Source organism: Fusibacter fontis (assembly GCF_055378735.1).
Genome location: NZ_AP042445.1, coordinates 749,730 through 865,072, shown reverse-complemented (window position 1 = coordinate 865,072; position 115,343 = coordinate 749,730). Strand labels below are relative to the sequence as shown.

The window sequence follows — 115,343 nt, the reverse complement described above, 5'->3', positions numbered from 1 at the left end:
CAACAAATGGCTACAAATTAGTGTTGAATAAAAAGTTTAAAGCTTACTCAAGAAGCAGTCAATTGCCTCTAATGGGGGCTGTGATTGTACTTGATCCAGGTCATGGTGGCAAGGATTCGGGTGCAATTGGACTATTAGGTGCATTGAAACCAGAGAAAGCTGTTGCGTTTGATATTTCATCTCAATTAAAATTGAAATTAGAGTCACTAGGCGCGAAAGTCATTCTTACGCGTTCAGGTGATCAATATGTGACGCTTCAAGAACGGTTGAAATTATCAAAAGAATCACGTCCGGATATGTTTATATCCATCCATGCAGATAGTCTTGAAGATACGAGAAATTTAGCGACGATTAAAGGATTTACCACCTATTACAAAGATCCAATTGCAAAGAGCTTTTCAGATACCGTTCAATCCAATGTCACGATGAATTTAGGAAGAACGGGTAGAGGGGTCAAAAACATGAACTTTTATGTGGTTCGCGGGACGTGGGCACCTTCAGTTTTACTTGAAACAGGATTTATGCCAAATCCTGATGAGTTTCAATTACTCGCGGATTCAAAGGAACAAGCAGCATTGGCAAACAATATTGCAGACTCGATCTTAAAATATTTTAGCAATTAAGGGCGATTTATTGCACACAACTTATTGCTCACACTTATTGTTCACAACTTATTGTTCACAATTTATTCATTTGTAAAAACTTCAAAAGAGCGATACAATATATTTCGAATACGAAACTTCGTATTCGAAATATTTTTTTGTCCTACTATATGTGGAGGTTGACTTATGGAAGATTTAAGTAAAGGCCATGATGTCCTTATTAAAATTAAATCAATCAATGAAATTATGCATAGTGCCATGGAAAGTATTTTTCGTGATATTCATTTAACTGCGCCACAGGCCATGGTTGTGGGTATATTAATGAGAAATGGCGATTTAAAAGTAAGCGATGTGAGTCAAAAAATGGGATTGTCCATGAGTACGGTATCGAGCATTTTAGATCGACTTGAAAAAGCAAGTGTCGTTGAGCGTATTAAAAGTGAAAAAGATGGACGAATTATCATGATTCATTTGACGGATACGTTTAAAAATCAGACTTCTGAGAAATTTAAACAGATCGAGTTCGAGATTGGTAAACGCATCATCGATGCCACTGAAAATAATATTGATTCTATTTTACAGTCATTGACTTTGCTTGAAGATATATTAAAAAATCAAGTCGCTGTTGATATGAACTTAAGAGTCAATAGGTGTAAAAATGAGTAGTTATCATTAAGAACGACAACTAAGGAGCGTGTGTATGAAGTTAATTAAATTTTTAAAGCCTTTTGCAATATGGGTGCTTGTAGCAATTGCACTTTTATATCTTCAAGCAAATGCAGATTTAGCACTACCGGATTATATGTCAGACATCGTGAATACTGGGATTCAAAATAACGGTGTTGAAAAGGCCATTCCAGAAGTCATGAAACAAACGGATTTTGAAATGATGACGCAAATGCTGAGTCAAGAAGATCGAGATCTTTTGACAGAGCATTATTCGCTGATATCTCAAGAGGGCAGCGATGCGGAGCTTTATGATGATCTATCTAAAACGTATACCAAACTAGAGGGGCAACCCGTTTATTATTTTGATTTTGATCAAGATTTATCTGATGATAAAACTGAACTAATTGAACTAACGATTTCGAGATTATTTTTAAGTGTCAATGCAATGCAGACGGGAACGTCGTTTGATGCCGAGTCTATGGAAGATTCTTTACTCATTCAAATGGGTGAAAAAGCAACGACGATGTATGTTGAAACTTTAGGTGCGGATCTTGAATCCATTCAAAGAAACTATATTATCAAGATGGGCGGCATGATGCTTTTAGTTTCACTTGTTGGGGCAGTTGCTTCAATTTTGGTGGGGCTGATTGCAGCGAGAGTAGCCTCTGGAGTTGGTAGAAATCTTAGAAAAGCTATTTTTACAAAAGTTGAGAATTTTTCAAATGCAGAGTTTGATCAATTTTCAACAGCTTCATTGATTACGAGAAGTACCAATGATATTACACAGATACAGACCTTGATGGTCATGATGATTCGAATGGTATTTTATGCGCCGTTAATGGGAATTGGTGGCGTTTTCAAAGCACTTGATAAAAGTGTTTCCATGTCATGGATTATCGCTTTGGCTGTAATCCTACTCATGGGAATTATCATGGTCGTATTTGCCATTGCGATGCCAAAATTTAAAGCTGTACAAAAACTCATTGATAAACTCAATTTGGTCGTTCGAGAAAACCTAACGGGTATGATGGTCGTACGTGCTTTCAATACGCAACAATTTGAGACAGAGCGATTTGAGAAAGCCAATTCAGATTTGACCAAAACCAACTTATTTGTGAACCGCGTGATGGTCTTTTTATTCCCGGTTATGTCACTCATCATGAATGGCGTTACGATTGTTATCATTTGGGTAGGTGCGCATCAAATCGCCGATTCAGCGATGCAAGTAGGTGATATGATGGCATTTATGCAATATGCTATACAGATTTTGATGTCGTTCTTATTCTTATCGATGATGTTTATTATGGTGCCTCGTGCTTCTGTAAGTGCTGCGCGTGTCAATGAAGTACTTGATACAAAATTGACCATACTTGATCCAGAAAAACCGAAATCAATGACGAACAATGGCAAGGGTAAGGTTGAATATCGAGAAGTGACATTTAGATATCCAGGTGCTGAGGAAGATATGCTGAAGAATATATCATTTACAGCAGAAGCTGGTAAAGTCACAGCGATTATTGGATCCACAGGGTGTGGTAAGACAACGCTCGTAAATTTACTCCCACGTTTTTATGATATTACTTCAGGAGAAATTCAAATTGATGGTGTTTCCATCTCTGAGGTTAAGCAGTCAGAACTTAGGAATATGATTGGCTATGTGCCTCAAAAAGCCTCCTTATTCAGTGGAAGTATTGAGAGTAATTTGAAGTTTGGCGACGATGATGCATCGATGGATGAGCTTATGACAGCGATTGACATCGCACAAGCAAATGAGATTATTGAGGAAAAAACAGAAGGTATGGCAGCTCCAATTGCACAAGGTGGCGCAAATGTATCAGGTGGTCAAAAACAACGTCTTTCCATTGCGAGAGCTCTTGTTAAGAAACCTAAAATATATATCTTTGACGATTCTTTTAGCGCACTTGACTACAAGACCGATGCAGCCTTGCGACGTGCCCTTAAAACTCAGACAAATGATGCAACGGTTATTTTGGTTGCACAGCGGATCGCGACGATTAAAAATGCAGATCAAATTCTCGTAATAGACGAAGGCAAGATTGTGGGTGTTGGAACACATAAAATGCTGATGGAATCTTGTGAAACGTATCGAGAAATTGCATTCTCGCAATTGAGCAAGGAGGAACTCGCATGAGTGATAATAAAGAGTTTAAACAGCCCAAAAGCAAAGGACCTGGAATGGGAGGTCCAATGCACATGATGGGTGGTGCAAAAGCGAAAGATTTTAAGGGAACATTTAAGCGTCTCATTGATTATTTAAATGAGTTCAAATTTAAAATTGTATTGGTGATATTTTTCGCAATAGCAAGTTCGATCTTTTCAATTGTAGGTCCGAAACTACTCGGTAAAGTAACAACAGAAGTATTTGAAGGATTTATCGAGCAAGTAACTGGAAAGTCATTAGGAATTGATTTCACCTATATCGCACAGATTATGTGGCTCCTCATTATTTTATACGGGACAAGTGCGATATTAGCCTATATTCAAGGGTTTATTATGTCTGGCGTCTCAATGAAAATCAGCTATAAGATGAGAACAGATATCAGTCATAAAATCAATCGTATTCCATTTAAGTATTTTGATGACACCAATTACGGGGAAGTTCTTTCAAGAGTGACAAACGATGTCGATACGGTTAGTCAAACGCTCAATCAAAGTGTTTCTCAGATGATTACTTCAGTTACAACGGTAGTAGGTGTTCTCGCAATGATGATTAGCATCAGCTGGATGATGACACTTGTCGCACTGATGATTATTCCATTGTCATTATTTTTGGTGACGATGATTATCAAACAATCTCAGAAATATTTCAAAGAGCAACAAAAATTACTTGGAAATGTCAATGGTCACATTGAAGAGATGTATTCTGGACATGTCATCATCAAAGCTTTTAATCGTGAAGAAAAAAGCATCCAGCAGTTTGATGCATATAATGACGCACTCTATAATACCTCATGGAAAGCACAGTTTTTATCGTCTATCATGATGCCGATGATTGGCATAGTCGGCAATATTGGCTATGTTGCAGTGTGCGTGCTCGGGGGTTACCTTGCAGTGAACAATGCACTAAAAGTAGGGGATATTCAGGCTTTTATTCAATATGTTCGAAACTTTACACAACCACTTTCCCAACTTGCAAACATCTCCAACGTCCTTCAACAAACCGTAGCTGCTGCTGAACGCGTTTTTGAATTTATGGATGAAGAAGAAGAAGTCGAAGATACAAGCGACGCTGTGAGTGCTTCACATGTAAAAGGAGAAGTAGAATTTTCGCATGTTCACTTTGGCTATAAAGCAGATCAAACCATCATCAATGATTTTTCAGTGAAGGTGAAACCAGGTCAAAAAGTGGCAATTGTCGGACCTACAGGCGCTGGGAAAACGACGATGGTTAAACTTCTCATGAGATTTTATGATGTCAATTCAGGTGAAATTCGTCTAGATGGTCATAATATCAAAAACTTTACACGACATGATTTAAGAGATCAATTTGGAATGGTGCTTCAAGACGCATGGCTTTATAATGCAAGCATTCGCGACAATATAAGATATGGAAATTTAAATGCTTCAGATGAAGATGTGATTCAAGCTGCAAAAGCAGCTCACGTAGACAGCTTTGTTCATATGCTTCCAGGAGGATACGATATGATCCTCAATGAAGACGCATCCAATGTCTCACAAGGTCAAAAACAATTAATAACTATTGCTAGGGCATTTTTATCAGATCCGAAGTTATTGATTCTTGATGAAGCAACGAGTTCAGTCGATACACGTACTGAAATTCAAATACAACAAGCAATGAAGCGACTGATGGAAAATAGAACGAGCTTCATCATCGCGCATCGTTTGTCGACGATTCGAGATGCAGATTTGATCTTAGTCATGAATCACGGAGACATTGTGGAACAGGGAACACACCTTGAACTTCTAGAACAAAAAGGTTTTTATGCAGATCTATATAATAGTCAGTTTGAGTTAGATCCAGCTGTTTAAATGTTAGAAATTTGTATGAAAAAAGAAGTTTTTTCTTAAAAACTAATCTTAATATATTATAAGAAAAGTCATTTTAGTTTGATACGATTTTGTTATCAAATTAAAGTGACTTTTTTTATGGGAGGAAAACATGCAATTAGAACTGGTTCATATTGAAAAATACTATGGCAATCATCAGGCAATTTACGATCTCAATATCAAATTTGATCCTGGAGTTTATGGGTTTTTAGGTGCTAATGGTGCGGGAAAATCCACACTATTAAAAATACTAAGTGGTAATTTAACTCCGAGTAGTGGTGAAATTCGAGTCAATCGTCAATCCTACAAAATCTTATCAGAAGATTATTTTAATCACCTGGGATATTTACCTCAAGGATTTGGTTACTATCCAAATCTTACAGCTATTGAATTTCTTGACTTTATGGCTGCAATTAAGGGGATTTGCAAAAAACTTAAACAGAAACAGATCCATGAAGTTCTCAGTCAAGTTGGGCTACAAGACGTAGCCCATAAAAAGATAAAGACATTTTCAGGGGGGATGAAACAACGGTTAGGGATTGCTCAAGCTTTATTAAATGATCCACAAGTTTTGATTTTAGATGAACCCACCGCTGGATTAGACCTTAAAGAACGCATACGGCTTAAAGGTGTATTGTCGAGTTTATCGAAAAATAAAATTATCATCATAGCAACTCATATCGTATCGGACATCGAGTCAATTGCAGATCACATCGTGCTTTTTAATAAAGGAAAAATACATAAAATGGGCACTATTAAACAAGTTGTTGAAAGCATCAATGGAAAAGTATGGCATGGAAGTGTGTCTTATCAAGAGTCGCTGCAAATGGTAGACACTTTTTGTATCAGCCATCAACGTCAGTATCATGATGAGGTTCAGTTGAGGATTATTTCTAAAACTCAACCATTTCAACAATTTATAAATGTTAAGCCCAACTTAGAAGACGTTTATCTCTATATGTCCCAATTTGAAACCAGCGTTGTTGAGAGGTAAGGCGATGAATAAAAACAGATCGAAGGAAGGTTTGAACAAAATTGAACAGAAAAAAATTGAACAGAAAAAAATTGAACTGACAAAACACGAATGGATCAAGTTGATTAAAAATCCGCTTAATTTAATGGCTGTCGTAATCCTTATAGCACTCATGTTGAGTATTATTGTCATCACCTTCGTGGAAACACCACCAAATGTAAGCTTAAAAAAACAAGCGGGTTACATGTCAGAGCAAAAAATAAGGGAAGTAATTCAGCATTATCAGTCGATTATGCATCAATCTAAGAACTATGAAAATGGTGAATTAAAAGCTTCCGTATATCAAAACGAATGGAAACCGTTTGTTAAATTTGAACGTTATATACATTCAACATACTCGACATCATTTGTGGAACGTGCAGATAGTACAAAAGATATGATGGATTATCTAGATGAAGAAAGCATTCAAAAATTTTATGAAGAACGGCTTGTGAGAATCAGTGAAATGATTCGTTCGAATAGTGCTTCAAAGCAAACCTGTCAAGCATTAATGCAAATGCAAAATCAAATTTCAATACCATTTTGGTTTAATTATCACGACGGATGGCAAGTTGCTATTGGGCTTTTACGGTTGATAGTTTTGACAATAGCAGCAACATTGACCGTTATTGTTGTGCCTATTTTTACATATGATTACCAATGTGGAATGGATCAACTTATATATAGTACGGCAATTGGTCGAAAAAAATACTTTAAAGTAAAATACGGTATTACTTTTTTAGTGACGACATTCGTATATGGATCTGTCATTATATTGTATTCACTAATCGTTTTCTCATTATATGGATTTACAGGATATGAAGTACCGTTTCAATTAATGCAATGGCAATCACCTTATGCGCTAAATGCACTACAAGCTTATGGTGTTTGTGTCATGATGGGTTATGTAAGTTGCTTAATTTATGTGAGTATCATCAATTTTATTTCTATTATGTTTAAAAAGATGTCAATGTCATTTATTTTTGGATGGTTATTTTTATTGTTGCCATTATTTATTGGATTATCAAATTATACAGAAATGAGCATTATACAGGCTTTTTATTCAATTTTACCAACTCATTTAATGAATTATTATGAGACACTTGGACTAAATAGTCTTTATATCATTTTGGGACGTAGCTTTTCAAGAATTTGGATGGATCTTTGCATCAGTGTAGCGTTTATAAGCGCAGTATACTTTATTGGATCAAAAGCATATCAAAATCATCAACCCAATAACAAAATTGGAGGTAGCCTGTGACAACCATTTTAAAATATGAATTGAAAAAAATTATATGCAGAAAAGAAACCTATCTAACAAGCATCATCATGAGTATAATCCTATTCAGTTTATGCTATGTAAGTGTTAAAGTGACAACTTATGACACATTAGAATTAGAGGCAAGTGGATCAGAAGCAATTCAACTTATACATCAAAACCAAAATTTCCTTAATGGCGTTTTAGATCAAGAGACGATACAAAATTTAGTTGCCGATGTTCGTTTGATTTATGACAATCCACATAATTTCTCTGCTGAAGGCACTTTGAAAGATGAAGTGTACATAGAACAAATTCAACCTAAATCAGAAATTATTTCATTTTTATGCAAGGCATTCTCAGAAAAAGGGCAGTATAATCCAAATGCATTACTGTCCATTTCTGACGAAGAAGTTCATAATTTTTATATGTATTATCAGGATCGTACTCAGTACAATGATGAAAGTAATGCGTTGACTGCAGAACATCCATTATATTATGGTGATCATTTAGGATGGCGCAAACTATTTGATAATCTTTGGATTTTCAATATTTCAATAACTATGATGGTTACGGTGATTTTAGCTGGAATATTTTCGTCAGAAAAAGAACTTGGTATGAGTGCCTTGCTACGTTGTACATTAAAAGGTAATCTTCAACTGGGTCGAGTAAAAATAATAAGTGCATTTATAATCAGCAGTTGCTTTTATCTTGTATCTCTGATGGTATATGTTTTTGTCTTCATGACTCAATTTAGCACCACAGGTTATAATGTAAGCGTTCAATTTTTTAGTTTTACATCTCCGTTATCACTCAATATGTTTGAAAGTTTTATTTTATGCTCAATTTTGTCATATTTAAGTTATTTGTTCATGGCAATGTTAGTTGTTTTCCTTTCAAATCGAACTCAAAGAACATTATTGACCTGTATTATATCCATTATTGTCATAATCATTCCGATGTTTATTCCAATTTCAGACGATCGAAATTTTATAAATTTTATACTTCGTTCTCTGCCTTGTCAGCTGATGAATCCGGCAGAAATGCTTAAAAATGACCTTTTTACATGTAGAATTATGCTTCTATGCATGGGTTTGTTTATTGTATTATGCGCATCTAGTTGCATAAAGATGGTAAAGAGTCGTGAGAAGAAAAATGAATAAATAAAAGATTATAAACGAGGGATTAGGGTATTTATTTCACTGTATTCAAATTGTGTGAAAATATATTGTGCTATCGGTTGCACAAAAAAACACAAAAAAAATGAATAAAATGTTAAAAAATATTGCATCACGTGAAACAGGAAGTTATAATGAGCGTGATTAGAGATATTTTTTTACAAATAATGTGCAAACGCATGCACAAATTGAAACGTTTATTTGCGCATTAATGTGTAAAAAAATATCAAAGTCACCAATTTTGCATCGAAAATGTATGCAAAAGATTTCTTAAAGGGAGATGTAGGAGGATTAAAATGAAAAAGTTATTAAGTTTATTGCTTGTCGCAGTAATGGTATTTTCATTGGCTGCATGTACTAAGAAAGATGAAGTAACAGAACCTAAAGATGATGCTACAACAACAGAAGCAGCTACAGAAGCAGCTGGTTTAACTGGTTCAATTACAGTACAAGCTGAAACAGGTTGGATGGCTTATTATCAAGCTGCAATTGACAGAGTGATTGCAAACAATCCTGATGCAAAAATTGAAATTATCGAAGTGGGTTCATTTGATCACTTAGATACAATTGATAAAACTGATGTTACAAATACTGACGTAGCAGACGTATTTGCACTTCCAGCTGATAGAATTTACGGCTTAGCTGAAAAACAAGCATTAGCAGCAATGGATGCTGAAGCTATGGCAGCTATCGTTGGCGGATTTGCTGATTACAATGCTGGTTTAGGTGGAAACTTTAAAATTGATGATTCATATTTAGCTTTCCCAATGAACATTGAAACACTTATTGCATTTGTAAACAACGCTAATGCTACTGCAGCAAACGTTGACACTACAAAAGCAATGGAATTTACAACATTAGATCCACAAGCTATTTTAATTCCTGCATTTAATGCATGGTTTGGTGTTGCATTAACAAACACAGCAAACATTGAATTATTAGGTCACGACAAAGATGGCAATTTATACTCAGATTTAACTGCTGATTGGAAAGACCTTCCAGCTGAAAAACAAGCTGTATTTACTGCATTATTCAACTACTGGAAAGCTCACTCAGAAGCTGGTACATCATTATGGGATAAAGATGCTGCTTGGGGTTACATGGATACTGAATTTACATCAGGCGGAAAAACTGCTGTTCGTATTGATGGACCATGGTCTACAGGAAACTTATCTGGATTCGCTAACAACGGTGCAGATTTAGGCATCTTACCAATTACTGACTTAACATTCAACGGCCAACCACTTCTTCACTGGAAAGGTGGCTGGGGATTAGGTATCAACGCTAGATGTGAGGGCGATGAAGAAAAAATGGCTCTTTCACAAGCTTTAATCCAAGAATTAGTAAATACTGAATATGCAGTTGATTTCTTCAAAGCAACTGGAAAAATCATGGAAAACGTAGATCCATCTGTTTATGCAGCTTCAGATTTATCAGATGCAGACAAAACAGTTATCGCAGCTGTTCTTGAGTCTTACAAAGATGCACCTGCTAGACCATTATTTAGCGAGTGGGGCGGCGTTTGGGATACATGGCAAAATGCATTGTTGTCATGGTCTGCAGTGAAACCAGCTACAGCTGAAGCAGCTTATGCTGAAGTTCAGGCTTCATTCAAAGCTATGATGCTAAACTTCTAGAAATAAAAAGAGAAGAGAGGTTTAGCCTTTCTTCTCTTTATTTTTGAAAGGAAACTGTATGAATCAGACAGCGATGAACACAAATGCAAAACTTCCTACAAAAACATTTTATTGGTTATTATTTGCTTGCGCTTTGATCGTCGTAATGGCTTCGTTAGATGTGATGTTTCGGGTCAAAGACAAAGCACTTTTTGATAAATGGGTGGAAATCTCAAAATTAACAGGTGATACACAAACGTTGCTAGGGACATATGTTACCGGCAATTTAAGTGTCTTTTTTATGAAAATAATCGTTCCTGCTTTTTTTGCATTATATACATATTATGCATATGTAAAAGTGAGAATTAATTATCTATATATTTTTATGTGGACGGTCTTAATACTTGGTTCAATGGCATATACGCTAGTTCAAATGCAATTGTTCTCTGTATTTTTTTATCTGCAATTAGGCGGATATTTTATTTTGATCGTCAATTTGTTGTCTCTAGTAGATGTCGTTAAACAAAATAAATCTAAGTAAAGGTGGGTCTGTCGTGGGTAAATACGCTGAATTCGTATATGACGATATTGGAAATCAATACGTCAGGAAAAACTTGTTTATAAAAGAAATCGCGATAGCACAAAATAATTCTGAAAAACGTAAACTCATTAAAAACAAAAAAAATCATCCATATCAATTGGAATTAATGGCATATAAGAAAGAAGAGAAAAATTTCTTAAATACTTTGAATGCAAAATCTAAAGTATTTGCAGATTCTCTTCCAAAAACAGATTCGTGGAAATTAAAGCAAATGAAAATGAATTTGTTTAAAAGTGAAGAAAAAACGAAGTTTTATCAAAATTATGTCGTTTTAAGCTATGATGCGCAGCTCGCATATGAATCTAACAAAATTATGATGAAACAATTACCAGAAGTGATTTCAAAATACATTTTGACTACTAAAGAATTAAAAGAAGCAAAATTTAAATTAAGTCAAGTAAGTGCTGATTCTGAACAAAAAGCCAAAGAAGTACTTAAAAATTTTAAAATTGAACAAAATAAACTATTCAAAAAATCAAAACTCAAATTGAAAGAAAAAAGAAAAAATGGATTGATTTCTGAGAAAGCTTTAGTCAACGGAATCAAGGAATTGAAACTTAAAAGAAGAGAAGCGGTAGTATTACAGTCTTATCATTCTGATAAGAAATCATTGCGTGAGCTTATTGGGAATAAACGGTATATCTTAAGTAAGGGAATCCGACGAGATCTCAATGTTCTTAAATCTAATATATCAGATGTGAGAAGAAAAACACCTATTGAATTGAATAAACGCTATCCGTTTGTGTCACTTTTAACAATTGCAGTTCCAGGATTAGGCCAATTATTGAATAAACAATACTTTAAAGCATTGTTATTTGCGATTGCTACTTTGTTTATCTATGTTATTGCGATTCCGTATGCACTTGGATATGGCAATTATCAGGGAGATGGAATTGCAGGTTTAATCTCACTTGCTGAAGATGGCTTAAAAATTGATAAGTCCCTTATTTTTATGATCGAAGGGATTATTGCAGTATTTTTCTTGATATTTGCTGTTGCCTTATATTTGTTATCATATTCAGATGTTAAAAAAGTTGAAAAGGACATGATTAAAGGCGTACGTCCTAAAAATATGTTTGAAACTTTAACAAAAATTGAACAAGATGGTTTTCCATATCTCGTTTCAGCACCTGCACTTATATTGACGGTATTTATCGTACTTGTGCCAATTGCAACTGCTGTTATATTGTCATTTACCGGTATGGATCCTAAACATCAATCGAAATTTGGTTGGGTGTTATTCGACAACTATAAATTAATAGCAACGGGTTCTGGTATTGCAGGTTCAGTGTTCTGGTCAATCTTGTGGTGGACTATTATATGGACGGTTGTAGCAACGACACTTGCCATTGCAGTTGGGTTTATGCTTGCAATTATTGCAAATAATGAAAGAATTAAGGGAAAAGCATTTTTTAGAATCGTTTATTTGTTGCCATGGGCTGTTCCTGCTTTTATTACCATTATGTTCTTTAGTATCATGTTTTCGCCTCAAGGTGTCATTACCACGACATTACGTGATGTTTTCCATTACAGCATAGAAGTAAAAAATGATCCGACTGCAGCGCGAGTGGTATTGATTTTGCTTCAAACCTGGTTAGGAAGCTCATATGTATTTCTTTTATCAACAGGAGTTCTTCAAGCAATTCCTGGAGATTTATATGAAGCAGCACAGATCGATGGTGCAACAGAATGGCAAAAATTGAAACGTATTACAATTCCACTCGTTTTATTCCAAACAGCGCCATTGTTAGTGGGTCAGTATACATTTAATTTTAACAATTTCTCAATTATCTATTTGTTCAATGGCGGAGGACCATTTAATCCTTCAAAATACGGAAATCTTGCGGGAAGTACAGATTTATTGATCTCTTATATCTATAAACTCACCATGGAAAATCAATATCAATCCATTGGTGCGACGATTTCCATCGTTATTTCGATAGGACTCATGATATTTGCATTTATTGGATTTAAAAATTCTAAGGCGTTTAAGGAGGAACGATTATAATGAAACTATTTAAGAAAAAAAATAGCCTCTATTTATCTGATCGACAACCACTTAGCGCAACTGGAGTTGTCATGCTTGTGCTTTCATATGCTGTTTTATTTGCATGGGCACTTGTGATTTTGCTCCCATTAACGGATATGATCATCTCTGCATTTAATGGTAAGCAAGGTCAGTATCTGATGGTAAATAGTAATTTTGCATTTTCACTAAAGCATTTTGAGTATTTGTTTACTAAAACACTCTATTTTACTTGGGTAAAAAATACGATTTTTATTGCAGCTTCGACAGCGATTTTGACACTAATCATCGTAAGCTTCACAGGATTTGCTTATTCAAGATATCGGTTTAAAGGACGTAAAGCATCTTTAATGGCGATTATGCTCATTCAAACCATTCCAGCTTTTGCAGGTATTACAGCATACTACACAATTCACTCGATTATTTTCGCCTCTGTACCAGCATTTTCAAGACAAATGATGCTCATCCTTATCTATGCAGGTGGTGGAATTGCAAGTAATACGTTTATTTTAAAAGGATACATCGACTCGATTTCAACTGAACTTGATGATGCAGCAAGAATTGATGGTTGCTCTAATATGCAAGTGTATCGACTCATTATCATGCCGATTGCACGACCAATGCTTGCCATTATCGCACTTTGGTCTTTTATCGGACCTTTCATGGATTATTTGTTACCGAGAGTGCTTTTAACAAGTCCAGATTCCTATACATTAGCTGCAGGGCTATTTACGCTGATTAACGATTTTAGAACTTTAAATCAGCCTGCGTTTGCTGCTGGTGGATTATTGACCGCTGTACCAATTGTCGCATTGTTCATTGTATTACAAAAACAATTGGTATCTGGTTTAGCGCAAGGTTCTGTTAAAGGTTAGTCAAATAGTGAGGGTGTGAGTATCCACTCCCATTAAATTCTAGGAGGAAAATATGAACGTAGTTCTCAAAAATATCGGTAAAAAGTATGAAGGTAGAGAAGAATTTACTTTAAAAGATATCAATCTTGAAATTGAAGATAAAGATTTTTGTGTTATTTTAGGACCATCTGGTTGTGGTAAAACCACTTTATTAAGAATGATCGCTGGACTGAATTCTATTACTGAAGGCGATTTGTTATTTGATAATAAACGAATGAACAAAGTTCCATCGAAAGATCGTGACATTGCGATGGTATTTCAGTCATATGCTTTATATCCACATATGACTGTGTACGACAATATGGCATTTTCATTATCTATGAGAAAAGAACGTAAAAAAGTCATTGACGAGCGCGTGATGGAAGCTGCTGAAGTGCTTCAGATTAAAGATTATTTATATTCTAAGCCATCTGATATCTCTGGTGGTCAAAGACAACGTGTTGCATTAGGCCGTGCAATGGTAAGAAAACCGAGTGTATTCTTAATGGACGAACCACTATCAAACTTAGATGCAAAACTTAGAGAGCACATGCGTGTTGAGCTTGTAAGACTTCATAAAGCGCTTGGTACGACTTCAATCTACGTAACACATGATCAAACTGAAGCGATGACAATGGCGACCAAAATCGTTTTAATGAATGCCGGAAAGATTCAACAAGCGGGTAAGCCAGATGAATTCTATAATAAGCCTGCGAATATCTTTGTTGCGAAGTTTATTGGTTCACCTACGATGAATATTATCGCTGGAAAAATGAAAGCTGGTAAATTTGTTGCAAATAATGGATTAATAACTATAACACCTTGTAAGGAAGATATGGTAAAATTAAAAAGTTATGAAGGAAAAGAGGTTTCAGTTGGCATTCGACCTGAGCGTTTTGAAAGTGGTGGTCATTTCGGAGATAATTTTACAGCTGTCATCGAAGTGGTTGAGATGCTCGGAAAAGAGAAAATACTCTATGCGCGATTAGAAGATCAATCTGAACTCGTTATTTCAACACCTGGACATTATGAATATGAAGAAAATGAAAGTCATAAGTTTGGTTTTGACGTCAATGCAATCCACTTCTTCAGCACAGAGACAGGTAATCGAATTAATTAATATTATTACCATTAGATTCAGTAAATCAAAGATTCAGCAAATCATTTAAATTTAGTCGAAGAAATTCCCAGTAAGGATGTGATATTAAATGGCGATTACAATCAAAGATGTTGCTAAGCTAGCAAACGTGTCTCCTTCAACTGTGTCACGTGTAATCTCTAAAAATCCTAGAATTAGTGAAGCAACAAAGCAAATTGTATATGCTGCAATGGACGAATTGCACTATAAACCCAATGCCATCGCTAGAAATTTAGCGAATGCATCCACTAAAACTTTAGGCTTAATTATTCCGAATCAAGATGAAAATTTGTTTAAAAATCCATTTTTTATACAGGCAATGCGTGGTATAAGCATTTATGCTCAAAAGAAAAATTACAAAATCATGTTTAATTATGGTGCAACACCAGAAGATGAATTGAACTATGTGCATGAGTTTGTGAATTCGAAGTGGGTAGATGGTATTATTCTACTCACGGCATATGAAAATGATAAATGTATTGAGTATCTCAGTGAAGAAGCTTTTCCGTTTGTGGTTGTAGGCCGTCCATATAATATTCACGATATCATGTGGGTGGATAATGACAATTTTCAAGCGACTTATAATCTTGTTAATAACTTGATTCAAAAGGGATGTCAAGATATAGGTTTTATAGGGGGACCGCAGAAGTATATTTTTTCTAAGGACCGTTTAGAAGGATACAAACGCTCCATGGAACTGAGAAATTTAACGGTAGATCAAGAGCTTATTTATGAGACCAGCGATTTTACCGAAGAAGAGGGTTATAAAGCCATTGAAGCAATTTGTCGGTACAAGATTCCACATGCAATCGTTACAACTGATGATCTTCTCGGTTTTGGAGTGATTCAGTATTTAAAAGAGAAGAACCTTCAAGTCAAAGTCACTGGATTTAATAATATTCCACTGAGTGCGTATCAAACGCCATCGCTTACAACGGTTGATATTAAAGCAGAAGATTTGGGCTACAATGCGGCTAAACTATTAATTAAATCAATTGAAGGCGTTGAAAATACAGTTAACCACTATATCGTTGGAACTGAACTGATTGAACGTGAATCCACAAAATAATTCATAAACACAAAAAAGCTACTTGTTTGATAAAGCATGCATTTCTCATGCTGCAAAATCAAATAAGTAGCTTTATTTATTAGGGAGTTCCTATTTCGTCAATTTTGAAATCGTCGTGATAAGTTCGTCAATCACTTCTGTTTCTCCATTTTGAATGCGTTCAATTAGACATGTTTTCATATGACGTTCGAGAATGACTTTGCTAAGTCCGTTAAGCGCAGATTGCGCCGCTGCGATTTGGTTGAGAATATCATCGCAATAAACGTCTTTCTCAATCATGCCCTTAATGCCGCGTATTTGCCCTTCAACACGACTGCATCTATTGGTTAATGATTTAATTTCTTCTTCTGATCGATGCGTATGGCGGCAACAGGAACACTCTTCTGTGAAAGTCGGCTGTTCAATCATCTCGATATTTTTGATCATAGGTGAACTCCTTATATGTTTTTATTAGTGAATCTAGTGAATCTATTGTATCTATTGAATCATCTACATAATTCAAGGAAAGACTTATTAGATTTAAATCTCATTTAGTAGGATTCTAACTAAGTATGATTCGATATTATGATAAATCTATTTTATCTTAAAGTGATCGAGACGTAAAGGTATTGAAAAAAGAGAGCTTTGCGATTAAAATATAGTTATGAAACATCATCAATATGAGAGGAGAGCAACTAAACACGGGAAGACAAAAGACCATTCACAATTTAGTTGCACATATAATATGAATCGATTAGCCATCAAAATTAAAGAAGCGCGTTTAAAAGCAAAAATGTCCGAGAAAGACTTAGCGCAAGCTATCGGTCAAAACATCAACTATATTTTACAAATTGAATCAGGCAAAAAAATCATCAATGAAAAGATTGCTGATGATATATTAAAGGCACTTGGAACTGAGATGGATTCATTTCAAGACACCGCAGGCTATACAAAAGAAAAAGAACAGACTGCTATAAAGCCTGTTGTTAAGCCTATTGAGAAGAAAAAGGAAGAGGTGATCTCACCAAATGATTCATGGTCAGGCGCACTTTCGGGAGTTATTAAAAAATATTCTATCGTTGACGAGATATCCGGAAAAGAAGTGGGGTCAAAAGAATTATCAATTTTAGGTAAAAAAGTGGAGGGCATCCATTTTGAAAAAGTGATGTTTGTGCAAGTGTCTGAGTCAGAGCTTCCTAAATATCGCTTGATGAAAAAAGATGTGGTCACAGTTCACTTGGTATCTGAAATGACAGGTTCTGGAATTTATTATTTTGAATATGGTGGAAAGAAGATGATTCGTCACTTACACAAAATTCAAAACCACTTAATTGCTTTTTCAAAAAATGGTTCAGACGCTGAATGTGATGTACCGACGAAAGACATTAAGATTATTGGTAGAGTTGTAAAAATTGAAATCTTATTATAGTTTTGGAATCTAAGTAAACAATAAATCAAAATTTAACAATAAATCAAAGAATTCTAAGCCTGTAATATAAATGTCATTTGAAATTGTTGGAGTTAAATGATAGGATGAATATGAATAAAAAACGAGGTGAAGTCATGAGCAAATTACGTTATTTTTTACAATTGAATCTATATAAATAACGGAATACTTGTATCGTGAATTTGGCTTGTTGAATTTAATAAGATGAATTTAGCTACAGGATTTTTCCTGTAGCTTTTTTTATGCCCAAGGGGAGGTCATTTAAAATGAATAATTGCCAAAAGTCTTTCACATACTAACCCTAAAAGCAGAGCCTTTTAGGTGATACACAATCGACGTTATAGAACACCGAAAGGAGCACATTATGACACAAAATAATACGAATCAAAATAATACGAATCAAAATAATATGAATCAAACTAATAAAATTCAAAATGAAAAAGCCATTATCGTAGGCGTGAATTTAAATAATCGAAAAGATTTTAACGAATCAATGGAAGAACTTAAAAACCTAGCGGACGCTTGTCAAATACAAGTTGTTGGAAGGGTTGAACAGAATTTACGAAATCCTCATACGAAGTATTATGTAGGAACCGGAAAATTAGAAGAAATTAAAATGGAATGTGACGATCAGGAAGCGACGATGGTTATTTTCAATCACGAACTATCGCCTTCGCAATTAAGAAATCTTGAAAAAACATTAAATACTAAAATTGTAGACCGCACGAATTTAATTCTTGAAATTTTTGAAAAACGCGCAAAGACACGTGAATCAAAATTACAGGTTGAAGTTGCACATCTCAAATATTTATTACCAAGACTTGTAGGATCATACGAAGCTTTGGGACGTCAAAGTGGTGGCGTTGGAACTAAAAATAAAGGTGTGGGCGAAAAGAAACTCGAACTGGATCGTAGACGAGTTGAAGAACAAATCCATGAACTTTCAGTTGAACTTGAACGTTTGACGATTGAAAGAGAAACGCAACGAAAAAGACGCAGTATTTCTGAGATACCTTCAATTGCAATGGTAGGATACACGAACTCAGGAAAGTCCACTTTGATGAATGCGATGCTCGATCATTATATGAAAAACGATCAAAAGAAAGTATTTGAAAAAGACATGCTTTTCGCAACACTTGAAACATCAGTTAGACAGATAAAACTCGACGACAATAAACGTTTTGTACTTTCGGATACCGTCGGATTTGTAAGTGAACTCCCTCATGACTTAGTCAAAGCCTTTAGAAGTACGTTAGATGAGGTGAGACATGCAGATTTACTGCTCCATGTTGTGGATTGTTCGAATGAGAATTTTGAAAATCAAATCAAAGTAACTCTAGAGACCATTGAATCTCTTGATGCACAGTCAATTCCAATGATTTATGTCTTTAATAAAATTGACAGAATAAAAGGAGACGACCGATTTGACACACTAAAAGAGCAACTGACAAAGCGTTTCGTTCGTGAAAATAGAAAAATGGTAATGATCAGTGCAAAGACACATGAAGGCTTGCAAGATTTAGTCATGAGTATTAAGGAAGAGGCATTTAGTTCTTATAAACAATGTTCTCTCGATATCCCTTATTCTGATGGAAAAACTTTTGCGTATATCAATGAAAATGCACACATTTTGCACTCCGAATACGATGAAACAACCATACATCTGGATGTTGAATGTAGTGAGAGGGATTATGAGCGCCTAAAACCATTTATCGTTTAAACTAGATATCCTTTAATCCAATGAGGGGTATAACATCATTTTACAAGATGGTTTTCTATATATCTCAAGGGATAATGGAACTTAGTAGTAAGTTTTTTTGAAAAAGTCTTGTCAACCACCACATATTGTGCTATTATTTAATAGTTGTGAGCCGAAGTGGTGGAATTGGCAGACGCGCCGGACTCAAAATCCGGAGAGGTAACACTCGTGCGGGTTCGACCCCCGCCTTCGGCACCATAAAAGACCTCAAACTTTGATTCGTCATAGTTTGAGGTTTTTACTTTTTTTGTTTCATATCAATTGAATAGTCTGTATAATAATAGTAATCTAAGAATAAAAGGAGCGTTTAAAATGAAACTGAATCATAGTCGACTGACACGTGTAAAAGAAAAAATGGACCAAATGACCTTAGATCATTTAATTGTAACTTCTCCAGATGCTATATTTTACTTGATTGACAAAGAAATTCATCCCGGTGAGAGATTACTCGCTCTTTTAATTTCACCAAAGTCGTGTACGCTGGTGATGAGTGCACTCTTTCCAATGGAAAGTACTGAAGACTTGAAAGTACTCCATTTTGATGATACAGAAGACTCAATTCAGCTACTTGCAAATGAAATGAATTCACCTAGCCGAATCGGCATTGATAAAGAATGGCCAAGTCGATTCTTGTTAAGTTTAATGGATATCATGCCAAAGCTTGAATATATCAACGGTTCTGCTGCAATTGACGATGTGAGATTGTGTAAAGATGATGCAGAACTTGAAAGAATGAGAAAAGCATCTATCATAAATGATCAAGTGATGCAAATGGTTATGGATTACATTCAAGTCAATGCTTCTAAAATGGAGATTACTGAACAACATATGCAGAAGAAAGTCATCGAATTCAACGAATCATTTGGCGTTACAGAAATGTCCTTCACACCGACAATTTGTTTTGGAAAAAATGGTGCTGAACCACATCATGACTGTGACCAAACGGTCTTAAAATGGGGAGATTCAATCGTTGTGGATATAGGAAATCGCAAAGATGGTTATTGTTCTGATATGACGAGAAGTTTTATTTATGGCGTAGGTGCCGTGGATGTCGAGTATCAAACGATTTATCAGCTCGTTAAAGATGCCAATCAAGCTGCAATTGAATGCGTCAGACCAGGGGTACCTTTAAAGGATGTGGATCAAGCGGCTAGAGCAGTTATTGAGAGTGCTGGATACGGAGAATATTTTACTCACAGAACTGGACATGGCATTGGCATCAATGTTCATGAATTTCCAGATGTAAGTAGTACAAGTGAAAATGTGTGTCTTCCGGGCATGGTGTTTTCCATTGAACCCGGAATCTATTTACTTGGCAAATTTGGTGTACGTATTGAGGATTTAGTCGTAGTAACTGAGACTGGATGTGAAGTCCTGAATCAAGTGAATAAAGCGCTTATACAATTAAACTGATTAAATGAAATATATAGAAACAATGCAAACCGAAATCATACAAACTGAAAATTAGTTAATATAATAATTTACAGTTAGATGATTGAATCAATAAAAATCCTGTGATAGAATGATGGCGTGGTTAACATAACACGCTATTTTCTTGTCAAGGAGAGTAAAATGGACCCATTGACCCATGGACTAGTTGGAGTTGCTTTGTCAGCATTTTCTGGAACGGCAGTTTCCATCGATAATCCATTAACCATTGGCGCGATGTTAGGCGCAATGGCACCGGATTTAGATGTTATCATAAGAATTTTTAAAAATGATGCGGTATATTTAGAACACCATAGAGGGATTTCTCATACGATTCCTTTTCTAATCGGCTATAGCGTCGCAATAACAGGGATACTCAGTTTACTTGGATTGCCAGCATTTAGCTTTTTTTGGACTTTTCTCTGGAGTTTTATTGGTGCCTTTTCACATACTGCACTGGATAGCTTGAATTCTTATGGCGCTAAGCTATTAAAAAAGAAATTTAAATTGAGTCTTTTGACGTTATACGATCCGGTGATTACTTTAGTAGGAATCTGGTTGATTCAAAATGGCAAAAACAGTATCTATGAGCTCATTTCAGGTGGTTTGATAGTGATTGTCTACTTATTGCTTCGAAATATGAACCGCTATCGCTCGAAACAACAAATCAGTCGTTATTTTGCGTCTGATTATCATATTAAATCCATCACGGTGATTCCTTCACTTAAAGCATTTTACAAATGGGATTTTATTGTTCATTCAATTTCGCAAGATATTGTTGGACAATATAACCCTTGGATGATCGGTCCATTGAAATTCAAGGCAGTTCGAGTGACGAAATCGCTTGATACAGTAGATCCATATTATTATCAGTTGTTTGAGAGTTACGACGTTGGAAGTAAATTTTCTGAGTTTACTTCCAACTATCATATAGAAGTGATTAAAGATCTCGAAACGGATCAAACCATGTTAAAGGCGACAGATTTGCGGTATTATTTTAAAGAAAATTTTATGCATCATGCCACAGTAGTCATAGATGAAAATGAAAAATATATATCCGGATGTATTCATCCATATAAATTTGAACGCGCAATCCCTATATACGAACCTATACATTAATAGAATCCATACTTTCAAACACGTGTCTTTTCAATAAAATGAAGACACGTGTTTATTTTTTGGTATAATTTATGTAGTAGCACTTCATATCTGTGGAAATTGCATAATTACCTTTTAAGTGCTAAAATCATGTATTATTAAATTTAAAATGGCTCAATTACGCAATTTCAAAAATTGAGATTCTAATAAATTAGAACTCGATTCTAATAAATTAGAACTCGATTCTAATAAATTAAAATTATGCAATTTTCTAATCTGATATACGTTGGAAAAATTACTAAAAATAATTTAAAAGTAGGGAACTAAATATTTTTTGTCGCGTCTAATCAGTATACCTTTCATGAAAGGAGTTATAAAATGGAATCCATCTTGATACAAAAAAGCATTGATGGTGACGTTAGCAGCTTTGAACAACTCATTGTTAAATACAATCGATATGTATATAACATCGCATTTCGAATGATGGGAAATGAAGAAGATGCCAAGGATATGTCACAAGAGACGCTTATTAAGGCATTTAAATCCATCAAAAATTTTAAAATGGAATCAAATTTTTCTACTTGGCTTTATCGCATTACCATTAATGTGTGTAAAGATGAGATGAGAAAAAGAAAAGAAACAGTCTTATCCTATGATGCTGAGATTTCAGAAGACGCCACTTTAAAAGATATGATGGGGGATGAAAGTCAAAATCCACTTTTGATTTATGAAAAAGAAGAGCTGAAATCGTCTATTGACAGTGCACTCAATAAATTATCCGAAGAAAACAAATCCGTCGTTGTATTAAAAGATTTATTGGGTTATTCCTATGAAGAAATTGGACAAATTTTAGAGATTCCAATTGGAACTGTAAGATCAAGACTGAATAGGAGTCGAAGTGCACTCAAAAAAGTACTACAAATTCAACTAGCAGAACATTAGAAAGGAGGGTGTTATATGAATTGTGAACAAGCAAGAAATATGATGCATGCATCGATTGACGGACAATTAAATCCACATGAAATTGAAAAACTCAATGAACACATTGACACCTGTGAAGAATGTACTGTTGAGTATGAAGAAATCAAGTATATGGTTCAGCTAATGGGAGAGGTTGATTTGAAAGAGTTACCATTAGGATTTGAAGAAGAACTTCACAGTAAATTAGTAATTGCTTCAAATGAAATGATCATAGAAAAAAATAATCAAAGTTACGAAGCAAGTCGTTCTATACAAGATGATTCAAAAAAAGAAGTTTCCATGAATTCGGGATCATTGAAGATGAAACTGGTTGGTTGGATGCACAAACTTAGATTATCTCCTAAAACGTTATCGCTGGCTTCCATTCCGCTCGTACTTTTACTGGTTGTCTTTGTAACAAAAGACTTCTGGCTGAAAACAGATAAAGCTGTAAGTGAAGATTCCATGGCATATAGAGAAGAAAGCGTAGGCGCATTTGCTGGAGAAGAATCTATGGTTTCTCTTGATGAAGCAAAAGCTGCGCCACTAGAAAAAATGCCAACGGTGACATTTAATGAGGCGAATGCATACGGAGCAGAAGCGACGGAATCGCTTACTGTCCAAGCCACTGAATCTGTAGAGACGGAGTCGAATTATCGCGAAGGTCGCTTAATCATTAAAACGGCAAATCTCTATATGGACGTTGAAAAATATGATGAAGTATTAGCTGAAATTAAAAACTTTGTTAATGAAGCAGATGGATATATTGAAAGTGAATCGACAGGCTTTAGTTACTATTATTCCGAATCGGATCATCTGAAATCAGGATCGCTTACAATTCGCATTCCAGAAGTTGGATATCAACCTATACTTGATCAGATAAAAGCACTAGGACTGGTTACATCGGATTCGAGTTCAGCTGAAGACATTACTAAGATGTATCGAGATACTGCATCTGAAATTGAAAATTTGAAAGTGACAGAAACGCGCCTAAGAGAGATTATGGCACAAGCGACCACTGTCACAGATATATTGACCATTGAAAATGAATTGACGCGTATTCGAGGCAATATCAACGGATATGAACAACAACTTAAAAACTGGGAATCGCTTGTGGATATGACCACGATATATCTTCAATTGAATGAAGTGAAACACTTACAGCCAATTGTTGAGCCAATTGATGATGATTTGTTTAGTAAAGCAAAAGAAGGTTTTATTCATACGATCAATCAGATCAAATTATTCTTAGAATCAATGATCATTTGGATTGTATCCAATTCACCGGTCTTACTCATAATAGGCATTTTAGGAATTGTAACACGTATCTTATACAAGAAAAAATTTAAAAGAGGAGGCAACAAAGATGAAAAGTAAACTTATGAAGAGTATGGTACTCGTATTGATGGTGATGATGATATCAGGAATGGTATATTTAAAAGCACCAACAGACTTTGCAATGGCAGATACTGCACAAACAGTGAAACTCGTAACAGTTAGTGGTGTGGGCGAAATTACGATTGCACCTGATTTAGCACTCATTAACGTAGGTGTTCAAACGAAAAATAATGATGCAGCAAAGGCACAACAAGAAAATGCAAAATTAATGAAAGCGGTAATCGATGCAATAAAAGCAAAAGGAATTAAGGCAGAAGATATTAAAACAACAGGGTATTCCATCTATCAAACATATGATTATGTAGATAACAAACCTTCGACACCTTATTATGTTGCTAGCAATACTGTTAACATCAAGGTAAATGACATTACAAAAGTGGGTGAATTAATTGATGTTGCAACAGCATCAGGTGCGAACTCAATTGATAGTATTCGTTTTACAGTTAAAGACGACAGTAAATACTATGAAGAGGCACTAAAACTTGCTATGGCAAATGCCAAAAACAAAGCAACTGCAATCATGGGATCATTTGGCAAAAAACCTGGAGTGCCATATTCAGTCAATGAATCTAGTAATGGTGGTCGCATTTTCTACGATTATTATCCAGCAAAAGCAAGTATGGATACCCTTGAAAATGCAGTTACAACACCAATTGAATCTGGAGAAATAACAGTTACTGCAAATGTTTCAGTTTCATATGATTATTAATCAATCAGTTTGACTGACCTCCAAATAGAGAATCTCTAATGATTATCATTAGATCTCTGTTTGGAGGTTTTTCTATTTTCGCAATAGGGATCATTCGTTCTTTCACGATGAATAAAAAGGTCAAATATGATATAATAAACCAAACACAAAACAAGGAGTTGTTATGAAAGAACGTATTGTAATCGTAGACGGTAATAGTCTCATAAATAGAGCGTATTTTGCCATGAGTGAACTAAAAAATTCAAAAGGTATTTATACAGGTGGTATATATGGATTAACTTCCATGATCTTCAATTTAATAGATCAGTTTCAGCCGACGCATTTTTGCGTAGCTTTTGATATGAAAGGCCCGACTTTTAGACATTTGAGTTATGGTGATTATAAGGGAACGCGAAAAGGCATGCCAGATGAACTCGCGATGCAAATGCCGATTGTAAAAGAAATCTTGGATGCGCTACAAATTCCTAGAGTTGAATTACAAGGGTATGAAGCGGATGATTTAATCGGTACAATTGCGAAATACTCTGTAGATCATGACGTAGAAGCACATATCATCACGGGTGATAAGGATGCGCTTCAACTGGTTTCAATAGGTGCACAAGTTCATATTACAAAAAAAGGCATCACATTACTTAAAAATTATACCGAAGCAGATATCATGGAAGAACTTGGCATCACGTCGAATCAAGTGATCGATTTTAAAGGGTTAAGCGGAGATACATCAGACAATATTCCCGGTATACCAGGAGTTGGCCCTAAAACTGCTGCAAAATTGTTGTCAGAGTTTCAAACTGTCGAAAATCTGATTCAAAATAGTGAACATATCGAAAATAAACGCATTCGGGAACTCGTTCAAACACACGCTGAACAAGCACTTTTATCTAAGCGACTTGCGACAATCTTTACTGAAGTGCCTATTGAACTTGAAATGAATGACGTTAAGTTAAATGAGCCAAATACAGAGCGAGCAGTTCAGTTATTTAAACAATACGAATTAAATAGCTTGATTCAAAAGTTAAAAATCAAGACAGAAACAACTAAAAGAGATGTGTCTTGGAATTGGATGCGTTCAGAAAAACTCACCTCTCTATTACATCAATGTGAACACTTTACATTTAAGCTTTTTTATGACGCGACGCATCTTGTAAATCAAAACTTAGTAGGTGCTGTTTTTAAAATAGGTGATAATCAGTATCTTTTAGAAGATTGTGAAAACATTGAAAAATTCAAGGAAATATTTGAAAATCCAGCGATAAAAAAATCCAGTTATGATGTAAAATCAGACTATTTATATTTGATGCAACGATCGATTGATCTCAATGGGGTTATTTTTGATGGATATATTGCAGCCTATTTAATCAATCCTGCACGGAAAAGTTATGATTTAGCTGAACTTAGTTTTGAACACTTTTCCACAAAAGTCATGTCTCTTGAAGACTTGCTCGGTAAGGGCAGTAAGATTAAATCATTTCGTGATGTTGAGAAAGAAAATCTGGCACAATTTTTGTGTGAACAAGTCATAGCGATGGATGCATTAAAATCGCTTTATGAGTCCCAACTTGAAGAAGAAGGTTTGATCAAGTTATTTGATGAAGTAGAAATGCCTCTAGTAAAAGTGCTCGCTGATATTGAAAATATTGGATTTAGAGTGGATATCGATCAAGTGGATAGTCTAGATGAGCAATTAAGCGAAAAAATTAAAACACTTGAAACGAGCATTTATGAACTTGCAGGAGAAGTGTTTAATATCAACTCACCTAAACAACTTGGAGTTATTTTATTTGAAAAACTAGGTTTACCAAGCGGTAAAAAGACCAAAACTGGCTATTCTACAGGTCATGATGTACTTGAAAAATTGATGCATCAACATGCCATCATTCCCGAAATTATCGAGTATCGCATGTATGCAAAACTTAAATCAACCTATATTGATGGTTTGAGGCTTGTGCTCAATCCTAATGAAAACCGAGTGCATACCTCACTCAATCAGACGATTGCAGTAACAGGAAGATTAAGTTCAACTGAACCAAATTTGCAAAATATACCGATTCGACTTCCGTATGGGAGAAAAATTCGAAAGTTTTTTATACCAGATGAAGGATGTTTACTCTTAGATGCCGATTATTCTCAGATTGAATTAAGAGTTTTGGCTCATTTAGCGGAAGATCCAAAGTTAATTGAAGCGTTCTCAAACGATATGGATATTCACACTTTAACTGCTTCACAGGTTTTTCATATCTCTGAGAATGAAGTGTCTTCGCTTCAAAGAAGTCGTGCGAAAGAAGTGAATTTTGGCATTGTCTACGGTATGGGAGATTTTGGATTAGCTGAAAGTCTTAATATTTCTAGAAAAGAGGCGAAACAGTATATCGAAAACTACTTCATAAGTTATCCTCGCGTTAAAGGTTTCATGGATGAAATTATTGACGCATGTAAAGTGAATGGCCATGTAGAGACAATACTAGGTCGTAAAAGAGCTGTACCAGAAATTAATAGCAGTAATTTTATGATCCGTTCTGCTGCTGAAAGAATTGCACGAAATACGCCAATACAAGGAAGTGCTGCGGACATCATCAAAATTGCCATGATTCAAGTATATGACACTTTAAAAGAAAAAGGCTATCGCTCAAAATTGATTCTACAAGTACACGATGAATTGATCTTAAATGTTTATCCTAATGAAATGGAAGCAGTGAAAGAAATTTTAAAAACATGCATGGAAAATGCATATCATTTATCGGTACCACTAAAAGTAGATATGAATACAGGAGACAGCTGGTATGATGCAAAATAAAAAACCATTTTTAGTGGGTATCACAGGAAGTATTGGATCTGGTAAAAGTGAGGTCAGTCGGTATATTACCTCATTAGGATATCCTCTTATTGATGCGGACATCATCGCGAGAGAAGTGGTGAGTCCAGGAGAAATTGGATTAATCAAGTTGGTAGAAAATTTTGGAGAAACGATTCTGAATGACGAGGGTTCACTCAACAGAAGACGACTTGGTGAAATTGTTTTCAATAACACGATTTTATTAAATACGCTTAATGAAATTCTTCATCCGCTTATTCATAAACAAATACAATCAGAGATACAACGACTTTCTTCGAATCCCATCATATTTGTCGATGTCCCGTTATTATTTGAAACAGATACGCGTCAGAATTACGATGAAGTTATTTTAGTATTTGCACCGCTTGAGACGTGTTTAGAACGCATCGTAAGAAGAGATGGGATCACTAAGGAACTGGCAATGGCAAAGTTAAAGTCGCAAATGGAGCCTGAACTGAAAAGAACGCTATCGGATTATGAGATTTGTAATAATAAAGATCTAGCGACGCTTCACCATCAAGTCGATGTCTATCTTGAGCACTTAATCAAAAGAGTTCATAAAACATTTTAATTTTGACGCTTGACTTGAGAATCATTATCATTTAAAATAAAAGAGGTTAGTAGATACTAACCTCTTTGCTATTTGCTTGGTTCTTGCCAGGTTATATTTTTAAGGTTGAGTTAGGGTTAACTAACTATCATAAATCATGATGAGACGAGGTGATTTATTATGAGTCGTGTTAAAGACACATTGAAGGATTCAATTGAGCATGCGATTATAGAAAGTTGTTCGCCAACATTGGCAAGTTTAAAACCTGGAAACTTATTTTTATATCGTTATTCAGATTTAACCTATGTTAAAACAGAGTTGAAAAAATGGAAATTGGCCCTTAACACAAAAGGTCTTGATATTGTCATCATGAAAGAATGTAAAAAAACTCAAACATTATTGATTTATCTATACAGGATGAAGCAAATCGAAGCCATTCTAAAAAATGAAAATGTACAAGATTTTTTGAAACAATTAGGTTATGGAGAGGATCGAGATGAAAAAGGACAGAATGGTGGTTTTCAAGTAAAATCATTTCTGGCAATATTGTCAAAGAAAATATGCTTAGAGCGAGATTTTCCTCATGAAGTTGGCATTATACTGGGGTATCCACTTGAAGATGTGATTGGATTTATTCAAAATAGCGGGCAATCTTATACTTTAAATGGTTATTGGAAAACCTATGGGGATCCTGAAGTTTCAAAACGTAAGTTTAATCAATTTACTAAATGTACATGTGAGTATCGCAAGATGTTTTTAAAAGGAAAGAGTATTATTCAGCTCACTGTAGCTGCTTAATATAAATATGACAGAAGAAAGGAATCTAATGATGAGTAAAGTAGCAATTGTTTATTGGTCAGGTACGGGAAATACAGAAACGATGGCAAATCTAATTGCAGAGGGAGTTCGTTCAAACGGGAGCGATGCGGTTGTTTATCAATCTGCAGATTTTACGACAAAAAATGTAAATGAATATAACCATATCGCATTTGGTTGTCCATCAATGGGCGCAGAAGTTCTTGAAGAAGTTGAATTTCAACCGATGTTTGATGAAGTAAAAGGCATGTTGGCGGGTAAGAAAATCGCTTTATTCGGCTCATACGGATGGGGTGATGGTGAATGGATGCGCAACTGGGCAAGTGAAATAGATTCTTTAGGCGCGCAATTAATCGGGGAACAAGTGATTATAAGTGGTGCCCCAGATCAAGAGTGTGAATTGAAATGTAAAGAGCTTGGAGTGCAATTAACTCAAGCATAATTAGAATTAATCCATCTTAGATGGATCGATAAATAGTTTTAGTTTTTCAAAGGTTTCATCGCTTAAGTCGTGTTCAATTTTACATGCATCTTGCACAGCCGTTTTTTCATCAACTCCAATTCTGATGAAAAAATTGGTTAATATTTGATGTTTGTTATAGATTTGATCGGCTACGATGAGACCTTTTTGAGTGAGTTCAATATAGCCGTTTGCATCAATTGTAATAAACGCATTTTCGCGAAGTTTTTTCATTGCAACGCTTACGCTTGGCTTAGAAAAATCTAAATAATTAGCGATATCAATAGAGCGAACTCGCCCCATTGATTTTTTTAAAATAAGGATCGTTTCAAGATAATCTTCTGAAGATTTTAATAGTCTCATAAAATGACTCCTATATATCCTAAATAAAAAATAAAATACCCATAATAAAAAATAAAATACCCATAATAAAAAATAAAATACCCATAATAAAAAATATAATACTCAATATCAAAAATAAAATTTCCTATATAAAAATAAAATACTCTATATAAAAAATAAAACTCCTAGATTCCTCTAAGAGTTTTTTTGATGGTGCGGATGGCGGGACTCGAACCCGCATGAGCTATGCTCGCTACCCCCTCAAGATAGTGTGTATGCCAGTTTCACCACATCCGCATGTGTCATTGCGACTTTTTTATTATAAGTATTATGCTGATAAAAGTCAAGGGGTTTTCTGGATAATTTTAGGGATATTTTTTCACGATCGATATGATATAATTAATTCGTAGCTCTAAATAATGCTCAGGGGGAATTATGGTTGTTTTTATTGCATCAATCGTTATTTTTGGAGCTTCGCTGGTTCAAGGCGCAACGAGTTTTGGATTTTCACTAATAGCATTGCCATTACTAGGAATTTTTTATCCATTAAAGGTGATTGTGCCTGCACTGGTAACACTTAGTTTACTGCTTAATTTAGTGGTTTTATTGAGACTTAAGAAAATGCCTCATATTCGTCAGTTGATGTTGCTGACCTGTGTGGCAATTATTACAATACCATTAGGAGTTGAATTGCTATTATTTGTAGATGAAGTGATTCTTAAAAAGGCCGTGGGTGTATTACTTATTCTCATCGCAGTCATGATGTTAAGGGGCTATACAGTTCCATTAAAAAATAAGCACGTTACATACATTGTAACGGGGGTATTAAGCGGCATTCTCAACGGATCTGTTTCTCTAAGTGGTCCGCCTGTTATTGTACTAATGGCCAATGAACAGCAAGATAAAAATCAATTTAGAGCAAATTTGTCTTTTATTTTCTTTATTTTAAACATATTTACGATTATGATGTATATGAAAGATGGTTTATATCAGTCGCCAGATTTGCAGGATTTATTAAAATTATTTCCCGTGATGATTATTGGTACATTTGTGGGTATATATCTAGGGAATGTAATTGGGGATTCAAAATTCAAGAAAATTGTGTTATATTTATTAATTATTATGGGAATTATGAATTTAGTTTGATCAGTCTAGGAGGGGTACAATGGGTAAAAGAGTTATAGTTGTTGATGATGCTATGTTTATGAGAAAGATGTTGTCAGATATTTTGACGAAATCTGGTTATGAGGTCGTTGCTGAAGCGAGTAATGGTGAGGAAGCTTACATTAAATATAAAGAATTTGAACCAGATTTAGTGACAATGGATATTACGATGCCTGAGGTTACTGGAATTGAGGGTGTTCAGATGATTACAAAAGATTTTCCGAATGCAAAAGTTTTGATGTGCAGCGCAATGGGACAAGAGAGCATGGTTATTGAGTCTGTTAAAGCAGGTGCAAAGGGATTTATTGTAAAACCGTTTGTACCAGATAAGGTGATTGCAGAAGTTCAAAAATTAATTGGATAAGTTATCAAGATTATGAAAATATTAGAGCATGATGAAGCGTTATTAATCGTTATGAAGCATTATGAAGCATTATAAACTAAATAGGATACAATAAGGCATAAGGTTCATATATGGACACTTATGTTTTTTTTGTTCAAATAACGTTTTTTCGTTTCATGTGTTATAAGCAAAGTGAATGCTTAATTCAAACTTTCGATAAGGTTTGTTTTATGTTTAACAAATATAATATATAAATAACCCTATCAAAATAGGATGAATACAGATTTTATCAATTTAATTGTTTTTTAAAGGTGTTGTCATCAAAAAAAGTTTGGTAAAAAATTAACTTTCAATCTCCGGAATATATTGAAAATACGCTATTTGAGAGATTGACCAATCGTTTTATTTGGTGTATTATAACTTTGGATGCTGTTGTGTATACAGTATAATTAAAAAAATGTAGCATTTATATGATTTTTTGAAGTATAAAGGCTCAAAATATTATTTAAGGGGTGAGTTTATGGATCTACTAACTTTTAAAGGTGGTATTCATCCGCCGCATTCAAAAGAATCAACTGAGCATTTGCCTATTGTTGATTTTTTAGGACCTAAGGTTATTGAGATTCCACTAAGGCAACATATCGGCGCGCCATGTGAACCAACGGTAAGTAAAGGGGATCGTGTCACTGTCGGGCAGTTAATTGGTGCTGCAGGTGGATTTGTATCTGCGAATGTTCACAGTTCAGTTTCTGGGATTGTACTGGATGTGAAAAAACAGAATACAGCTTATGGTTTTGATACGTGCGTGATTATCGAAAATGATGAACAATACGAATTGTGCGAAACAGTAAAACCCAAGCCAGACTATAAGCAATTAACAGGAAAGGAAATCATTGACATCATAAAAGATGCAGGAATCGTCGGTATGGGCGGTGCAGGATTTCCAACTCATGTTAAATTATCACCACCACCAGAAAAACCAATTGATACAATTGTATTAAATGGTGCAGAATGTGAACCTTATTTAACGTGTGATCATCGATTAATGCTCGAAGAGCCACATATGATCATAAAAGGACTTCAAATTCTCATGCATGCTTTATCCGTTAAAAATGGTGTTATAGGAATTGAAAGCAATAAGCCAGATGCCATCAATACCATGACTGAAGCTGCAAAAAATACATCTATTCGAGTAGTTGCACTTAAAACAAAGTACCCACAAGGTGCTGAAAAACAACTGATATATGCTTGTACAAAACGTTCAATTCCTTCTGGTGGATTACCGATGGATATTGGTGTCGTTGTTAATAATGTTGCAACCGCTCAGACGATTGCAAAACTATTTGAAACAGGTTTGCCTTTGGTAGAGAGGGTCTGCACTGTGACGGGGAAAGGTGTCAAAAACCCGAAAAACGTTCGATTTAAAGTGGGAACGCCTCTTAAAGCATTAATTGATTTTTGTGGTGGCTATTCTGGAACGCCGAGCAAAATTTTGTTGGGAGGTCCGATGATGGGCGTTGCACAATTTTCAGACGCATTACCATCTATGAAAAACACCTCGGGAATTTTAGTTCTGGACGCTGATGAAGCACGTTTACCTGAACCTACTGCATGTATCAAATGCGGGAAGTGTGTTACGGTATGTCCGATTAATCTAGAACCTATTTCTATTAGCGCCTATACGTTACTTCATGAATATGATAAAGCAGCTAAATTTAATGCTCTTGACTGTATTGAATGTGGATCATGTTCATATATATGTCCAGCAAAGAGACCTTTGCTACAGTCTATTCGAGTAGCGAAACGCGAAATATTAGCAAGAAGAAAAAAATAGGGGAGGATGAATATGGAAAATCGATTAATCGTGTCGTCATCACCTCATATTAGATCCAATATAACAACACAGAGGATTATGAGGGATGTTTTGATTGGCTTGACACCAGCTACATTGTACGGCATTTATGTATTTGGATTGAGAGCGTTAATTATTACAGTATTATCAATTGTAACTGCGGTTGTCACTGAGGCAATTTGCCAAAAAATTAGAAAACAACCATTGACCATTAGTGACTTAAGTGCAGTCGTAACAGGTTTGTTATTGGCGATGAATTTACCATCAGCAGTTCCATATTGGATTCCAGTTGTCGGTAGTGCATTTGCCATTGCTATAGTAAAACAAGCTTTTGGTGGCTTGGGACATAATTTTATCAACCCTGCACTTGCAGCTAGAGCTTTATTATTAGCGTCTTGGCCGGTACACATGACAACATGGCTAGCACCACATTCGGATACTATTACATCACCAACGGTTTTAGGCATTTTAAAAGAAAAAACAGGTGAGCAATTGCCTTCGATTATGGATATGTTTATTGGAAATATCGGTGGATGTATCGGCGAGACATCTGCAATGCTTTTAATCCTTGGAGGCATTTATTTGATTGCTAGGGGTGTCATTTCCTTTAAAATACCTGGAATTTATATCGGCACAGTGGCTATATTGACATTGTTTGCTACAGGATTTGATTTTGAATTAACTTTAATTCATTTAGTATCAGGTGGATTAATGTTAGGTGCATTTTTCATGGCAACAGATTATGCATCTTCTCCAATTACACCACTTGGACAGACTATTTACGCAGTTGGCTTAGGCATCATTACTGTTGTGATTCGTCAATATGGTGGTTATCCTGAAGGCGTTTCCTATTCAATTCTTTTAATGAACGTCGCAGCTCCGCTGATTGATAAATATACAAAACAACGTGTATTTGGAGGTGCTAAAAAATGAAAGAGATGATTAAAATTGGCATTTCACTACTAATAATTTGTTCAGTTGCTGCCATGGCGTTAAGTTTTACCAATGAAGTAACAAAAGATAAAATTGATGAACAGCGACAATTGGCAAGTGAAGAAGCAAGAAAACAAGTATTACCAGATGCTGCAGAATTTAAAATTGTTTCAGAAGATCAATTAAAAGAATTAAAAGCGATCAATGAAATCATCATCGAAGCATATGCCGCTTTGGACACGTCGGGTACAACTATTGGATATGTTTTTAAAACGACTCCAAATGGATTTAGTGGAGCAGTGGAAGTTACCACTGGAATTTCTGTAGATGGTACGGTATCTGGTTTAAGAGTTGGCACTCATAATGAAACTCCAGGTTTGGGAGCAAAAGCAACGGATGAAGCATTTTATTCTCAGTATGCCGGTAAAGTAACAGATTCGCTTATTGGTGTTTCTAAAACAGGTGCCTCTGGAAATGATATTCAAGCAATTACAGGAGCAACCATTACAAGTAAAGCAGTTTCTGATGGAGCTAATGCTTCAATCGATGGATACAAGTGGCTTGTAGAAAATGGAGGTAACAACTAATGAAAATTGCGAATTTAACCAAGGGTTTGATAAAAGAAAACCCAACTTTTGTACAATTACTTGGAATGTGTCCAACACTAGCTGTAACAACTTCAGCAATCAATGGCGTGGGTATGGGACTTGCAACAACTGCAGTTCTTATTTCTTCGAACGTTGCGATTTCTCTTCTTAGAAAAGTGATTCCTTCACAAGTTCGTATACCAGCATTCGTTGTTATTATTTCAACATTTGTTACGATTGTCGGTATGTTAATGGAAGCCTATGTGCCAGCACTATTTAAGTCATTAGGACTTTTCATTCCGTTAATCGTTGTAAACTGTATCATTTTAGCTCGTGCAGAGGCTTTTGCATCAAAGAACGGAATCGTCGATTCTGCTTTTGATGGAATTGGCATGGGCCTTGGATTTACACTTGCACTTATTATTCTCGGTAGTGTACGTGAGTTACTAGGAAATGGTAGTATATTCGGAATGTCATTATTAGGTTCAGCATATCAACCAGCAATTATTATGATTTTACCTCCAGGTGGATTTTTAACACTTGGATTACTCCTTGCACTTTACAATCAAGTGCAACTTAAAAGATCAAGATAGGAGGGGGATTTATGGAAAATGCAAGTATATTTGTCATCATGGTCAGTGCAATTCTCGTAAATAACTTTGTCCTTTCGAGATTTCTTGGAATCTGTCCATTTCTAGGTGTTTCAAAACAAGTTGAAACTGCATTCGGTATGGGAATGGCAGTAACGTTTGTTATCACTTTAGCTGGAACACTTACGTATTTTGTTCATTACTATATTCTTGTTAAATACAACATGGAATTCTTGCAAACTGCTGCATTTATCTTGGTAATTGCATCCTTGGTTCAGTTTGTAGAAATTGTATTACAAAAAATGAGTCCAACACTTTATCAAGCTTTAGGTGTATTTTTACCACTTATAACAACTAACTGTGCGGTATTGGGTCTAGCGCTTTTAAATATCCAGTATAAGTTTGGATTGGTACAAACAATTTTCCATTCGTTCTTTGCTGCAATAGGCTTTTCATTATCAATTGTACTATTCGCTGGAATTCGTGAAAAATTAGAAACATCAGATGTACCAGCTGCTTTTAAAGGTTTTCCAATTGCACTTATCACTGCAAGTCTAATGTCAATTGCCTTTCTAGGCTTTACTGGCTTAGTATAAGGAGGGCGTGATGAATTATACAATCATTATTCAATCAAGTTTAACGTTAGGTGCAATGGGGCTGATTTTTGGCGCATTGCTTGCATTTGCTGCTAAGAAGTTTGCAGTTGAAGTAGATCCTCGCGTTGTTGAGGTAAGAGAGGCAGTACCAGGAGCAAATTGTGGCGCATGCGGTTTTCCAGGTTGCGATGGTTTTTCTTCTGCAGTTGTAAGAGGTGAAGCGCCAGTCAACGGATGTCCTGTTGGAGGCGCTGTAACAGCAACTAAAATAGCTCAAATCATGGGTTTAGACGCTGGAAATTCAATTAAAAAAGTAGCGAAAGTTAAATGTGAAGGCCATGAAGAAAATTGTCAAAATCGATTTGATTATAGTGGTTTTGACAGTTGTGTTGCTGCTCATATGCTCAATGGTGGTCCAAAAAGCTGTTTGTTTGGCTGTATCGGTTTAGGATCATGCGTACAAGTTTGTCCTTTTGATGCGATTCATATTAATTCTAAAGGGATTGCAGAAGTTGACAAAGAGAAATGTACAGCGTGTAATAAATGTATCGCAATATGTCCTAAAGATGTCATCTCACTGGTGCCTTACGGACAGTTAACGATCGTTGAATGTAATAACAAAGAAAAAGGTCCTCAAGTCAAGAAAAATTGTCAAGTAGCATGTATTGCGTGTGGAATTTGTGAAAAGAATTGTCCTCATGATGCAATTCATGTGAAAAATAATTTGGCAGAGATCGATTATGACAAATGTACAAACTGTATGATATGTGTTGAAAAATGTCCAACAAAGGCAATCTCAGGTATTAAAGCATAAGATACGGCATAAGATATAGCATAATATTTAATGCCATATAATGCTTAAAAATAATCATTCTATTATAAACTTAAAATTTTGCTAAAAGATAAAAGATGAAATCTAGAGTCAATCTATTGATTTCATCTTTTTTATTGGAAATATGATGCTTAATTCCAAAGATTGAACATAAAAAATATCTGTAATTTGGATTCCTAATATATGACAAATAGGTTGTATTTTTAAGGTTTTTATTATGAAATTGTAAACGCATACGACTTGTAATTAACAGGACATAATGTTAAACTATAGTTTAGGTTAATGTCAATTTATTTGATGTTATTTCCATAATATGGTATTTCATGTAAAAATATGGTAAAATTGAGGTTGATATGAGAGTAAAAGGTAATGATAGCATCATCCTATTGATACTGTTGTTAATCGGCGCAATTTTTGGAAGCCTAATTGGTGAGTTACTCAGCGATGTTGCTCCAGTCCTAAATTTTGGAAAGAGTATCGGCGTTGATCCATTTGTTGTGGATTTGAATGTTATAGTGATTACTTTTGGATTCAAGTTAAGTTTAAATTTAGCAGGAATCCTTGGTTTGATTATTGCATTTATCGTGTATAAAAAACTATGAAGATGATATTAGCCTCGGGATCGCCGAGAAGGGTTGAATTGCTAAATCTATTTAATATTGATTTCGATGTAATTCCAAGTCATATTGATGAGAATGTAAGAATAATCGAAACACCTGAACAAATTGTGATGGGTCTCGCTTATGAAAAAGCTTTAGATATTGCGAAACAATATCCAGATGCTTTGATCATTGCAAGTGACACCATCGTTTACTGTGATCGTGTTTTAGGAAAACCCGCTTCTTTGAGTCATGCACGCGATATGCTGTTTAAGTTAAATAATCAATCCCACCATGTATTCACTGGAATTGCAATGATTCAGCTCAATTCTAATCGTAAAATTGTCGATTTTGTTAAAACCACGGTTGTTTTTAATGATTTGACAATTGATGAGATTGAACGTTACATTTCTACTGGCGAGCCAATGGATAAGGCTGGTGCATATGGCATTCAAGGTAAAGGCGCAGTTTTAGTGAACCGTATTGAAGGTGATTACTTCAATGTAATGGGATTACCGCTCTCAAAATTAAATCAATTATTAAAGCAACACTTTAATCTGAGTTTGCTTTAGCGAGGAGCGTATACCATGTTGAAAAATATTCCAATTTCTGAACAGCCAAGGGAAAAATTGATGACTCAAGGTGCAACATTTTTGTCAAATTCCGAATTGATCGCTATTTTATTGAGAACGGGAACACGAAATAAGAGCGCACTTGAGATTGCCAATATGATTATGAAAGATTATGAACATCAAATGTCAGAACTCTGTCATGTCACAATTGAAGAATTGTGTTTAATTGATGGAATTGGTGAATCTAAAGCCTGTCAATTAATCGCTGCATTAGAACTTGGAAAACGTGCCAAACAGCACACGATTGAAAGAAAAACAAAAATTGCATCACCAAACGATGTTATACAATTTTTCAACTCAGAGTTAGGTGATTTAAGAGTTGAAAAGTTTATTGCCGTTTTTTTAAATACAAAAAACGAAGTCATTAATTGGGAAGTTATCTCAGTTGGAAGTTTAAATGCTTCCATCGTACATCCAAGAGAAGTATTTAACAGAGCCATTAAAAAGAGTGCTTCGTCCATCATCGTCATTCATAATCATCCATCTGGGCATATTGACCCTAGTAGAGAAGATCATGCAATAACAGATCGATTGGTAGAAGCAGGAAAAATGATTGGAATTCCAATTGTCGATCATATCATAATTGGAAAAGGACACTATTACAGTTTTAAAGAGCAAAATGCTATTTAAAAGCAAATGGCATTTATGTAATGAAAGGGAGAAAAAATGAGATTTGGATTTTTTGATAAGCAATTAGGAATTGATTTAGGAACTTCGAATACACTTGTATGTGTTAAAGGAAAAGGCATTGTCGTTAGGGAGTCATCGGTTGTTGCAATTAACGACAAAAATCAAGTGTTGGCAGTTGGTAGAGAAGCAAAAGAGATGATTGGTAAAACACCAGGACAAATACGTGCGATTCGACCTTTGAAAGACGGTGTAATTGCTGACTTTGACATTACTCAAAAGATGATCAAATACTTTATTAATAAAGCAGTTCCAAATCTAAGTATTTTTTCAGGCGCTAAAGTTGTTGTAGGGATTCCGTCTCAAATTACTGAAGTAGAAAAAAGAGCGGTTTATGATGCGGCTATTTCTGCAGGTGCTAAAGATGCATTTTTAATAGAAGAACCATTGGCAGCAGCTATTGGTGCGGACTTGCCAATTACAGAACCGATTGGAAGCATGATCGTAGATATCGGTGGCGGTACAACTGAAATTGCTGTTATTTCTCTTGGTGGCATCGTTACAAGCCGTTCGATTCGAATTGCGGGCGATGAGCTTGATGATTCAATTGTCAATTATATCCGTAAAAAATATAGCATTATGATTGGTGAAAGAACTGCTGAAAACTTGAAAATGAATATTGCGTGCGCTATGTCACCTTCTGATGATAAATATATGGAAATTACTGGTAGAAACTTAGTGACAGGTTTACCGAATACATTAAATATTTATTCAAGTGAAATTCATGAAGCGATTAAAGAGCCTATTCAAGCGATTATTGAAGGTATTAAGTCAACACTTGAAAAAACGCCACCTGAACTTGCATCGGATATTTTCCAATCGGGTATTGTTCTAGCGGGTGGTGGCGCATTATTACCAAACTTAGATAAATTAATCAATCTTGAAACAGGTATGCCTGTTTTAATTGCTGACAATCCTTTAGATTGCGTTGCACTTGGAACCAGCAAAGCTGTAGAAAGCTTTAACGAACTCAGAGAGGTATTTATTAGTTCTAGAAAATTATAGTTCATTGGTGGGATAGATGAATAGTCGATATACAAAATGGATTCTATTTTTTGTAGGTGTGATCCTTCTATTGCTAATGATTCTCTCATTTGGTGGTCGTGAACGAATTACATTTATAGAAAGTAAACTCGGTTCAGTCATAATGCCCGTTCAAAAATTCTTTAGCGGGATCGGTAATTTTATAGACGAAAAAACTGAACCGATTATCAACGTCTTGAATTACAAAGATTTGAATGACAGTTTATCTAAAGAAAATGAAATGCTCAAAGAGCAAATCGTTTCTTTAACGATGTCACAAAAGGAACTTTCTGAACTTAAAGATTTGAAAGGTGCTTTGAAATACGTCGAAAGAGACAGTAGCTCAGGGTATATTTCTTGCAACGTCATTTCCAAAGATTTAGGAAATTGGTTTAATATGGTGACGATTGATGCAGGTGCGAATCAAGGCGTTACCAAGAACAGTACCGTAATCAATGGAAATGGTTTAGTTGGGCTTGTCTATGAAGTCGGTGATGATTGGAGTAAAGTTATCTCCATCATTGACCAAAAGTCTTCAGTCGGTTTTGAAATGTTGAGAGTCGGCGATGATTACGATGGTATTTTAAGTGGTACCACAAACTACGAACTCATTGGTGAGCTTTTTGACCCTATGGCAACTGTGAAAGTGAACGACTACATTGTTACTTCCGGATTGGGGATGTATCCCAAAGGAATTCTCATTGGAAAAGTATACGAAGTTATCGAGGACAAAGATTTAATTCTGAAACGCGTAAAAGTGATGCCAGTTGTTAACTTTAAAAAACTCGATAAAGTGATGATCGTTCCATTTAATGAAAATCCTGACAAAATTGAAAATACGAGTGAAGAAATCATCGAAGAAACAGAGCCAACAGAAGAGGCCGATCCGGCGAATGCTGATGGTAATGGTGAGGGGACAGGAAATTAATGAAGTATCGAACAATTGTGATTCTAGCAATCGTGAATTTTATATTATCGAGTACTTTGTTGCAATTAGTGCGAATCAATGATGCAATTCCAAATTTTTGCATCATTATTTCTATTGTACTCGTTTCGCTATTTTCGTGGAAACACGCTTTGGTGTTTGCGTCTATTAGTGGCGCTCTTCAGGACATCTTTCTTGGAAGAATGTTAGGCGTCAATTTGATGATTTATTTACTATTAGTCATCATGGCGATGTACGTCATTGAAATCCTTTTTAAGGGCAACTTCTTAACGCCAATATTTTTAGTCGCAATTGCCACACTTAGCTATCATTTTATGTTTTATATCGTCATGTTCTTTGTACAATCGACCATTCCGATTTCGACGATGCTGACAAAGATTATGACTGAAGTCATCTATAATAGTCTAATTGGATTTGTCATGTACGCGTTTGTTTTTAAGAAAGTCAATGGATATAAGTTAGGAGATTATAATGCTTAATTTCTTAAGTAATCGAAAAAATCATATAACGGTAATCTTTATACTCATCTTTGCACTCTTAGGAGTCGGTCTGTATCATATAACGATTACAAAAGGTGAAGAGTTTTATCAAAAATCGATTAACAATCGCATAAAAAAAATTGAAACACCTTCCAAAAGAGGCGATATTTATGATCGTAACGGGAAGTTATTGGCGACAAGTAAAATCGGTTTTTCAGTGGAACTAAATAGTGGAATCGTTCCAATTGATGAATTTGATGAAATCATGATCGAATTTTATGATTTTTTAACAGTTCAAGGGGAAGATCATATTGAATTCCCTATTTATATTGAAGACGGCGTCTATAAATACAGATACGATGAAAATATAAAAAAATGGCTTACTGATAATGGATACGATAGTACATGGACGGCAAAAGCGGTGTTTAACGATATTCGTTCTGCCAATTATATCGATGAAGGCTTAAGTGACTATGAAGCTTATCGAATTTTATATAATCAAGGAAAGTATTTGCCTATATCGACTTCAAAATTGTTGTTTTTAGATGAAATTTACAAGACGACGTTTTTAAAAAGCTATGGATTAGATGCAGATATCTCAGCAAAAGAGGCGTTTAAAGAAATTCGCAATAGACCTGAGTTTAGAATTGATGCATCTTATTCAGATGAAGATGCTTATAAAATTTTGATTTTTAGACACAAAATTAAGGAACAAGGCTATTTGAAGTACGAGCCTATTAATGTGGCCCCTTCTGTTTCAAAAGAAACCGCCGTATTATTACAAGAAAAAGGTTATGAGTTTCCGGGATTTTCTATTAAGTATGAGACCATAAGAATTTATCCAAATAATTCAACTGCTGCTCATATCTTAGGTTATATGGGGAAAATTGCGACAGATGCAGAGATTGAATCCTACGTTAAAGAAAAGGGCTATAATCAGAATCAAATAATCGGAAAAACAGGGATTGAAGGTGTCTATGAAGATCAGTTACACGGTGAAAATGGATACAAATATATTGAAGTAGACGTCTATGGAAAATACGTAGGCGAAGTTGATGAAAATTTATATGGCTTAGATACTAAAAGTGGTAAGTCTGGTGATGATATTTATTTATCAATTGATTTGGATTTACAGAAAGTATTAGAAGATAGTTTAGCAAAAGCACTTAATTGCTTGAAAACCGGAACACCTTATGACAGTCCGTGGGGCGATTATGCATTTACTGAATACCCGAATGCCGAAACGGCTGCAGGTGTTGTCGTTAACGTAAAAACGGGAGAAGTTCTCGCATCTGCAAGTTATCCTTCATATGATGTGAATTTATTCTCGACAGGCATTAGTCAGGAAGACTGGAATGCACTCAATCCAGTTAATAAGCGAAATCCTCTTGCCGCTCGTCCGCTTTACAACTCAGCGACGATGATGGCTGTTCAACCAGGTTCAATCTATAAGATGATAACGGGCTATGCAGCCATGGAACAGGGGATGAACCCTTATCAGGAGCTTTATTCAGATGGATATGTTGAAATAGGTAATCAAAAGTTTGGATGTTGGTACTGGAACGATAACGGTGGCAAACATGGTATGACGAATTTTTTTAAGGCGATTGAAGTTTCTTGTAACTATTATTTCTTCAATATATCTAATGGCAAGGACTACTACAGAAACATTCCTTTAAATTTTGTCATGAATCCAACTTTATTGACGGAGTATTCAAAATTATTTGGATTAGATAGCAAGACAGGGGTTGAAATCAGCGAAGTTTCCATGGGATTGCCTGATCCAGACAAGAAAAAGAAGACCATAAAGGCATTATTGTCCAACCAACTTTATCTCATAGCGAAAGATTATTTTCCTTCTGAAATCGTGAAAGATGAAGATTCACTTGATTCACTGGTTTCAGAAATCGTCAATTGGGCGGATGAAAATCCTGGTCGTGGAGAAATCATTAAACGCCTTTTGAAACTTGGCTGTAATGAAGAAGTGGGGATTGCGGATAAGCTTGCAGATATCATTAAATATGATTATTTTAATTTAATGAAGTGGTATGAAAGTGATACTTTAAACTTATCCATTGGACAAGGTGACCACACATATACACCTATTCAAATTGCAAGATATATCGCTTCCATTGCGAATGGTGGTTATCTAAAAGATTTAACGCTCATCAAGCAAATCGGTGATGAAACCATCTCTAAGAACACTGAAGCAAAAGAAAGCTTTGATCAGTCTGGAAATTTAAAATACGTACAGCAAGCAATGTTACAGGTTACAAAAGGCACTCAAAGTTCTGTAACGAGAATCTTTAAAAATTTCCCAATAAATGTTGCAGGTAAGACTGGTACTGCTCAAAAAGAAGGGTCCATCCCACCACTCGATGAAGTTGCTTATTTGACTCAGTATTTAGATGATTTAGCGCCTCAAATTTCAATTGAAGAACTTGAAACAAAAACGCTAGAAATTATTAAGATGCGAAGTGAAGAGATTGCGACTTTAGAAAAAGAACGTGATGCGGCAACTTCTGAAGAAGAAAAAGCTGAAAAAACTGCTGAATTAGATGCAATCATTCAAAAGGATTATTTAAACAAAGGAAATGCCATGCGGTTTGCATTAAAAGAACTCACCGATTATAAACTTACGGATGAAGTCATCAATCAATTTAGATTGCCTTATGACAACTATTCATGGTTTGTTTCATATGCTCCGTATGAAGATCCGGAGATTGCAGTGGTAATCTTTATTCCTCAAGGCGGACATGGCTATTACTCAGCTCCAGTTGCACGGGATGTTTTAGCCGAGTATTTCAAGTTAACACCACCAGCGGTTGAAGCACCATTAATTGATAAACCCAAAACTGAGGAATAGTCCTTTTCAATCTATGCGCTGTTTAGGTTTAAGGGATTTATATGATTTCCAAAGATAATAAGTTGTTAAATAAATGATAATAAGTTAAAATAGTATTTATAATAGTGTACAAATAATTTAATGGTGGTGATAAAATGGCTCAAAAAGGTCCTGTTGAGTTTAAAGGAAAATTAAACGGACTTTATTTGAATTTAGATGCAGATGAATCTTTTGATACAATTATAAAATTCTTAAGAGAATTACTTGTGAATAGAGCTTCATTTTATCAAGGATCTCGTATAATTGGCGTAAAAGGGAGATCAATTTCTTATAAGGAAAAGGCGATTCTCGAAACCATAATTTACGATGAGTTTGGCATCACAGTGGAGAGTTTAGAAGATCCAGATTCTACTTCGAATTCAAGGAATGTAGAAGTGGATCATCAGACTGTAGCAACTGAACCTGAAAAAACGATGACACCAACTGTTGAGAAGGAAATCGTAGAAAAGATTGTCTATCAAACAATCACTGAGACTAAACCTAGATCACTCGATGATACAAAGTTTGTATTTGGAACATTAAGATCGGGGAAATCAGTTCATTATCCAGGTCATGTAGTGGTAATTGGAGATGTCAATCCTGGTGCAGAAATTGTTGCTGAAGGAAATATTATAGTGATAGGACGTGTTCTTGGATTTATCCATGCAGGTTCTGCAGGTGATGAAAAAGCGATTATTATTGCGAATGTATTAAAACCGACACAGATTAGAATTTCAACTTTTATATCGGTACCACCGAGTGATGATGATTTGCATCATGCCAACGTGCCGGAGAAAGCATCTGTTTGTGAGGGTGTTATAAAAATCGAAAAATGTCATTAAGATATTTATTTGGAGGGGAATAAGATGGGTGAAGCTATCGTAGTAACATCTGGAAAAGGTGGCGTTGGTAAAACGACCACAACTGCTAATATTGGTGCGGCTCTTGCGTTACTTGGAAAAAAAGTGTGTGTAATTGATGCAGATATCGGACTTAGAAATCTTGATATTGTTATGGGACTTGAAAATAGAATTGTATACGATGTCGTTGATGTTGTAACTGGCGTTTGTCGTGTAAAACAAGCACTTATTCGTGATAAACGATTTGAAAATTTATCTTTACTTCCTGCAGCACAGACAAAAGATAAAAATGCAATCAATCCAGAGCAAATGAAAGAACTTGTAAATGATCTAAAGAAAACGCACGACTATGTTATTGTCGATTGTCCTGCAGGAATTGAACAAGGCTTTAAAAATGCAATTGCAGGAGCAGATCGTGCCGTTGTTGTTACAACACCGGAAGTTTCAGCAGTTCGTGATGCAGATAGAATTATTGGCTTGTTGGAAGCTGCAGAAATTAGTAATCCAAGACTTATCGTTAACCGTTTAAGAGTGGATATGGTAAAACGAGGCGAGATGATGAATGTGGAAGATATCGAAGACATTCTTGCAATTGATCTCATCGGCGTTGTACCAGATGATGAAGAAGTTGTTATGAGTACAAATAGAGGTGAACCAGCTGTTTTTAAAGATCATTCTCTTTCAGGTTTGGCTTTTAGAAACATCGCGAAACGCATTACTGGTGAAGAGGTGCCATTTTTAGAATTTGATGTACAAGAGAGTATTTTTGACAAAATTAAAAGAGTTCTAAATATAGGCAAATAGGAGGCGTGTATGTTTGATTTATTCGGATTTTTAAACAACAAGCAGACGAGTAAAAACATAGCCAAAGACCGTTTAAAACTAGTATTGGTTCATGATAGAACAAATTGCTCGCCTGAATTACTTGAATTATTAAAAAAAGATATTCTATCTTCTATATCTGAACATGTTGATTACGACCCTTCTGATTTTGATATTAAAATCACGAGAACTCAAGATCAATCCTCTGGAAAACCGGTGTTAGTTGCTAGTATACCCATTAAGAATTTGAAAAGGTAACCAAAGGTCCGTATGGACCTTTTTTAAATTGAGGTGCTATTTTGAATATTAAAAGAATTCTTGAAAATTTTGATTATGCGCTAATTGTCATCATTTTAATCATTTTCTCATTAGGCTTAATCACCATTGCATCTGCTACAGATGTTATGACATATGGACTCACTCGTGAGGTTAAGATGCAGTTGGCTTCATTTATCATGGGCCTAGTCGCTATTTTAGTCATTCAGTTTATCAATTATGAGTTGATTGGTGAATTTTATTGGTGGTTTTATGGATTTGGGATTGCACTATTACTTTTAGTGTATATTCCGGGATTAGGAGAAACACGAAATAATGCAAGAAGCTGGATTAATCTTGGACCCATTTTATTTCAAACCAGTGAAATAACTAAGATTTGTTTTGTCGTTTTTATGTCAAAATTTATAGAGAAAATGAATGGTATCAATGGATTTAAAGATGTTCTAAAAGTGGTTATTTTAACATTGCCATTTTTAGGATTTTTGTTAAAACAACCAGACTTAGGTAGTGCGCTTGTATTTGTATCTGCAACTTTTGGAATGCTCCTTGCAAGTGGCATGAAATATTGGCAAATTGGTTTGAGTATCGCAGGTATAGGTGCTGTTATGCCAATTATTTATCCGCATTTAAAAACACATCAAAGACAGCGGATTGATGCGTTTTTAAATCCCAATGACCCAACACTCCCTGGTTACTATCAAGTTATGCAATCAAAAATAACCATCGGATCAGGGCAAATGTATGGAAAAGGATTTTTCCAAGGTGTTTATCACCGATTAAATTATTTGCCTGTACAAGAATCTGACTTTATTTTCGCAGTTTTTGTAGAAGAGGCTGGGTTTGTAGGGGGGTTAAGTGTTATTGCACTTTATATGTTCTTTTTACTTAGGTTGGTTTATCTCAGTACAAAAGTTAAAGATGATTTTGGATCTAACATTATTATTGGATTCGTCTTTATGTTTGCGTTTCAAATCATTGAAAATATCGCAATGACATTGGGATTCATGCCTGTTACCGGAATTACATTGCCATTTTTTAGTTATGGATCTACATCCATCATGTCCAGCATGATTGCAGTTGGAATTGCTGAGTCCATTTATATTCGACGTAAAAAAAGTACGTTTTTTAGCTATTAGTAAGTTTAGTAAATATTAGGAGGCATCATGAATTTAGAAGCTTTGCTTCATGAAGTAGAAAAACCATCTCGCTATATTGGTGGCGAAATGAATACATTTGATAAGGAAATATTCGATCATACAATCCGTTTTTGTTTTGCGTTTCCTGACGTTTATGAAGTTGGTATGAGTCATTTAGGATTACAAATTATCTATAATCTGTTGAATCAAAAGGAAAATGTTTATTGTGAACGTGCATTTGCACCATGGCCAGATATGGAACGCAAAATGCGCGAAGAAAATATCAAATTATTTACACTAGAGAAAAAATCACCGTTATCCGATATGGATATGATTGGATTTACGTTACAATACGAATTAAGTTATACCAATATACTCAACATGCTTAACCTTTCTGGGATTGAACTCTATTCAAAAGATCGTCATGATAAGGATCCAATCATCATTGCAGGTGGACCGTGTGCTTATAATCCTGAACCAATTGCCGAGTTTATTGATTTGTTTGTAATAGGTGAAGGCGAAGAGGTTTTACTTGAGTTAATGGATGCATTTGAACCCTATAAAGCTGGGCTGATAAGTAAAAATGAATTTTTATTAAACGCAGCCAATATTCCTGGAATTTATGTTCCGAAGTTTTACGAGCCAATTTATGCGCCAGATCTCACACTTGTTGGTTATAATCGACTTGAAGAGGTACCAGAAAAAATTCAAAAAAGAATCGTTCAGGATTTTAATTCGGGATTTATGCTAGAAACGATGATTGTTCCACTTGCAGATGTTGTACATGACCGTGCAATGATCGAATTGTTCAGAGGCTGTACGAAAGGATGTCGTTTTTGTCAAGCTGGCATGCTGTATCGACCGATTCGTGAACGAAGTGCAGAAACAATCGAACGCCTTGCTGACAGTATTTTGTCAAGTACAGGTTTCGAAGAAATTTCACTCACTTCATTAAGTACGCTAGATCATTCGCAAATTAAAGATATCGTGTTTAATCTCGTTTCAAAATATGAAAAGGATAACATTGGCGTTTCATTGCCATCATTGCGACTAGACAGTTTTTCTGTGGATGTCGTGAAAGAAATTCAAAAAATCAAGAAAACGGGTTTAACTTTTGCACCAGAAGCAGGAACACAACGTTTAAGAGACGTTATCAATAAAGGTGTCTCCCATGAAAATATTTTAGAAACTTATAAGAGTATTTTTGAACTTGGCTGGCATCGTGTTAAGCTTTACTTTATGATCGGTTTACCGACAGAAACAACAGAAGATCTCGATGGAATCAATGAAATTGCAAATCTTGGAACATATACGTTTAAACAAGTGAAGCCTGAATATATGAAAAAATCCGTACAAGTGACGGTAAGTACTTCGTGCTTTGTTCCAAAACCATTTACGCCATTTCAGTGGATGAAACAGAACACTGTGAGTGAGTTTTACTCAAAAATAGATCATCTCAAATCAAAATTAATTAATAAAAAGGTTGTTTACAATTATCACGACCCATCTACAAGTGTTTTAGAAGGTGTTTTTGCGAGAGGTGACCGTCGATTAAATAAGGTATTGTACAAAGCGTACGCCTTAGGATGCAAGTTTGATGGTTGGGCGGAGTATTTTTCAAATAAAACTTGGATGCAAGCATTTGAGGAAACAGGAGTAGATCCAGATTTTTATACAACGCGCGAAAGAAGTTTTGATGAATTCTTACCTTGGGATATGATTGATTGCGGTGTAGACAAACAATATTTGTTAAGTGAATACAAAAAAGCTTTAAATGCAGAGAATACACCGGATTGTCGTTTGGGATGTACAGGTTGTGGTGTAAATGTCAATTTAATTGGTGGTGAATGTTAATGGTTACTTTAAGAATTCTATATACAAAAGAAAAATATATGGCATTTTTGGGTCATTTAGAGCTCATGAAGTTATTTGAACGCGTTTTTAGATTTAATCAACTTCCGCTTAAATATTCTGAAGGCTTTAATCCTATTCCAAAAATGACATTTGCATCACCGTTATCCGTTGGTTACTCAAGCAAGGGTGAAATCATGGAAGTTCAACTCGAAAAAGAAGTTCCTCTGGATTCAATTAAAGCATTGAAATTTCCGGACGGAATTGAAGTTCTTGATGCAAAATATATAGAATCCAAAAAATCTCTCATGGCAACCGTGACACACTCTGAATTTCTAATAAAAGTTGATTTTTCCGGTCCAATTGCACAATTACCTTTTCAGGAATGGCTAGAGCGATTTGCGACACAAAGTGAGATTCTCTTTGAAAAAAAAGCAAAAAATGGAAAAATGAGAACACTCAACATTATTGAATATATTCATTCAATTCATTTTGTGTATTCGCAAGATAATGAATTGATCATTCGAGCAATGCTGCAATCAAGCAGTCAAGGGAGTCTTAACCCTGAAACATTGATTGAAGTCATGTGTCATAACCTACAAATACCTCAAAGTATTCAGACGATTCGAGTTGAAAAAATGGGTCTATATTATGAAGAAGAATCACAATTAAAATCTTTGTTCTTAGCTGAATAATAGATTAGAAAATTGCATAATTCTTATTTGTGAGAATCTCAATTTTTGAAATGGCGTGATTGAGCCATTTTAATTTTATCAACACCTGATTTTCACACTGAAAAGGTAATTATGCAATTTTCACAGATACGAAACATTAATTTGCGTAAAATAATAGTGGAGATTACATGAAAACACTCATAATTGAAAGAACCCCCATAGTTGACATCGCTTGTTTATTTGAAACAAATTCCAAAGAAGTTTTAGCGCTAGAAGTTGATAATCACTTTAAACCCAACTTATTAAATGACGTTTATTTAGGGAAAGTCGTGACAATAGCTGAACACTTAGGTGGTGCATTTGTGGATATTCGATTACCTGAAAATGCATTTATCCAGCGAAAAGATTTGTTGAAGTCACTTGGAATTCCACTTAAAAAAAATGAACATATTCCGCTCGATCAACTCGTGAAAAAAGGACAACTCATTCTTACGCAGGTGAGCAAATTGCCATATCAATCTAAAGGTGCTCAACTTTCATATGACATTTCCATACCGGGCAAGTATGTTGTATTTATGCCGTTTAGCCCGGGTATTAAAGTTTCTAAAAAAAGTCAAAATGGTAGACCTTTAGATGATTTAATGAAGGAAATCACAGTAAAACTAGATGCTGGGCAAGGTGTAATTGTCAGAAGCGCGGCGATGAATCTGTTGGTGAGTGATGACGATATATTAAGTGAACTTGAGATTTTATTAGAACTATGGCATTCAATCACCAAAGATGTACCTCTTCACAATACATCTCGCTGTTTATGGAAAGCAAATACTTTCAATTCTAATGTTTCTGATATCATTCAACAATTTGAAATAGATCAGGTGATTCTTCATACGACGGAAGATCAAAAATGGATGTTAGAGACAGGTGTTGCAAAAAATAAAATACTTCTTAAGACAAATTCAAGTCTATTATTACATGAACATAATTTGGATTTTTCAAAAGTCGTTAAACAAAGTAAGGTTATGACATCTGAAGGCATTTCACTGACGATCAATGAACTTGAAGCGTTTACAATCGTCGATGTCAACTCCGCAAAATATGCAATGAATACAAACAAGGCAGATTACGTGTTCAAGGTGAACTCTCTTTCAGCAAAAGCATTTTTAGGTTGGCTTCAGATTCATAAAGTATCAGGTGTTATTTTAATGGATTTTGTCGATATGACACTTGAACAAAAACAATCTTTCATACAGTATTTACTTGAGTATGGATACAATAAAAAGAATCAAATTACATTAGAAGGCTTTACAAAGTTAGGGATTCTTGAAATGACGCGAAAAAGAGAACAAGAGTCGTTAAAAGCGTTGTTAAGTCAGAATTACGAAGAGTTTGATTACATGTATTTAGAACTTTATGAGCTGTTGTGTTCATTGAAATTACTGAAGAAACATACAAATACTTCTACTGTTGAAATAGAACTGCAGGAAGATTTATATGTTTTTATGCGTCAAAATGACTTTTTGCAATCCATTGATTTAAAGATTAAATTGAAAAAATCGTCAGAATCAGTTAAAAAATATAAAATTCGAACGTACAAAGATTGACATTGCATATGAGGTGTGATAATATTATTCGGGTAGCCGCACGATAGTTGGTCTTTAAACATCGATTATAGGTGTACCAACATTGGCGAGTAAGGATAGAGGAGGTGCGATATGTACGCAATTATTCAAACTGGTGGAAAACAATACACTGTTCAACAAGGAGACGAAATCTTCGTTGAAAAATTAAATGTAAATGAAGGCGATAAAGTTGATTTTACATCTGTATTGGCTGTTTCTACTGAAGATGGATTACAACTTGGCGAAGCAGTAGCAAATGCTAAAGTTACAGCTTCTGTAGTTAAAAATGGCAAAGCTCCAAAAGTAATCATTTTCAAATACAAATCTAAAAAAGATTACAGAAAAAAGCAAGGCCACAGACAACCATATACAAAAGTTAAAATCGAATCAATCAGCTTATAATTAACATGATTAAAGTTGAGTTAACTCTTAAGAATGATCATTATGCTTCTGTAAAAATCACAGGACATGCTTACTCTGCAGAACCCGGAAGAGATTTGGTATGTGCAGCAGTATCGACACTAGCGCTTACGTTAGCTGATGCTGTTGAAATTGTCGGAGGCATTTCTGAAAAGAAACTATTTCTTAAAATTGAAAGTGGTCATTTTGAATTAAAAGTTAGAGATTGTGATTTGAATGATGTTCTAGATATTATATTTAGGACGTTTAGAGTCGGTATAGAAGGTATTGAACGTACTTATGCTAAGTACGTTAAACTTAAGATCAAGGAGGTGCAGGGAGATGTTAAGAACTTTTAACTTACAATTATTTGCAAGTAAAAAAGGTGTTGGTTCTTCTAAAAATGGTCGTGAATCAGCGGCTAAAAGACTTGGCGTTAAAAGAGCTGATGGTCAACTTGTTAGCGCAGGCAGTATCTTAGTAAGACAAAGAGGCACTAAGGTTCACCCTGGTAACAACGTTGGTATTGGCGGAGACGATACTTTATTCGCTAAAGTAGACGGCGTCGTTAAATTCGAACGCAAAGGTAGAGATAAAAAACAAGTAAGCGTTTATGAAGCTTAATCCAACCAATGTCCATCATCTTTGATGGACATTTTTATTTAAAAGATTTATAGTGTATATAGAGCGTAAAAGAGGTGAAATATGTTTGTAGATGTAGCGAAAATATCGATTAAAGCTGGCAATGGCGGTAATGGTCGTGTCAGTTTTAGAAGAGAAAAATATGCACCAGATGGTGGTCCTAATGGTGGTGATGGTGGTCGAGGCGGAAGCGTGATTGCTGTTGTAAACGAAAGTATGCGTACGTTAATGGACTTCAGATATAAAACAAAATATGTTGCAGAACCCGGTGAAGATGGCGGTAAGAAAAATATGAGCGGTAAATCTGCTGAAGATCTCATCATCGAGGTACCACAGGGTACGATTATTCGCGATCTTCAAACTGGAAAAGTTATAGCGGATTTAAAAGACTTAGGTCAAAAAGTCATTCTCGCACAAGGTGGACGTGGTGGTAGAGGCAATCAACACTTTGCAACTGCAACGAGACAAGCACCTACATTTGCAGAAAAAGGGACTACTGGCGGAGAAAGACAAGTTTCATTAGAACTTAAAATGTTAGCGGATGTTGGTCTTTTAGGATATCCAAATGTTGGAAAATCAACATTCTTAGCTGCTACAACGAAAGCTAAGCCTAAAATTGCAAATTATCACTTTACGACTTTACAACCAAATCTTGGTGTCGTAGAAGCCATTAAAGGCAAGAGTTTCGTAATTGCGGATATTCCTGGTTTAATTGAAGGTGCAAAGGACGGTATCGGTCTAGGTCTTGATTTCTTACGTCATGTGGAAAGAACGAGAGTTCTTATTCATATCGTTGATATTTCTGGACTTGAAGGGCGAGATCCATACGAAGATTTCCATAAAATTAATGCCGAAGTATTTGGTTTTAACTCAAAACTATCACATCGAAAACAAGTTGTCGCTGCCAATAAAATGGATTTATTATATGATGATGAAGTTTATACGCAGTTTAAAAACAAACTTGAAAGTGATGGATATGAAGTGTTTCCAATGTCAGCAGCAACTGGTGAAGGGGTAGATGCCATATTAAATCGCGTTACAACTTTACTTGAAACCATAGCAGATGAACCGCTCATTGATGAAGATGATTACTATGTAGAACAAATAGACCTATCAAATGAAAAAGATATTCGATATTTCATGGATGAAGAGGTTTACTGTGTTGAAGGCGATTACATTGATCGATTATTATACTCCACAAATCTTGAAGATATTGAGTCTTTAAGAAGATTCCAAAATGCGCTAAAAATGAGTGGCGTATTTGATCATTTAAGAGAAATGGGCATTGTTGACGGCGATACAGTAAGAATATTTGATTTAGAATTTGAATTCTACGATTGATGCGCTAGATAGGAGATATTATGTTAACAGGAAAACAAAGAAGTTATTTAAAAGGATTAGCACATAATTTAAAACCATTAACGCAACTTGGAAAAGATGGTATTTCAGATGCATTTTTAGATCAAGTGAGTGTATTGTTAGATCAACATGAGTTAATTAAAATTAATGTGTTAGATAATAGTATGGAATCTGCAGAACATGCTGCAATTGAAGTTGCAAATGCATTAAATGCAGAGTTTGTTCAAGCGATTGGAAATAAATTTGTCATCTATCGCCAATCGAGAATTGATCCAATGTTAGAAATTCCAGGAGCTGATAATTCACGAGTAAAAATGAACTTACAACGTAAAGCAGCTGCAGGAAAAGGCGAAGTTCGAGTGACTAAAAAAGGTGGTAAGGTATCAAGACCTCTCCATGGAAAACGTTCTGCAATTAAAGCGAGAAAAGCTGAAAAAGAAGCAGAAGAAAAAGCAAAGATTAAAGCATTTTTTAAACCAAGCTTTAAAAAAGTCACAACTGAAAAAACTGGTAAAAGAGGACAATAATCATGCTAGTAAAAACGAATGTATATGGAAAAAGAATTGGTTTAATGGGTGGCACTTTTGATCCAATACATTACGGGCACTTAATGTTAGCAGAACAAATTAGAACGAGTTTCCAACTTGATTATATTTTGTTTATTCCCGTTGGGCAGGCACCACACAAAAAAACTGCTGGCTCAGCGGACAAATTTCATCGACTTGAAATGGTTCGATTGGCGACACATTCTCATCCAAATTTTATGGTTTCTGACATTGAAGTCTGTCAAGAATGTACCACTTATACAATTGATACGGTTCGCAAGATTAGAGAAACCTTAAGCGAGCATGATGAACTCTTTTTTATTACTGGAGCAGATGCGATTATCTTACTTGAAACGTGGAAAGATTTTGAGTCACTCATGCAAATGGTGACTTTTATTGGTGCAACCAGACCTGGAATCAATGAAACAGATTTAGAGCTAAAAATTGAAGAGCTTAAGGCCAAGTATCAAGCGAGTATCAAAATTTGTAAGATTCCTGCATTGGCAATTAGTTCTACGGATATAAGAAATAGAATTGCAAATGGGCTGAGTATTGATTATTTATTGCCCTCAAAAGTCGAAAAATACATTCATCAAACGTTTATTTATCGGGAACATCATCCGGATTTTGCACGCTTAAATGCGTATTTACATGATCATTTATCATCCCATCGATATAAACATTCTGTTGAAACTGCACACTTTGCATATAAACTTGCATTGATATATGGTTGCGACAGCATGAAAGCAGAAATGGCTGGCCTATGTCATGACATTGCAAAGGAATATTCGAACGATCGAATGCTACGATATATTTCAAATAATCAAATTTTTCTGGATCCCTGTATCCAAAATAATCCAAATCTCGCTCATGGAGAAGTGGGCGCAATTGTCCTTAAAGATGACTTTGGAATGACCGATGATGACATTTTAGATGCAATCAAATGGCATACATACGGATATAAGGATATGAGTTTATTGAGCAAAATCATTTATATTTCAGATACAATTGAACCTACACGAACTTTTGAAGGTGTCAATTATCTCCGATATTTGGCATTTCAAGATATTGATCATGCCATTTTGGCATATAATCAACTAAGCCGTGATCAAAAATATGAACAATTACGTCATAGCAATACGGAACAAATGATTCAAACCATCATGAAGAGCAGAATGGAGACATAAATGGATCAAATTTTAGAGCTATCACAAAAGATTCACACTATACTAGATGATAAAAAAGCGCGAGATTTATCTGTATTATGTGTCAAGGGAATTAGCCCTTTAGCAGACTATTTTATCATCGCAACTGGAACTTCTTCAACACATATTGGTGCGTTGTCAGATTATGTTGAAAAGACGATGCAAGTTGAAAATGTACCCATGAAACACAGAGAAGGTACATCACAAGGTGGATGGATATTACTTGATTATAGAGATATCGTCGTTCATATTTTTAACGAAGAAATGCGTGATTATTATTCCATTGAAAGAATTTGGAATGATGCAGTTAGAGTTTGATTTTATTTCTGATTTGTTATAAAATAGTCCAATAAAATGAAAAATCAGACTATTACAAGGAGTTTTTATGGAAAAAACAATTCATCCCATGTTAGAAGCAATTATCCCAATTGCTAAAGGAGTCGCTGAAACATTTGGTTCAAATTGCGAAGTTGTTATACACGATTTCAACAATATTGACCATTCAATTGTTGCAATATTTAATGGACATGTTACTGGTAGAACAATTGAAACTCAGATGACAGATTCAATTCTTAAAAAAATTAATAAACATCAAGAAGGCCATGACGTTTACAATTATACAGGAAAAAGCACATTAGGTCGTGAGTTGAAATCCACAACGACATTTATTAAAGATGAAAATCAAGCGATCATAGGATGTATGTGCATCAATTTTGATATTACAGATATGCTGAGTGCGCGTAACATCATGAATGAACTTTGCAAAGTAGATGAAAAAGAAGTCGAAGTGATTGGTGAAATTAACAAAGTCAATGATGTCCTTTATGATATTGTTGAAGGAACCATTCATAAATTTGGGCGTCCTGTTATTTATTTAACAAAAGATGAAAAAGTTAACATTGTTAAGGACCTTGAAGATAAGGGCGTTTTCCTGATTAAAGGTGCGATTGATTATGTCGCAAATGCACTTCAAGTTTCGAGATATACTATTTACAATTATTTAGATGGCATCAGAGAACAAAAGTAAATCTTGGGAGGTATTCAACATGTTAAAAGTGATTTCAACGGATAAGGCACCAGCTGCTGTAGGACCTTATTCACAGGCAATTGAAGCAGGTTCATTTGTTTATGTATCTGGTCAATTACCAATTAACCCAGAATCAAAAGAGCTCGTAAAAGGTGATATTAAGGCTGCGACGCGTCAATCGCTTGAAAATGCAAAAGCAATTTTAGAAGCAGCTGGTAGTTCGCTGAATCAAGTGGTTAAAGTAACTGTTTTAATGAATGATATTAAAGAATTTGCAGACATGAATTCTGTTTATGCTGAATATTTTGCTGATCATAAACCTGCCAGAGCCGCTTACGAAGTTGCAAATCTTCCTTTGCTTGCAGATGTTGAAATTGAAATGATCGCATATAAAGGATAACAAAATAGAATGCTGTCGATAAACTTTTAAAGCACTCGATGTTAGAACACTTAATGTTAGTGATAAAATAAAAATAAATCCAGTAATATGATTTGATCTATACAGTTAAGCAACTGCTGTAATCACTTTCATATTGACTGGATTTTTTTTGAGCTTTTTTTTATTTAAATGAAGCATTAATAAAGAATTTAAGCAATATTTATTTCGATGTATTTTGTAGTTTAGGCTGAGTCGTCTTTTTTTGTTTTTTCTTTCTTTTCAATTTTCTTAAACGAATAAACGTCATGATGGTTCTCCAAAGAATTAAAGCAATGAAAACTCTCGTAAAAATAAAAAGAAACCACTTAAGTGAAAATAACGGACGATCTTGCGTGCTGAAAAAAGTTGTTTTATTATTTAAAAGATCACCAGCTGAGAAATCATTTTGAGAAACGAGTGGGGTGGATAATAAAAGGGTATCTCCATTATAAACTGAGATTGTACCAAGCTTTTCACCAGCTTTCACTGGTAAGTCGATATCGGATTGTATATTAATCTTTTTAATTAATGTACTTGGATCAATACTTTCAGATAAGTCGACTACGATGGGGATTTCAGAAATTAATGGAATTTGTGTTTTTTTACTGTCATTTAAAGAGACGGTATCAATAACTGTGTTTGAATCAAATAACTGCGTTGATTTGACTCCAAATAACCCTAAATCCAGCAATAATCGCGTATCTTGATACATTAGATTGCCATTTGATTTTAGAACGACTGAAATATACGAGCGATTGTCGATCGTTGCAGAACTTACAAGACAACTTTGCGCTTCATCCGTGTAACCACGCTTAATTCCAGTGACGTATTCATAGGCAATTGGAACTTTCTTACCACGTACAGTGATTTTTTCATTACTGCCTTCTAAACCTTGATAAAAACTGTTAGTTCCATTGAGATAACGTGTTTCTGACTTTAAGTTTGTAGGCGGTATTTCAAAACGAGTTGTTTTAACAATTTGTCTAAATGTTTCATTTTTCATGGCATACTTTGCAATCATTGACAGGTCATAAGCAGTAGTGACGTGATTCGGGTCAGGCATCCCGTGTGGATTGACAAAATTTGAATTGATTGCGCCCATTTCAGCAGCTCTTGTATTCATAACATTTGCGAATGCTTCAATTGATCCCGAATGATAAATCGCTAAAGCTTCTGCCGCATCATTTGCACTCGTGATAAGCAAAGCATTGAGAAGTTGAAATACAGTCAGTTGTTCACCTGGTACCAATGCAATGGCACTCCCACCTGCATATGGAGAATGATCATCTATCGTAACGATTTCATCAATGGATTTGTCTTCAAGCAAGATGATAGCTGTCAGTATTTTTGTAGTACTAGCAGGAAACATCGGCTGATTTGCATTTTTATCAAAGAGAACCTGACCAGTGTCTTGATTGATTAAAACGGCAGACTCACCGACCAAATCACTACCTTGAATGTCATATTCTGATGCAAATACCACTTGTGTCGATGAAATAAGTGTAAATATAAAAAATACTACGATGAATTGTTTGAGTTTTAAAGTTATATGACGGTGGTTCTTTGTTAAAAACATTAAAAATGCCTCCTAAAAATGTATATTCCTATTATAAGGGATAATGACACTTTTTAAAATCATAATATTATGATAAAATGGAATATATTTCCATTTTGGAGGGAAGAATGAAAAAAATCGATATAAAACAACTAGCTAAGTCTGTTTTTGGAGCATTAAAACGTCAAGATCCTATGAACATCGTCCTTTTTGTAATTGTCATCATATTTATTGTCTCAAGAATCACTTCAATGAGTCAGCAAAACGACATGATGATAGCAACCTCACCACAAGCTATACAGAGTTCAAGTACAAATGAAGAAGCATCTGGAGCTATTGAAACGAAATCAATTGAAAAAACCACAATGATTTCTACGGAACCTACTACAGAAATTCCTACAGAAATTCCTACTGAATCTACTGCAGATTCTACTGCAGAACCTAAACCTGAAACACGGATGGCCTTTAGTAAAGAAACGGGTAAATATTATACAATTGAAGCATTTTCTAAGTTGAGTGTAGAGGAATTTATGACATTTTCTGGAGTGGGTGAAGTCACAGCTCAAGCAATTTACACATTTATTCAACAAAAAGGAACTCTATCAAGTTTTGATGAGTTATTGGAAGTAAAAGGTATCGGTGAAAAAAAACTTTTTAAACTGATGAATCCATAAAGAAAATTTGTGTTTTTATCATCACTTGGTATAATACTTATATAACATTATGAAGGAGGTAAATCATGGTCAAATTAACATCCTATTCAAAAACAGCTGGTTGAGCGGCTAAAATTGGTCCTGAGACACTCGCACAAGTTTTGTGTGATTTACCTCAATTTAACAGCGAACACCTTCTCGTAGGGTTTGAAACATCCGATGACGCAGCTGTTTATCAATTAAATGAAGAACAAGCCATTATACAGACACTTGATTTTTTCACACCCATTGTAAATGATCCTTATGATTTTGGCATGATTGCAGCTGCAAATGCTTTAAGTGATGTTTATGCGATGGGAGGACAGCCAACTGTAGCGATGAATATTGTTGGGTTTCCCAATTGTTTAGATGTCAGTATTTTAAAGGAAATTATGCGCGGTGGTGCGGATAAAGTAAAAGAAGCAAATGCATTACTGGTTGGTGGACATTCCATACAAGACGATGAACCTAAGTATGGATTATCTGTTATGGGCATTGTTCATCCTGAAAAAATATGGAGAAATGTTGGATTACAAGTAGGGGATGTCCTTATATTGACAAAACCACTCGGAATGGGCATTTTAACCACTGCATTAAAAGAAGATTTACTAAACACTTCTGATATTCAAGAAGTAACCCAATATATGTCTACACTCAATAAAATTCCAGTTGAAATTGCACGCGAAAAATACAGCGTGCATGCATGTACCGATGTTACAGGGTTTGGATTTTTGGGACATTTGCTCGAAATGGCAAAAGGAAGTGGCGTAAAACTAGAAGTTGAAAGTACATCTATTCCTGTGATAGAACGAGCTTTTGAGTTTGCTGAGATGGGAATCATTCCGGCTGGTGCCTATACCAATCGATATCATGCGGAAAAATATATTCATTTTGACGCATCAATTCGTGAAGCCTTAATAGATATTTGTTATGATCCCCAAACTTCAGGGGGGTTATTATTTTCAATTCCTATGGGAGAAGCAGCATCATTTTTAAATGAATTATCTTTAAAATATCAACTGCCATGTGCTGTTATTGGTCAAGTTGTACAACAGTTTGAAACAAAATCGAATTTAGAGTCACATTTGCAAGAGGATACAAGGATTTATATTGAGATAAAATAGGAGGTAGACAGTGCAAACACTTAATGAACGACTTAGACAAATCCCTAAAGTAGATGTACTTTTAGAAACAATACAAAAAGAATTTCAGTATGATCTTGATGGTGATTTTGTAAAAGATATGATTCAACATGCACTGTCTCAACTACGAAAGGATTTGATCTCAGGAGAAGCTCAAACTGTGGACACAGAACAGCTAATTGCCATTATAGTGACTCAAATTAAGCAGACCCAACAACATAGAATGAAACGCGTCATTAACGGAACCGGTATTGTGATTCATACGAACTTAGGACGGTCTGTACTTTCTAAAACATCTATTCGTCATTTGGTGGATACCATGATGCACTATAATAATCTAGAATTCGATCTAGACAAAGGACGTAGAGGATCTCGATATGCTCATATCGAATCCCTTTTATGTCAATTAACGCATGCTGAATCTGCACTTGTTGTCAATAATAATGCAGCTGCCGTGATGCTCATATTGAGCACATTTGCAAAAGAAAAAGAGGTTATTATTTCCAGAGGTGAACTCGTTGAGATCGGGGGGTCTTTTAGAATACCCGAAGTGATGAAAGCGAGTGGCGCTAAACTCATCGAAGTAGGCTCTACCAATAAAACTCATTTAAAAGACTTTCAAGATGCCATCTCCAATGATACGGGGATGATTTTAAAGGTACACACGAGTAATTATGAAATTATAGGATTTACTCATACGGTTGAAAGAACTGAACTTTCAGAGTTATGCCAAGAGCATGACATCATATTTTATGAGGATTTAGGGAGTGGTGAATTATTAGATTTGAGTCCATTCGGCATAAAACGTGAACCGTCTATTATCGAATGCTTAAATTCAGGCGTAGATTTACTTTCATTTTCTGGTGATAAACTTTTAGGAGCAAGTCAAGCTGGCATTATCGTTGGAAAGAAAAAGTATATAGATGCACTTAAAAAAAATCAACTACTTCGTGCTTTAAGAGTAGATAAACTATCTTTAGCAGTACTAGAAGATACGCTCATGTTATATTTGTCTGAAGAACGCGCCATTGAACATATTCCAACGCTCAATATGTTGTCATTACAGGCAGATGATATATTAGAAAAAGTCAATCATTTCATAAAATGCAATCAGAATCGCCTTGACCTTCTTGGAATGCGTTATACCATTGAATCGGTTCAATCAACCGTCGGTGGAGGGGCTTTACCTGGTGAAATATTACCTTCATATGGTCTTTGTTTAAGAGGGGATTTAAATCTGAATACCGTTCAGTATTTGCTAAGAATGCATGAAATTCCAGTTGTAGGCAAGATTCAAGAAGACGCTCTTGTATTTGACTTTAGAACGATTTTTGATGATGATTTTGAAGCCCTTATGGATGCGCTAGAGTTTGCTATTATTGGTGAACGCTATGAATAGTCATTTTGTTTTTGGTACTGCAGGGCATGTCGATCACGGTAAGACCTCATTTGTCAGAGCACTCACAGGCATTGAGACGGATCGACTTAAAGATGAGAAAATTCGCGGTATAACAATCGAAAACGGTTATGCTCATCTCGACTTACCGAATGGGCAGACTGTTGGCTTTATAGATGTACCTGGACATGAAAAATTTGTGAAAGCTATGATTGCAGGCGCTATGGGAATGGATGCCATTATTCTTGTTATAGCCGCTGATGAAGGCATCAAACCCCAAACTATTGAACATTTTAATATCGCAAAACATTTAAATTTGAATCGAGGATTTGTGCTTTTGACAAAGTGCGATTTAGTGGATGATCAGCAACTTCAGCGAGTAACAGCTTCAGTAAATACGCTCATAATGGATTCGCCCCTTGAACAGTTTTCTATTGAACATTTCTCCGTTTATCAACCTGAAACGCACAAAAATATCATCAAGCGGATCACGGAAATACTATTAGAACCCATTGAAAATAAGTCATCAAGTGCCACGCGACTTTTTGTGGATCGCAAATTTACTTCAAAAGGATTTGGAACCATTATCACGGGTACCCTCATCGAAGGTCAGATTAAAAAAGGCGATTCGTTACAGGTGTATCCTTCTGAGAAAAAATTAAGGGTTAAAGACGTTCAAGTTTATGGGAAATCTGTGGAAATTGCTGAATTTGGTCAAAGAACAGCTCTGAATATTTCATTAGAGTACGATGAAATTCATCGAGGGGATTTAGTTACATCCATTACTTCGTACGATCCAAGTTATATCATTGACGTTACTTTTGAAGTGGATGATATAGAGTCTCCAGTGCATCATTGGCAACGTTTAAAACTATATCATGGGACTAAAGAAATTCTTTGTAGGCTTGTGACTGAAAAAAGTGAACCCTTACAGCCCAATCACACTTATATTGTTCAATTAAGGCTTGAAACACCCATTTACTGCAAAGCAAATGATGCGATTATATTGCGCTCATATTCACCTGTAACGACTTTAGGTGGCGGTAAAATTCTGACGACACATGCTAAGAAACGAGGCAAACAACTTGATTTGATTGAATCCGAATTATTGTCTTTTATTAGAAGAGAACCGTTGGTATTTCAATATTCACATAATTTCGCTGCTAAGTTGTCTTTGTCTCAAGAAGAACTGCAGGAGCAATTTTGTACATTAAAAGACGAAAGGGAGTTAATTCAATTAAATTCTAACGATTGGATGACCTCAAATAATTGGAATGAAATATCTCAAGCCATTGTATTTGAAATTGAAAAAGAATTCAAACAGCATCCACTTAGCACGGGACTATTAAAAGAAACATTACGCTCGAAATTATCGCAACATTTTTCGCCATATGTATTTGATAAAGCCGTATTTTCTTCTATTTTAGACCGTATGATTCAGTCAAATGAAATTCTTGAAATGAATCATCGCTTCACATTAAAAGATACAAAAATTATCTATACAAAAGAACAGTTACAAGCAATTCAAGCGATCAGTGACTTAATGAGTGCCCATTCACAAAAAATAGTGCCTATAAAAGACGTATTTTCACTTGAATTTAATAAAAATCTTCTTAAAGAGATATTATATCATTTGATTAATATTCAAAATCTTGTTAAAATTAATGATGAGAGTATTATACGTTATGAATTATATTTAGAATATAAAAACTTGCTTTTGGATTATCTTAATAAGAATGGTCACATTACAGTTAGTGAGTATCGAGATCTTTTAAATATCTCTAGAAAATCGACAGTGATGTTGCTGGAACATTTCGACACAATTCAACTTACATTACGTGATGATAATACCAGAACCCTGATTAAAAAATGATTGGAGTGTACACATGGCTGAAAAAATTTTAGTGGTTGATGATGAACCTATCTTATTAAAAGGTTTAAGATTTAGCCTTGAACAAGAAGGATATGAAGTAGAGACAGCAGTGGATGGCAAAGAAGCATATGATAAAATTCTTCAAAATTCTTATGATGCTGTTATTTTAGATTTAATGTTGCCTGGTATGGACGGACTTGAGGTCTGTAAAAAAGTTCGCGAAAAATTAATGGTTCCTATTTTAATGCTAACTGCTAAAGATGACGATTCAAGTAAAGTGCTTGGACTTGAGTATGGTGCAGATGATTACATTACAAAACCGTTTAATATGCTTGAGCTTAAAGCCAGAATTAAAGCGATTTTAAGACGTGTACAAGTGAACGATCAAACGATGTCATCAAACGTATTGAATATTGGAGATTTCAATATCAATACTTTAGGCCGCAAGGTAACCATTAATGGACAGCAAGTAAATTTAACTGCAAAAGAGTTTGATTTACTTTTATTGCTCATATTAAACGAAGAAAAAGTTTATTCAAGAGAAGAGTTGCTTGAAACAATTTGGGGCTATGAGTATTTTGGTGATGTTCGTACAGTTGACGTGCACATTAGAAGACTTAGAGAAAAAATTGAATCTAACTCTTCACAACCGGATTACATTTTAACGAAATGGGGCGTTGGGTATTATTTCAAAAATAAAAAGAAAAGAGTTCTTTAAAAGTATTAGGTGGAAACTTGTTTCCACCTATTTAATATTGATAACCTTTGTCATGCTTCTCACCACGTTTTTTGTAAGAGACTCTATGATAAAGACAAATGTAGAAGAAGCAAAAGACAGTACGCTAAATCATACGGCTTTTCTTGCAACTCAGATTTCACCATTTATCAATAATGTTGATAATGAGTATACCTTAAAATATATAGAGGATATTGTTAAGCAAAGTAGCGTTGAGTATAAATCCAGAGCAATCGTTGTGGATCAGGCGGGTGTTGTCATCGTTGATTCTTTTGATGAATTAAAACAGGATACGATTAAAAATAATGAAATAGCAAATGCTTTAAAAGGCAATGCATCCTCTGATATATATTCATATAAAGGGGATTATTTGCTTTATTCTGCTGTGCCAATTATTGATCGAGATATCGTAGTTGGAACTGTATTCGTTTCTGTAGAAGCAAACTATATTTTCGATGAAATCAGTAAATTTATGGATAAGCTATACATCATATTCTCGATGGCAATCTTAATCTCAATTTTTATTAGTATTTTATTTGCAGATATTATTTCAAAACCAATTGAACGATTAACAGATTCCGTTAAAACGATTACGTTAGGGAAATACGATACAAAAGTGGAAATTGAAGGCATCGATGAAATTGGAGAGCTTGGAAAAGCATTCAATATGATGACCACTAAACTCTATCAAGTTGAAGAGAGGCGTAAAAAATTTGTTTCAAACGTATCTCATGAACTTAGAACGCCCATGACATCTATGAAAATTGTCTCGGATACATTGTTATCTTCTCCAAGTTGGGAAGAGCCTGTTTATCGAGAATTTATGCAAGACATTAACACAGAAATTGACCGTCTCAATAAAATTATTGATAGTTTACTTTACCTCGTACGCGTAGAAAAAGATGAGCTTGAATTGGATTACAGTACGACTTACGTAAATTATTTAATTGAATGGGTTATAAAAACACTCAATCCAATTGCTCTTAAAAAAGACATCCATTTATCTCTCAATGCGACAAATAAAATTCAGATTCAACTGGATCAAGAAAAAATGCAACAATGTCTTTTAAATATTATTGGTAATGCGGTTAAATATACACCTGAAAACGGTTCAGTTTCGGTAGATTTAGAAGAAAACCGTGAAGATATTATTATTCGTGTCAATGATACTGGCATTGGAATACCTGAAAAAGATCTCCCATTTATTTTCGATCGTTTTTACCGCGTTGATGAAGCGAGAGCGCGAAAAACAGGCGGAACTGGACTTGGGTTAGCCATCGCTCAGCAAATTATTCAATTGCATCAGGGATCGATTTCAGTTACAAGTCAGTTAGGTGAAGGGACTCAAGTGACAATAACACTCCCTAAAAAGTAGAGGATTGGAGTAAAGCATGAAATTTCCATATATGATTATTGCGATCTTAATAATAGTCGGACTTGTAGGTTTTTTGTATTCAAATGTCAATATTCATTATGAAGTTCTTGAAACCACACATTATATATCACCTGAACATGGTAGCATTAAGATGAATACAAATTTATATTTTGTATTTGAAAATGAACTTAGAGTTGAAAACAAAATGATCCAAGTAGATAACGATAATTATGGAGCTGCAATTTTAGACGCAATCCAGTTAGGTGCTGAAAATAAGCTATATTCATCTATTTTTATTTATCCGATTGAATTTGAGTCAGTGGATTTAATTGGTGAAACTTGCTATATAAACTTTGTAAAAAATGATGCACTTGGGCGGTTGTTAGATGACAATCAGTTGTCGCTTTATATTTGGTCTATTGTAAACAGTGTTACGGACACAAATCAAATAAAATCCGTCCAGTTCCTTGTGGATGGCAAGTATATTGATAAAGCGTTAAATGGATTTAACTTAAACAAACCACTTGTCAAAAGAGAAAGTCTAGTCTATCAAAAACAAGTCACACCAACGGATATCGTCATTGATTTTATTACTTATATGAACACAATGCGATATGATTTAGCTTATAGTTTGCTGACAAAAGAAACCATGCAGACATTAGATTATAGTACCTTTGTGCGATACGCAAATGCTTATAAGAAAAAGTTTAATGAGTATGAACTCGGTACTTCATATTCTTTTGGCTATGTCAATTATACAGAGGTTGTTGTGAATTATATCAAAGATTATGAAGCAGATGGTTTAAGTCTAAAAAAACACAGTAAATTTAAGGTTTATACTGAGGAGAATGTTTATCGAATCGGAATAGATGGACAGTTAGATTGACGCATGTATTTAATGTAACTGTAATAACTCGAACACTCAATTCAACGTTATAATAAAGATAGACAAGTATTGGATGAGATTATAAGTTAGATGATAAGTTAGATCATCATTTGATAGAAATGGAGTGAGAGAGATGAAAAAAACAGTATTTATACTCATTTTGGTAACCATACTACTTATTGGATATAGCACTCTACCTATTAAAATGGGATATTCCGCACCATCTGTTGAAGGATTTACAGATGTTCCTACAACGCATTGGATTTACCCTCTCATTGTAGAACTAAAAAATGCAAATAAAATTGAGACTGAAAAAACATTTAAATTAGGGTCTGGTTTAACCGAAAATGACATAGTCAATTATTTGAAGGTCATGTATCCAAATAAATCCTTTGATAAAACGTATGACAAAACTAAAAACTTAACACGTCACAGCGCACTAAAATCACTTTTCAGTTTATTAGAATATGAATCGCTTTATCTACAAAATAAAACTTTAACATCTCCGTTTACCGACACGTCAGACGAATCTGCAATGTATCGAGTTGCCGTGGATTTGAAGTGGATTACAGTTAATAACACTCAATTATTTAGACCAAATGACTTGATTAAAAAAGAAGAGTTCATTGCTATATTGTATAACGTTCATAAAGGTGATTCTTATAAGTTAAAAGAACTACAAAGTTATTATGCAATCAACTCTTACAATCAAATTAAATATATTCAAGCTCTAGATACTCTTTACTTAGGGTGGAGTCGATTGGAACTCAATAGAGATAAATCATCTGTTGTATTAAATTCTACAAGTTCAAATTCAAATGAATATAAAGTTCCTACTGGATATACAGAGGTCACTCGATCTGCTAATGATGTCCAAGCTAAGATCCCTCTTATGATCTTTGTGAAAGATGAACTTTACCAAACAGCATTGAATCAGTCTTTAACCAGTGCAATTCTTGCAAATGAAAAATTGAAAAATGCAGCTCTAGAATCGATAAAAGCAGCGGTTACCACAAACAGTTACGCCATTCAGTACTCAGGTGTTTTAATTGACTTTGAAGGGCTCAAAGGAAAAGAACAAGCGGAACAGCTCAATATATTTATCAGAGAATTGGCGACTTATTTAGACGAAGTAGAGATGACATTATCGGTCGTTGTTCATCCACAAAGAAGAAGTGTGACAACCTATTTTGATGGTTATGACTATCGAACCCTATCTAAATATGCCGATTATTTAATCTTAATGGCACATGATTATTATCCTAAATCATTAACTGACTCAGAGATGAAACTAAAACAAACACTTACACCATTAACACCCATCAATGAAGTTTATTATGCACTTTCCAAAATAACAGATTCAAAAACAGGGGTTGAAGACCCTTCAAAAGTTATCCTTCAGCTTTCGATGGATTCTGTTCAGTGGAAAATTCAAAATGATACAGTTGTGAATAAACAACCTTATCATCCGACCTATGCAGCAATCAAAAAGCGAATTGAGTCAGGTGTTCAACCGCAGTATAGCAAAAGTCTTGAAAGTCCATATTTGACATATTATGATCCTGAGGATGAAACAGATAATGTCGTATGGTATGAAGATGTCAAAAGCATTCAAGCTAAAATTGATTTAGGAAAATATTTTAGAATTGGTGGGATATCTGTTTGGCGATTAGGCATCATTCCAGATTTAGATCTTAATGACTTAAATTTATGGAAACAAATACAAACAAATTTTTAGGAGGCATATGAATATTACTCAAGTAACGGATTTTAATGAAATATATTTAAACAAAGATATTGCTGATTTATTAGGAACCGCCATGTTCAATCCAACTTTTGGAAAAATCCAAAACGTTGCACAAAGCATTTATGCTAAAACTCAAGGTCGTTTCTATGCCTGCTATATAGAAAGTGTATTAGTAGGTGTCATTGGACTTTCTAAAATTGATAATGATAAGCTCATTATCAAACACATTGCCGTTTCAAGTACATTTAAGCGTCAAAAAATTGCATCGACCATGCTTGATTTTATCATCGAACGTGAAAGAGTAGATGTTGTTGAAGCAGAAACAGATGATGACGCTGTCTCTTTTTATAAAGGCTATGGTTTTTCCATAAAAAAACTGCCCTATAACGATGCTACAGGACAGAGATATCAATGTATTTATGAAGTAAAGTAATTTAAATGGCGAGGGCATGTGGGAATCGAACCCACCCAGGTGACTCTTAATCCCCTGCGCTGATTTTGAAGATCAGTAGGCACACCAGCACCCCGCTACCCCCATAAAGCACTCACATATTTTAAAGTGCTGTATAAATTTATATCATGAGTTAACCTTTTTGTCAAAAGAAATGAGCGATCATTTCTTTTTTTGTGCAATTTTCAGTTTGTTTTCAGTCCCTTTTATTAAACGTTTTACATTTTCTCTATGTCGATAGATAACAAATAATCCCATAAATAATGCAAAGATTTGAACAGTGATACTCTTAGAATATACAAAACAAAATAAAGGGAAGAGTGCTGCACTTAAAATTGAAGCCAACGACATATATTTCGTTAAGAAGATCACTAAAAACTGAATGACAAATAATGTTATAAATACATCAGGAGTCAAGATCAGCATAGCTCCTGCGGATGTTGCAACACCTTTTCCACCTTTAAATTTTAACCAAACGGAGTAACAATGCCCAATGACAGAGGATGCAGCTGCAATGACGCCACCCAATTCTCCAAAGTAGAGTAGACCTATAGCGGTTGGAACAATGCCTTTTAAAAAGTCACCTACAAATGCAAAAACGCCTACTTTTAACCCTAAAATACGCAGTACATTAGTCGTTCCAGTATTGCCACTTCCTTCTTTGCGGATATCTATGTTACTGATAAGTTTGGGAATCAGGTATGAAAATGGAATGCTACCTACAAAATAGGACAAAATAGCTAATAGATAAATCATGAATGCCTCCTGAAAATAATAATTTTATAACGAATGATTTATTTAATGATAATCTTACTTTATTTAGTGATATAATATACTCAATAATCTATCATAAGGAGTGTACGATATGAGAACTGATTTTAAAATCAATTCATTTCAAGAACTTGATCTATACGGTCATACTTGGAAAAACGTGTCAGATTCAGAACTTAAAGGAACGATTGTCCTCGTTCACGGTATGGCAGAGCACATTGAAAGATATGATGCATTTGCCAACTACTTAGCAGATCATGGATACTGTATTTATGCAATCAACCAACGCGGTCATGGTCCACATGCAGAAATGCAAGGATATTTAGGCGAAAATGGATGGACTAAAATGAAAGAAGATTTAAAACAAGTTGTTGAACTTGCAAAATCTGAAAATCCAAATAGGCCACTATTTATCTTCGGTCATAGTATGGGAAGCTTTGTGACTAGAAATTTCTTAATTGATTATTCATCATTAATTGATGCAGTTATTTTATCGGGAACCGGATTTGCGCCTAAACTGCTCATTCAAGCTGGCAAATGGATTTCATCACGTGATGTTAAAAAATTCGGCAATAAGCATTTATCGAAAAAGATTGATAACATCGCATTTGGTACGTATACGAAAAAAATTGATCATCCAAAAACAACTTTCGATTGGTTGAGTAGAGATGATGAGCAAGTGAATAAATATATACAAGATCCATTAAGTGGTAACATGCACCCAAGTTCATTTTTCAGAGATTTCTTTGAAGGACTTTTAGTACAGTTATACCATCCAAACTATAAAAATCTTAAAAAGAATTTACCAATGTTCTTGCTTTCAGGTGATCAAGATCCTGTTGGCAGTTATGGAGCAGGTGTTATAAAATCTGCACAGGCATATGAAAAAATCGGTTTCAAAGTATCCCATAAGTTATATGCAGGTGGCCGACATGAAATGTTAAATGAAATCAATAAAGAAGAAGTGTATAAAGATGTCCTCGACTTTTTTGATCGTCAACTCTCGTAAATTAACCTTTATAAGCACTTAACATTTCAGAATAGATTTCTATCTAAATGAACAATGATATCATCTTAATAATAGAAGCTTTATGCTTCTATTATTTTTTGCAATTCATTTTGAATGGTCTCAAATATTCCCACAATATCGATAGCTTTAGTAGTTCCACCTTGCGCAACAAAAGCATTGCCGCCCCCGTTTATTTCAAGAGGGGACAAGTAGGTTTTAAAAAGAACACTCATGTCAAAATCAGAAGTGAGATCTTTAGATTTAGCCAATACAAAATGCGTTTTGTCATTATCTTGTGATGATCCAATGACAATGACTTGAGGATATTCACAAATCATGCTGACTTTCAACCTTAAATCCACCATACTGAGATCCATTTCATTTAATGTAATCACTTTAATATCCTCAGCAATATCATCTGAATCAAATGTCATGAGTTTTTCAACTTCACTTCGGTAGAGAAGTTCTTTCATTTTTTGAATTTGGTTCTTTTCTTCTTTTAGCGTATCAATTAATTGAGTAGCAAAATCAAGAATTTCATGATCTTTAACAGAAAACAACTTCATTAATTGATTGATGGTATCATTGCGTTTATTGATGAAATCGAGCGCGAAACTTCCACAACCAAACTCAATTCGAACACCATTTTTATAAGGCTCTGTACGTTTGATTTTTATAAGGCCAATTTCCCCTGTGCGTCTAACATGTGTTCCTCCGCATGGAGAAAAATCATATCCAAGCACTTCAATTACGCGTATATTCTCTGTGTACTTGGGTGCTTTTCTCAACTTCATCTGACAAAGTTCTTCATTTGTAGGGTAGAGTGCTCGAATTTCCACATCTTCAAATACCACTTGGTTTGCTAATTGTTCTACTCTTAATAATTCATCATTTGATATCTTTCGATCTAAATCTATGGTGATGTAATTGTCGCCAATGTGAAACCCAATTGTATTGATGTCGAGTAAATTTTGAAAACAGGCTGATAAAATATGTTGTCCTGAATGCTGCTGCATAAGTGCAAACCGTCTATTGAAATCCATTACACATTCAACGGATTGGTTCATTTGTAATCCTTCAATCGAATCATCAGTAAGATGATAGATCACATTTTCATGAATCTGAACATCACAAATAAAACAATTTTCAATTGTTCCCATATCGGTAGGTTGACCGCCTCCTTCGGGATAAAAATAAGTAGCGTCTAATACAATTGCATTCTTACCTTGATATGTTGTCAATTCCATAATTTTCGCTTGAAATATATGTGTATAGGCATCCTGTAAAAAGGCTTTAATCGTCATCGTTTCCTCCTGATAAAACAGCTGAATAATTTACTTATTTAGTATATAATAGATTTGACATCAATTAAAGAGGAGAATTCTTATGGATATTGAACAATTAGAATCACTGTATAATCATTTGTATGAATATGCAGCGTCTCATAAATTTGAAAAACAAATTATAAAAGCAGAAATGCAATTTGTACTAGCAGATGATAAAAGTGATATTGATGGATTCACTGAATGGTTCATTTTTAATTTTAGAGAAGAAGAAAATAGCTTGCGTCTTATTGATCAGTATACGGATTCTGAACAGGATGACCTATTAAGAGCAGTTAAAGCTTCATTTAGAAGTTATTTTACAGTGGCCATTGAGCATAACCAAATGATTTTGAAAGATCTATTTACACAACAGGATTATCGCATTGAAAATTGTATTTTGAAAGAAGACCAGGTGGTTTCGGTACGAATCGTGACATTTCATCATCAACATTTTATTGTTGGCGATATGTTTGAACTTGAACTCACGTATAAAGATGCCATTAAAAAGTATGTATTAGAGCAATATAATCATTACACAGTTCAGAACGGGCTGATTTCAATGGAATTATTTTTAGAATCTCAAGCACACTTGCTTTATAAAGTGTTGACGATTGTAACTCGCGTTGATGAAGAAAATGCCTTCGAAGAAGAATTGACGCTTCATCAAGCTACGTACGGATTTATATGTTCACATGACATGCTATATGACCGGTTGTTAGATTTACCGGTTGTGATTCTAGCGGATGAAGATGAAGAACCCATACTACGCGTCATTGAAGAAGATGTGATCATCGCTGAAATTGAAATTGAAGAAAAAGTATTTCATATTCTTTGCAATAACGAATCCCATTTACGAAAAATGATGTCTGTAATGGAACCGATCCCGGGCGAGGACATTGCATTTTTGAAAACAGAAATTTTCACTTTAGAAGATTTATTATAAGAGTTCATTACAAGTGGAGGCAATACGTCGATGACATATGAACAACTTAAATCGCTATATGCGCATGAAAAAGCAATAGGAAAAGACGTTGCCAAAGGGACTGTCTATACACCTAGAAATATTTCAAATCAGATGGTATTTTATCTTTTAGAGTCTCGTTTAAAATCCAATAATCAAGCGAACGCTTTCCCTATGGAAGGCGTTCATTTTCGTTCGGTATTTAACGATGCCTATATCAATCAGATCCCAATTGATGCGTTGCTTGCAGCTGAGTTGTTGAAATATATCCTGCCACTTAAAGTTTTGGATTTAGCCTGTGGGAGTGGGAATCTTTTATTGGCATATATTGAATTTGTTGAATACTTGTTTACTTGCACGGGCGAAATGGATTCAAAGATGAGATCAGATATCAAGCAATTTATTCAAGAATGTATATGCGGAATTGATATCGACCCTGAAGCAATTCGTGCGCTTACAGAACTGTTAGACGCAAACTTAGCGGAGTTTCAAATCTATGATTGTTCCTATCGTTTTTATGTTGGAAATAGTTTGATTGAATCTTCTCCAATCGATGAGATGAAATTCGACCTTATCATAGGAAATCCACCATATATTGGTGAAAAAAACAATTTAGAATGCTTCAAACCTATTAAAACTTCTGAGCTGGGAAAGCTCGCATATGAAGGTAAAATGGATTACTTTTATTTTTTTATTTATAAAGCGCATTTGTGCTTAAAGGAAGGTGGTTTGCTGTGCTATCTGTCGAGTCATTATTTTTTAACTGCGGATGGCGCGGTGAAATTAAGACACTTTCTAAAAAATAACTTTAGGTTCATGAGCTTTGTCGACTATCAAAATGAAGCGATATTTCCAGAGAAAAAGTTACATGCCTGTGCATATGTTCTTCAAAAAAACGAACCGCATAATAGCACGCCACATCCTATGGTAGCCTACTATGGACCAGAATTTCAATGCCTTCAAACATTTGAACAACACGATATTTATACCGAAGCGGGGACGATTGCATTTATTGAGCACGAAAATGATCAACATGTTATTGCTCGTATGAATCAAAATAAGGGATTGACACTTGGAGAGGTATATTCTGTCAATCAGGGAATTGTCAGCGGTTATGATCGTGCTTTTGTATACAGTTACTTAGATGCTCAAACCATACCTGAAAATTTACAGTCTTATTTAGTTCCATTTTATAAAAATAGTGATATCGATGATTACTCTATCAAAAAAGGCAACAATCGATTATTGTTATATATTCATTCTAATATTTTGACAAATCCACATGCTCTCGAGTCGCTGGAAGATTTTTTACAATCCCATCGGTCTCATTTAGAAACAAGACGTGAGGTTCAAAAAAATCGCAGAAAATGGTATATGCTTACTTGGCCACGAGACGAAAATATTTTTATGGGAGAAAAAATCGTTTCCCCACAAAGAGCAACTCACAATAAATTTGCATATAGCAATGAATCTTTTTATGCTTCAGCGGACGTCTACTATATCACGAAGAAAGACGACTCGCCTTATTCGTTAAAACTCCTAACGTTTATTCTGAATGCACCCTTGTATTTTACTTGGCTTAAGCATATAGGTAAGAGAAAAGGTCCTCTGTTTGAATTATATGCAACGCCTTTAAAATCCATTCCACTCCCAAATTTTACAAAATATCAGATTGAAAAACTGGAGCATTTAGTAGATTCACTTTTTACCGGAACATATGATGATCAGTTAATTTCCGAGATACAAAACGCAGTCAACGATGAATTAAACATCGCATTTGATGTTCATTCAATTTAAAATCCGTAAAGAATAGTAAAGACACACTTCCCAATACAATTTGCCATATATTACCAATTTATGTATAATGGAATAAATTGGGAGGTTTTATGCGCAGAAAATGCTTTTTTGTTTGTCTTATTACGGCCATCGCTTTATATGTCGTGATGAATGCTCACTATATATCACTTGTTTCAAAGACTAAAGCTCATTTAAAATCAAATGTGACCTATCCAAAAGAATATTGCACTGTGATTGGAACGATTACAGATTACAATTTATCCAATCAAACAGCGACCGTAAAAATACACGCCATACAGGGAGAAGCGAAAAAAGCAACTTGGCAAATCAAATTTAACCAGGAAGATTTATTAGATCAAATCATTCGTTCAGAAACATATGAGATTGAGTTTACCGTCTATCGAAACCAATATCAATATATTTCAAATAAAAACAAAATGAGTTTTGATTATGATGAGTATCTCTATTCAAAAGGTATAACGGGTCAATATTCTGTTATTGAAGTGTTTAACCAGAGTCAATCAAAAGATATTTTAAACACATTAAAATTACAAACAAGGCAGTGGATTGCACAAACACTTACGTATCATTTTGATGAAAATTCAGCCTATTTTTTAAAGGCGTTGATTTTAGGCGATAAGTCAGAGTACGATCGTTATAACGATCTAAAAAACCTTGGGCTTGCGCATATTTTTGCAATCTCAGGCTTACATTTTGGTATTTTGTACCAAATAACAAGAAAAATCATCCCAATTCATAATGAAAAAATCCGCGCAGCAATCATAGTCTGTCTAATGGGATTTTTACTGCTCATTGTAGGAGGCGCATATTCAGCACAACGCGCTTTTTACATGATTGTCTATTCCGAAGTTTGCCTTCTATTAAGGCGAAAAGGGGATAGTTATACAAACATTTCAGTCTCGTTGCTCCTTATTTTGTTAACACAGCCATACGCGGTTCTATCAACAAGCATGCAATTATCGTATTATGCTTATATTTGCGTCAGTATTCTATATAAAAAACTATTTAAAACGCCACTCAAAGTATCTATTTTAGAGTCTCTTCGATTTTCATTTGTCATTCAGGTGCTTTTATTGCCTTCAGCGCTTTATTATTTTAGTAAAACCAATGCGTATGGGTTTATTGCAAACTTATTGATAGTGCCCTTAATTGGAATGTTGTTGCCATTGTCGTTTTTACTTTTACTTGTACAGTTGAGTTCGATTCCGTTTATTCCAACTTTAATAAAGGGCGTCATCACTGGATTTATTGATACCTTTAATTGGTTGAGTGGGATTTTACCGCTGGATATTGCCTATTTTGAATGGTTTAAATCAAAACATTTTATTGTTCTAATCATCGCTTTGGTTCTAATGGGATGTCAGATGATTTTTTGGAGGTTATATCAAAATAGACGAGCATTTTTTAAATTGATTCTATCTTCAGTGCTGATCGTTTGTATGATTGGCACGAAACAACAACTTGAAATATCATTTATTGATGTTAAACATGGTGATTTAAACTTGATTCAATTTGAAAACATGGTGATCTTAATTGACACAGGAGACGGCAAGCTATCTGTTAACGACTTGCTGCGGAGCAGGGGAATCCATTCAATTGACTTGCTTGTATTGACACATGCTCATGCAGATCATATTGGGGGATATTATGATTTAATAGCTCAAATGCCTATAAAAAAAACGCTTGTTAATCCGTCTACAGCTTCGGCTTTAATTACAGAGCATCCTGAAGTAAAACCGTTACTAACGGTTATTGATACTGCTTATGTTTATAAAAATACTGAATTTTCCTTTTACGTATCGCCCATGCAAGGTGAAAATTATTTAGATGATCCAAATGAAGATGCCATCGCCTGTTATTTAAACTATCAATCTTTATCCGGTATCTTTTTAGCGGATATGAGTCATGAAATGGTGGATGCGTGCTTTGTTTACTATCAAACTCATATTTCTAATAATCCGGAGAATTCTTTTGATTTTATTAAAGCGTCTCATCATGGTTCAAAAACTGGGTTTTCAAAACAGTTTTATTTGCAAAATAAGTCAGCAAAGGTTATGATTCCATGTGGAACTAAATTTCATATGCCCAATATACAATTTGAAAACTTATTAATTGAAGAGAACATCCAGTACTATACCACCTATGAAGATGGTGAAATTAAGTTAACATACGGAAACAATCGCATTATAACCAACACATATTTGGAGGAAATCAATGGATTTTAAATCATTTTACAAACAACTGACAGATGGAAAATTAAGTGCATTGACACTTATTAGTGGAGATGAAATTTATCTCATAGATAATCTCATTAAATACATTACTGAAAACTTTTTGATGCCTGCCTATTCAGATTTTAATTTAACCTTTGTTGAATCAAACACGGATATGGATCAAGTGCTTCAAACAGGAATCACATTGCCGTTTTTTGATTCTAGACGGCTCATCATCTTTAACAAAACTGGATTTTTAAAATCTGCTAAAGAGGAACAAGAAGAGAAACTTTTACAGTTTCTCAAAAATATTCCAGAATATACGACCCTTATTTTTTATGAAAATGATGTGGATAAACGCAAAAAACTCTATAAATACTTGAGCAAAGAAGCGGAACAAGTGGTGGTAGAACGATTAACGAGACCAGAACTCAACAAGTGGATTCTCAAGAAATTTGCATCGTATCAAAAAGAAATTTCCCAACATGCGCTTAATTATCTCATTGAGATGCTCAACTATTTAGAACCTGAAGCCAATAAAAATCTATATGATGTTGACAATGCGATTAGAATGCTTGCGGGGAATTCGATTGCAATAGATGAAAAATTAATCAATCAATATATTGAAGTTCCCATTGAGCACAATATTTTTAAAATGATGGATGCCATTAGTTCTAGACAGATGCTTGAAGCCATCAAAATACTGAACTATTTTGTTTCAAATGGCGAGCCTGAGATTAAAATATTCTTTTTAATTAGCCAACAGTTTAGAAATATGTATAAGTGTAAAATCTTATTAAATGAAGGGCATACGAGTCAAACTATCGCAGCCAAACTAGATATACATCCATTTGTAGCAAAGAAAGCGGGGAGTTTTTCTACACAATTCAGTGAAAAACAGCTCTTAGCGATTTTGGATATATTAGAACAAACAGATTTATTAATGAAATCGAGTGGGGTTGATGCACTTGTTTTAATAGAAAAGGCACTATACCAAATTAGTATAGTGCCCAAATAGAACAGGTTCCAAAAAAGGACGAAAGCGTACTTAACTTGTACGCTTTTTTAATATTTGATCAAATATTAAATTAACACGGTCATTTATCGGGGATTTCTCAATCAGAAATAGTTAAACGATTATTCAGCCGCAGCGTTTAATCTTTTTCTTAATCTTGAAATTTTTCTTGATGCAGCGTTTTTGTGATATAAACCACTTGCAGCGCTTTGAGCCATTCTTTTTTCATAGTAATTGAATTTTTCTGTAGCTGCATTTAAATCACCAGTTTCTAAAGCTTCTAAAAATCTTTTTTCAGCAGTTTTGATTGCTGATTTTCTAGATTTGTTAAGAGCAGTTTTCTTGTTGATGACACTGATTCTCTTTTTTGCTGATTTGATATTTGCCATGTGTTTTCACCTCCCCGAAGTTTTTCAACAGGATTATTTTATCACGTGAGACTTGATAGTGCAAGTTTTTTTATCACGAAACCAATATTAATTATTTGAGATACGTACTCTCATATGTTATAATTGATAGGTTAGTAAAATAGCTTATAGTTGATACGTTCAAAAATATCATATATTTGTATATTAATCAATAGATAACCCGAAAATAGAGGAGGCATTCAAATGTCTAGTGAACGTCAAAAGTACATTAGAAATTTTTCAATCATTGCACACATCGATCACGGAAAGTCCACGTTAGCGGATAGACTCATAGAAAAAACAGGCTTGTTAACTCAGAGAGAAATGAAAGATCAGATCTTAGATAGTATGGATCTTGAAAGAGAACGTGGCATTACCATTAAACTGAATTCAACGCGACTTGTTTACAAAGCTAAAGACGGACATGAGTATTTGCTGAATCTGATTGACACCCCTGGTCACGTCGACTTCACTTACGAAGTTTCGAGATCACTTGCTGCCTGCGAAGGCGCATTACTCGTTGTAGATGCAACTCAAGGCGTTGAAGCACAAACATTAGCGAATGTGCATTTAGCGGATGAGCAAGGACTTGCCATAGTCCCTGTGCTCAATAAAATAGACTTACCAAGTTCTAGACCGGAAGAAGTCATCGCTGAAATTGAAGATGTAATCGGTATACTCGCTGAAGATGCGCCTCGTATATCTGCAAAAGAAGGTTTAAACATAGAAGATGTTCTTGAAAAAATTGTAGCAGATGTTCCGCCTCCAACGGGAGACGAAGATGCGCCTTTAAAAGCTCTTATTTTCGATTCATACTATGATAGTTACAAAGGTGCAGTTGCCTATGTAAGAATCGTAGAAGGTTCTGTTAAAAAGGGTGATAAGATTCTGATGATGGCAACAGGGAAGAAATTTGACGTTGTTGAAGTGGGAATCAGTGTTCCAGGACCTTTTCCAGTTGATGAATTACGCGCAGGTGATGTTGGATACATTACTGCTAGCATAAAAAATGTGAAGGATTGTCGAGTGGGCGATACGGTAACTTCAAGTATTGTACCGACTTCTGAAGCATTACCAGGTTATAAAAAAGCGACACCTATGGTTTATTGCGGAATCTATCCTGCAGAAGGTCAAAGCTATGATGAAATTCGAGATGCACTTGAAAAATTACAACTCAACGACGCTGCTTTATCGTTTGAACCTGAAACATCTGTTGCTTTAGGGTTCGGATTTAGATGTGGTTTCTTAGGACTCCTTCATCTTGAAATCATTGAGCAGAGAATTGATCGAGAATTTGATTTGGATATTATTGCAACTGCACCAAGCGTTATTTATCGCGTGACGAAAAATGATGGTGAAGTCTTGATGATTCAGAATCCAACGAACTTGCCTCCGGTTACTGAGATTCAAATGATGGAAGAACCTATCGTAAAAGCCAATATCATCGTACCAAATGAGTATGTGGGGAACATCATGGAACTTTGCCAATCGAGAAGAGGCGATATGATTCACATGGATTATTTAGATCCAAAACGTGTAGTTTTACATTATGAACTCCCACTAAATGAGGTGATTTATGACTTCTTTGATGCACTTAAATCAAAAACACGAGGTTATGGATCGCTTGATTATGAATTCTTAGAATATCGCCAATCAGATTTAGTAAAAATGGATATATTATTAAATAAAGAATTGATCGATGCATTTTCTATGATTGTTCATAAATCCAAAGCGGAATCAAGAGGTCGTGTGATTTGCGAACGTCTAAAAGATGTTATTCCACGTCAAATGTTTGTCATTCCAATTCAAGCTGCAATTGGGTCAAAAGTAGTCGCTCGTGAAACTATTAGCGCCCTTAGAAAAGATGTACTTGCAAAATGTTATGGCGGCGATATTTCACGTAAGAAAAAATTATTAGAAAAACAAAAAGAAGGTAAGAAGAAAATGCGCCAGTTAGGTAATGTTGAAGTTCCTCAACAAGCATTTTTAACAGTCCTTAAATTCGAAGAAAATTAACAATAATGGCTGTATCAATGCGACATACCATTGTGATTCTATAGGATTCACATTGAATGCCCTTGAAACAGCCTTTTCTTTCATTTAGAATGAGGAATTGGGTTTGAGAGATTGACTCCAGAATTTTTTAGTCCAGTTGGAATTCAATTTACTTTTTCTAAATTTAAATATCATTTCAGGAGGAGCTATGATTCAACTACTTAATAGTTCAGCACACGACGAATCGAACGAAATCGGATTATATATTCACGTGCCATTTTGTGTGAGTAAATGTGATTATTGCGATTTTATATCGGTTCAAATAGGTAAGCAACAATCAAACGATTTGATCAAACGATATTTTGATGCATTAAATAATGAAGTTAAACTGTATCATCCAATATTAAAATCAAGAGAAATTAAGACGATATATTTTGGCGGCGGAACACCGAGTTCTGTTGATAGTCGATTTATTTGCGATTTCTTACTGTCGCTACGCAAACATTGTGACATTCAATCAGATGCAGAAATTACGATAGAGGTAAATCCTGGCACACTAACTGAAGAAAAACTTGACGACTACATTGCTGCAGGAATCAATCGATTCAGTATGGGATTGCAGTCAACTAATAATACAATACTAAAAGATATTGGAAGAATTCATACTGTTGAGGATTTTCTGAATACGTATCAAATGATTCGTGATAAAGGCATAGAGAATATCAGTATTGACCTCATGTTTGGACTACCTGGACAAACTGTTAAGGACATTAAAGAAACCATTCAATTGGTAAAACGCATAAACCCGCCACATGTTTCGGCGTATAGCTTGAAAATTGAAGAGGGGACACCTTTATATAAAAAATCAATCGCCAAAGACTTTGAGGCACTAGATGAAACGCTTGAAAGAAAGCTGTATCATGAAATGATCAAGGGATTACAACGAATTGGAATCTTTCAGTATGAACTTTCAAATTTTTCAAAACCTCAATTTGAATCTAGACATAATTTAATCTATTGGCAAAACAAACCCTACCTTGGTATTGGTGTATCTGCACACTCAAAATTGAACTGTGTACGGTTTGGAAATACACGTAATTTGACTGAATATCTCACTCAAATTGAATCCAAACAATTTCCAGTTGATGAAAAAGAGGTCATCGATTCACATGAAGATTTGTTTGAAACCATTATGTTGGGTCTTCGTTTAAATAAAGGCATCTCCATAGAAGCAATCGAAAAACAATACGGAATTCAATTTCGTACTTTCTTTGATGAAGCGCTAAAAAAATGCTTAACGCAGTCCTTGATACGAATCGATAACGGCACCATTCACCTGACGCCATATGGACGTGATGTTGCAAATCAGGTCTTTCTAGAATTCATGATTTAAATTGAAATCATAAATAGGCTGTTTCATTCCAGAATTTTAAAAAAATGTAAATAGAGTATTAACATTCAAATTCAAACTTGACAAACGAATGGCCTAGAAGTATATTATTAATAGAATTAGCACTCGATATTAATGAGTGCTAACAAAGAAGGTGAATCATATGATATCTGATAGACAGCTTAAGATATTGGAAGCAATTATTAGCGACTTTATTGATACAGCCCAACCAGTAGGTTCAAGAACAATCTCCAAGAAATATCCATTAGGTATCAGCTCTGCGACAATTCGCAATGAAATGGCGGATTTAGAAGAATTAGGATATCTTATGCAACCACATACATCAGCTGGTAGGGTACCTTCGGATTTAGGGTATAGACTATACGTCGATTCACTTATTCGAGACAATAGCATCCCTTCTAGGGATAAAGAAATCATTCAATCTTTATTATTGAACAAAATTATTGAAGCGAGTGATCTTGCAAAACAAGCCGTAAAATTGCTATCAGATTTTACAAAATTAGTAGCGGTGGTTTCTATTCCACGTTTTAACAAGTGTAAGCTTGCAAACTTAAAATTAATTAAAGTTTCAGATTCTCGAGTTTTATTAATTTTAGTCACAGATACTGGCATTGTTAAAAATATTCAGTTAGGTCTATCAAACACCGAACAATTTATATTAGATAAAATTTCGGATACGATGTTAGATCATTTGATGGGTGAAACTATTGAAAATATTGACGTAAGATCAATATTAAAGATTAAAGAAAAATTAAGTGCATTTGGAAACATCGTAGATTACTTAATTCCTATACTTCGAGATGCATTAAAGAGCTTAAATGGAAGTGAATATTACATGGATGGAATTTCACATTTACTATCCACATATGAGTTTTCGGAAACAGAAAAAGCAAGAGGTATATTTGATTATCTCAATAATCAGCAAGCCATTGAAACGCTTGTTGAATCCATTCCAGAAAACAAATTAACCATTAAAATTGGAAATGAAATTGGTGTCGAAATGCTAGAAGATTGTAGCATCGTCGCCTCTTCATATAAAGTAGACGGCAACAGCGCTGGACGAATTCTGATAATCGGCCCTAAACGGATGGATTATGGAACTGTTGTATCTACAGTGAATTACATTAGCAATACATTATCCGATGTATTTTCTGGCATTTACTTATAATAGTGATGCTTGTAATTGAAAGGAGCGATATTGTTGAGTGTTAAAAAAACAAATTCAGCGAAAAAAAATGAGGATAAGATGACTAAGAAAAAACACATCACAGAAGAAATCCCTTCTGAAAACGAAACAAAAGAAACTGCAGTAGGTGATGAAACTACTGAATCTTCTGCAAATCCAGAAGTGGACGCAGATCCAGTGTTATCTCTCAAACAAGAAATCGAAGCTTTAAATGATAAGTATTTGAGAATTAACGCAGAATACCAAAACTATAGAAAACGCGTTGAAAAAGAAAAAAGTGATATTTTCAAATTTGGTAACGAAAAAATTCTATCGGAGTTATTACCTGTCATGGATAACTTTGAAAGAGCTTTGGCTGTTAGTGATATTGAAAATTCAGATAGCAAAGTTTTAGATGGTATTAAGATGATTAAGAAAAATCTTGATGAATTTTTCGAAAGAAATGGCATTAAAAAAATCGAAGCAGTCAATCAACCATTTGATCCAGTTAAGCACCACGCAGTTATGACAGTGGAAGCTGAAGAGGGACAAAGTGAAGTTGTCATTGAAGTGTTTCAAGACGGTTATGTGTTAAATGACAAAGTAATCAGACCAAGTATGGTCAAAGTTGCAAATTAATTATAGGTTGAGATAAGGAGGCTATTAAAATGGCAAAAATAATTGGTATTGACTTAGGAACAACAAACTCATGTGTTTCTGTATTAGAAGGTGGAGAAGCTGTAGTAATTCCAAATGCAGAAGGTAACAGAACCACACCATCAATCGTTGCATTTACAAAAAATGGCGAAAGACTTGTTGGTGAAACGGCAAAAAGACAAGCAATTACAAATCCAGATAGAACAATTAGTTCTATTAAAAGAGAAATGGGTACAGATCACAAGGTGAAAATTGATGAGAAATCATATTCTCCTCAAGAAATTTCAGCGATGATTTTACAAAAATTAAAAGCAGATGCTGAAAGTTATTTAGGTGAAACTGTAACAGAAGCAGTTATTACAGTTCCTGCATACTTTACAGATGCTCAAAGACAAGCGACAAAAGACGCTGGTAAAATTGCTGGTTTAGAAGTAAAACGTATCATCAATGAACCAACTGCTGCATCGTTATCTTATGGATTAGACAAAACTGACAAACAACATAAAATCATGGTATTTGACCTTGGTGGTGGTACATTTGACGTATCAATTCTTGAAATTGGCGATGGTGTTTTCGAAGTATTAGCAACAAACGGAAACAACCATTTAGGTGGAGATGACTTTGATAAAATCGTTATGGATCACTTAGCAGATACATTTAAAAGCGAGCACGGCGTTGATTTAAGACAAGATAGAATGGCGCTTCAAAGATTAAAAGAAGCAGCTGAAAAAGCGAAAAAAGAACTGTCTTCAACGCAATCAACAAATGTAAATTTACCATTCATCACAGCAACAGCTGAAGGTCCACTTCATTTAAATATCGATGTAACACGTGCAAAATTTGATCAATTGACTAAATCATTAGTAGATGCAACGATGGAACCTACTAAAAAAGCATTAAAAGATGCTGGTTTAGATCCATCTGAAATCGAACAAGTCATTTTAGTTGGTGGTTCTACGCGTATCCCTGCAGTTCAAGATGCTGTTAAGAAATTTGTAGGAAAAGAACCACATAAAGGCGTTAACCCTGATGAATGTGTTGCCTTAGGTGCAGCTATTCAAGGTGGTGTGTTATCTGGAGATGTAAAAGATGTTCTTTTACTTGACGTTACACCACTTTCACTTGGTATCGAAACACTTGGTGGCGTATTTACAAAATTAATTGAAAGAAATACAACAATTCCAACTAAGAAAAGTCAAGTATTCTCGACTGCTGCTGATAATCAAACAGCTGTTGATATTCACGTATTGCAAGGTGAGCGTCAAATGGCAAACGACAATACAAGCATGGGAAGATTCCAACTTGACGGTATTCCACCAGCAAGAAGAGGCGTACCACAAGTTGAAGTGACATTTGATATCGATGCAAATGGTATTGTAAATGTAAGTGCAAAAGATTTAGGAACTGGAAAATCACAACACATTACTATCACATCTTCTACAAACCTCTCAGAAGCTGAAATTGAAAGAAAAGTAAAAGAAGCTGAATTACATGCTGAAGAAGATAAAAAACGTAAAGAATTGATCGAAGAACGCAATAAAGCAGACAACATGATCTATGAAGTTGAAAAATCAATGTCTGATTTAGGCGAACAAATTTCTGATTCTGAAAAAGAAGAAGTAAATGCAAAAATCGCAGCATTGAGAACATCTATGGCGACTGAAGATATTGAAACTATGAAAAAAGACTTTGAAGCACTTACAAATGCGTTCCAACCAATTGCTCAAAAAATCTACGCAAAAGAGCAAGCATCTGCTGGACAAACTCCAGGCAATGATCAAGAACCAGTTGACGAAGCAGATTATGAAGTGGTAGACTAAATTTTAGACTATGAGTTTTAAATGAGGGCATCTTAGGATGCCCTTCATAAATAGGAAAGGCGGTATACTACGTGAGTAACAAAGCTGATTATTATGAGTTGCTCGGCGTTGAAAGAAACGCAGATGAAAACGAACTCAAAAAAGCTTACAGAAAACTGGCAATGAAATACCATCCTGACCGAAATCCTGATAACAAAGAAGCTGAGGCTAAGTTTAAAGAAATAAATGAAGCTTACGAAGTGTTAAGTGATACTGAAAAAAGACGACTCTACGATCAATTTGGTCATGCAGGCGTCAATCAAAATTCAGGCGCTGGTGGATTTTCAGGTTTTGAAGGTTTTGGTGGTTTTGAAGATATAATCAACGAAATGTTTGGCGGTGGATTTGGCGGATTTGGTGGATCAAGAGGTCGAACTTCTGCTAGAAAAGGGAAAGATATTCGAGTGGATATCACCCTTGAGTTTGAAGAAGCAGCTTTTGGAAAAAAACAAACCATTGAATTTTTGCGGACTGAAGATTGTGACGTGTGTCATGGTGCGGGCAACGAACCCGGCACAGCTACACACAAATGTACCGCTTGTAACGGTACTGGTGAAGTGCGATATTCTCAAAGGTCTTTATTTGGCGAATCCATTAGCGTCAAACAATGTCCAACATGTAAAGGTAAAGGCGAAACCTATGATCAAGCTTGTCATCAATGTAAAGGACATGGCATCATCAAGAAACGTATCTCAAAAGAAATCGACATTCCAGCAGGCGTTTTTCATGGTGCAAACATGCAATTACGTGCAGAAGGCGATTTAGGACAAAATGGTGGACCTCGTGGCGATGTGATAGTTGTCATTCGAGTTAAACCACATAAATTCTTTAGTCGTGATGGCAATGACATTTACTACGATTTATGGATTTCCTATGCGCAAGCTGTTCTAGGTGCTGAAGTCATGGTGCCAACGTTGGATGGCAAAGCGAAGTTCACAATACCTGAAGGTACTCCAAGTGGAAAATCCTTTAAATTAAAAGGTAAAGGCGTTCCAGTACTCAATGGATATGGTCGAGGCGATCAATATGTGAAAGTAAATATTGAGATCCCTGTTAATTTGAATAAAAAGCAAAAAGAAGCCTTACAACAGTTCGATGATGAAATGAACGGTAAAAAACCATCTTCTTCGTCTCAAACACAAGAAGGATCGAAAGCTTCAAAAAAAGGCAATGATAAAAAGTTTTTTGATAAACTCAAGGATTCACTCACATAACACTCACATAAAAACAAGATATGATCATTAAAAAAGAGGTTGGGCGATGCTCAACCTTTTATTGCGTTTCAACGATAGACGACAGCATAGAACTATGATATATTATAGATTGAAACAAATTCATACTAATCTAATAGGAATAAGAAAAATAGAATCAAGTGATTCGACATTTTACAAGAAATGAATGAAAGCGAGGATATGTTATGAAATATTATGAAATTCACATAAAAACTGCTATTGAAGCAATTGACGCAGTGACGAATATTCTTTATGTAGTAGGTGCAACGGGTGTACTTGTCAACAATCCAGAAGACGAGGATTTACTCAATCAAGACGTCGGACAATGGGATTATTTTGATCCTCAAAACTGCAAATTAGATTTTGATGGTGCTCTATTAACGGGATACTTTGAAGAAATTGATCCAGACTCCGTATCATTAGAAGTAAAAGAAATGCTTGAAAATTTGAAAGATTTTAATATCCCAATTGGACTTGCTGAAATTACTTTTAACGAAGTGTTCCCAAAGGATTGGGAAAATGAATGGAAAAAATATTTTAAACCAACGCGAATTGGTCAAAATATTGTTATTAAGCCATCTTGGGAAATGTATGAAGCACTAGATACGGATATCATCATAGAAATAGATCCAGGAAATGCATTTGGATCGGGGACTCATGAGACGACTTCTATGTGTATTGAGATGATTGAAAAATACATGAATCCATCAGATACAGTTGTTGATGTAGGATGCGGAAGTGGCATACTTGCCATATCTGCCGGAAAATTAGGTTCAAACCATATCATTGCTGCTGATATTGATCCATCTGCTGTTGAAACTGCAAAAGAAAATATTCGGTTAAATGGATTATCCCATGTTACAGATGTGCGTTGTGGAAATTTACTTGAAGTCATCCCAGAAAAAGCAGATTTAGTCGTAGCAAATATTATTGCAGACATCATCGTCAAATTGTCAGATGATATCGACCAAATCCTCAAACAAGATGCTATTTTCATAAGCTCAGGAATTATACTTAACAAAGCAGATTGGGTCGTAGAAGAATTAGAAAAAAGAAATTTTGAAATTATTGAAGTGATGAAAAAGGGCGAATGGGCTGTAGTTGTTTCAAAAAAACGAATCTAATTCAAACGCAACTACATGAACACAACTTGTAAAATAATAAATTATTTGAGGTCGACATGCATCGTTTTTTTCTAGAAAGTGAAGATTCAGTGAATACAAATCAGGTCTTCATTAAAAACAAAGATTCCATCAACCATATCATGCGTGTATTAAGAGTGAAACTAGGTGAGCAAATTGAAATCGTAACAGAAGATTCACTTTACATCACAGAAACAAAAGAATTAAATTCAGATCAAATCATCTTAGAGATTTGTCTGAAAACAGCTCATACGCATGAATCCTCGGTTCAAATTGATTTATTTCAATGTATGCCTAAAGGTCAAAAACTTGAACTCATTTTACAAAAAAATGTCGAGTTAGGCGTGCATTCATTCTATCTGATTGATTCAAATCGTTGTATCGTCGAATGGAAAGATAAAGAAATTCCAAAAAAACTAGAGCGATACGAAAAAATTATAAAAGAAGCTGCCAAACAATCCAAAAGAGACCGAATTCCAGAATTGTTTGGACTGATTCCAATAAAAAAAATGGGATCTTATATCAGCGAATATGATGCATTTATCGTCTTGTATGAAAATGAGCATTCTAGGGGGCTGAAATCTATTTTAAAGGACTTTACTGGAAAGAAAATCGCAATTTTCATCGGTCCAGAAGGCGGCCTCGAACCTCAAGAAATTGATCTACTAGAATCAAGTGGCGCTTTAGTGACGACGCTTGGAAAACGCATACTCAGAACAGAAACTGCGGGTTTTGTAGCTGTGACTTGTGCGCAATATGAATTAGGAGAACTTGAATGAATAAAGTAGCGATCATGACTCTAGGGTGTAAGACAAACCAATATGAGTCAGAAGCTTTAATGGATATTTTTTATAAAAACAGATATGAAATCGTTGATTTTGACGATTTTTCAGATATTTATATCATTAATACGTGTACGGTAACACATGTTAGTGATAAAAAGTCGCGACAAATGATTCGTCGTGCGAAAAAAAACAATCCCGAAAGTATTGTCATCGTCATGGGATGTTATGCACAAATTTCACCAGATGAGGTATCACAAATCGAAGGTGTGGACATTATCATTGGCACCAATGCACGTCATCAAATCTTGTCTTATATTGACGCATACAGCCAGAATTTAACATCAAAACCGTATGTAATCATCGAAGACATCATGAAAGTACAACAGTTTGAAGAAATGAAGCTCGAGCATATAACCACACATACACGTGCGTTCATCAAGATTCAAGAAGGGTGTAATCAATTTTGTTCTTATTGTATTATTCCTTATGCAAGAGGACTTGTAAGAAGTCGACCAATGGATTCGATTCTTGATGAAATTACAAAATTATCTCAATCAGGATATACGGAGTTTGTCTTAACAGGCATTCATATTGGTTCCTATGGAGTGGATCTTCAAAATGTATCCTTAATAGATTTATTAGAAAAGATTGACCAAATTTCCACAGTTAAACGCATTCGCATTGGAAGTATTGAGCCTCGAATTATTACGGATGATTTTATCAGAAGAATGAATGTTCTCACTAAAATTTGTGATCATTTTCACCTTTCACTTCAAAGTGGTTCCGACTCGGTTCTCAAACGCATGAATCGAAAATATACATCTACAGAATATCAACATGCAGTTGAAAAATTGAGATCTATTTACACAAATCCTGCAATTACAACAGATATCATCGTTGGATTCCCAGGAGAGACAGAAGCAGAATATCTTGAGACGCTTCATTTTGTCAAAAAAATTCAGTTCAGCGAGGTCCATGTTTTTCCATTTTCTATCAGAGAAGGTACGCCAGCTGCGACGATGGAAAATCAAGTATCACCTCAGATAAAAAAACAACGCAGCGAGCAACTGATAGAACTTGTAACGAAACAAAATCAAATTTACAATGAGTCTTTTTTAAATCAATGCGTCGATGTTCTATTTGAAGAGACACAAGATACCTATCAAATCGGCCATACGCCCAATTATTTAAAAATATATGTAGAATCTTCAAACGAACAAGAAAACCCTGCAAAAGTCATTAGGCAAAATGATATTTATCGCGTTAAAATTGTCAAAATAGAAAATAATAAAATTTTCGGACAATTTATGTAATTTCTATTCCGTTGTCAACAGGTTATTGATATAATGTATTTGGACTTTTAACACATGGAAGGAGGTGTAATAAAATGGATTGTATATTTTGTAAGATTATAAACGGTGATATTCCGTCACAAAAAGTATTTGAAGACGACTTAGTCTATGCTTTTAAAGACATCAATCCTGAAGCGCCCATTCATGTTTTAATAGTACCCAAAGTACACATTGAATCGATTGCTAAGATTGATCCATCTCATCATGTTTTAATAGGACATATTCATTCAGTTGCACAAAGAATTGCGGAGGATTTCGGAATTCAAGACTCCGGTTACCGTTTGCTTACAAATATAGGTAAACACGGAGGACAAACAGTTGAGCATCTGCATTATCATCTACTCGGTGGGCGACAGTTACAATGGCCACCTGGTTAAAAAATGTAAAAAACATTTGAGAATTTATTGATTTTTACGTATGAGTAGTGTATAATAACAAAGTATGTTCTAGGTACATTCCTCTGTACTATTAAAGAATCTATTCACGGAGGGAGGGAATGTGAATGTCTGGCATCAAAGTTGGAGAAAATGAAAGTATTGATAGTGCTTTAAAAAGATTTAAAAGAGAAACATCTAAAGCTGGCGTAATGGCTGAGATTAAGAAAAGAAGACATTACGAGAAGCCTAGTGTGAAGCGTAAAAAGAAATCTGAAGCAGCTAGAAAGAAAAAGAAAAAGCAGTTTTAGTGAGAGGTGAATAAATATGTCACTAAAAGATTTGCTCATGGATGATTTAAAAGTAGCTATGAGAGATAAAGATGCTGTTCGAAAGTCAGTTATTACGATGTTACGCGCTGCTGTAAAGCAAGTGGAAGTCGATCAAAGAATTGAACTTGATGATGAAGCAATTATTGATATTATAGCAAAACAAATCAAACAGAAAAACAATGCCATTGTTGATTTCAAGAATGGTGAACGTCAAGATTTAGTAGACTTGACAGAAAAAGAAATAGAGATTCTTATGGCTTACATGCCTGAGCAACTTTCTGAAGATGAGATTCGAGCAATCGTTTCAAATGCGATTCAGGAAACTGGAGCAGCTTCAATGAAAGATATGGGCAAAGTGATGGGAATCGTCACGAATGCTACAAAAGGTAAAGCAGATAGCAAGCTCGTTGCAGATCTTGTTAAAAAAGGTTTATCTTCATAATGCATGAAAGTGAATAATAAGTTAAATGGCACGTCTTAGGATGTGCCATTAATTTTTTTTGCATCAAATTTTACAGTAGCATGAATATTGCCATTTGATAGATTTATTTGTTAAATTATGTTAAAATAAACCGTGTATCTAGGAGGTTTTATGACATCAACTATAGTGAAAAAGATGGTACTAGACGATTTTAGTGCTTTCCATTTATTATTTGGAAATTTAGATGAAAATATCATTTTATTAGAAAAAGCTTTTAAGGTCACGATTACTTCACGTGATGGTGAAATTATCATCAAAGGAGACTCGATAGACGTTGATAAGGTCGAAGAAGTCATACACGTTCTGATTCGAAATATCCAATCAGGTGAAGTCATTGATAAACAAAAAATTCATTATATCATTCAATCCGTTGATATCGGTGAAAAGAATGAGCTTGAAGACCTCAGTAAATCATTTATTTGCGTCACGTCCAGAGGCAAATATATTAAGCCCAAAACAATTGGTCAAAATAAATATATCAAAGCCATTCAGAAAAAAGATGTTGTTTTTGGCGTTGGCCCTGCTGGAACTGGTAAAACATATTTAGCAGTGGCAATGGCCATTCGTGCATTTAAAAACAACGAAATTGGCAGGATCATCATTACACGTCCAGCTGTTGAAGCCGGCGAAAGCTTAGGTTTTTTACCTGGAGATTTACAGATGAAAGTTGATCCATATTTACGTCCAATTTATGATGCGATGTATGACATTCTAGGGCCAGAAACCTTTAACTCCTATAGAGAACGAGGACTTATAGAAATTGCGCCACTTGCATATATGAGAGGACGTACACTCGACAATGCGTTCATCATTTTGGACGAGGCACAAAATACGACAAAAGAGCAAATGAAAATGTTTTTAACACGCTTTGGATTTAATTCTAAGGTCGTTGTAAACGGAGATATTTCACAGATTGATTTACCTCAAGGGAAACGCTCAGGTTTAGTGAATGCAATAGAAGTATTAAAAAACGTGGAAGAAATTGATTTTATTAATTTTTCTGAAAGAGATGTCGTTCGTCATGAACTCGTTAAAAAAATTATTTCTAGCTATGATCGCTATGAAAAAGAACATAAGGATGTGAAAAATGGCTCGATTCATACTGCGAAAAAAAATGAACACTTCAAAAAATAAAAAAAAGAATAAGGGAAATACGAGATTAAAAATTCGAAGCAAATTATTTCATAAAAGAAAACCTCTTTATTTGAATTATTTCATTATGCTCGTTTGTTTAATAGTTGTTTTCTTTACACTCAACAATGCCAATTTTTTTGGGATATATAATTACAAAGCCAATAGCGTCATAAAAGAGGATTTATATCTACAAACAGATATCGTCGACATAGCTGAAACGCAGAAGTTAAAGCAATTAAAAGCAGCTGAAATAGAACCTGTTATGTATATCGATTTCTCAAAACAAGTGGAATCTAAGAAAAATCTAACAGATTTCTTTACACGACTTCTTGAAATTAAAACTGAATATGCCAATGACACTGAAGTGATGAAAAAGATTTTTTCTGGAATTGAACGCAAAAATATCTATGCACTTACAGAAGAAGAATTATCTAACTTAATTGTCCTTTCAACAAGTAAAATTAATCTACTTAATAATTATGCAGTTGATATTGCCATAGAAAATATGACCGTTGGATTAACTGATGAAGATAAAAGTGTTGCGATTGGAAATATTAATACCTATATTGCGTCGTTAACGGATCTAACAAAATTTGATAAGACTGTTTTGACAAAATTCATAACAGGTGCGATGGTAACGAACAAGTTTGTCGATACTCAAAAAACAAATGAAAAAATAGACAATGCCATCAGTAAAATAGATGATATCACTTATAAAAAGGGCACTTTATTTTTAAAAGAAGGAGAAGTGCTAACAAAAGAAAATTATGATTTATTAAAAAGTGGTGGGGTTATTGTTGAAACTCCTATGGATAATATCGTCATGATGATTGGATTATTTGGATTTTTACTGGTTATTTGGGCAATTATGTATTTATACCTTGTAATCTTTGAAAAAGATGTTTTGATGTCAAACAAATCATATGCAATTTTAATGACTTTATTCATGACATTCTTTTTAACTTCAAGTTTCTTCAATGAATTATCTCCTTACTTTTTGCCGGTACCAACGTTTTCAATTTTGGCGGGCATCATGTTGTCTCCATCACTGGCTTTATTTTTTAGCATTGTATTGTTAATCCTTACAGCGATGTGGACAAATTTGGGAACTTATATGATGATCGCATATCTACTGACGATTTTAGTAACACGAGCCACTGTTCGTAATATTAAACAGCGTTCGCAAGTTGTAACGATCGGTGCTTATGTATCCATTATTTTATCAGTCTTTACAATTATGCAGGCGATGATCAATAAACAAGAACTAGAATCGCTCCCTTACGCTTTGTCATTTTCTATTGCAAATGGAGTGTTATGTGCAGTTTTGAGTATTGGTATCATGCCACTTTTCGAAGGTTTATTTGGCATTCTCACGCCATTTAAAATCTTGGAACTTACAAATCCAAATCGACCATTATTAAAACGTTTGCTGATTGAAGCACCTGGTACCTATCATCATAGTATTATGGTAGGTAATTTGGCTGAAACAGCAGCTCATGATATTGGAGCAAATAGTCTTTTAACACGTGTTGCAGCATTTTACCACGATGTTGGAAAATTAGAACGCCCTTATTACTATAAAGAAAATCAAGTCGGTCATGATAATCCACATGATAAACTTCCGCCACAAGTCAGTGCAAATTTCATTCGCAGTCATATGACATATGGTGTTGATTTACTTGAAAAAAACAAGCTACCACAAGAAATTATCGAAATTATAAAAGCACATCATGGCACATCCCTCATCAAGTATTTTTATCATCGAGAGCAAATAAATAACCCAGATGTTGATATCAGTAAATTCTTATATCCTGGACCAAAACCGACTTCGAAAGAAGCTGTAATCCTCATGCTTGCAGATAGTATTGAAGCTGCTGTTAGAAGCGAAGAAGATCCAACTCAAAATTCAATTACACTCTTAATTGACAAAATCATTCAACAAAAAATGGCCGAGAATCAATTTACAAATGCAGAAATAACCTTTAAAGAATTAGAAGCCATTAAACGATCATTTTTAAATGTATTGAGTGGTATTTTCCACGAAAGAATTGCTTATCCTGAGATTAATCTCGATCAAATTTCTAAAGAAGCATTTGACGGAATTTCAGGAAAAAAGGAGAACTAATATGCTAGTAGAAATCACGAATGAAACTGAAATAACGTTACCCGAAAATATTGAAGAACTTATTATAAAAGCGACAGATAAAGTACTTGAATATGAAGGCATTGATGTGGATGGCGAAGTAAGTGTTCTATTTGTTACGGATGAACGTATTCAATCTTTGAATCAAGATTTTAGACAAAAAAATGCTGTGACAGATGTTCTTTCATTTCCTCAATACGATTCTATAAAAGAGGATGGCATCAATGAACCGTTTATTTATTTAGGTGATGTTGTGATCTGTATGGACCAAGCCATTCGTCAGGCTGACGATTTTGGTCATTCGCTTGAACGTGAAATCATTTATCTGACAGTTCATAGTATCTTGCATTTGCTTGGTTATGATCATATGAACGAAGCGGATAAACTTGAAATGCGTAATAAAGAAAAAGTCGTACTAAAATCACTTAGAATTTTTAAAGGCGAAATCATTCAGGAGGGATAATGAATAAAAAACTTGTCTTGGGCGCAGTGATTGCAGGCATCATTCTATCAGTGTTTCTTTTTATCTCAATAAATGGGATGAATTCTTCTCAAAAATCAAGTCAAAATAGAGATAATATAATTGATGCAATAAAAGACGAAACAAGCACCACTTCCGAATCTTCTCAAGACAATGTAAACGAAAATTTTATTAATCCTTTGACAGGACTTAGCACAGAAGAAAACATGACAGAAAGACGTCCCATCGCGATTATGCTCGACAATCAATATAACGCAAGACCTCAAGCAGCGCTTTCTGAGGCAGATGTAGTTTATGAAATCTTGGCGGAAGGTCTCATCACACGCTATATGGCGATTTTTTACGGTAATATGCCGGAACACGTCGGTCCGGTAAGAAGCAGTCGACCTTACTTTGTTGAGAAGGCCATGGAATTTGACCCATACTATGTACACGTTGGTGGATCAATGCAGGCGCTAAGTGATATCAAGGCGTATGAAATTGCAGATATTGATGGCTTAAGTAGCAGTGCATTTTGGCGTGAAACGCATAAAAAAGCACCTCATAATATGTATACGTCTTCCGAAGTCCTGATAGCGGATGCAATACGTTTGAAGTATGACGTATCAAAACCGGTCACTTTTTTACCTTTTAATCCAGTCTTTACGCCACTCACAGGTCAAGATGCAGTTGAAATTACATTTGTTTACAAAGAACCTGTGAAAAATGACCCTGTTGGTTATTATACTTCGTATAAATATAACGATGAAAAGAAACTCTATTTTAGATATACTAATGGAACCCCCCATTTGGATGAAAATACTCAGACGCAGTTAACCTGTACCAATATTTTGGTCCAATATGCTGATATTCGCGTTTTAGATAATGAAGGTCGGTTAGATGTTGATTTAGTCACATCGGGAAAGGGTACATACTATACCGGTGGCAAAATGATTGATGTCACTTGGAGTAAAAAATCCGCTCAAGCCATCACTGAATTTTTTGATGCAAGTGGCTCTCCAATTAAGCTCAATCCTGGCGTAACATGGTTTCAAATTATGAAAACCGGTAATAAGGAATCTATTAAATAGAGAGGTGTCATTATGACTTATGATGAATTGGTAAAAAAGGCATATGAAGCAATGGAATTTTCATACTCACCGTATTCACACTTTAAAGTTGGCGCAGCATTATTAACCGAAAGTGGTAAAGTTTACACTGGATGTAACGTTGAGGTAGTGTCTTTTGGTGCAACAAACTGTGCTGAAAGAACGGCTATTTTTAAAGCGATTTCTGAAGGCGAGATGAACTACAAGGCAATCGCAGTGGTATCATCAAGTAATGATTTGACATTTCCATGTGGCATTTGTAGACAAGTAATTGTTGAATTTGCTAAGGACATTGACATCATTGTTGCAAAAGGATATGATTATGAAGTCTATACAATAGACGAATTACTTCCAAAATCATTTACTGATAAAGATTTAAAATAGGAGGCATGCATGCAATTCAAATCGGGCTTTGTTACCATCATTGGTCGACCTAACGTTGGTAAATCAACTTTATTAAACGCAATAATCGGTGAAAAAATCGCGATTATGTCCAGTAAACCTCAGACGACGCGTCATCGAATTACAGGTGTTTATAATGATGAGGAAAGTCAGATTATATTCGTCGATACGCCAGGAATCCATAAACCTAAGAACAAATTAGGAGACTATATGGTAAATAGCGCGAAAACTGCTATTAGCGATGTTGATGTCGTGATTTTTATGGTTGATCAATCATTAAAAATTGGACCTGGAGATGAGTATCTTATTGAATTCATTGAAGCTGCAAACGTAGATGTCATTCTCGTGATTAATAAAGTTGATTTATTATCACCGGAAGCTTTCAAATCCATTTATGATAATTATTCTAAATATCCATTCATTAAACAAATACATGGTATATCCGCTTCTCAAGATTTAGGTGTAGGTGATTTGATTAAAACAATCAAAGGTCAATTGCCTGAAGGACCTGCATTTTATCCTGTTGACCACATGACCGATCAGACTGAGAGAACCATTGTGGGGGAGATTGTACGAGAAAAAGTTCTTATGTACATTGATGACGAAATTCCACATGGAGTAGCAGTTGAAGTTCAAAGTATGAAACATCGCTTGAACAAAGCTTCTGAAGAGTTATATGATATTGAAGTAGATGTTATTTGTGAAAAGCAATCCCATAAAGGCATTATTATCGGAAAAGAAGGTCGAAAACTTAAAGGAATTGGAAAAGCAGCTCGACAAGATATTGAAAAACTCTTACAAACAAAAGTAAATCTACAATTATTTGTAAAAGTTCGAGAAGGTTGGAGAGATAATTCTAATTTTTTAAAGAATTTAGGTTACAAAGAGTAGATTTTTGTCTACAACTCATATAAAATTACTAACTAGGGTAAGTGAAAACTTACCCTATATTTATTTGATGAGGAGGGTCTATGAGTTTACTAAAATTTTATGAATATCTATCACAAGTCGAAACATTTATTGAAAATAACGAAATGGACGCCTTAAAGAATATTCTCTATGATATGCATGCAGCAGATATTGCTGAAGTAATAGATAATCTAGAAGAGGCTGAACAATTGCTTGTTTTTAAATTACTATGTGATGAGAAAGCTTCTGAAGTACTAGAAGAGCTAAATTCTGAACAATTCACATCTATTTTACGAGATCTCACAATTGAAAGGCGTGTTTCATTGCTCGAAAATATGTCTCAAGATGAAATCGTCGATAAGTTAAGCGAATTGAACGAAAATGAGCAACAAGAAATATTTTCGATTCTTGACTCTGAAGATGTTAATGATGTTAAACAGCAGCTAATCTACGAAGATGGAACAGCTGGTCGTTTGATGACGTCTGAATTTGTCGCAATAAAAAAGAAACATACTGTTTACTATGCAATTGAAACACTTCGTTCAACCGCACCTGATGCAGAAACTATTTATTATATCTACGTAGTTGACGACAATGAACGACTCGTTGGTGTTGTTTCCTTGAGAGAATTAATTATTGCCCCGACCCACAAATTAATTGAACAAATTATGAAAGAAACCATTATTTCAGTGAATGTTCATGATGACCAAGAACACGTTGCAAAAGTAGTTTCAAAATATAGTTTATTAGCAGTTCCAGTGGTGGATGATTTAAATAGACTTCATGGAATTATTACCGTAGATGATGTGTTAGATGTTGTTGAAGAAGAGGCAACTGAAGATATCTTTAAGTTTGCAGGTACTTCTGAAACAGAGGTTTATGAAACGGATACGAGTTTGATCAAGAGAGTCCGAAATTCTGTTAAATCACGTCTACCATGGCTCATTATTACGATATTTGGTGGGCTCCTGTCTGCAAATGTGTTAAGTCATTATCAAGGACAAATCAGTGCAAATGCAACGCTTGCCATGTTTATGCCTCTATTAACCGGAATGGGCGGAAATGTCGGTACTCAATCTTCCACGATAACCGTTCGGAACATAGCAACACACGATATTAAGGGGTCTCAAATTTTTAAAACGCTTATTCACGAGATTTCTGTAGGACTCTTAGTTGGATTAGTCTGTTCTGCATTGGTTGGACTATTTGCAGTAATTATGAATGCTGAATACCACATTGCATTTATAGTTGGGATTGCAATGTGGGCAAATATGACAACAGCAGCAACGATTGGAACAATTGTCCCTTTGTTCTTTAAAAAAATTGGAATTGATCCTGCAGTCGCATCAGCACCCTTTATTACAACTACTATCGATTTGACAGGTTTAAGTATTTACTTTTCTTTAGCAACGATTCTTTTGACGCATTTATAAATATCATTCTCAACTTGAGGGGGCAGTCACATGTTTTTTGAAACGGATGCAATTGTACTCAAAAGTACCAAGTCATTAAACAACGACATTTTTCTAACTTTATTGACAAAAAAAGCTGGTAAGATAGATGTTGTTTCAAATGGTGCAAAGAGTTCGAAATCTCATTTAGCAGCAGCTTCAAAACCATTTGTATTTGGCACTTTTACATTGAATACCCATTCAAAAATCATTAAGGTTGTTTCTTGTGAAATCATTGATTCACATTTTAGAATCGCAGACAAATTGGAAAACCTTGCATACGGGAATTATTTTTTGGAACTTTGCCAATTAACAAGCACACCAAATGTACCTGATCAAGAGCATTATCAGCTCATCGTTGAAATGATTTCTTGTTTATCAAAAGCTAATTCTAATGACGAAAACATCGATTATGAACTATTAAGGTTGGCATATTTAATTAAACTTTCAAAACTCACAGGGCATGCGCCTAATTTAGTCAATCCCTGTATAAAATGCGGGGCATCTATTCCGCACCCATTTTTTTCAATTGGAGACGGCGGTCTTATATGTGAAAAATGTTCAATTTCATCACCAAATACGATAAAACTCAATCAAAACTCAATCAATTTAATTGAATATTTAATGAAAAAAGACATTCGGATCATCATGAAAACAAAAATACATGAAAACTATACCAAGTTGTTATTGTCCATTTTTGACCCATATATTCAACATCACAATTCCATTTATGAAATTAAATCAAAAAAATTTTTAGATGAATTATAAGTTTATTTATAACAAAAAAGTGCATTGTTAACAAATAAAAATCCTTTGACGAACAAGTTTAATAACTTTATAAATAAATTTTCATACAATGTTGTTTTTTTTTCATTGTGGGTATTTATCCTCTATAAACATGGTTTAGGAGGTAGAGTATGAAGAAGGGTTTTAGTTTAAAAGCAAAATTAATCATCGCATTTGTGCTCGTAATCACAATACCAATGATCGCACTCAGTATTTTTATTTATGCTACCACAACAAACTCATATTACGAGAACATGAAGGCATCGACTGAAGAAGTATCTAATCAAATCATTAGCAATCTAACCAATTATATGACGATTTATGAAAGATCAGCATCTTTATTGTCTAATGATCCTAACGTAAAAGGCGCTAGAACGACTCCTGAGAATATTCCTTGGATGATGGAAACATTTAAATCCTATATCAATGAATATTCAGAAGTAAAGAATGTCTATGTTGGATATAAAGATAAAGCGTTTCATATTTGGCCAGAAGTCTCTCTTCCAGATGGCTATGATCCTACAGGCCGAATCTGGTATACAGAAGCAGAAAAAACGGATGGATTTATTTGGACCATTCCATATGTAGACGCATCTGATCCAAATACTGTCGTTATCTCTGGTGCAAAAGCAGTCAACAACAGTTCAGGCCAGTTTGAAGGCGTTTTAGCAATTGACCTGAATATTTCAAAAATTGCTGAAACAGCTAATACCATAAAAATTGGTAAAAGTGGGTATATTATTTTGTTAGATTCAAAAAATATGCCGTTTACTCATCCAAATCCAAAGTTAATAGGTAAAGAAATACCAATACCTGAACTCAAGTCGTATGTTGAGAAAAATGCTTCAGGTGAAATAGAATATACATTTGATGGAAGTAATAAGATTGCGTTTGTTTCAAGTATTGATCATTTAGGTTGGAAAGTACTTGCAATTGTCGATGAAAGTGAAATTGCTGAACAATCTCGTACGCTTTTGATCACGCTTATAGCATTTGGTTCATTTTTATTATTACTTGCAATTATCGTTGCAATTATAATCTCTAATGTCATCTTAAAAAATATTAAACGCATTAGTGATTACATGACCATTGTAAGTAGTGGTGATTTATCAACACGAATTGAAATTCATACTCGAGATGAAATCGGAAAACTTGCTCATGATTTAAATAACATGATGGACAGTATCTCAGGACTTATGACGAATATTCACAAGGCGACAAACGATGTCCTAGATTCTTCTAAGGATTTAGTTGGTCTATCAGAGCGCTCCTCTGTGGCTGCAAAAGAAGTTGCCAATGCGGTTGAAGAAGTTGCACTCGGCGCATCAAAACAAGCTGCAGACAGCGAAACTAGCAGCAAAGTAGCTACACAAATGGGAAATAATATCAAAACACTCACTGAAAATATTTTATTGATGATTGATCATACCAATAAAACAGGTGTTATTAACGAAAGCAGTGAAGAAGCTGTTAATGTTCTTAGACTGAAAAATATCGAAAATAATGACGCAACACACAAAACAGAATCAGCAATCTTAGAACTAGCAAAACAATCACAAGCAATTGGAAGCATTGTACAAGCAATCAGTACCATTGCAGAGCAAACGAACTTACTTGCATTGAACGCATCCATTGAAGCTGCTCGTGCAGGCGAACACGGTAGAGGATTTGCTGTCGTAGCAGATGAAATCCGAAAACTCGCTGAAGAATCCAGTAAAGCGGCCGATGAAATTAAAAATATTGTAAATTCAATTCAAGCAGGAAGTAAAAACACCGTAAATATTATGCAAGAAGTTAAATCGCGCTCAGATGACCAAAATATGGCTGTTGTTAAAGTTGAAGAATCATTCAAGTCCATTTTTGACGCAATTAGAAGCATTCAAGTTGTCATTGAAAACGTTTCAAAAGACATCGAAATCTTAGACGAAAGCAAAGTTGAAATTCTTGACAGCATCTCAAGTATTGCAAGTATATCTGAAGAAGCTGCTGCTGCATCTGAAGAGGTGAGCGCTTCTATGCAAGAACAAACGGCTATCGTCGAAGAAGTTTCATATGCTGCTGATCGTCTCCGATCACTTGCATTAAAACTTGAAGAAAATATTAGTATTTTTAAAATCTAATTCCCAACCACATATTGATTCGATTCAATAACTTATGGCTTGAACACACTCTGCAAGAATTGCCTTGTAGTTTGGTTCAAGCCATGTTCGTTTACAAATGAGTCTTTGCGAATTCGAATAATTTACACATATCATTTTAAAGTGATATAATATAATATGATAATAAGAAATTAAAAAAAAGGAGCCGCTTATGAAAATAACTCTTGAAATGGTTGATGAAGTAATTGTAAGAACCAATATAAGCTACAAAGAAGCCAAAGAGGCACTTGAGCTAAATGATGGTGATGTTCTTAAAACACTCGTGTATTTAGAAGAAAAAGAGAAAAATAAAGGTTCTAAAAAAGTGAATGCCAATGAAATAATTGACAAGTTAAAAGCACTCGTCAACAGCGGAATGGTGAGTCAAATTTTAATAGAAAGAAATGGCAAGACGATAATCGATATACCAATTATGGCAGGTGCTATTAGCGCGATTATCTTTACAGTACCTACTGTAGCAGGGATCATAGCAGCAATCGCTACTGGATGTGAAATTAAGATTGTTAAGCAAGATGGTGTACAGTTCAATATCAATGAAATCACTCAAGATAAATTTGATGAGTTTATGGGAAAAATGAACAAAAATCAAAAAAACTCTGCAGAACATGCATCGAGTGCAGACTATGCATCGAGTGCAGACTATGCATCGAGTGCAGAACATGCATCGAGTGCAGATGTAGCAGAACAAAATTCTACTGTTCAAGAAGAAGAGAATTTTGACGATTTATTCGAAGATGACTCTGAAAAATAGTCAATAAACACAATCGAATTGTCTGATTAGTTTTAAAATTTGAAATATTTTGATAACATTTCAACAAATTTAAGGAATTCACTAGACACAAGATTTTATTTGTGTTAAAATCAATAAAAATAGAGCAGCGATGACGAAGAATAGTAGTATGTAAGATTCTCTAGAGAGTTAACGGTTGGTGGAAGTTAACGGATCAAAATACGAAGGCACTTTTGAGCTATGCTAATTCGAGTGGGCTGAGGCCAACTAGGGTGGAACCGCGGAATAATCTTTCGTCCCTTTTGCTAGGGATGGAAGATTTTTTTATATTTATTATTAAAGATTATAGGAACATTATTTAGGAGGCATTATGGAACAAGTAACAATGGATAAAGTCGTATCACTTTCAAAATCAAGGGGCTTTATTTTTCCAGGATCGGATATTTACGGTGGTTTAGCAAATACATGGGATTATGGTCCTTTAGGCGTTGAGCTAAAAAACAATGTGAAACAAGCATGGTGGAAAAAATTCGTACAAAGCTCGCCATACAACGTTGGTATTGACAGTGCAATTTTGATGAACCCAGAAGTGTGGGTTGCGTCAGGCCATGTGGGCGGCTTCAACGATCCATTGATGGATTGTAAATCCTGTAAGACGCGATATAGAGCAGACCAATTAATTGAAGCACATATGCAGTCAAAAGGCGAAACACCTGATGCAATTGACGCTTGGGGCAATGAAAAAATGGAAGCTTACATCGCTTCTGAAGGCATAAAATGTAGCAATTGTGGTGCACATAATTTTACAAATATTCGTCAGTTCAATCTCATGTTTAAGACGTTTCAAGGTGTTGTAGAGGATTCAAGTACTGAGATTTTCTTAAGACCTGAAACTGCACAAGGTATTTTTGTTAATTTCAAATCTATTCAACGTGCAGCAAGAAAGAAAGTTCCATTCGGAATTGGTCAAATTGGTAAATCTTTTAGAAATGAAATAACACCAGGTAACTTCACATTTAGAACACGTGAATTTGAACAAATGGAGTTAGAGTTTTTCTGTGAACCAGGTGAAGATTTAAAATGGTTTGCTTACTGGAAAGAATTCTGTATGAGTTGGCTTCACAAACTCGGAATGAATCCTGAGCATGTTAAATTTAGAGATCACGATGCAGAAGAGTTATCACATTACTCAAACGTAACAACAGATATTGAATACAAATTCCCATTTGGTTGGGGAGAGCTTTGGGGAATCGCAGACCGAACTGATTTCGACTTGAAAGCTCACATGAACCATGCAAAAGTGGATTTATCATATCAAGATCCTGTTACCAATGAAAAATACGTTCCATATTGTATCGAACCTTCTTTGGGAGCCGATCGAGTTACATTAGCTTTCTTAGTGGATGCATATGATGAAGAAGCACTTGAAGACGGAACAAGTCGAATTGTACTTAGATTCCATCCAGCACTTGCGCCATTTAAAGCTGCAATTTTCCCGTTATCTAAAAAATTAAACGAATCTGCTGAAAAAGTTTTCGAAACACTTTCTGAGCATTTCAATGTTGATTTTGATGATTCTGGTAGTATCGGAAAACGTTATAGACGTCACGACGAAATTGGTACACCATTCTGTATCACTTATGATTTTGAGTCTGATGAAGATCAAAGCGTTACCATTCGTCATAGAGATTCAATGGAACAAGAACGTGTAAAAATTGAGGATTTAGTAAGTTATATACAGGAGAAACTCAGATTCTAGTTCTGTTATCGTAACTGAGGTCTCAAATTTTTGAAGGAGGTTTCAATGGATAATCGATATTACATCTTTATTCTTTCAGATTCATTAGGTGAGACTGCATCCCATGTTGCTAGAGCAGCAATGAATCAATTTCTCAATAAAGATTATGTGGTCAAAAAATATAACTACGTAAGGGATGCTGAAGCGGTGGAAGAAATTGTCATCGAAGCCTCAAAGCATAAATCTATGATTTTGTTTACTACTGTGCTTGATGAACTCACCAATACAATTGTCAAGTTATGCGCAGACCACAATGTTATTTGTCACGACATATTGTCTCCTGTCCTCAGCCAGTTTACCAACTTTTTCGGGGATAAACCAGTTCGTAAGCCAGGGACTATGTATAAATTAGACGACGATTACTTTGAACGTGTTGCTGCTATTGAATTCGCAGTTAAATACGACGATGGGAAAGATTTGAGGGGACTCAAGTATGCCGATGTTGTTCTACTCGGTATCTCAAGGACTTCGAAAACACCTTTAAGTATGTATTTATCACATAAAAATGTAAAAGTTGCCAATGTTCCACTCGTTCCAGAAATTCAAGTTGCAAAAGAAATTTTTCAAGTTCCAAAAAACAAATTAATCGGACTCACCAATTCACCTGAAAAGCTCAATGAAATTCGCGTTGAAAGATTGAGAGCTCTTGGCTTATCTTCTGATGTAGAATATGCAAATTTTGATCGAATTTTGCACGAGCTTGACTACGCCGAAAAAGTGTATAAACAACTCGGTTGTCCTGTTATCAACGTGGCGAACAAAGCAATTGAAGAAACTGCGAGCATTATTTTGGAAATCACAGGACTTAACATCAAATTAAAGTAGGCTTAAAATGTACCGCGTAATCTTTCGGTAATTGACCCATAGTTATTTAGCGATCGCTATGGGTTTTTTATAAAAATTCTTTGTGAGGGAAGGTTTTTATGATGAAAAAGTATGTTTATGACTTTGAAGAAGGTTGCAAGGAAATGAAAGCGTTATTAGGAGGTAAAGGCGCTAATCTAGCCGAGATGAAAAAAATCGGTTTGCCTGTACCAGATGGATTTACCATTACAACAGAAGCATGTAACCAATACTATGTGGATGGTAAAAAAATCACAGATGAAATCCGAAACGAAATCCTCGAACATTTGAAAGATCTTGAAAACAGAACTGGTAAAAAACTTGGCGATATAGCAGATCCACTATTGGTATCTGTACGTTCAGGTGCATTCGTATCAATGCCTGGTATGATGGATACCGTCCTCAACTTAGGTTTGAACGATCAGTCAGTAGAAGGATTGGCAAATTTAACAGAAAACAGACGATTTGCTCTTGACTGTTACCGTCGCTTTATTCAAATGTTTAGTGATGTTGTTTTGGAAATACCTAAATACAAATTTGATCGCGTTTTAGATGGACAGAAAGAAGCAAATGGATTCACATTGGATACACAATTAACTGCTGAAGACTTACAGACAATTATTCAATCGTACAAAGAAATAGTGAAACGAGATAAAGGGTTTGAATTCCCAATGAACCCAGTTGAACAAATGATGATGTCAATAGAAGCGGTATTTAACTCATGGAATAACGATCGTGCAAGAGTCTACAGAAACTTAAACGATATTCCGCATGATTTAGGTACAGCTGTAAATATTCAGTCGATGGTATTTGGAAATATGGGAAATACATCTGGAACTGGCGTAGCCTTTACTAGAAACCCATCTACCGGCGAGAACGCTCTATTTGGCGAATTTTTAATGAATGCACAAGGCGAAGACGTAGTTGCAGGAATTCGAACTCCTCAAAAAATCGATGAACTTAAAGAAGTCATGCCTGATGCATATCAACAATTTGTAGATATTTCACTTAAATTAGAAGAACACTATAAAGACATGCAAGATATCGAGTTTACAATTGAAAGAAATAAACTTTATATCTTACAAACTAGAAACGGTAAACGTACAGCATTTGCAGCTGTTAAAGTAGCTGTTGATATGGAAAAAGATGGCGTATTATCAAAAGAAGAAGCGCTTTTAAGAGTACAGCCATCACAGTTGGATCAATTATTGCATCCAATGTTCAGTACAGATGCACTTAAATCAGCTACACCTCTAACAAGAGGTCTTCCAGCATCACCTGGAGCTGCTTCAGGAAAAGTTTATTTCCATTCTGAAGATGTTGCACATCAATTTGAAAATGGCGTTGAGTGTATATTAGTAAGAACTGAAACTTCTCCAGAAGATATCGAAGGAATGGTTGCTGCAAACGGTATTCTTACGGCTAGAGGCGGTATGACGTCGCATGCGGCTGTAGTAGCTAGAGGCATGGGTAAATGCTGTGTTGCAGGCTGTAGTGAGATCTTCGTAGATGAAGAAAACAAGTACTTTACTATCGGCGATAAAACATTTAAAGAGGGCGATTGGATTTCTTTAGATGGAAACAAAGGCGATGTTTACGAAGGTAAGCTCGAAACAATGGAAGTTGCATTAACAGGTGATTTTGCTTTACTCCTTTCATGGGCAGATGAAATTCGTTCGCTTAACATTCGTACGAATGCAGATACACCAAGAGATGCTGAAACAGCTGTAAAATTTGGCGCTGAAGGCATCGGCTTATGTCGTACTGAGCATATGTTCTTTAGTGAAGAAAGAATTCTCAATGTAAGAAGAATGATTTTAGCAGGAACTTTACAAGAACGATTAGAAGCCCTTAAATTATTACTTCCATATCAAAGAGAAGACTTTGTTGGCATTTTTACTGCAATGGGTGAACGACCTGTTACAGTCAGATTACTCGATCCGCCATTACACGAGTTTGTTCCTCATAAAGAAGAAGATATTCGCATTCTTGCTAAAGATTTAGAACAAACTTATGAATTTGTTAAATATAAAATCGATGGTTTGATGGAAATCAATCCAATGCTCGGTCATAGAGGATGCCGACTTGCTATGACGTATCCAGAAATCTATGAAATGCAAACAATTGCAATTATCGAAGCTGCAATTCACTGTAAAAAAGAGCTTAAAATCGATGTCAAACCAGAAATTATGATTCCATTAGTTGGTCATATGAAAGAATTTACGGATCTTAAAAAACTCGTTAAAAACGTAGCGGATAAGATCATAGCTGAAAGTGATATTGAGCTTGAATACAAGGTTGGTACTATGATCGAAGTACCTAGAGCAGCACTTATTGCTGACGAGATCGCAACAGAAGCAGAATTCTTCTCATTTGGTACAAATGACTTAACTCAAATGACTCTTGGTTTTTCAAGAGATGATGCAGGTAAATTCTTACCTGAATACCTCAAGAAAAATGTATTTGAGAAAGATCCATTTGAAACACTTGATCAAAATGGCGTTGGAAAACTCGTTCATATGTCATGTACACTTGGCCGTCAAACAAATCCAACAATCAAACTTGGTATTTGCGGCGAACATGGCGGTGACCCAAAATCCATAGAATTCTGTCACTCTGAAGGATTGAACTATGTATCTTGTTCACCATATCGTGTACCAATTGCAAGATTAGCAGCTGCACACGCTGTTATAAAAGCTAAAAAATAATCACGTTAAAGACAATTAATAAAAACCCTGTAGCTGTGAAGTCACCCTTTTATTTTGCAAAATAAGTAGGTGCTCCTCACTGAATACTACAGGGTTTTTTATGAATTTACCTTAAATGGTTGATTTTTCTATTATTTATAATTAGAATGAAAGTGCTCATATTTTACATAATTTGGAATGAAAGAAGGTGCCTTAATGATCATTTATCGTGAAATACAAGAAAAAATCGAACAAGATACTTTAAGTCAATTTGCTAGAAAAGTTTCAGAAACAGGTGGAAGACGTCTTTATGAAGAACCCTGTCCACTCAGAACGGAATATCAAAGGGATCGCGATCGAATTTTACATTCGAAATCGTTTAGACGCCTAAAACATAAAACTCAAGTTTTTTTATCACCAGAAGGCGATCATTATAGAACACGTCTAACACATACACTTGAAGTATCACAGATTTCTCGAACAATCGCAAGAGCTTTAAGACTCAATGAAGATCTTACCGAAGCCATCGCTCTAGGCCATGATTTGGGGCATACGCCTTTTGGTCATTGCGGAGAGGAGCGGCTCAATCTAATTCATCCTTCAGGATTTAAACACAATGAACAAAGTCTTCGTGTAGTGGATTACCTTGAAAGACGCAAAAACAGTAAACTTGGTCTCAATTTAACAGAAGAAGTTCGAGACGGCATATTAAATCATGGTTCAAAAGGTCATGCGAGTACCCTTGAAGGTCAAGTCGTGAGTTTAAGTGATCGAATCGCTTATCTCAATCACGATATTGACGATGCAATTCGTGCGAATGTGCTGATACAAAGCAACATACCAACAGCGATTGCATCTATCTTAGGCCAAACGCACGGTGAACGAATCAATACAATGATTATGGACATTATCACGAACAGCTGCAACGGCACGAAGATTTCTATGAGCGCGCCTGTTGAAAGTGCATTTAACGCACTTCGCCACTTTATGTTTGATAGTGTCTATTACAATAAAGAAGCGAAAAAGGAAGAAGAAAGAGCTGAATCCATCGTTGAAACCTTGTACGAATACTTCAATAAATATCCTCAACAAATGCCATCTGAACGATTTGAAGATTACGAAGAAGGGGATGGCATTGAAGCTGTAAAAGATTATGTTGCAAGTATGTCAGACCGATATGCTGTCAATTTATACAAAGAACTCTTTATTCCTAAATTCTGGCTTTACTAGACATTTGACGGCACATTTATAAACTTTTGTTAACAAAGAAGGAATTTATATTCAAATGTCGAATTAGTTAGTGTTGCGTAATACGCGACAAAAAAAGAAAGGTGAGGAAATGAGCAAACAATTTGAGGGGAATATTTTTGAGTATATTCTAGAAAGAGTCAATATAATCGATGTTATTTCTGGGTATATACCGGTTGAACGCTCTGGTAAAAACTGTAAAGCACTTTGCCCATTTCATAATGAAAAGACAGCTTCGTTTATCATTTCTGAAGAAAAGCAACTTTTTCATTGCTTTGGGTGTGGCGCGGCTGGAAATGCGATTAACTTTATTACTCAATATGAAAATTTAGACAGTATAGATGCCGTAGAAATGCTGGCTGACAGATATAATATTGACATTTCAGAATTTAGCAAGGGATCCAATATAAAAAATACACACCAATATGCTCGTTTTTATGATATATTAAAAGATGCTGCTATCTTTTTTTATAAAAACTTAAGAGCGCATCCAGAAGCGATGGCTTATTTAGAAAAACGAGGCATTCATTTGGATGTTATGAAACAATTTGGTATTGGTTTTGCGAGTGATGCATGGTCCGATTTGCTACTTTCGTTGTCAAAAAAGTATACAGTTCAGGAACTTGAAAGTGTTGGATTAGCAATACCAAATAAGGATAACACACGACATTATGATCGCTTTCGAAACAGGATTATTTTTCCCATCATCAATCCAAAGGGTAAAGTTATCGGCTTCGGTGGGCGTGTCATGGATGATTCCTTACCCAAATATCTCAATTCACCTGAAACTGAAGTTTTTAACAAAAGTCAAACATTGTACGGTTTAAATTTAGCCAAAAATAGTCATAATGAGAAAAAACAGCTCATTATAGCTGAAGGATACATGGATGTCATTGCCCTTCATACTTTTGGATTTGATAATGCCGTCGCAACACTTGGTACAGCTTTAACAGCTGAACATGGAAGATTAATGCGCCGATATGCAGATGAAATTATTATTTGTTATGATTCTGATTTTGCTGGCCAAAAAGCAACACTTAGAAGTTTAGATGTATTACAGGGGATTATCGAAAAGATAAAAGTCATCGTTTTAGGTGAAAATTTAGACCCTGATGAATACCTAAAAAAATATGGGCCAGAAAAATTTAAAGAGAAAATTGAAACAGCAATCACAGCTACTGAATATCGATTGAACCATCTCATGCAAGCGTATAATCTCAACAACGATCAAGACAAAATTGAGTTTTTGTCAAAGGCGAGCCTAATTATTTCAGAATTAACAAACTCGTTTGAAAAAAATCTTTACATTGATCATTTGTCAAATCTCCTAGATGTCAGTCGTGAGTTGATTGCAAAGGAAGTTTTTAAAGACAATTATGATGAGAAGGTGCGGTATGGCTTTAAGGCTAAAAACAAACCGACAGAAATAATCCCGCGTGTAACCAGTGACAAGAAAAAATATTTAGAAAAACAATTGCTCACATATTACATTCATCATTTTGAAACACTGCCTTCTGAAATTCTATCTATGATTCACACATTTCATTTTTCAGAAGATATAGCAGACATGAGTCATTATATTCTTCATTATTTAAGTCAGCATAACGAGTTTCGATTACAAGAAATTATTGAAAGCGCAGATTTAGAAGTCTCCACACGTCTGGTTGAAATGATTCAAAGCTTTTCTGAAGCGGTTCAATCCATTGATATTGAACATGTTATGAATAACTTAAAGTTACTCAGCTTAGATGAGGAAATTGAAAATTTAAAATCCTTGTTAAAAACATCTGATCAACCTGTTTTAATTCAGCAAAATATCCTAGATAAAATCAAGGAAAAACAAGCACTTACGATTAAAGTAAGAACGCGAAATTAATAATTGAAAGGAGGCAGTTCAATTGAGTGAAAAATTGAATGCCAAACACAAAGCAGTTGTAAAATCATTAATTACAAAAGGTAAAAAAAGCGGAACACTGACTTATACAGAAATTCAAGATAAGTTGTCCGTAATGGATTTAAACAAAGATCAGATGGAAGAGATTTTTGAATCCTTTTCTGCGATGAATATCGAAGTCATCTCTGAAGAACATGCAGAAAATGAATCCGAAGATATTTTAGATCCAGAGGATATTGAAATGGAAGACCTAGAAGACATTGATCTTGAAGATTTAGAAGATCTTGAAGATCTCAACGATTTAGACGACCTCGATGATATTGACGATATTGATGACATTGATGATATCACTGACATAGATAACTTAGATAGAATGCACGAATTAGAGCCATCATTAGAAGATGAAGAGGATGAAGAAAAGTCGATTGATATTTCTATTCCTAAAGGCATCAACATTGATGACCCCGTGAGAATGTACTTAAAAGAAATCGGCGAAGTTGCACTCCTTTCAGGTGACGAAGAAGTTGAACTGGCTAAGCGTATGGCGACTGGCGATGAAGATGCGAAGAAGAAACTTTGTGAAGCCAACTTGCGTTTAGTTGTCAGCATTGCAAAAAAATATGTTGGCAGAGGAATGCTTTTCTTGGATTTAATCCAAGAAGGTAATCTCGGTTTAATCAAAGCTGTTGAAAAATTTGACTGGACAAAAGGCTTTAAATTTTCAACCTATGCAACTTGGTGGATTCGACAAGCAATCACTCGAGCAATTGCCGATCAAGCAAGAACCATTCGTATTCCAGTTCATATGGTTGAGACGATTAATAAGCTCATTCGCGTTCAAAGACAACTCTTGCAAGATTTAGGTAGAGAACCATCCCCAGATGAAATTGCAAAAGAGATGGATATGACCGTTGAGAAAGTGCGAGAAATATTAAAAATTGCACAAGAACCAGTTTCTCTCGAAACACCAATTGGTGAAGAAGACGATTCACATCTTGGCGATTTTATTCCAGATAATGATGCTCCAGCGCCAGCGGATGCTGCTGCATTTTCAATGCTTAAAGAACAATTAATGGAAGTCCTTGAAACACTTACATTAAGAGAACAAAAAGTGTTGAAATTAAGATTTGGTCTTGAAGACGGTCGAGCGCGAACTCTTGAAGAAGTAGGAAAAGAGTTTGATGTAACACGTGAACGTATTCGTCAAATCGAAGCGAAAGCACTTCGTAAACTCAAACACCCAAGCAGAAGTAAAAAATTAAAAGACTATTTAGAGTAAAATAACATCTATAGAATTTGCAGCAATTAGCTGCAAATTCTATTTTTATAAGAGGCTCATATGCAATCATTTAAAACATCAAAAAGAATTGAAATATTGGCGGAACAAGCCAGATTAATTAATCAATCATTTGAAGTCATCGCTGACATTGGAACAGATCATGGGTATTTACCCTATTGGATGTTCGAAAATAAACGTTTAACAAAGGGAATTTTATGTGATATCAACGAAGGACCACTTAATCATGCAAAATCAACATTTGAACATAGTCCATATGAACAATTTGTTGAGTTTCGACTGGGTTCTGGTATCGATCCTGTTCACTTAAATGAAGCGGATTTAGTTTTTATCAATGGAATGGGCGGAAATCTCATTAAAGACATTCTTTCCGTTGATCTAAATAAAACAAAATCATTTTCATACTATATCCTTCAACCTATGACGGAACAAGAAAAACTGAGACAATGGTTACTGGATCATGAGTTCATCATCTTATGGGATCACTTTATTGAAGACAGTGGTAAACATTATGAAATTCTCGTCGTTTCTTCTCATCAGCATCATATAGTCGATACAAATCTCGACGAAAAACGACTTAAAATACCATTTGATGATTTAGAATTTGGTCATACCATTTTAAAAGATCAATTAATGGATTATCGAAATTTCTTGATGTATAAACAGAATAAATATCAAACGATTTTAGATCATTTAAAAAATGAAGTCATTCAAAGCGAAAAAGCCACTTGGTGTCAAAGAAAACTGGATATCATTCATCAAATACAGAATTCACTTCATATTTAGGAGGCTCATATGGTAACCGTTCAGATGATTCTCGATAGTGTTCAAAAATTTGCACCTTTTCAAAGTGCTGAAAGTTGGGATAACGTGGGCTTGCTCATTGGAAGTCCAAGTCAATCCGTCAACAAACTCATGCTTGCGCTGGATATCACAAGTGAAGTCATCGATGAAGCAATTGAAAATCAAGTAGATGTTATTTTATCTCATCATCCTATGATATTTTCTCCGCTCAAATCGATTATTGAGTCACAACCTGTTGGAGATTCGATTCTTAAGTTAATTCGTCATAATATCTCGGTGATATCAGCTCATACCAATATTGATCAATCGCAGGCGCATGGAATTAATCATTTTCTAGGTCAGCTTTTATCTCTTAAAACCGTTTTGCCTTTATCAGACAAACATGGTTTTGGAATCGTTGGGGCGTTACCTAGCCCTATGCACTGTACTCATTTTGTTGACCTCGTGAAGACTGTCTTTCACGTAGATCATGTTAAAATCGCCAATATACAACCTGAAGAATCATTGATTTCAAAAGTTGCAATCTGTAGTGGCGCATCATCTGATTTTATCCAAGATGCGCTACGGGCACAAGCAGATGTCTATATTATGGGAGATCTCAAATATCATGAAGCTCAAACTGTTCTAAATACTTCACTTATGTTAATGGATATAGGACATTATGAAAGTGAACACATTTATCTTCCTTACTTAAAATCTGTAATAGAACAAGACTTTGAGTTGATTCAACGCAATTTATCAATTCAAATTGCAAAGTCGGAACGTCCGATTTTTAGTTATAGATGATTGATAATCGATAATTGATAATTGATTAGACAGTTTAATGTAAATTAAGCTGTTTTTTTATAATGTTTTTTATAACGGTTTCTATAATGTTCTTTACAATATTTTGATATATTAATTTGAAATTCCGTGTTTTTTTCCTACTAAATGGGTATAAAGGTTCTGTAACTGTAAGGTTACCTAGTGATGATTATAAATAAACAGACAATTAGGAGGAACCATGGCAAAAGTACTTTGTAAATTAGTGAAAGACGATTATTTAGAAAAACATATTGACGAATATATTGAAATGATTGATAAATCAAAATTTGTATGTAAAAAATGTGGTAGAGCTGCAAATGATAAAGATGCACTTTGTAAGCCAAAGAAAATGGAAAGGAAATAACAATGAGTTCAATCTATGCTGCCATCGATATTGGATCAAACGCAATAAAAATAAAAATCATACAAGTTACAAAAGAACATATAGAGCAGATCGAAGATATTTCAACCAATATTTCATTGGGGGATGATGTCTTCTTCAATCATTCGATTAAGCTAGAAACCATTCGAGAAACACTGGATATTTTATTGTATTATAAAAAAGTTATGGATAGCTACAGCGTTGTTAAATACAAAGCTGTAGCTACTGCTGCTTTAAGAAAGGCTGAAAATGCAAAAAATGTCATCGAAATCATTCGAATGCGTACGGGTTTCGTCGTAGACGTTATCGATGATGCGGTTGAGAAGTTTTTAACCTATAAATCTATTCGAGATTATCTTCCGAATTACAAAGACATTCGTAAATCGTCTTTGCTGATAGAGGTCACATCTGGAAGTTTTGACATCAGTCTGTATCATCAAAATAAACTCATTCGAAATGATGAAATCGCACTTGGAACTAAAATTCTTAAGCAAATACTTTATGATTTAGAAGATAAATCTGTTTTATTTCCCAATATTTTGAAAGAGTTTATCGAAACAAAAATTGCTCGATTAAACTTACAAAATGATTTGAAAAAAACACGTTATTTTCTCGCTTTTGGTGGAGAAATCAAACGCATCCGCGATATACTTTTTAACTTTGATGAAATTATTTCATACAATGAGTTTAAAAAGATGTGCTCAAAAGCACTTCAAAATGATTATGCTATCAGGAAAAAAGTAGAGGAGTCGGACCTTAATTATTATGAATTCTTAGCGACCATGATTGTGTATGATGTTCTCACAGATCAAATGAAAACTGATGAAATCATTATACCGAATATTTCTTTACGTGATGGTCTTTTGACTGAACTCATTGAACAAGATTATAAAGTTAACCGCTATAATCATTTTAATCACGATATCGATTCATTGGCTTTCGAATTGATTCGCAGGGAACACGTAAATGAAAATCACATCAAATGGGTCAGTCAAACTTCACTAAAGATCTATCAAGCATTATCTGAGCTGTATTCATTTGATGAACAGGATCAATTGCTATTAAAACTAGGGGCTATTCTTCATGAAATTGATCCTCCTAATAAATTGTTTGGAGTGGACGACGAGCACCTTCAATTTATTAAGGAAATCTGCAAAGTGGTCAAATGTGATGATTTAGCGCCGTCGAATGTAAATTTTAGTTGTACAGCTAACGTTTCACAAGTTCGTGTAAATAAAATCAGCGCCATACTTCGGCTCGCAAAATCCCTTGATATCAGTAAAAAACAAAAAGTTG

The 115,343-nt window shown here is 34.9% G+C and carries 107 protein-coding genes, 3 tRNA genes and 1 other annotated feature (2 of these 111 cut by a window edge); of the genes, 102 read left to right on the top strand and 8 right to left on the bottom strand.

From position 1 onward, the window contains the following. The 13 genes from ACZ41W_RS03905 to ACZ41W_RS03845 all read left to right on the top strand — a co-directional run. A protein-coding gene (locus ACZ41W_RS03905) for a family 10 glycosylhydrolase (RefSeq protein ID WP_464313575.1) crosses the window boundary here: on the top strand, window positions 1-623 show its end. The gene continues 2,299 nt to the left of window position 1, outside the view; only the last 623 of its 2,922 coding nucleotides appear in the window; its start codon lies off the left edge, out of view; its stop codon occupies window positions 621-623. Between the two features lie 165 nt (window positions 624-788). Continuing rightward, on the top strand, window positions 789-1,268 hold the full coding sequence (locus tag ACZ41W_RS03900) for a MarR family winged helix-turn-helix transcriptional regulator (protein WP_464313574.1): 480 nt from the start codon (window positions 789-791) through the stop codon (window positions 1,266-1,268). Window positions 1,269-1,302: 34 nt separating this feature from the next. After that, window positions 1,303-3,423, top strand: coding sequence for an ABC transporter ATP-binding protein (locus ACZ41W_RS03895; protein ID WP_464313573.1), 2,121 nt, complete (start codon window positions 1,303-1,305; stop codon window positions 3,421-3,423). Next, window positions 3,420-5,282, top strand: a complete 1,863-nt coding sequence (locus ACZ41W_RS03890) for an ABC transporter ATP-binding protein (protein WP_464313572.1) — start codon at window positions 3,420-3,422, stop codon at window positions 5,280-5,282. The genes ACZ41W_RS03895 and ACZ41W_RS03890 overlap by 4 nt, the downstream gene beginning before the upstream one ends. Window positions 5,283-5,412: 130 nt before the next feature. Further along, window positions 5,413-6,294 carry an ABC transporter ATP-binding protein gene (locus ACZ41W_RS03885; RefSeq protein ID WP_464313571.1) on the top strand — a complete coding sequence of 294 codons (882 nt, stop codon included), beginning with the start codon at window positions 5,413-5,415 and terminating at the stop codon, window positions 6,292-6,294. Between the two features lie 4 nt (window positions 6,295-6,298). Beyond that, window positions 6,299-7,573, top strand: a complete 1,275-nt coding sequence (locus tag ACZ41W_RS03880) for a hypothetical protein (RefSeq protein WP_464313570.1) — start codon at window positions 6,299-6,301, stop codon at window positions 7,571-7,573. Then, entirely contained in the window at window positions 7,570-8,733 is a 1,164-nt protein-coding gene (locus ACZ41W_RS03875) for a hypothetical protein (protein ID WP_464313569.1), read from the top strand. Before ACZ41W_RS03880 ends, ACZ41W_RS03875 begins: the two co-directional genes overlap by 4 nt. A 311-nt stretch (window positions 8,734-9,044) precedes the next feature. Beyond that, window positions 9,045-10,385: a sugar ABC transporter substrate-binding protein gene (locus tag ACZ41W_RS03870; protein ID WP_464313568.1), complete on the top strand. Its 1,341-nt coding sequence runs from the start codon at window positions 9,045-9,047 to the stop codon at window positions 10,383-10,385. A gap of 58 nt (window positions 10,386-10,443) precedes the next feature. Continuing rightward, window positions 10,444-10,905: a hypothetical protein gene (locus ACZ41W_RS03865; RefSeq protein WP_464313567.1), complete on the top strand. Its 462-nt coding sequence runs from the start codon at window positions 10,444-10,446 to the stop codon at window positions 10,903-10,905. Window positions 10,906-10,918: 13 nt separating this feature from the next. After that, complete coding sequence (locus ACZ41W_RS03860; RefSeq protein WP_464313566.1) at window positions 10,919-12,973, top strand: carbohydrate ABC transporter permease; 2,055 nt, start codon at window positions 10,919-10,921, stop codon at window positions 12,971-12,973. Continuing rightward, the gene (locus ACZ41W_RS03855) at window positions 12,973-13,866 is read left to right on the top strand and encodes a sugar ABC transporter permease (protein WP_464313565.1); all 894 of its coding nucleotides are present in this window, start codon (window positions 12,973-12,975) and stop codon (window positions 13,864-13,866) included. The genes ACZ41W_RS03860 and ACZ41W_RS03855 overlap by 1 nt, the downstream gene beginning before the upstream one ends. Window positions 13,867-13,918: 52 nt before the next feature. Next, window positions 13,919-15,004, top strand: coding sequence for an ABC transporter ATP-binding protein (locus ACZ41W_RS03850; RefSeq protein ID WP_464313564.1), 1,086 nt, complete (start codon window positions 13,919-13,921; stop codon window positions 15,002-15,004). An 88-nt stretch (window positions 15,005-15,092) separates the two neighbouring features. Further along, window positions 15,093-16,091, top strand: a complete 999-nt coding sequence (locus ACZ41W_RS03845) for a LacI family DNA-binding transcriptional regulator (RefSeq protein WP_464313563.1) — start codon at window positions 15,093-15,095, stop codon at window positions 16,089-16,091. A gap of 90 nt (window positions 16,092-16,181) precedes the next feature. Here ACZ41W_RS03845 and ACZ41W_RS03840 read toward each other — a convergent pair whose 3' ends face one another. Further along, a complete protein-coding gene (locus tag ACZ41W_RS03840; protein WP_464313562.1) occupies window positions 16,182-16,517 on the bottom strand; it encodes a metal-sensing transcriptional repressor in 336 nt (111 codons plus the stop codon). A 217-nt stretch (window positions 16,518-16,734) separates the two neighbouring features. Between ACZ41W_RS03840 and ACZ41W_RS03835 the strand changes: the two genes are divergently transcribed. The 12 genes from ACZ41W_RS03835 (at window position 16,735) to ACZ41W_RS03780 (ending at window position 29,510) form a co-directional block, all read left to right on the top strand. Further along, window positions 16,735-17,499 (top strand): helix-turn-helix domain-containing protein, encoded by a 765-nt coding sequence (locus tag ACZ41W_RS03835; RefSeq protein ID WP_464313561.1) that lies wholly within the window; start codon window positions 16,735-16,737, stop codon window positions 17,497-17,499. Window positions 17,500-17,881: 382 nt separating this feature from the next. Continuing rightward, window positions 17,882-19,237, top strand: a complete 1,356-nt coding sequence (hflX, locus tag ACZ41W_RS03830; protein ID WP_464313560.1) for a GTPase HflX — start codon at window positions 17,882-17,884, stop codon at window positions 19,235-19,237. A gap of 150 nt (window positions 19,238-19,387) precedes the next feature. After that, a tRNA-Leu gene (locus tag ACZ41W_RS03825) sits at window positions 19,388-19,474 on the top strand. Window positions 19,475-19,588: 114 nt separating this feature from the next. Continuing rightward, complete coding sequence (locus tag ACZ41W_RS03820; protein ID WP_464313559.1) at window positions 19,589-20,689, top strand: M24 family metallopeptidase; 1,101 nt, start codon at window positions 19,589-19,591, stop codon at window positions 20,687-20,689. Window positions 20,690-20,848: 159 nt separating this feature from the next. Next, the gene (locus ACZ41W_RS03815; protein ID WP_464313558.1) at window positions 20,849-21,823 is read left to right on the top strand and encodes a metal-dependent hydrolase; all 975 of its coding nucleotides are present in this window, start codon (window positions 20,849-20,851) and stop codon (window positions 21,821-21,823) included. 357 nt (window positions 21,824-22,180) lie between these two features. Then, window positions 22,181-22,744 (top strand): RNA polymerase sigma factor, encoded by a 564-nt coding sequence (locus ACZ41W_RS03810; protein WP_464313557.1) that lies wholly within the window; start codon window positions 22,181-22,183, stop codon window positions 22,742-22,744. Window positions 22,745-22,759: 15 nt separating this feature from the next. Further along, window positions 22,760-24,139 (top strand): DUF4349 domain-containing protein, encoded by a 1,380-nt coding sequence (locus ACZ41W_RS03805; RefSeq protein ID WP_464313556.1) that lies wholly within the window; start codon window positions 22,760-22,762, stop codon window positions 24,137-24,139. Then, a complete protein-coding gene (locus tag ACZ41W_RS03800) occupies window positions 24,129-24,869 on the top strand; it encodes an SIMPL domain-containing protein (protein WP_464313555.1) in 741 nt (246 codons plus the stop codon). The genes ACZ41W_RS03805 and ACZ41W_RS03800 overlap by 11 nt, the downstream gene beginning before the upstream one ends. A gap of 163 nt (window positions 24,870-25,032) precedes the next feature. Then, on the top strand, window positions 25,033-27,663 hold the full coding sequence (gene polA / locus ACZ41W_RS03795) for a DNA polymerase I (RefSeq protein ID WP_464313554.1): 2,631 nt from the start codon (window positions 25,033-25,035) through the stop codon (window positions 27,661-27,663). Then, entirely contained in the window at window positions 27,650-28,273 is a 624-nt protein-coding gene (coaE, locus tag ACZ41W_RS03790) for a dephospho-CoA kinase (protein ID WP_464313553.1), read from the top strand. Before polA ends, coaE begins: the two co-directional genes overlap by 14 nt. Window positions 28,274-28,432: 159 nt before the next feature. Further along, window positions 28,433-29,050: a DUF3793 family protein gene (locus ACZ41W_RS03785; protein WP_464313552.1), complete on the top strand. Its 618-nt coding sequence runs from the start codon at window positions 28,433-28,435 to the stop codon at window positions 29,048-29,050. 31 nt (window positions 29,051-29,081) lie between these two features. Then, the gene (locus ACZ41W_RS03780) at window positions 29,082-29,510 is read left to right on the top strand and encodes a flavodoxin (RefSeq protein ID WP_464313551.1); all 429 of its coding nucleotides are present in this window, start codon (window positions 29,082-29,084) and stop codon (window positions 29,508-29,510) included. Between the two features lie 6 nt (window positions 29,511-29,516). Here ACZ41W_RS03780 and ACZ41W_RS03775 read toward each other — a convergent pair whose 3' ends face one another. Together ACZ41W_RS03775 and ACZ41W_RS03770 are read right to left on the bottom strand one after the other, a co-directional pair. Next, window positions 29,517-29,891: a metal-dependent transcriptional regulator gene (locus ACZ41W_RS03775; RefSeq protein ID WP_464313550.1), complete on the bottom strand. Its 375-nt coding sequence runs from the start codon at window positions 29,889-29,891 to the stop codon at window positions 29,517-29,519. A 190-nt stretch (window positions 29,892-30,081) separates the two neighbouring features. Then, window positions 30,082-30,167: transfer RNA gene (locus tag ACZ41W_RS03770), tRNA-Leu, on the bottom strand. 138 nt (window positions 30,168-30,305) lie between these two features. On the opposite strand from ACZ41W_RS03770, the gene ACZ41W_RS03765 reads away from it, so the two are divergent. From ACZ41W_RS03765 to ACZ41W_RS03615, 31 genes are all read left to right on the top strand, one after another. Beyond that, the gene (locus ACZ41W_RS03765; RefSeq protein ID WP_464313549.1) at window positions 30,306-31,016 is read left to right on the top strand and encodes a sulfite exporter TauE/SafE family protein; all 711 of its coding nucleotides are present in this window, start codon (window positions 30,306-30,308) and stop codon (window positions 31,014-31,016) included. Between the two features lie 19 nt (window positions 31,017-31,035). Further along, window positions 31,036-31,398 carry a response regulator gene (locus ACZ41W_RS03760; RefSeq protein WP_464313548.1) on the top strand — a complete coding sequence of 121 codons (363 nt, stop codon included), beginning with the start codon at window positions 31,036-31,038 and terminating at the stop codon, window positions 31,396-31,398. 499 nt (window positions 31,399-31,897) lie between these two features. Next, complete coding sequence (gene rsxC / locus ACZ41W_RS03755; RefSeq protein WP_464313547.1) at window positions 31,898-33,211, top strand: electron transport complex subunit RsxC; 1,314 nt, start codon at window positions 31,898-31,900, stop codon at window positions 33,209-33,211. A 12-nt stretch (window positions 33,212-33,223) separates the two neighbouring features. Beyond that, entirely contained in the window at window positions 33,224-34,162 is a 939-nt protein-coding gene (locus ACZ41W_RS03750; protein ID WP_464313546.1) for an RnfABCDGE type electron transport complex subunit D, read from the top strand. Next, the gene (locus ACZ41W_RS03745; RefSeq protein WP_464313545.1) at window positions 34,159-34,749 is read left to right on the top strand and encodes an RnfABCDGE type electron transport complex subunit G; all 591 of its coding nucleotides are present in this window, start codon (window positions 34,159-34,161) and stop codon (window positions 34,747-34,749) included. The genes ACZ41W_RS03750 and ACZ41W_RS03745 overlap by 4 nt, the downstream gene beginning before the upstream one ends. Then, window positions 34,749-35,342 (top strand): electron transport complex subunit RsxE, encoded by a 594-nt coding sequence (gene rsxE / locus ACZ41W_RS03740; protein ID WP_464313544.1) that lies wholly within the window; start codon window positions 34,749-34,751, stop codon window positions 35,340-35,342. The genes ACZ41W_RS03745 and rsxE overlap by 1 nt, the downstream gene beginning before the upstream one ends. A gap of 11 nt (window positions 35,343-35,353) precedes the next feature. Then, window positions 35,354-35,935 (top strand): electron transport complex subunit RsxA, encoded by a 582-nt coding sequence (rsxA, locus tag ACZ41W_RS03735; RefSeq protein ID WP_464313543.1) that lies wholly within the window; start codon window positions 35,354-35,356, stop codon window positions 35,933-35,935. A 10-nt stretch (window positions 35,936-35,945) separates the two neighbouring features. Then, entirely contained in the window at window positions 35,946-36,749 is an 804-nt protein-coding gene (locus ACZ41W_RS03730) for an RnfABCDGE type electron transport complex subunit B (RefSeq protein WP_464313542.1), read from the top strand. A gap of 371 nt (window positions 36,750-37,120) precedes the next feature. After that, complete coding sequence (locus ACZ41W_RS03725) at window positions 37,121-37,369, top strand: DUF4321 domain-containing protein (RefSeq protein ID WP_464313541.1); 249 nt, start codon at window positions 37,121-37,123, stop codon at window positions 37,367-37,369. Window positions 37,370-37,407: 38 nt separating this feature from the next. Beyond that, window positions 37,408-37,938: a Maf family protein gene (locus ACZ41W_RS03720; RefSeq protein ID WP_464313540.1), complete on the top strand. Its 531-nt coding sequence runs from the start codon at window positions 37,408-37,410 to the stop codon at window positions 37,936-37,938. Between the two features lie 15 nt (window positions 37,939-37,953). Beyond that, window positions 37,954-38,628: a RadC family protein gene (radC, locus tag ACZ41W_RS03715; protein WP_464313539.1), complete on the top strand. Its 675-nt coding sequence runs from the start codon at window positions 37,954-37,956 to the stop codon at window positions 38,626-38,628. A gap of 36 nt (window positions 38,629-38,664) precedes the next feature. After that, window positions 38,665-39,690, top strand: a complete 1,026-nt coding sequence (locus ACZ41W_RS03710; protein ID WP_464313538.1) for a rod shape-determining protein — start codon at window positions 38,665-38,667, stop codon at window positions 39,688-39,690. A gap of 16 nt (window positions 39,691-39,706) precedes the next feature. Further along, window positions 39,707-40,636 (top strand): rod shape-determining protein MreC, encoded by a 930-nt coding sequence (gene mreC, locus ACZ41W_RS03705; RefSeq protein ID WP_464313537.1) that lies wholly within the window; start codon window positions 39,707-39,709, stop codon window positions 40,634-40,636. Next, on the top strand, window positions 40,636-41,133 hold the full coding sequence (mreD, locus tag ACZ41W_RS03700; RefSeq protein WP_464313536.1) for a rod shape-determining protein MreD: 498 nt from the start codon (window positions 40,636-40,638) through the stop codon (window positions 41,131-41,133). The genes mreC and mreD overlap by 1 nt, the downstream gene beginning before the upstream one ends. Further along, window positions 41,126-43,999 carry a penicillin-binding transpeptidase domain-containing protein gene (locus tag ACZ41W_RS03695; RefSeq protein ID WP_464313535.1) on the top strand — a complete coding sequence of 958 codons (2,874 nt, stop codon included), beginning with the start codon at window positions 41,126-41,128 and terminating at the stop codon, window positions 43,997-43,999. Before mreD ends, ACZ41W_RS03695 begins: the two co-directional genes overlap by 8 nt. A 134-nt stretch (window positions 44,000-44,133) precedes the next feature. Then, window positions 44,134-44,859 (top strand): septum site-determining protein MinC, encoded by a 726-nt coding sequence (gene minC, locus ACZ41W_RS03690; protein WP_464313534.1) that lies wholly within the window; start codon window positions 44,134-44,136, stop codon window positions 44,857-44,859. A 24-nt stretch (window positions 44,860-44,883) separates the two neighbouring features. Next, window positions 44,884-45,681, top strand: a complete 798-nt coding sequence (gene minD / locus ACZ41W_RS03685; RefSeq protein ID WP_464313533.1) for a septum site-determining protein MinD — start codon at window positions 44,884-44,886, stop codon at window positions 45,679-45,681. A 9-nt stretch (window positions 45,682-45,690) separates the two neighbouring features. Continuing rightward, the gene (minE, locus tag ACZ41W_RS03680; RefSeq protein WP_464313532.1) at window positions 45,691-45,957 is read left to right on the top strand and encodes a cell division topological specificity factor MinE; all 267 of its coding nucleotides are present in this window, start codon (window positions 45,691-45,693) and stop codon (window positions 45,955-45,957) included. Between the two features lie 41 nt (window positions 45,958-45,998). Continuing rightward, window positions 45,999-47,111 carry an FtsW/RodA/SpoVE family cell cycle protein gene (locus tag ACZ41W_RS03675; protein WP_464313531.1) on the top strand — a complete coding sequence of 371 codons (1,113 nt, stop codon included), beginning with the start codon at window positions 45,999-46,001 and terminating at the stop codon, window positions 47,109-47,111. A gap of 27 nt (window positions 47,112-47,138) precedes the next feature. Continuing rightward, entirely contained in the window at window positions 47,139-48,965 is a 1,827-nt protein-coding gene (locus ACZ41W_RS03670; RefSeq protein WP_464313530.1) for a TIGR03960 family B12-binding radical SAM protein, read from the top strand. After that, window positions 48,965-49,657 (top strand): TIGR03936 family radical SAM-associated protein, encoded by a 693-nt coding sequence (locus ACZ41W_RS03665; RefSeq protein WP_464313529.1) that lies wholly within the window; start codon window positions 48,965-48,967, stop codon window positions 49,655-49,657. Before ACZ41W_RS03670 ends, ACZ41W_RS03665 begins: the two co-directional genes overlap by 1 nt. A gap of 167 nt (window positions 49,658-49,824) precedes the next feature. Further along, window positions 49,825-51,237 carry a ribonuclease E/G gene (locus ACZ41W_RS03660; protein WP_464313528.1) on the top strand — a complete coding sequence of 471 codons (1,413 nt, stop codon included), beginning with the start codon at window positions 49,825-49,827 and terminating at the stop codon, window positions 51,235-51,237. 111 nt (window positions 51,238-51,348) lie between these two features. Then, window positions 51,349-51,657, top strand: a complete 309-nt coding sequence (gene rplU / locus ACZ41W_RS03655; RefSeq protein ID WP_464313527.1) for a 50S ribosomal protein L21 — start codon at window positions 51,349-51,351, stop codon at window positions 51,655-51,657. A 5-nt stretch (window positions 51,658-51,662) separates the two neighbouring features. Next, window positions 51,663-52,013: a ribosomal-processing cysteine protease Prp gene (locus ACZ41W_RS03650; protein WP_464313526.1), complete on the top strand. Its 351-nt coding sequence runs from the start codon at window positions 51,663-51,665 to the stop codon at window positions 52,011-52,013. After that, window positions 51,997-52,278 carry a 50S ribosomal protein L27 gene (rpmA, locus tag ACZ41W_RS03645; protein WP_464313525.1) on the top strand — a complete coding sequence of 94 codons (282 nt, stop codon included), beginning with the start codon at window positions 51,997-51,999 and terminating at the stop codon, window positions 52,276-52,278. Before ACZ41W_RS03650 ends, rpmA begins: the two co-directional genes overlap by 17 nt. 81 nt (window positions 52,279-52,359) lie before the next feature. Beyond that, window positions 52,360-53,637, top strand: coding sequence for a GTPase ObgE (gene obgE / locus ACZ41W_RS03640; protein WP_464313524.1), 1,278 nt, complete (start codon window positions 52,360-52,362; stop codon window positions 53,635-53,637). 20 nt (window positions 53,638-53,657) lie between these two features. Then, complete coding sequence (locus tag ACZ41W_RS03635; RefSeq protein WP_464313523.1) at window positions 53,658-54,182, top strand: YhbY family RNA-binding protein; 525 nt, start codon at window positions 53,658-53,660, stop codon at window positions 54,180-54,182. Between the two features lie 2 nt (window positions 54,183-54,184). Then, window positions 54,185-55,387 carry a nicotinate-nucleotide adenylyltransferase gene (gene nadD, locus ACZ41W_RS03630; RefSeq protein ID WP_464313522.1) on the top strand — a complete coding sequence of 401 codons (1,203 nt, stop codon included), beginning with the start codon at window positions 54,185-54,187 and terminating at the stop codon, window positions 55,385-55,387. Then, entirely contained in the window at window positions 55,388-55,723 is a 336-nt protein-coding gene (rsfS, locus tag ACZ41W_RS03625) for a ribosome silencing factor (RefSeq protein WP_464313521.1), read from the top strand. It begins immediately after the preceding gene. 67 nt (window positions 55,724-55,790) lie between these two features. Further along, a complete protein-coding gene (locus ACZ41W_RS03620) occupies window positions 55,791-56,432 on the top strand; it encodes a helix-turn-helix transcriptional regulator (protein WP_464313520.1) in 642 nt (213 codons plus the stop codon). 19 nt (window positions 56,433-56,451) lie between these two features. Continuing rightward, a complete protein-coding gene (locus tag ACZ41W_RS03615; RefSeq protein WP_464313519.1) occupies window positions 56,452-56,832 on the top strand; it encodes a RidA family protein in 381 nt (126 codons plus the stop codon). Between the two features lie 199 nt (window positions 56,833-57,031). On the opposite strand, the gene ACZ41W_RS03610 is transcribed toward ACZ41W_RS03615, so the two are convergent. Beyond that, entirely contained in the window at window positions 57,032-58,426 is a 1,395-nt protein-coding gene (locus tag ACZ41W_RS03610) for a D-alanyl-D-alanine carboxypeptidase family protein (protein ID WP_464313518.1), read from the bottom strand. Between the two features lie 107 nt (window positions 58,427-58,533). Here ACZ41W_RS03610 and ACZ41W_RS03605 point away from each other — a divergent pair, with 107 nt between their 5' ends. The 9 genes from ACZ41W_RS03605 (at window position 58,534) to ACZ41W_RS03565 (ending at window position 68,685) form a co-directional block, all read left to right on the top strand. Further along, window positions 58,534-59,079, top strand: coding sequence for a ComEA family DNA-binding protein (locus ACZ41W_RS03605; protein WP_464313517.1), 546 nt, complete (start codon window positions 58,534-58,536; stop codon window positions 59,077-59,079). A 65-nt stretch (window positions 59,080-59,144) separates the two neighbouring features. Further along, window positions 59,145-60,221 (top strand): selenide, water dikinase SelD, encoded by a 1,077-nt coding sequence (gene selD, locus ACZ41W_RS03600; protein WP_464313516.1) that lies wholly within the window; start codon window positions 59,145-59,147, stop codon window positions 60,219-60,221. A gap of 10 nt (window positions 60,222-60,231) precedes the next feature. Further along, window positions 60,232-61,638 (top strand): L-seryl-tRNA(Sec) selenium transferase, encoded by a 1,407-nt coding sequence (gene selA, locus ACZ41W_RS03595; protein ID WP_464313515.1) that lies wholly within the window; start codon window positions 60,232-60,234, stop codon window positions 61,636-61,638. Further along, entirely contained in the window at window positions 61,631-63,508 is a 1,878-nt protein-coding gene (selB, locus tag ACZ41W_RS03590) for a selenocysteine-specific translation elongation factor (RefSeq protein WP_464313514.1), read from the top strand. Before selA ends, selB begins: the two co-directional genes overlap by 8 nt. Before the next feature lie 13 nt (window positions 63,509-63,521). After that, window positions 63,522-64,226, top strand: a complete 705-nt coding sequence (locus ACZ41W_RS03585; protein WP_464313513.1) for a response regulator transcription factor — start codon at window positions 63,522-63,524, stop codon at window positions 64,224-64,226. 85 nt (window positions 64,227-64,311) lie between these two features. After that, complete coding sequence (locus ACZ41W_RS03580; RefSeq protein WP_464313512.1) at window positions 64,312-65,619, top strand: sensor histidine kinase; 1,308 nt, start codon at window positions 64,312-64,314, stop codon at window positions 65,617-65,619. 16 nt (window positions 65,620-65,635) lie between these two features. Continuing rightward, window positions 65,636-66,505 (top strand): GerMN domain-containing protein, encoded by an 870-nt coding sequence (locus ACZ41W_RS03575; protein WP_464313511.1) that lies wholly within the window; start codon window positions 65,636-65,638, stop codon window positions 66,503-66,505. Between the two features lie 133 nt (window positions 66,506-66,638). After that, window positions 66,639-68,243, top strand: a complete 1,605-nt coding sequence (locus ACZ41W_RS03570) for a glycosyl hydrolase family 18 protein (protein ID WP_464313510.1) — start codon at window positions 66,639-66,641, stop codon at window positions 68,241-68,243. Window positions 68,244-68,250: 7 nt separating this feature from the next. Next, complete coding sequence (locus ACZ41W_RS03565; RefSeq protein WP_464313509.1) at window positions 68,251-68,685, top strand: GNAT family N-acetyltransferase; 435 nt, start codon at window positions 68,251-68,253, stop codon at window positions 68,683-68,685. A gap of 6 nt (window positions 68,686-68,691) precedes the next feature. On the opposite strand, the gene ACZ41W_RS03560 is transcribed toward ACZ41W_RS03565, so the two are convergent. After that, window positions 68,692-68,788 (bottom strand) — tRNA-Sec (locus tag ACZ41W_RS03560). Window positions 68,789-68,865: 77 nt separating this feature from the next. Then, a complete protein-coding gene (gene plsY, locus ACZ41W_RS03555; protein WP_464313508.1) occupies window positions 68,866-69,459 on the bottom strand; it encodes a glycerol-3-phosphate 1-O-acyltransferase PlsY in 594 nt (197 codons plus the stop codon). A gap of 109 nt (window positions 69,460-69,568) precedes the next feature. Here plsY and ACZ41W_RS03550 point away from each other — a divergent pair, with 109 nt between their 5' ends. Next, window positions 69,569-70,483, top strand: a complete 915-nt coding sequence (locus tag ACZ41W_RS03550; RefSeq protein ID WP_464313507.1) for an alpha/beta hydrolase — start codon at window positions 69,569-69,571, stop codon at window positions 70,481-70,483. Between the two features lie 80 nt (window positions 70,484-70,563). Here the strand turns inward: ACZ41W_RS03550 and ACZ41W_RS03545 are convergent, their stop codons facing one another. Further along, the gene (locus ACZ41W_RS03545) at window positions 70,564-71,787 is read right to left on the bottom strand and encodes an alanyl-tRNA editing protein (RefSeq protein WP_464313506.1); all 1,224 of its coding nucleotides are present in this window, start codon (window positions 71,785-71,787) and stop codon (window positions 70,564-70,566) included. Window positions 71,788-71,869: 82 nt separating this feature from the next. Between ACZ41W_RS03545 and ACZ41W_RS03540 the strand changes: the two genes are divergently transcribed. The 4 genes from ACZ41W_RS03540 (at window position 71,870) to holA (ending at window position 77,818) form a co-directional block, all read left to right on the top strand. Next, the gene (locus tag ACZ41W_RS03540) at window positions 71,870-72,751 is read left to right on the top strand and encodes a hypothetical protein (RefSeq protein ID WP_464313505.1); all 882 of its coding nucleotides are present in this window, start codon (window positions 71,870-71,872) and stop codon (window positions 72,749-72,751) included. A 30-nt stretch (window positions 72,752-72,781) separates the two neighbouring features. Continuing rightward, window positions 72,782-74,566, top strand: a complete 1,785-nt coding sequence (locus ACZ41W_RS03535; protein ID WP_464313504.1) for an Eco57I restriction-modification methylase domain-containing protein — start codon at window positions 72,782-72,784, stop codon at window positions 74,564-74,566. 89 nt (window positions 74,567-74,655) lie between these two features. Then, window positions 74,656-76,812, top strand: a complete 2,157-nt coding sequence (locus ACZ41W_RS03530; RefSeq protein ID WP_464313503.1) for a ComEC/Rec2 family competence protein — start codon at window positions 74,656-74,658, stop codon at window positions 76,810-76,812. Continuing rightward, entirely contained in the window at window positions 76,802-77,818 is a 1,017-nt protein-coding gene (gene holA / locus ACZ41W_RS03525) for a DNA polymerase III subunit delta (protein WP_464313502.1), read from the top strand. Before ACZ41W_RS03530 ends, holA begins: the two co-directional genes overlap by 11 nt. Before the next feature lie 119 nt (window positions 77,819-77,937). On the opposite strand, the gene rpsT is transcribed toward holA, so the two are convergent. After that, a complete protein-coding gene (gene rpsT, locus ACZ41W_RS03520; RefSeq protein ID WP_464313501.1) occupies window positions 77,938-78,204 on the bottom strand; it encodes a 30S ribosomal protein S20 in 267 nt (88 codons plus the stop codon). Between the two features lie 222 nt (window positions 78,205-78,426). On the opposite strand from rpsT, the gene lepA reads away from it, so the two are divergent. The 32 genes from lepA to ACZ41W_RS03360 all read left to right on the top strand — a co-directional run. Further along, entirely contained in the window at window positions 78,427-80,238 is a 1,812-nt protein-coding gene (gene lepA / locus ACZ41W_RS03515; RefSeq protein ID WP_464313500.1) for a translation elongation factor 4, read from the top strand. 187 nt (window positions 80,239-80,425) lie between these two features. Then, complete coding sequence (gene hemW / locus ACZ41W_RS03510; RefSeq protein ID WP_464313499.1) at window positions 80,426-81,610, top strand: radical SAM family heme chaperone HemW; 1,185 nt, start codon at window positions 80,426-80,428, stop codon at window positions 81,608-81,610. Between the two features lie 160 nt (window positions 81,611-81,770). After that, window positions 81,771-82,796, top strand: coding sequence for a heat-inducible transcriptional repressor HrcA (gene hrcA / locus ACZ41W_RS03505; RefSeq protein ID WP_464313498.1), 1,026 nt, complete (start codon window positions 81,771-81,773; stop codon window positions 82,794-82,796). 78 nt (window positions 82,797-82,874) lie between these two features. Further along, a complete protein-coding gene (grpE, locus tag ACZ41W_RS03500; RefSeq protein WP_464313497.1) occupies window positions 82,875-83,432 on the top strand; it encodes a nucleotide exchange factor GrpE in 558 nt (185 codons plus the stop codon). A gap of 29 nt (window positions 83,433-83,461) precedes the next feature. Next, the gene (gene dnaK, locus ACZ41W_RS03495; protein WP_464313496.1) at window positions 83,462-85,270 is read left to right on the top strand and encodes a molecular chaperone DnaK; all 1,809 of its coding nucleotides are present in this window, start codon (window positions 83,462-83,464) and stop codon (window positions 85,268-85,270) included. 71 nt (window positions 85,271-85,341) lie between these two features. Beyond that, a complete protein-coding gene (gene dnaJ / locus ACZ41W_RS03490; protein ID WP_464313495.1) occupies window positions 85,342-86,523 on the top strand; it encodes a molecular chaperone DnaJ in 1,182 nt (393 codons plus the stop codon). Between the two features lie 203 nt (window positions 86,524-86,726). Next, entirely contained in the window at window positions 86,727-87,665 is a 939-nt protein-coding gene (prmA, locus tag ACZ41W_RS03485) for a 50S ribosomal protein L11 methyltransferase (protein WP_464313494.1), read from the top strand. Window positions 87,666-87,721: 56 nt separating this feature from the next. Further along, a complete protein-coding gene (locus ACZ41W_RS03480) occupies window positions 87,722-88,462 on the top strand; it encodes an RsmE family RNA methyltransferase (protein ID WP_464313493.1) in 741 nt (246 codons plus the stop codon). Further along, window positions 88,459-89,781 (top strand): tRNA (N(6)-L-threonylcarbamoyladenosine(37)-C(2))-methylthiotransferase MtaB, encoded by a 1,323-nt coding sequence (mtaB, locus tag ACZ41W_RS03475; protein WP_464313492.1) that lies wholly within the window; start codon window positions 88,459-88,461, stop codon window positions 89,779-89,781. The genes ACZ41W_RS03480 and mtaB overlap by 4 nt, the downstream gene beginning before the upstream one ends. A 74-nt stretch (window positions 89,782-89,855) precedes the next feature. Next, window positions 89,856-90,197: a histidine triad nucleotide-binding protein gene (locus ACZ41W_RS03470; RefSeq protein ID WP_464313491.1), complete on the top strand. Its 342-nt coding sequence runs from the start codon at window positions 89,856-89,858 to the stop codon at window positions 90,195-90,197. Between the two features lie 125 nt (window positions 90,198-90,322). Next, a complete protein-coding gene (rpsU, locus tag ACZ41W_RS03465) occupies window positions 90,323-90,505 on the top strand; it encodes a 30S ribosomal protein S21 (protein WP_204661319.1) in 183 nt (60 codons plus the stop codon). A 16-nt stretch (window positions 90,506-90,521) separates the two neighbouring features. After that, window positions 90,522-90,968, top strand: coding sequence for a GatB/YqeY domain-containing protein (locus ACZ41W_RS03460; protein ID WP_464313490.1), 447 nt, complete (start codon window positions 90,522-90,524; stop codon window positions 90,966-90,968). 150 nt (window positions 90,969-91,118) lie between these two features. Beyond that, window positions 91,119-92,141 carry a PhoH family protein gene (locus ACZ41W_RS03455; protein WP_464313489.1) on the top strand — a complete coding sequence of 341 codons (1,023 nt, stop codon included), beginning with the start codon at window positions 91,119-91,121 and terminating at the stop codon, window positions 92,139-92,141. Further along, a complete protein-coding gene (locus ACZ41W_RS03450) occupies window positions 92,095-94,266 on the top strand; it encodes an HD family phosphohydrolase (protein ID WP_464313488.1) in 2,172 nt (723 codons plus the stop codon). The genes ACZ41W_RS03455 and ACZ41W_RS03450 overlap by 47 nt, the downstream gene beginning before the upstream one ends. Before the next feature lies 1 nt (window position 94,267). Continuing rightward, window positions 94,268-94,747: an rRNA maturation RNase YbeY gene (gene ybeY / locus ACZ41W_RS03445; RefSeq protein WP_464313487.1), complete on the top strand. Its 480-nt coding sequence runs from the start codon at window positions 94,268-94,270 to the stop codon at window positions 94,745-94,747. Next, window positions 94,747-95,835, top strand: a complete 1,089-nt coding sequence (locus ACZ41W_RS03440; RefSeq protein ID WP_464313486.1) for a DUF3048 domain-containing protein — start codon at window positions 94,747-94,749, stop codon at window positions 95,833-95,835. Before ybeY ends, ACZ41W_RS03440 begins: the two co-directional genes overlap by 1 nt. A 12-nt stretch (window positions 95,836-95,847) precedes the next feature. Continuing rightward, window positions 95,848-96,237 (top strand): cytidine deaminase, encoded by a 390-nt coding sequence (locus ACZ41W_RS03435; protein WP_464313485.1) that lies wholly within the window; start codon window positions 95,848-95,850, stop codon window positions 96,235-96,237. A 9-nt stretch (window positions 96,238-96,246) separates the two neighbouring features. Next, on the top strand, window positions 96,247-97,146 hold the full coding sequence (gene era, locus ACZ41W_RS03430) for a GTPase Era (protein WP_464313484.1): 900 nt from the start codon (window positions 96,247-96,249) through the stop codon (window positions 97,144-97,146). Between the two features lie 80 nt (window positions 97,147-97,226). After that, window positions 97,227-98,597 carry a magnesium transporter gene (gene mgtE, locus ACZ41W_RS03425; RefSeq protein WP_464313483.1) on the top strand — a complete coding sequence of 457 codons (1,371 nt, stop codon included), beginning with the start codon at window positions 97,227-97,229 and terminating at the stop codon, window positions 98,595-98,597. 30 nt (window positions 98,598-98,627) lie between these two features. After that, window positions 98,628-99,383 (top strand): DNA repair protein RecO, encoded by a 756-nt coding sequence (gene recO / locus ACZ41W_RS03420; protein ID WP_464313482.1) that lies wholly within the window; start codon window positions 98,628-98,630, stop codon window positions 99,381-99,383. 149 nt (window positions 99,384-99,532) lie between these two features. Continuing rightward, window positions 99,533-101,521 carry a methyl-accepting chemotaxis protein gene (locus ACZ41W_RS03415; protein WP_464313481.1) on the top strand — a complete coding sequence of 663 codons (1,989 nt, stop codon included), beginning with the start codon at window positions 99,533-99,535 and terminating at the stop codon, window positions 101,519-101,521. A 190-nt stretch (window positions 101,522-101,711) separates the two neighbouring features. After that, entirely contained in the window at window positions 101,712-102,311 is a 600-nt protein-coding gene (locus ACZ41W_RS03410; RefSeq protein WP_464313480.1) for a DUF4342 domain-containing protein, read from the top strand. A gap of 121 nt (window positions 102,312-102,432) precedes the next feature. Then, window positions 102,433-102,594 (top strand) — a binding site (T-box leader). A gap of 63 nt (window positions 102,595-102,657) precedes the next feature. Beyond that, window positions 102,658-104,049 (top strand): glycine--tRNA ligase, encoded by a 1,392-nt coding sequence (locus ACZ41W_RS03405; RefSeq protein WP_464314266.1) that lies wholly within the window; start codon window positions 102,658-102,660, stop codon window positions 104,047-104,049. Between the two features lie 45 nt (window positions 104,050-104,094). Then, entirely contained in the window at window positions 104,095-104,913 is an 819-nt protein-coding gene (locus ACZ41W_RS03400) for a pyruvate, water dikinase regulatory protein (protein ID WP_464313479.1), read from the top strand. A 98-nt stretch (window positions 104,914-105,011) separates the two neighbouring features. Then, window positions 105,012-107,639: a pyruvate, phosphate dikinase gene (gene ppdK / locus ACZ41W_RS03395; protein WP_464313478.1), complete on the top strand. Its 2,628-nt coding sequence runs from the start codon at window positions 105,012-105,014 to the stop codon at window positions 107,637-107,639. 195 nt (window positions 107,640-107,834) lie between these two features. Next, window positions 107,835-108,848 carry a deoxyguanosinetriphosphate triphosphohydrolase gene (locus tag ACZ41W_RS03390; RefSeq protein ID WP_464313477.1) on the top strand — a complete coding sequence of 338 codons (1,014 nt, stop codon included), beginning with the start codon at window positions 107,835-107,837 and terminating at the stop codon, window positions 108,846-108,848. Window positions 108,849-108,957: 109 nt separating this feature from the next. Further along, complete coding sequence (gene dnaG / locus ACZ41W_RS03385; protein WP_464313476.1) at window positions 108,958-110,742, top strand: DNA primase; 1,785 nt, start codon at window positions 108,958-108,960, stop codon at window positions 110,740-110,742. A 22-nt stretch (window positions 110,743-110,764) separates the two neighbouring features. Then, the gene (gene rpoD, locus ACZ41W_RS03380; protein ID WP_464313475.1) at window positions 110,765-112,039 is read left to right on the top strand and encodes an RNA polymerase sigma factor RpoD; all 1,275 of its coding nucleotides are present in this window, start codon (window positions 110,765-110,767) and stop codon (window positions 112,037-112,039) included. A 60-nt stretch (window positions 112,040-112,099) separates the two neighbouring features. After that, window positions 112,100-112,843, top strand: a complete 744-nt coding sequence (locus ACZ41W_RS03375; protein ID WP_464313474.1) for a tRNA (adenine(22)-N(1))-methyltransferase — start codon at window positions 112,100-112,102, stop codon at window positions 112,841-112,843. Between the two features lie 9 nt (window positions 112,844-112,852). Further along, window positions 112,853-113,647, top strand: a complete 795-nt coding sequence (locus tag ACZ41W_RS03370) for a Nif3-like dinuclear metal center hexameric protein (protein WP_464313473.1) — start codon at window positions 112,853-112,855, stop codon at window positions 113,645-113,647. A gap of 217 nt (window positions 113,648-113,864) precedes the next feature. Beyond that, window positions 113,865-114,029: a hypothetical protein gene (locus ACZ41W_RS03365; RefSeq protein ID WP_464313472.1), complete on the top strand. Its 165-nt coding sequence runs from the start codon at window positions 113,865-113,867 to the stop codon at window positions 114,027-114,029. A gap of 2 nt (window positions 114,030-114,031) precedes the next feature. Then, window positions 114,032-115,343, top strand: the 5' portion of a protein-coding gene (locus ACZ41W_RS03360; RefSeq protein WP_464313471.1) for a Ppx/GppA phosphatase family protein. It continues 149 nt past the right edge of the window; the window shows 1,312 of its 1,461 coding nt (coding positions 1-1,312); it begins with the start codon at window positions 114,032-114,034; its stop codon lies beyond the right edge, outside the window.

Bases quoted from the DNA above. Each gene is read 5' to 3' on its own strand.
- ACZ41W_RS03585 (WP_464313513.1), top strand. From the start codon at position 63,522: ATGGCTGAAAAAATTTTAGTGGTTGATGATGAACCTATCTTATTAAAA.
- ACZ41W_RS03400 (WP_464313479.1), top strand. From the start codon at position 104,095: ATGGATAATCGATATTACATCTTTATTCTTTCAGATTCATTAGGTGAG.
- mtaB (WP_464313492.1), top strand. From the start codon at position 88,459: ATGAATAAAGTAGCGATCATGACTCTAGGGTGTAAGACAAACCAATAT.
- ybeY (WP_464313487.1), top strand. From the start codon at position 94,268: ATGCTAGTAGAAATCACGAATGAAACTGAAATAACGTTACCCGAAAAT.
- ACZ41W_RS03785 (WP_464313552.1), top strand. From the start codon at position 28,433: ATGAGTCGTGTTAAAGACACATTGAAGGATTCAATTGAGCATGCGATT.
- ACZ41W_RS03615 (WP_464313519.1), top strand. From the start codon at position 56,452: ATGTTAAAAGTGATTTCAACGGATAAGGCACCAGCTGCTGTAGGACCT.
- ACZ41W_RS03890 (WP_464313572.1), top strand. From the start codon at position 3,420: ATGAGTGATAATAAAGAGTTTAAACAGCCCAAAAGCAAAGGACCTGGA.
- ACZ41W_RS03455 (WP_464313489.1), top strand. From the start codon at position 91,119: ATGACATCAACTATAGTGAAAAAGATGGTACTAGACGATTTTAGTGCT.
- ACZ41W_RS03765 (WP_464313549.1), top strand. From the start codon at position 30,306: ATGGTTGTTTTTATTGCATCAATCGTTATTTTTGGAGCTTCGCTGGTT.
- ACZ41W_RS03605 (WP_464313517.1), top strand. From the start codon at position 58,534: ATGAAAAAAATCGATATAAAACAACTAGCTAAGTCTGTTTTTGGAGCA.
- rsfS (WP_464313521.1), top strand. From the start codon at position 55,388: ATGGATCAAATTTTAGAGCTATCACAAAAGATTCACACTATACTAGAT.
- hflX (WP_464313560.1), top strand. From the start codon at position 17,882: ATGACACAAAATAATACGAATCAAAATAATACGAATCAAAATAATATG.
- ACZ41W_RS03750 (WP_464313546.1), top strand. From the start codon at position 33,224: ATGGAAAATCGATTAATCGTGTCGTCATCACCTCATATTAGATCCAAT.
- ACZ41W_RS03390 (WP_464313477.1), top strand. From the start codon at position 107,835: ATGATCATTTATCGTGAAATACAAGAAAAAATCGAACAAGATACTTTA.
- ACZ41W_RS03545 (WP_464313506.1), bottom strand. From the start codon at position 71,787: ATGACGATTAAAGCCTTTTTACAGGATGCCTATACACATATATTTCAA.
- ACZ41W_RS03835 (WP_464313561.1), top strand. From the start codon at position 16,735: ATGAAACATCATCAATATGAGAGGAGAGCAACTAAACACGGGAAGACA.
- rsxE (WP_464313544.1), top strand. From the start codon at position 34,749: ATGAAAATTGCGAATTTAACCAAGGGTTTGATAAAAGAAAACCCAACT.
- ACZ41W_RS03760 (WP_464313548.1), top strand. From the start codon at position 31,036: ATGGGTAAAAGAGTTATAGTTGTTGATGATGCTATGTTTATGAGAAAG.
- ACZ41W_RS03710 (WP_464313538.1), top strand. From the start codon at position 38,665: ATGAGATTTGGATTTTTTGATAAGCAATTAGGAATTGATTTAGGAACT.
- ACZ41W_RS03365 (WP_464313472.1), top strand. From the start codon at position 113,865: ATGGCAAAAGTACTTTGTAAATTAGTGAAAGACGATTATTTAGAAAAA.
- rsxA (WP_464313543.1), top strand. From the start codon at position 35,354: ATGGAAAATGCAAGTATATTTGTCATCATGGTCAGTGCAATTCTCGTA.
- ACZ41W_RS03800 (WP_464313555.1), top strand. From the start codon at position 24,129: ATGAAAAGTAAACTTATGAAGAGTATGGTACTCGTATTGATGGTGATG.
- ACZ41W_RS03565 (WP_464313509.1), top strand. From the start codon at position 68,251: ATGAATATTACTCAAGTAACGGATTTTAATGAAATATATTTAAACAAA.
- rplU (WP_464313527.1), top strand. From the start codon at position 51,349: ATGTACGCAATTATTCAAACTGGTGGAAAACAATACACTGTTCAACAA.
- hrcA (WP_464313498.1), top strand. From the start codon at position 81,771: ATGATATCTGATAGACAGCTTAAGATATTGGAAGCAATTATTAGCGAC.
- ACZ41W_RS03530 (WP_464313503.1), top strand. From the start codon at position 74,656: ATGCGCAGAAAATGCTTTTTTGTTTGTCTTATTACGGCCATCGCTTTA.
- ACZ41W_RS03620 (WP_464313520.1), top strand. From the start codon at position 55,791: ATGGAAAAAACAATTCATCCCATGTTAGAAGCAATTATCCCAATTGCT.
- rsxC (WP_464313547.1), top strand. From the start codon at position 31,898: ATGGATCTACTAACTTTTAAAGGTGGTATTCATCCGCCGCATTCAAAA.
- ACZ41W_RS03900 (WP_464313574.1), top strand. From the start codon at position 789: ATGGAAGATTTAAGTAAAGGCCATGATGTCCTTATTAAAATTAAATCA.
- ACZ41W_RS03660 (WP_464313528.1), top strand. From the start codon at position 49,825: ATGAAAACACTCATAATTGAAAGAACCCCCATAGTTGACATCGCTTGT.
- mreD (WP_464313536.1), top strand. From the start codon at position 40,636: ATGAAGTATCGAACAATTGTGATTCTAGCAATCGTGAATTTTATATTA.
- ACZ41W_RS03540 (WP_464313505.1), top strand. From the start codon at position 71,870: ATGGATATTGAACAATTAGAATCACTGTATAATCATTTGTATGAATAT.
- ACZ41W_RS03895 (WP_464313573.1), top strand. From the start codon at position 1,303: ATGAAGTTAATTAAATTTTTAAAGCCTTTTGCAATATGGGTGCTTGTA.
- ACZ41W_RS03695 (WP_464313535.1), top strand. From the start codon at position 41,126: ATGCTTAATTTCTTAAGTAATCGAAAAAATCATATAACGGTAATCTTT.
- selB (WP_464313514.1), top strand. From the start codon at position 61,631: ATGAATAGTCATTTTGTTTTTGGTACTGCAGGGCATGTCGATCACGGT.
- dnaK (WP_464313496.1), top strand. From the start codon at position 83,462: ATGGCAAAAATAATTGGTATTGACTTAGGAACAACAAACTCATGTGTT.
- ACZ41W_RS03665 (WP_464313529.1), top strand. From the start codon at position 48,965: ATGGTTACTTTAAGAATTCTATATACAAAAGAAAAATATATGGCATTT.
- ACZ41W_RS03440 (WP_464313486.1), top strand. From the start codon at position 94,747: ATGAATAAAAAACTTGTCTTGGGCGCAGTGATTGCAGGCATCATTCTA.
- mreC (WP_464313537.1), top strand. From the start codon at position 39,707: ATGAATAGTCGATATACAAAATGGATTCTATTTTTTGTAGGTGTGATC.
- rpmA (WP_464313525.1), top strand. From the start codon at position 51,997: ATGTTAAGAACTTTTAACTTACAATTATTTGCAAGTAAAAAAGGTGTT.
- dnaG (WP_464313476.1), top strand. From the start codon at position 108,958: ATGAGCAAACAATTTGAGGGGAATATTTTTGAGTATATTCTAGAAAGA.
- ppdK (WP_464313478.1), top strand. From the start codon at position 105,012: ATGATGAAAAAGTATGTTTATGACTTTGAAGAAGGTTGCAAGGAAATG.
- ACZ41W_RS03775 (WP_464313550.1), bottom strand. From the start codon at position 29,891: ATGAGACTATTAAAATCTTCAGAAGATTATCTTGAAACGATCCTTATT.
- ACZ41W_RS03725 (WP_464313541.1), top strand. From the start codon at position 37,121: ATGAGAGTAAAAGGTAATGATAGCATCATCCTATTGATACTGTTGTTA.
- minD (WP_464313533.1), top strand. From the start codon at position 44,884: ATGGGTGAAGCTATCGTAGTAACATCTGGAAAAGGTGGCGTTGGTAAA.
- minC (WP_464313534.1), top strand. From the start codon at position 44,134: ATGGCTCAAAAAGGTCCTGTTGAGTTTAAAGGAAAATTAAACGGACTT.
- ACZ41W_RS03805 (WP_464313556.1), top strand. From the start codon at position 22,760: ATGAATTGTGAACAAGCAAGAAATATGATGCATGCATCGATTGACGGA.
- era (WP_464313484.1), top strand. From the start codon at position 96,247: ATGCAATTCAAATCGGGCTTTGTTACCATCATTGGTCGACCTAACGTT.
- rpsT (WP_464313501.1), bottom strand. From the start codon at position 78,204: ATGGCAAATATCAAATCAGCAAAAAAGAGAATCAGTGTCATCAACAAG.
- prmA (WP_464313494.1), top strand. From the start codon at position 86,727: ATGAAATATTATGAAATTCACATAAAAACTGCTATTGAAGCAATTGAC.
- ACZ41W_RS03840 (WP_464313562.1), bottom strand. From the start codon at position 16,517: ATGATCAAAAATATCGAGATGATTGAACAGCCGACTTTCACAGAAGAG.
- polA (WP_464313554.1), top strand. From the start codon at position 25,033: ATGAAAGAACGTATTGTAATCGTAGACGGTAATAGTCTCATAAATAGA.
- ACZ41W_RS03845 (WP_464313563.1), top strand. From the start codon at position 15,093: ATGGCGATTACAATCAAAGATGTTGCTAAGCTAGCAAACGTGTCTCCT.
- ACZ41W_RS03550 (WP_464313507.1), top strand. From the start codon at position 69,569: ATGAGAACTGATTTTAAAATCAATTCATTTCAAGAACTTGATCTATAC.
- ACZ41W_RS03370 (WP_464313473.1), top strand. From the start codon at position 112,853: ATGGTAACCGTTCAGATGATTCTCGATAGTGTTCAAAAATTTGCACCT.
- ACZ41W_RS03670 (WP_464313530.1), top strand. From the start codon at position 47,139: ATGAATTTAGAAGCTTTGCTTCATGAAGTAGAAAAACCATCTCGCTAT.
- ACZ41W_RS03870 (WP_464313568.1), top strand. From the start codon at position 9,045: ATGAAAAAGTTATTAAGTTTATTGCTTGTCGCAGTAATGGTATTTTCA.
- ACZ41W_RS03880 (WP_464313570.1), top strand. From the start codon at position 6,299: ATGAATAAAAACAGATCGAAGGAAGGTTTGAACAAAATTGAACAGAAA.
- ACZ41W_RS03885 (WP_464313571.1), top strand. From the start codon at position 5,413: ATGCAATTAGAACTGGTTCATATTGAAAAATACTATGGCAATCATCAG.
- ACZ41W_RS03780 (WP_464313551.1), top strand. From the start codon at position 29,082: ATGAGTAAAGTAGCAATTGTTTATTGGTCAGGTACGGGAAATACAGAA.
- recO (WP_464313482.1), top strand. From the start codon at position 98,628: ATGTTTTTTGAAACGGATGCAATTGTACTCAAAAGTACCAAGTCATTA.
- ACZ41W_RS03745 (WP_464313545.1), top strand. From the start codon at position 34,159: ATGAAAGAGATGATTAAAATTGGCATTTCACTACTAATAATTTGTTCA.
- plsY (WP_464313508.1), bottom strand. From the start codon at position 69,459: ATGATTTATCTATTAGCTATTTTGTCCTATTTTGTAGGTAGCATTCCA.
- ACZ41W_RS03865 (WP_464313567.1), top strand. From the start codon at position 10,444: ATGAATCAGACAGCGATGAACACAAATGCAAAACTTCCTACAAAAACA.
- ACZ41W_RS03450 (WP_464313488.1), top strand. From the start codon at position 92,095: ATGGCTCGATTCATACTGCGAAAAAAAATGAACACTTCAAAAAATAAA.
- coaE (WP_464313553.1), top strand. From the start codon at position 27,650: ATGATGCAAAATAAAAAACCATTTTTAGTGGGTATCACAGGAAGTATT.
- ACZ41W_RS03650 (WP_464313526.1), top strand. From the start codon at position 51,663: ATGATTAAAGTTGAGTTAACTCTTAAGAATGATCATTATGCTTCTGTA.
- mgtE (WP_464313483.1), top strand. From the start codon at position 97,227: ATGAGTTTACTAAAATTTTATGAATATCTATCACAAGTCGAAACATTT.
- ACZ41W_RS03415 (WP_464313481.1), top strand. From the start codon at position 99,533: ATGAAGAAGGGTTTTAGTTTAAAAGCAAAATTAATCATCGCATTTGTG.
- ACZ41W_RS03480 (WP_464313493.1), top strand. From the start codon at position 87,722: ATGCATCGTTTTTTTCTAGAAAGTGAAGATTCAGTGAATACAAATCAG.
- nadD (WP_464313522.1), top strand. From the start codon at position 54,185: ATGCTAGTAAAAACGAATGTATATGGAAAAAGAATTGGTTTAATGGGT.
- ACZ41W_RS03470 (WP_464313491.1), top strand. From the start codon at position 89,856: ATGGATTGTATATTTTGTAAGATTATAAACGGTGATATTCCGTCACAA.
- ACZ41W_RS03730 (WP_464313542.1), top strand. From the start codon at position 35,946: ATGAATTATACAATCATTATTCAATCAAGTTTAACGTTAGGTGCAATG.
- ACZ41W_RS03535 (WP_464313504.1), top strand. From the start codon at position 72,782: ATGACATATGAACAACTTAAATCGCTATATGCGCATGAAAAAGCAATA.
- ACZ41W_RS03570 (WP_464313510.1), top strand. From the start codon at position 66,639: ATGAAAAAAACAGTATTTATACTCATTTTGGTAACCATACTACTTATT.
- radC (WP_464313539.1), top strand. From the start codon at position 37,954: ATGTTGAAAAATATTCCAATTTCTGAACAGCCAAGGGAAAAATTGATG.
- minE (WP_464313532.1), top strand. From the start codon at position 45,691: ATGTTTGATTTATTCGGATTTTTAAACAACAAGCAGACGAGTAAAAAC.
- ACZ41W_RS03850 (WP_464313564.1), top strand. From the start codon at position 13,919: ATGAACGTAGTTCTCAAAAATATCGGTAAAAAGTATGAAGGTAGAGAA.
- ACZ41W_RS03810 (WP_464313557.1), top strand. From the start codon at position 22,181: ATGGAATCCATCTTGATACAAAAAAGCATTGATGGTGACGTTAGCAGC.
- grpE (WP_464313497.1), top strand. From the start codon at position 82,875: ATGACTAAGAAAAAACACATCACAGAAGAAATCCCTTCTGAAAACGAA.
- ACZ41W_RS03815 (WP_464313558.1), top strand. From the start codon at position 20,849: ATGGACCCATTGACCCATGGACTAGTTGGAGTTGCTTTGTCAGCATTT.
- ACZ41W_RS03855 (WP_464313565.1), top strand. From the start codon at position 12,973: ATGAAACTATTTAAGAAAAAAAATAGCCTCTATTTATCTGATCGACAA.
- holA (WP_464313502.1), top strand. From the start codon at position 76,802: ATGGATTTTAAATCATTTTACAAACAACTGACAGATGGAAAATTAAGT.
- ACZ41W_RS03610 (WP_464313518.1), bottom strand. From the start codon at position 58,426: ATGTTTTTAACAAAGAACCACCGTCATATAACTTTAAAACTCAAACAA.
- ACZ41W_RS03635 (WP_464313523.1), top strand. From the start codon at position 53,658: ATGTTAACAGGAAAACAAAGAAGTTATTTAAAAGGATTAGCACATAAT.
- obgE (WP_464313524.1), top strand. From the start codon at position 52,360: ATGTTTGTAGATGTAGCGAAAATATCGATTAAAGCTGGCAATGGCGGT.
- lepA (WP_464313500.1), top strand. From the start codon at position 78,427: ATGTCTAGTGAACGTCAAAAGTACATTAGAAATTTTTCAATCATTGCA.
- ACZ41W_RS03820 (WP_464313559.1), top strand. From the start codon at position 19,589: ATGAAACTGAATCATAGTCGACTGACACGTGTAAAAGAAAAAATGGAC.
- rpsU (WP_204661319.1), top strand. From the start codon at position 90,323: ATGTCTGGCATCAAAGTTGGAGAAAATGAAAGTATTGATAGTGCTTTA.
- hemW (WP_464313499.1), top strand. From the start codon at position 80,426: ATGATTCAACTACTTAATAGTTCAGCACACGACGAATCGAACGAAATC.
- ACZ41W_RS03460 (WP_464313490.1), top strand. From the start codon at position 90,522: ATGTCACTAAAAGATTTGCTCATGGATGATTTAAAAGTAGCTATGAGA.
- ACZ41W_RS03575 (WP_464313511.1), top strand. From the start codon at position 65,636: ATGAAATTTCCATATATGATTATTGCGATCTTAATAATAGTCGGACTT.
- ACZ41W_RS03410 (WP_464313480.1), top strand. From the start codon at position 101,712: ATGAAAATAACTCTTGAAATGGTTGATGAAGTAATTGTAAGAACCAAT.
- ACZ41W_RS03375 (WP_464313474.1), top strand. From the start codon at position 112,100: ATGCAATCATTTAAAACATCAAAAAGAATTGAAATATTGGCGGAACAA.
- ACZ41W_RS03580 (WP_464313512.1), top strand. From the start codon at position 64,312: ATGATAAAGACAAATGTAGAAGAAGCAAAAGACAGTACGCTAAATCAT.
- ACZ41W_RS03435 (WP_464313485.1), top strand. From the start codon at position 95,848: ATGACTTATGATGAATTGGTAAAAAAGGCATATGAAGCAATGGAATTT.